The organism is Aquibium pacificum, assembly GCF_040839445.1.
Lineage (GTDB): Bacteria > Pseudomonadota > Alphaproteobacteria > Rhizobiales > Rhizobiaceae > Aquibium > Aquibium pacificus.
This window is the reverse complement of record NZ_JBDPGJ010000001.1, coordinates 782,907-895,024: the sequence shown is the minus strand read 5'-3', so window position 1 is coordinate 895,024 and position 112,118 is coordinate 782,907. Positions and strand designations below refer to the sequence as shown.

107 protein-coding genes and 4 pseudogenes (2 of these 111 cut by a window edge) are annotated in these 112,118 nt (G+C 65.7%); 50 read left to right on the top strand and 61 right to left on the bottom strand.

Annotated features, from left to right (window positions below):
• Positions 1 to 410 carry the final stretch of a DUF3095 domain-containing protein gene (locus ABGN05_RS04365; protein ID WP_367952753.1) on the top strand. Its footprint begins 766 nt before the window's first position, so 410 of the gene's 1,176 nt are visible here — the last part of the coding sequence; its start codon lies beyond the left edge, outside the window; the stop codon is at positions 408 to 410.
• A gap of 22 nt (positions 411 to 432) precedes the next feature.
• Here the strand turns inward: ABGN05_RS04365 and sthA are convergent, their stop codons facing one another.
• Positions 433 to 1,824: a Si-specific NAD(P)(+) transhydrogenase gene (gene sthA, locus ABGN05_RS04360; RefSeq protein ID WP_367952752.1), complete on the bottom strand. Its 1,392-nt coding sequence runs from the start codon at positions 1,822 to 1,824 to the stop codon at positions 433 to 435.
• A gap of 175 nt (positions 1,825 to 1,999) precedes the next feature.
• On the opposite strand from sthA, the gene ABGN05_RS04355 reads away from it, so the two are divergent.
• From ABGN05_RS04355 to ABGN05_RS04330, 6 genes are all read left to right on the top strand, one after another.
• Positions 2,000 to 2,470, top strand: coding sequence for an RDD family protein (locus ABGN05_RS04355; protein ID WP_367952751.1), 471 nt, complete (start codon positions 2,000 to 2,002; stop codon positions 2,468 to 2,470).
• A gap of 105 nt (positions 2,471 to 2,575) precedes the next feature.
• Entirely contained in the window at positions 2,576 to 3,334 is a 759-nt protein-coding gene (locus ABGN05_RS04350; protein WP_367952750.1) for an arginyltransferase, read from the top strand.
• Positions 3,335 to 3,467: 133 nt separating this feature from the next.
• Positions 3,468 to 4,367 carry a DMT family transporter gene (locus ABGN05_RS04345; RefSeq protein WP_367952749.1) on the top strand — a complete coding sequence of 300 codons (900 nt, stop codon included), beginning with the start codon at positions 3,468 to 3,470 and terminating at the stop codon, positions 4,365 to 4,367.
• 85 nt (positions 4,368 to 4,452) lie between these two features.
• On the top strand, positions 4,453 to 6,480 hold the full coding sequence (locus ABGN05_RS04340) for an acetoacetate--CoA ligase (protein WP_367952748.1): 2,028 nt from the start codon (positions 4,453 to 4,455) through the stop codon (positions 6,478 to 6,480).
• 65 nt (positions 6,481 to 6,545) lie between these two features.
• A complete protein-coding gene (locus ABGN05_RS04335) occupies positions 6,546 to 6,848 on the top strand; it encodes a BrnT family toxin (protein ID WP_367952747.1) in 303 nt (100 codons plus the stop codon).
• Positions 6,832 to 7,062 (top strand): hypothetical protein, encoded by a 231-nt coding sequence (locus tag ABGN05_RS04330; RefSeq protein ID WP_367952746.1) that lies wholly within the window; start codon positions 6,832 to 6,834, stop codon positions 7,060 to 7,062. The genes ABGN05_RS04335 and ABGN05_RS04330 overlap by 17 nt, the downstream gene beginning before the upstream one ends.
• Before the next feature lie 39 nt (positions 7,063 to 7,101).
• Here the strand turns inward: ABGN05_RS04330 and ABGN05_RS04325 are convergent, their stop codons facing one another.
• Both ABGN05_RS04325 and ABGN05_RS04320 read right to left on the bottom strand, forming a co-directional pair.
• Complete coding sequence (locus ABGN05_RS04325) at positions 7,102 to 7,980, bottom strand: amidohydrolase family protein (RefSeq protein ID WP_367953149.1); 879 nt, start codon at positions 7,978 to 7,980, stop codon at positions 7,102 to 7,104.
• 128 nt (positions 7,981 to 8,108) lie between these two features.
• Positions 8,109 to 9,053, bottom strand: coding sequence for a PaaX family transcriptional regulator (locus tag ABGN05_RS04320; RefSeq protein WP_367952745.1), 945 nt, complete (start codon positions 9,051 to 9,053; stop codon positions 8,109 to 8,111).
• A 105-nt stretch (positions 9,054 to 9,158) separates the two neighbouring features.
• Between ABGN05_RS04320 and ABGN05_RS04315 the strand changes: the two genes are divergently transcribed.
• The gene (locus ABGN05_RS04315; RefSeq protein WP_367952744.1) at positions 9,159 to 9,536 is read left to right on the top strand and encodes a nuclear transport factor 2 family protein; all 378 of its coding nucleotides are present in this window, start codon (positions 9,159 to 9,161) and stop codon (positions 9,534 to 9,536) included.
• A gap of 16 nt (positions 9,537 to 9,552) precedes the next feature.
• On the opposite strand, the gene ABGN05_RS04310 is transcribed toward ABGN05_RS04315, so the two are convergent.
• The 3 genes from ABGN05_RS04310 to paaI are packed head-to-tail and all read right to left on the bottom strand — an operon-like array spanning position 9,553 to position 11,970.
• On the bottom strand, positions 9,553 to 10,149 hold the full coding sequence (locus ABGN05_RS04310; protein ID WP_367952743.1) for a TetR/AcrR family transcriptional regulator: 597 nt from the start codon (positions 10,147 to 10,149) through the stop codon (positions 9,553 to 9,555).
• 31 nt (positions 10,150 to 10,180) lie between these two features.
• The gene (gene paaK / locus ABGN05_RS04305) at positions 10,181 to 11,491 is read right to left on the bottom strand and encodes a phenylacetate--CoA ligase PaaK (protein WP_367952742.1); all 1,311 of its coding nucleotides are present in this window, start codon (positions 11,489 to 11,491) and stop codon (positions 10,181 to 10,183) included.
• 38 nt (positions 11,492 to 11,529) lie between these two features.
• Positions 11,530 to 11,970 (bottom strand): hydroxyphenylacetyl-CoA thioesterase PaaI, encoded by a 441-nt coding sequence (gene paaI, locus ABGN05_RS04300; protein ID WP_367952741.1) that lies wholly within the window; start codon positions 11,968 to 11,970, stop codon positions 11,530 to 11,532.
• A gap of 129 nt (positions 11,971 to 12,099) precedes the next feature.
• On the opposite strand from paaI, the gene ABGN05_RS04295 reads away from it, so the two are divergent.
• The 4 genes from ABGN05_RS04295 (at position 12,100) to paaZ (ending at position 16,114) form a co-directional block, all read left to right on the top strand.
• The gene (locus ABGN05_RS04295; protein WP_367952740.1) at positions 12,100 to 13,320 is read left to right on the top strand and encodes a cytochrome P450; all 1,221 of its coding nucleotides are present in this window, start codon (positions 12,100 to 12,102) and stop codon (positions 13,318 to 13,320) included.
• Between the two features lie 71 nt (positions 13,321 to 13,391).
• Complete coding sequence (locus ABGN05_RS04290; protein WP_367953148.1) at positions 13,392 to 13,733, top strand: type II toxin-antitoxin system RelE/ParE family toxin; 342 nt, start codon at positions 13,392 to 13,394, stop codon at positions 13,731 to 13,733.
• Positions 13,730 to 14,068, top strand: coding sequence for a helix-turn-helix domain-containing protein (locus ABGN05_RS04285; protein WP_367952739.1), 339 nt, complete (start codon positions 13,730 to 13,732; stop codon positions 14,066 to 14,068). Before ABGN05_RS04290 ends, ABGN05_RS04285 begins: the two co-directional genes overlap by 4 nt.
• 21 nt (positions 14,069 to 14,089) lie before the next feature.
• Positions 14,090 to 16,114 (top strand): phenylacetic acid degradation bifunctional protein PaaZ, encoded by a 2,025-nt coding sequence (gene paaZ, locus ABGN05_RS04280; protein ID WP_367952738.1) that lies wholly within the window; start codon positions 14,090 to 14,092, stop codon positions 16,112 to 16,114.
• Between the two features lie 59 nt (positions 16,115 to 16,173).
• Here paaZ and ABGN05_RS04275 read toward each other — a convergent pair.
• From ABGN05_RS04275 to pobA, 8 genes and pseudogenes are all read right to left on the bottom strand, one after another.
• Positions 16,174 to 17,304, bottom strand: a pseudogene (locus ABGN05_RS04275) (multidrug effflux MFS transporter); the annotation flags it as partial.
• A complete protein-coding gene (locus tag ABGN05_RS04270) occupies positions 17,301 to 18,371 on the bottom strand; it encodes a 3-carboxy-cis,cis-muconate cycloisomerase (RefSeq protein ID WP_367952737.1) in 1,071 nt (356 codons plus the stop codon). The pseudogene ABGN05_RS04275 and the gene ABGN05_RS04270, both read right to left, overlap by 4 nt.
• 15 nt (positions 18,372 to 18,386) lie before the next feature.
• On the bottom strand, positions 18,387 to 18,998 hold the full coding sequence (gene pcaG, locus ABGN05_RS04265) for a protocatechuate 3,4-dioxygenase subunit alpha (RefSeq protein WP_367952736.1): 612 nt from the start codon (positions 18,996 to 18,998) through the stop codon (positions 18,387 to 18,389).
• Between the two features lie 13 nt (positions 18,999 to 19,011).
• Positions 19,012 to 19,110, bottom strand: a pseudogene (locus ABGN05_RS04260) (type II toxin-antitoxin system RelE family toxin); the annotation flags it as partial.
• Positions 19,111 to 19,164: 54 nt separating this feature from the next.
• Positions 19,165 to 19,392, bottom strand: coding sequence for a type II toxin-antitoxin system RelB family antitoxin (gene relB / locus ABGN05_RS04255; RefSeq protein ID WP_367952735.1), 228 nt, complete (start codon positions 19,390 to 19,392; stop codon positions 19,165 to 19,167).
• 62 nt (positions 19,393 to 19,454) lie between these two features.
• On the bottom strand, positions 19,455 to 20,213 hold the full coding sequence (gene pcaH, locus ABGN05_RS04250) for a protocatechuate 3,4-dioxygenase subunit beta (RefSeq protein WP_367952734.1): 759 nt from the start codon (positions 20,211 to 20,213) through the stop codon (positions 19,455 to 19,457).
• Positions 20,210 to 20,569: a 4-carboxymuconolactone decarboxylase gene (gene pcaC, locus ABGN05_RS04245; RefSeq protein ID WP_373695896.1), complete on the bottom strand. Its 360-nt coding sequence runs from the start codon at positions 20,567 to 20,569 to the stop codon at positions 20,210 to 20,212. The genes pcaH and pcaC overlap by 4 nt, the downstream gene beginning before the upstream one ends.
• 187 nt (positions 20,570 to 20,756) lie before the next feature.
• The gene (pobA, locus tag ABGN05_RS04240) at positions 20,757 to 21,929 is read right to left on the bottom strand and encodes a 4-hydroxybenzoate 3-monooxygenase (protein WP_367952733.1); all 1,173 of its coding nucleotides are present in this window, start codon (positions 21,927 to 21,929) and stop codon (positions 20,757 to 20,759) included.
• Positions 21,930 to 22,042: 113 nt separating this feature from the next.
• Here pobA and ABGN05_RS04235 point away from each other — a divergent pair, with 113 nt between their 5' ends.
• The gene (locus ABGN05_RS04235; RefSeq protein WP_367952732.1) at positions 22,043 to 22,924 is read left to right on the top strand and encodes a helix-turn-helix domain-containing protein; all 882 of its coding nucleotides are present in this window, start codon (positions 22,043 to 22,045) and stop codon (positions 22,922 to 22,924) included.
• A 105-nt stretch (positions 22,925 to 23,029) separates the two neighbouring features.
• On the opposite strand, the gene ABGN05_RS04230 is transcribed toward ABGN05_RS04235, so the two are convergent.
• The gene (locus ABGN05_RS04230; RefSeq protein WP_367953146.1) at positions 23,030 to 24,061 is read right to left on the bottom strand and encodes a fatty acid desaturase; all 1,032 of its coding nucleotides are present in this window, start codon (positions 24,059 to 24,061) and stop codon (positions 23,030 to 23,032) included.
• 202 nt (positions 24,062 to 24,263) lie between these two features.
• Positions 24,264 to 24,473 (bottom strand): cold-shock protein, encoded by a 210-nt coding sequence (locus ABGN05_RS04225; protein WP_367952731.1) that lies wholly within the window; start codon positions 24,471 to 24,473, stop codon positions 24,264 to 24,266.
• A gap of 532 nt (positions 24,474 to 25,005) precedes the next feature.
• On the opposite strand from ABGN05_RS04225, the gene ABGN05_RS04220 reads away from it, so the two are divergent.
• A complete protein-coding gene (locus tag ABGN05_RS04220; protein WP_367952730.1) occupies positions 25,006 to 25,824 on the top strand; it encodes a transglutaminase-like domain-containing protein in 819 nt (272 codons plus the stop codon).
• Between the two features lie 54 nt (positions 25,825 to 25,878).
• On the opposite strand, the gene ABGN05_RS04215 is transcribed toward ABGN05_RS04220, so the two are convergent.
• From ABGN05_RS04215 to aptA, 13 genes are all read right to left on the bottom strand, one after another.
• Positions 25,879 to 26,844: an ABC transporter substrate-binding protein gene (locus ABGN05_RS04215; RefSeq protein WP_367952729.1), complete on the bottom strand. Its 966-nt coding sequence runs from the start codon at positions 26,842 to 26,844 to the stop codon at positions 25,879 to 25,881.
• Positions 26,845 to 26,867: 23 nt separating this feature from the next.
• The gene (locus tag ABGN05_RS04210) at positions 26,868 to 27,989 is read right to left on the bottom strand and encodes an ABC transporter permease (RefSeq protein ID WP_367952728.1); all 1,122 of its coding nucleotides are present in this window, start codon (positions 27,987 to 27,989) and stop codon (positions 26,868 to 26,870) included.
• A 181-nt stretch (positions 27,990 to 28,170) separates the two neighbouring features.
• On the bottom strand, positions 28,171 to 29,037 hold the full coding sequence (locus ABGN05_RS04205) for an ABC transporter permease (protein WP_367952727.1): 867 nt from the start codon (positions 29,035 to 29,037) through the stop codon (positions 28,171 to 28,173).
• On the bottom strand, positions 29,034 to 29,597 hold the full coding sequence (locus ABGN05_RS04200; RefSeq protein WP_367952726.1) for a hypothetical protein: 564 nt from the start codon (positions 29,595 to 29,597) through the stop codon (positions 29,034 to 29,036). The genes ABGN05_RS04205 and ABGN05_RS04200 overlap by 4 nt, the downstream gene beginning before the upstream one ends.
• Positions 29,598 to 30,437: an ABC transporter ATP-binding protein gene (locus tag ABGN05_RS04195; RefSeq protein WP_367952725.1), complete on the bottom strand. Its 840-nt coding sequence runs from the start codon at positions 30,435 to 30,437 to the stop codon at positions 29,598 to 29,600.
• 174 nt (positions 30,438 to 30,611) lie between these two features.
• Positions 30,612 to 30,995: a hypothetical protein gene (locus ABGN05_RS04190; protein WP_367952724.1), complete on the bottom strand. Its 384-nt coding sequence runs from the start codon at positions 30,993 to 30,995 to the stop codon at positions 30,612 to 30,614.
• Position 30,996: 1 nt separating this feature from the next.
• Complete coding sequence (gene hydA / locus ABGN05_RS04185) at positions 30,997 to 32,448, bottom strand: dihydropyrimidinase (protein WP_367952723.1); 1,452 nt, start codon at positions 32,446 to 32,448, stop codon at positions 30,997 to 30,999.
• A gap of 23 nt (positions 32,449 to 32,471) precedes the next feature.
• Positions 32,472 to 32,825 carry a type II toxin-antitoxin system PemK/MazF family toxin gene (locus tag ABGN05_RS04180; protein WP_367952722.1) on the bottom strand — a complete coding sequence of 118 codons (354 nt, stop codon included), beginning with the start codon at positions 32,823 to 32,825 and terminating at the stop codon, positions 32,472 to 32,474.
• Positions 32,825 to 33,040, bottom strand: coding sequence for an antitoxin MazE-like protein (locus tag ABGN05_RS04175; RefSeq protein WP_367952721.1), 216 nt, complete (start codon positions 33,038 to 33,040; stop codon positions 32,825 to 32,827). The genes ABGN05_RS04180 and ABGN05_RS04175 overlap by 1 nt, the downstream gene beginning before the upstream one ends.
• Positions 33,041 to 33,107: 67 nt before the next feature.
• A complete protein-coding gene (locus ABGN05_RS04170; protein WP_367952720.1) occupies positions 33,108 to 33,743 on the bottom strand; it encodes a LysE family translocator in 636 nt (211 codons plus the stop codon).
• 4 nt (positions 33,744 to 33,747) lie between these two features.
• On the bottom strand, positions 33,748 to 34,998 hold the full coding sequence (locus ABGN05_RS04165; protein WP_367952719.1) for a Zn-dependent hydrolase: 1,251 nt from the start codon (positions 34,996 to 34,998) through the stop codon (positions 33,748 to 33,750).
• Positions 34,999 to 35,009: 11 nt separating this feature from the next.
• Positions 35,010 to 35,300: a cupin domain-containing protein gene (locus ABGN05_RS04160; RefSeq protein WP_367952718.1), complete on the bottom strand. Its 291-nt coding sequence runs from the start codon at positions 35,298 to 35,300 to the stop codon at positions 35,010 to 35,012.
• A 4-nt stretch (positions 35,301 to 35,304) separates the two neighbouring features.
• Entirely contained in the window at positions 35,305 to 36,633 is a 1,329-nt protein-coding gene (gene aptA / locus ABGN05_RS04155) for an omega-aminotransferase AptA (RefSeq protein ID WP_367952717.1), read from the bottom strand.
• A 228-nt stretch (positions 36,634 to 36,861) separates the two neighbouring features.
• Here aptA and ABGN05_RS04150 point away from each other — a divergent pair, with 228 nt between their 5' ends.
• Positions 36,862 to 37,494 (top strand): TetR family transcriptional regulator C-terminal domain-containing protein, encoded by a 633-nt coding sequence (locus tag ABGN05_RS04150; RefSeq protein ID WP_367952716.1) that lies wholly within the window; start codon positions 36,862 to 36,864, stop codon positions 37,492 to 37,494.
• 40 nt (positions 37,495 to 37,534) lie between these two features.
• Here the strand turns inward: ABGN05_RS04150 and ABGN05_RS04145 are convergent, their stop codons facing one another.
• On the bottom strand, positions 37,535 to 38,029 hold the full coding sequence (locus ABGN05_RS04145) for a MarR family winged helix-turn-helix transcriptional regulator (RefSeq protein WP_367952715.1): 495 nt from the start codon (positions 38,027 to 38,029) through the stop codon (positions 37,535 to 37,537).
• Positions 38,030 to 38,151: 122 nt separating this feature from the next.
• Here ABGN05_RS04145 and ABGN05_RS04140 point away from each other — a divergent pair, with 122 nt between their 5' ends.
• From ABGN05_RS04140 to ABGN05_RS04125, 4 genes and pseudogenes are all read left to right on the top strand, one after another.
• On the top strand, positions 38,152 to 39,168 hold the full coding sequence (locus tag ABGN05_RS04140; RefSeq protein WP_367952714.1) for a class I SAM-dependent methyltransferase: 1,017 nt from the start codon (positions 38,152 to 38,154) through the stop codon (positions 39,166 to 39,168).
• Between the two features lie 8 nt (positions 39,169 to 39,176).
• Positions 39,177 to 39,677 carry a methyltransferase family protein gene (locus tag ABGN05_RS04135; RefSeq protein WP_367952713.1) on the top strand — a complete coding sequence of 167 codons (501 nt, stop codon included), beginning with the start codon at positions 39,177 to 39,179 and terminating at the stop codon, positions 39,675 to 39,677.
• 69 nt (positions 39,678 to 39,746) lie between these two features.
• Positions 39,747 to 39,947 (top strand): annotated as a pseudogene (locus tag ABGN05_RS04130) (TetR family transcriptional regulator C-terminal domain-containing protein); the annotation flags it as partial.
• A gap of 182 nt (positions 39,948 to 40,129) precedes the next feature.
• A complete protein-coding gene (locus ABGN05_RS04125; RefSeq protein ID WP_367952712.1) occupies positions 40,130 to 40,843 on the top strand; it encodes an NYN domain-containing protein in 714 nt (237 codons plus the stop codon).
• 40 nt (positions 40,844 to 40,883) lie between these two features.
• Here the strand turns inward: ABGN05_RS04125 and ABGN05_RS04120 are convergent, their stop codons facing one another.
• The gene (locus ABGN05_RS04120; protein ID WP_367952711.1) at positions 40,884 to 41,087 is read right to left on the bottom strand and encodes a hypothetical protein; all 204 of its coding nucleotides are present in this window, start codon (positions 41,085 to 41,087) and stop codon (positions 40,884 to 40,886) included.
• A 264-nt stretch (positions 41,088 to 41,351) separates the two neighbouring features.
• Here ABGN05_RS04120 and ABGN05_RS04115 point away from each other — a divergent pair, with 264 nt between their 5' ends.
• Together ABGN05_RS04115 and ABGN05_RS04110 are read left to right on the top strand one after the other, a co-directional pair.
• Positions 41,352 to 41,660, top strand: coding sequence for an EthD family reductase (locus ABGN05_RS04115; protein ID WP_367952710.1), 309 nt, complete (start codon positions 41,352 to 41,354; stop codon positions 41,658 to 41,660).
• Entirely contained in the window at positions 41,657 to 43,255 is a 1,599-nt protein-coding gene (locus ABGN05_RS04110) for a pyruvate kinase (protein ID WP_367952709.1), read from the top strand. The genes ABGN05_RS04115 and ABGN05_RS04110 overlap by 4 nt, the downstream gene beginning before the upstream one ends.
• 53 nt (positions 43,256 to 43,308) lie before the next feature.
• Here ABGN05_RS04110 and preA read toward each other — a convergent pair whose 3' ends face one another.
• Entirely contained in the window at positions 43,309 to 44,622 is a 1,314-nt protein-coding gene (preA, locus tag ABGN05_RS04105; RefSeq protein WP_367952708.1) for an NAD-dependent dihydropyrimidine dehydrogenase subunit PreA, read from the bottom strand.
• A 2-nt stretch (positions 44,623 to 44,624) separates the two neighbouring features.
• Entirely contained in the window at positions 44,625 to 45,992 is a 1,368-nt protein-coding gene (locus tag ABGN05_RS04100; RefSeq protein WP_367952707.1) for an NAD(P)-dependent oxidoreductase, read from the bottom strand.
• 187 nt (positions 45,993 to 46,179) lie between these two features.
• On the opposite strand from ABGN05_RS04100, the gene maiA reads away from it, so the two are divergent.
• Entirely contained in the window at positions 46,180 to 46,830 is a 651-nt protein-coding gene (gene maiA, locus ABGN05_RS04095; RefSeq protein WP_367952706.1) for a maleylacetoacetate isomerase, read from the top strand.
• On the top strand, positions 46,790 to 47,263 hold the full coding sequence (locus tag ABGN05_RS04090; protein WP_373695884.1) for a VOC family protein: 474 nt from the start codon (positions 46,790 to 46,792) through the stop codon (positions 47,261 to 47,263). Before maiA ends, ABGN05_RS04090 begins: the two co-directional genes overlap by 41 nt.
• Before the next feature lie 64 nt (positions 47,264 to 47,327).
• Here the strand turns inward: ABGN05_RS04090 and ABGN05_RS04085 are convergent, their stop codons facing one another.
• Positions 47,328 to 48,869 (bottom strand): trimethylamine methyltransferase family protein, encoded by a 1,542-nt coding sequence (locus ABGN05_RS04085; RefSeq protein WP_373695883.1) that lies wholly within the window; start codon positions 48,867 to 48,869, stop codon positions 47,328 to 47,330.
• 189 nt (positions 48,870 to 49,058) lie between these two features.
• Here ABGN05_RS04085 and ABGN05_RS04080 point away from each other — a divergent pair, with 189 nt between their 5' ends.
• The 9 genes from ABGN05_RS04080 (at position 49,059) to ABGN05_RS04040 (ending at position 54,796) form a co-directional block, all read left to right on the top strand.
• A complete protein-coding gene (locus ABGN05_RS04080; protein ID WP_367952705.1) occupies positions 49,059 to 49,652 on the top strand; it encodes a transglycosylase SLT domain-containing protein in 594 nt (197 codons plus the stop codon).
• 100 nt (positions 49,653 to 49,752) lie between these two features.
• Positions 49,753 to 49,929 (top strand): hypothetical protein, encoded by a 177-nt coding sequence (locus ABGN05_RS04075; protein WP_367952704.1) that lies wholly within the window; start codon positions 49,753 to 49,755, stop codon positions 49,927 to 49,929.
• Between the two features lie 157 nt (positions 49,930 to 50,086).
• Positions 50,087 to 50,425, top strand: a complete 339-nt coding sequence (locus ABGN05_RS04070; RefSeq protein ID WP_367952703.1) for a hypothetical protein — start codon at positions 50,087 to 50,089, stop codon at positions 50,423 to 50,425.
• A 55-nt stretch (positions 50,426 to 50,480) separates the two neighbouring features.
• Positions 50,481 to 51,179 carry a L,D-transpeptidase gene (locus ABGN05_RS04065; protein ID WP_367952702.1) on the top strand — a complete coding sequence of 233 codons (699 nt, stop codon included), beginning with the start codon at positions 50,481 to 50,483 and terminating at the stop codon, positions 51,177 to 51,179.
• 136 nt (positions 51,180 to 51,315) lie between these two features.
• On the top strand, positions 51,316 to 53,028 hold the full coding sequence (locus ABGN05_RS04060) for an adenylate/guanylate cyclase domain-containing protein (protein WP_367952701.1): 1,713 nt from the start codon (positions 51,316 to 51,318) through the stop codon (positions 53,026 to 53,028).
• Between the two features lie 159 nt (positions 53,029 to 53,187).
• Positions 53,188 to 53,559, top strand: coding sequence for a hypothetical protein (locus ABGN05_RS04055; RefSeq protein WP_367952700.1), 372 nt, complete (start codon positions 53,188 to 53,190; stop codon positions 53,557 to 53,559).
• Positions 53,560 to 53,626: 67 nt separating this feature from the next.
• Positions 53,627 to 53,989, top strand: a complete 363-nt coding sequence (locus ABGN05_RS04050) for a hypothetical protein (RefSeq protein WP_367952699.1) — start codon at positions 53,627 to 53,629, stop codon at positions 53,987 to 53,989.
• 32 nt (positions 53,990 to 54,021) lie between these two features.
• Positions 54,022 to 54,429, top strand: coding sequence for a hypothetical protein (locus tag ABGN05_RS04045; protein WP_367952698.1), 408 nt, complete (start codon positions 54,022 to 54,024; stop codon positions 54,427 to 54,429).
• 58 nt (positions 54,430 to 54,487) lie between these two features.
• Entirely contained in the window at positions 54,488 to 54,796 is a 309-nt protein-coding gene (locus tag ABGN05_RS04040) for a hypothetical protein (protein ID WP_367952697.1), read from the top strand.
• Between the two features lie 31 nt (positions 54,797 to 54,827).
• On the opposite strand, the gene ABGN05_RS04035 is transcribed toward ABGN05_RS04040, so the two are convergent.
• The 3 genes from ABGN05_RS04035 to ABGN05_RS04025 form a co-directional block, all read right to left on the bottom strand.
• Positions 54,828 to 55,103, bottom strand: coding sequence for a hypothetical protein (locus ABGN05_RS04035; protein WP_367952696.1), 276 nt, complete (start codon positions 55,101 to 55,103; stop codon positions 54,828 to 54,830).
• A gap of 43 nt (positions 55,104 to 55,146) precedes the next feature.
• Positions 55,147 to 55,530 (bottom strand): hypothetical protein, encoded by a 384-nt coding sequence (locus tag ABGN05_RS04030; RefSeq protein ID WP_367952695.1) that lies wholly within the window; start codon positions 55,528 to 55,530, stop codon positions 55,147 to 55,149.
• 280 nt (positions 55,531 to 55,810) lie between these two features.
• Positions 55,811 to 56,503 (bottom strand): winged helix-turn-helix transcriptional regulator, encoded by a 693-nt coding sequence (locus ABGN05_RS04025; RefSeq protein WP_367952694.1) that lies wholly within the window; start codon positions 56,501 to 56,503, stop codon positions 55,811 to 55,813.
• A 137-nt stretch (positions 56,504 to 56,640) separates the two neighbouring features.
• Between ABGN05_RS04025 and ABGN05_RS04020 the strand changes: the two genes are divergently transcribed.
• Positions 56,641 to 57,816, top strand: coding sequence for an acyl-CoA dehydrogenase family protein (locus ABGN05_RS04020; RefSeq protein ID WP_367952693.1), 1,176 nt, complete (start codon positions 56,641 to 56,643; stop codon positions 57,814 to 57,816).
• A gap of 65 nt (positions 57,817 to 57,881) precedes the next feature.
• Here ABGN05_RS04020 and ABGN05_RS04015 read toward each other — a convergent pair whose 3' ends face one another.
• From ABGN05_RS04015 to ABGN05_RS03975, 10 genes and pseudogenes are all read right to left on the bottom strand, one after another.
• Positions 57,882 to 58,643 (bottom strand): alpha/beta hydrolase family protein, encoded by a 762-nt coding sequence (locus ABGN05_RS04015; RefSeq protein WP_367952692.1) that lies wholly within the window; start codon positions 58,641 to 58,643, stop codon positions 57,882 to 57,884.
• Between the two features lie 109 nt (positions 58,644 to 58,752).
• Positions 58,753 to 58,977 (bottom strand): helix-hairpin-helix domain-containing protein, encoded by a 225-nt coding sequence (locus ABGN05_RS30265; protein ID WP_507237406.1) that lies wholly within the window; start codon positions 58,975 to 58,977, stop codon positions 58,753 to 58,755.
• A gap of 399 nt (positions 58,978 to 59,376) precedes the next feature.
• Positions 59,377 to 61,512 (bottom strand): annotated as a pseudogene (locus tag ABGN05_RS04010) (dipeptide ABC transporter ATP-binding protein); the annotation flags it as partial.
• Positions 61,513 to 61,523: 11 nt separating this feature from the next.
• The gene (locus tag ABGN05_RS04005) at positions 61,524 to 62,678 is read right to left on the bottom strand and encodes an ABC transporter permease (protein WP_367952691.1); all 1,155 of its coding nucleotides are present in this window, start codon (positions 62,676 to 62,678) and stop codon (positions 61,524 to 61,526) included.
• 12 nt (positions 62,679 to 62,690) lie between these two features.
• Entirely contained in the window at positions 62,691 to 63,728 is a 1,038-nt protein-coding gene (locus ABGN05_RS04000) for an ABC transporter permease (protein WP_367952690.1), read from the bottom strand.
• 91 nt (positions 63,729 to 63,819) lie between these two features.
• A complete protein-coding gene (locus ABGN05_RS03995; protein WP_367952689.1) occupies positions 63,820 to 65,475 on the bottom strand; it encodes an ABC transporter substrate-binding protein in 1,656 nt (551 codons plus the stop codon).
• A gap of 237 nt (positions 65,476 to 65,712) precedes the next feature.
• Positions 65,713 to 66,597: a transglutaminase family protein gene (locus ABGN05_RS03990; protein ID WP_367952688.1), complete on the bottom strand. Its 885-nt coding sequence runs from the start codon at positions 66,595 to 66,597 to the stop codon at positions 65,713 to 65,715.
• A gap of 10 nt (positions 66,598 to 66,607) precedes the next feature.
• Positions 66,608 to 69,019, bottom strand: coding sequence for a circularly permuted type 2 ATP-grasp protein (locus ABGN05_RS03985; RefSeq protein ID WP_367952687.1), 2,412 nt, complete (start codon positions 69,017 to 69,019; stop codon positions 66,608 to 66,610).
• Between the two features lie 6 nt (positions 69,020 to 69,025).
• On the bottom strand, positions 69,026 to 72,370 hold the full coding sequence (locus ABGN05_RS03980) for a transglutaminase family protein (RefSeq protein ID WP_367952686.1): 3,345 nt from the start codon (positions 72,368 to 72,370) through the stop codon (positions 69,026 to 69,028).
• Between the two features lie 119 nt (positions 72,371 to 72,489).
• Positions 72,490 to 73,287 carry a creatininase family protein gene (locus ABGN05_RS03975; RefSeq protein WP_367952685.1) on the bottom strand — a complete coding sequence of 266 codons (798 nt, stop codon included), beginning with the start codon at positions 73,285 to 73,287 and terminating at the stop codon, positions 72,490 to 72,492.
• 292 nt (positions 73,288 to 73,579) lie between these two features.
• On the opposite strand from ABGN05_RS03975, the gene ABGN05_RS03970 reads away from it, so the two are divergent.
• From ABGN05_RS03970 to pbpC, 9 genes are all read left to right on the top strand, one after another.
• Positions 73,580 to 74,584 (top strand): ABC transporter substrate-binding protein, encoded by a 1,005-nt coding sequence (locus ABGN05_RS03970; RefSeq protein WP_367952684.1) that lies wholly within the window; start codon positions 73,580 to 73,582, stop codon positions 74,582 to 74,584.
• 64 nt (positions 74,585 to 74,648) lie between these two features.
• Positions 74,649 to 75,470, top strand: a complete 822-nt coding sequence (locus ABGN05_RS03965) for an ABC transporter ATP-binding protein (RefSeq protein ID WP_367952683.1) — start codon at positions 74,649 to 74,651, stop codon at positions 75,468 to 75,470.
• Positions 75,457 to 76,314 carry an ABC transporter permease gene (locus tag ABGN05_RS03960; RefSeq protein WP_367952682.1) on the top strand — a complete coding sequence of 286 codons (858 nt, stop codon included), beginning with the start codon at positions 75,457 to 75,459 and terminating at the stop codon, positions 76,312 to 76,314. The genes ABGN05_RS03965 and ABGN05_RS03960 overlap by 14 nt, the downstream gene beginning before the upstream one ends.
• Positions 76,315 to 76,546: 232 nt before the next feature.
• Entirely contained in the window at positions 76,547 to 77,854 is a 1,308-nt protein-coding gene (locus ABGN05_RS03955; protein ID WP_367952681.1) for a cytosine deaminase, read from the top strand.
• A 6-nt stretch (positions 77,855 to 77,860) separates the two neighbouring features.
• Positions 77,861 to 79,264 (top strand): FAD-binding oxidoreductase, encoded by a 1,404-nt coding sequence (locus tag ABGN05_RS03950; protein WP_367952680.1) that lies wholly within the window; start codon positions 77,861 to 77,863, stop codon positions 79,262 to 79,264.
• Between the two features lie 363 nt (positions 79,265 to 79,627).
• Positions 79,628 to 80,209 carry an NAD(P)H-dependent oxidoreductase gene (locus ABGN05_RS03945; protein ID WP_367952679.1) on the top strand — a complete coding sequence of 194 codons (582 nt, stop codon included), beginning with the start codon at positions 79,628 to 79,630 and terminating at the stop codon, positions 80,207 to 80,209.
• Entirely contained in the window at positions 80,209 to 80,796 is a 588-nt protein-coding gene (locus ABGN05_RS03940) for an NAD(P)H-dependent oxidoreductase (protein ID WP_367952678.1), read from the top strand. Before ABGN05_RS03945 ends, ABGN05_RS03940 begins: the two co-directional genes overlap by 1 nt.
• Before the next feature lie 178 nt (positions 80,797 to 80,974).
• Complete coding sequence (locus ABGN05_RS03935) at positions 80,975 to 86,440, top strand: alpha-2-macroglobulin family protein (RefSeq protein ID WP_367952677.1); 5,466 nt, start codon at positions 80,975 to 80,977, stop codon at positions 86,438 to 86,440.
• A gap of 229 nt (positions 86,441 to 86,669) precedes the next feature.
• A complete protein-coding gene (gene pbpC / locus ABGN05_RS03930; protein WP_373695882.1) occupies positions 86,670 to 88,739 on the top strand; it encodes a penicillin-binding protein 1C in 2,070 nt (689 codons plus the stop codon).
• A gap of 33 nt (positions 88,740 to 88,772) precedes the next feature.
• Here the strand turns inward: pbpC and ABGN05_RS03925 are convergent, their stop codons facing one another.
• Complete coding sequence (locus ABGN05_RS03925; RefSeq protein ID WP_367952676.1) at positions 88,773 to 89,576, bottom strand: class I SAM-dependent methyltransferase; 804 nt, start codon at positions 89,574 to 89,576, stop codon at positions 88,773 to 88,775.
• Between the two features lie 735 nt (positions 89,577 to 90,311).
• On the opposite strand from ABGN05_RS03925, the gene ABGN05_RS03920 reads away from it, so the two are divergent.
• A complete protein-coding gene (locus tag ABGN05_RS03920) occupies positions 90,312 to 90,743 on the top strand; it encodes a rhodanese-like domain-containing protein (RefSeq protein ID WP_367952675.1) in 432 nt (143 codons plus the stop codon).
• Between the two features lie 199 nt (positions 90,744 to 90,942).
• On the opposite strand, the gene ABGN05_RS03915 is transcribed toward ABGN05_RS03920, so the two are convergent.
• The 9 genes from ABGN05_RS03915 to ABGN05_RS03875 all read right to left on the bottom strand — a co-directional run bounded on the left by ABGN05_RS03915 (position 90,943) and on the right by ABGN05_RS03875 (position 100,929).
• The gene (locus ABGN05_RS03915; protein ID WP_367952674.1) at positions 90,943 to 91,350 is read right to left on the bottom strand and encodes a hypothetical protein; all 408 of its coding nucleotides are present in this window, start codon (positions 91,348 to 91,350) and stop codon (positions 90,943 to 90,945) included.
• Between the two features lie 360 nt (positions 91,351 to 91,710).
• Entirely contained in the window at positions 91,711 to 92,628 is a 918-nt protein-coding gene (locus tag ABGN05_RS03910) for a helix-turn-helix transcriptional regulator (protein WP_367952673.1), read from the bottom strand.
• Between the two features lie 75 nt (positions 92,629 to 92,703).
• Positions 92,704 to 93,900, bottom strand: coding sequence for a benzoyl-CoA 2,3-epoxidase subunit BoxA (gene boxA, locus ABGN05_RS03905; RefSeq protein WP_367952672.1), 1,197 nt, complete (start codon positions 93,898 to 93,900; stop codon positions 92,704 to 92,706).
• Between the two features lie 352 nt (positions 93,901 to 94,252).
• Positions 94,253 to 94,657, bottom strand: a complete 405-nt coding sequence (locus ABGN05_RS03900) for an OsmC family protein (protein ID WP_367952671.1) — start codon at positions 94,655 to 94,657, stop codon at positions 94,253 to 94,255.
• A gap of 9 nt (positions 94,658 to 94,666) precedes the next feature.
• Positions 94,667 to 96,118 (bottom strand): benzoyl-CoA 2,3-epoxidase subunit BoxB, encoded by a 1,452-nt coding sequence (gene boxB, locus ABGN05_RS03895; RefSeq protein WP_367952670.1) that lies wholly within the window; start codon positions 96,116 to 96,118, stop codon positions 94,667 to 94,669.
• Positions 96,119 to 96,244: 126 nt separating this feature from the next.
• Positions 96,245 to 97,906, bottom strand: coding sequence for a 2,3-epoxybenzoyl-CoA dihydrolase (gene boxC, locus ABGN05_RS03890; protein WP_367952669.1), 1,662 nt, complete (start codon positions 97,904 to 97,906; stop codon positions 96,245 to 96,247).
• Between the two features lie 126 nt (positions 97,907 to 98,032).
• Positions 98,033 to 98,563 (bottom strand): DUF309 domain-containing protein, encoded by a 531-nt coding sequence (locus ABGN05_RS03885; RefSeq protein WP_367952668.1) that lies wholly within the window; start codon positions 98,561 to 98,563, stop codon positions 98,033 to 98,035.
• A 1-nt stretch (position 98,564) separates the two neighbouring features.
• Positions 98,565 to 99,380: an alpha/beta fold hydrolase gene (locus ABGN05_RS03880; protein WP_367952667.1), complete on the bottom strand. Its 816-nt coding sequence runs from the start codon at positions 99,378 to 99,380 to the stop codon at positions 98,565 to 98,567.
• 4 nt (positions 99,381 to 99,384) lie between these two features.
• Complete coding sequence (locus tag ABGN05_RS03875; protein WP_367952666.1) at positions 99,385 to 100,929, bottom strand: benzoate-CoA ligase family protein; 1,545 nt, start codon at positions 100,927 to 100,929, stop codon at positions 99,385 to 99,387.
• A 307-nt stretch (positions 100,930 to 101,236) separates the two neighbouring features.
• On the opposite strand from ABGN05_RS03875, the gene speB reads away from it, so the two are divergent.
• The 4 genes from speB to ABGN05_RS03855 all read left to right on the top strand — a co-directional run bounded on the left by speB (position 101,237) and on the right by ABGN05_RS03855 (position 105,914).
• Positions 101,237 to 102,298 carry an agmatinase gene (speB, locus tag ABGN05_RS03870; protein WP_367952665.1) on the top strand — a complete coding sequence of 354 codons (1,062 nt, stop codon included), beginning with the start codon at positions 101,237 to 101,239 and terminating at the stop codon, positions 102,296 to 102,298.
• A gap of 179 nt (positions 102,299 to 102,477) precedes the next feature.
• Complete coding sequence (locus ABGN05_RS03865) at positions 102,478 to 103,482, top strand: DctP family TRAP transporter solute-binding subunit (RefSeq protein WP_367952664.1); 1,005 nt, start codon at positions 102,478 to 102,480, stop codon at positions 103,480 to 103,482.
• Between the two features lie 107 nt (positions 103,483 to 103,589).
• Complete coding sequence (locus ABGN05_RS03860) at positions 103,590 to 104,285, top strand: TRAP transporter small permease (RefSeq protein WP_367952663.1); 696 nt, start codon at positions 103,590 to 103,592, stop codon at positions 104,283 to 104,285.
• A 9-nt stretch (positions 104,286 to 104,294) separates the two neighbouring features.
• The gene (locus tag ABGN05_RS03855) at positions 104,295 to 105,914 is read left to right on the top strand and encodes a TRAP transporter large permease (protein WP_367952662.1); all 1,620 of its coding nucleotides are present in this window, start codon (positions 104,295 to 104,297) and stop codon (positions 105,912 to 105,914) included.
• A 31-nt stretch (positions 105,915 to 105,945) separates the two neighbouring features.
• On the opposite strand, the gene ABGN05_RS03850 is transcribed toward ABGN05_RS03855, so the two are convergent.
• The gene (locus ABGN05_RS03850; RefSeq protein WP_367952661.1) at positions 105,946 to 106,341 is read right to left on the bottom strand and encodes a DUF3307 domain-containing protein; all 396 of its coding nucleotides are present in this window, start codon (positions 106,339 to 106,341) and stop codon (positions 105,946 to 105,948) included.
• 234 nt (positions 106,342 to 106,575) lie between these two features.
• Between ABGN05_RS03850 and ABGN05_RS03845 the strand changes: the two genes are divergently transcribed.
• Together ABGN05_RS03845 and msrP are read left to right on the top strand one after the other, a co-directional pair.
• Entirely contained in the window at positions 106,576 to 107,469 is an 894-nt protein-coding gene (locus tag ABGN05_RS03845) for a dihydrodipicolinate synthase family protein (RefSeq protein ID WP_367952660.1), read from the top strand.
• Between the two features lie 125 nt (positions 107,470 to 107,594).
• Entirely contained in the window at positions 107,595 to 108,563 is a 969-nt protein-coding gene (gene msrP / locus ABGN05_RS03840) for a protein-methionine-sulfoxide reductase catalytic subunit MsrP (RefSeq protein WP_367952659.1), read from the top strand.
• 285 nt (positions 108,564 to 108,848) lie between these two features.
• Here msrP and ABGN05_RS03835 read toward each other — a convergent pair whose 3' ends face one another.
• Positions 108,849 to 109,745 carry a LysR family transcriptional regulator gene (locus ABGN05_RS03835; RefSeq protein WP_367952658.1) on the bottom strand — a complete coding sequence of 299 codons (897 nt, stop codon included), beginning with the start codon at positions 109,743 to 109,745 and terminating at the stop codon, positions 108,849 to 108,851.
• A 32-nt stretch (positions 109,746 to 109,777) separates the two neighbouring features.
• The gene (gene trxB / locus ABGN05_RS03830) at positions 109,778 to 110,752 is read right to left on the bottom strand and encodes a thioredoxin-disulfide reductase (protein ID WP_367952657.1); all 975 of its coding nucleotides are present in this window, start codon (positions 110,750 to 110,752) and stop codon (positions 109,778 to 109,780) included.
• A gap of 236 nt (positions 110,753 to 110,988) precedes the next feature.
• Between trxB and ABGN05_RS03825 the strand changes: the two genes are divergently transcribed.
• On the top strand, positions 110,989 to 111,489 hold the full coding sequence (locus ABGN05_RS03825) for an Lrp/AsnC family transcriptional regulator (protein WP_367952656.1): 501 nt from the start codon (positions 110,989 to 110,991) through the stop codon (positions 111,487 to 111,489).
• A gap of 4 nt (positions 111,490 to 111,493) precedes the next feature.
• Here ABGN05_RS03825 and ABGN05_RS03820 read toward each other — a convergent pair whose 3' ends face one another.
• Positions 111,494 to 112,118 carry the 3' portion of an FkbM family methyltransferase gene (locus tag ABGN05_RS03820; protein WP_367952655.1) on the bottom strand. The gene runs 107 nt beyond the window's last position, so only the last 625 of its 732 coding nucleotides appear in the window; the start codon falls outside the window, past its right edge; its stop codon occupies positions 111,494 to 111,496.

Below are 112,118 nucleotides of genomic sequence, written 5' to 3'. Positions count from 1 at the left end.
CAACGCACGGCAGCTCCTCGCTCTTCCGCCGCAAGGCCTATCTGTTGGCGGCGACCTTCATGGCATACGTCCTCTTCAAGACGCGCTGGCGCGCCGGCACCTTCGATCCCTCGCATTACATCCGGATGACCCGCGACAATGCCGATTTCCGCAAGTTCGACGATGGGCTCAAGATGACGATCGACTGCGACACGGACACGCGGCAGCGCATCGAGGCGGAACTCCAGCGCGGCCAGGCAGCCGGCATCGTCTCCTACGGCCTCTTCGAACAGGACGAGGCGATCATGACCTGCATCGTCCCATCGGTCTCGCGTGACGACCACGTGCACTTCATCGACGGAGCGGCGGGGGGTTATACGAGCGCCGCGACGGCCATACGGCAGGCCGCGGCGGCAGCGAGCCAGGCCTGAATGGCACGGACGCAGGGCTGGATCAGCGCGTCACCATGCGGTTCCAGGCATCGAGGCCGGCGATCTTGTAGGCTTCCGCGAGCGTCGGATAGTTGAAGGTGTTCTCGACGAAGAAGTCGACCGTGCCGCCGAGATTGATCACCGCCTGGCCGATGTGGATCAGTTCGGTCGCGCCCTCGCCGACGATGTGGGCGCCGAGCAGCCTGCGGGTCTCGAGCGAGAAGATCAGCTTCAGGAAACCAGAATTGACGCCCATGATATGGCCGCGCGAGGTTTCCCGGAAGCGCGCGATGCCGCATTCGTAGGGCGCGCCGCTCGCCCTCACTTCTTCCTCCGACTCTCCGACGGTCGATATCTCCGGAACCGCGTAGATGCCGTAGGGAAAGGTCGCCGGGGCCGGCGGCAGAGGCATGCCGAAGGCGTGGCAGGCCGCCACGCGGCCCTGTTCCATGGACGTGGAGGCAAGGCTCGGAAAGCCGATGATGTCGCCCGCGGCATAGATGTTGCTGGCCGAGGTCTGGAAGGTCCGCGGGTCGACCGTGATCCGGCCGCGGCCGTCCGGCTCGATCCCGACGGCATCGAGCCCGAGGTCGTCGACATTGCCGGTCCTGCCGGCGGCATAGAGCACGATCTCGGCGCGCACGATCCTGCCGTCGGCCATCCGGACCTCGACATGGTCTCCCTTCGTCTCCACCGACGCCACGCCGCAGCCGAGCCGCACGGTCATCCCGCGATCGCGCATCTGGTGCACGAAATCGTCGACGATCTCGCGATCGACGAAATCGAGGATGGCCGGGCGTGATTCGATCAGCGTCACGGGGACGTCGAGCGCCGAGAAGATGGTCGCGTACTCCACCCCGATCACGCCGCCGCCGATCACCGCCAGCGTTCGCGGCAGGCGCGGAAGATCGAGGATCTCGTCCGAATCGAGTACCCTCGTGCCGTCGAAGGGGATGTTCTTCGGACGGTAGGGCCGCGTACCGACGGCGATCAGCGCATTGGCGAACCGGACTTCGCTGAAATCGCCGTTGCCGAGCGAAAGCCGGACACGGTCCGGCCCGATGAAGCGCGCGGCCGCATGGGCGCTCCTGACCGTGTTGCGCATGAACTGGTGCTGCAACACCTCGACCTCGTGGTCGAGCGTCTTGTGGAGCCGCGAGACCAGGTCGGTCATCGCGATCTCCTGTTTCACGCGGTAGGCCTGGCCGTAGAAGCCGCGCTCGCGAAAGCCGGAAAGGTTGAGGACCGTCTCGCGGATCGTCTTCGAGGGGATCGTTCCGGTGTGGACCGAGACCCCGCCGAGGCGCCTTCCCCTGTCGACGACGAGCACAGACTTGCCGAGTTTGGCGGATTGCACAGCGGCCCTGCGGCCCGAGGGGCCGCTGCCGATGACCAGCATCTCGCAATCCTGCATCGCCGCCCCTCCGATGCGTCGCAAAGCACCAATGCTGCGACGCATATGATGCACCGCAACATGATAGGTCGTTTCCCGTGTGGAAGTGAAGGCTTCCGCGGGCGGATTCTTGAAATTCAGCTGCCGTCACCCATCTCAAGAGGGCGCACGGCCCACCTGCGGGCACGAGGAGAAAATGGCGGAACGCATTCTCGAAGGTGAAATTGTAGGCTTGAGGCTCGACGACTGGCGAGCCTACGAGGGTGTACGCACGCGGCGCGTGTTTGCCTTCCTTATCGACTACATGATCGTCGCGCTTCTCTGCATCCCGTTCGCGATCCTGATCGCGATCCTCGGCGTCATCACGCTCGGCCTCGGCTGGGCGCTGTTCGGCGTGATCGGGCCGTTGGTGGCGGTCATCTACGTGTGGAACACGCTCGGCGGACGCAACCAGGCGACCGTCGGCATGCGCATGATGGGCATCCGGCTTGAAAGGCTCGACGGCCGCCCGGTCGACGGGCTGATCGCGGTGGTGCACACCGTGCTCTTCTGGGCCGGCAACGTGCTGCTCACGCCGCTCGTCCTGCTCGCGTCCCTGCTTCTCGACCGCAAGCGCACGGTCCACGACCTCCTTCTGGGGACCGTCGTCACACGCTCCGACTTCTGACCGGGACGCAAAGCCCCGTCCGCCGCCACGGTTCGGCCCGAAAGAGGTTGACGTTTCGCGCCGCCCGGACGATTTTTCTGGGGCCACCGCAGAGTCTCGCGAAGAATGACGCATCATCCCACCCAGTCGCCTCAGTTCTTCCTGACAGCGCCCTCCCCCTGTCCCTACATCGAGGGGCAGTACGAACGGAAGGTCTTCACGCACCTCGTCGGCGACAAGGCGCCGGAGATGAACGATCTCCTGACGCAGGGCGGTTTCCGGCGCTCGCAGAACATCGCCTACCGCCCCGCCTGCGAGACCTGCCGCGCCTGCGTGTCGGTGCGAATCATCGCGGACGAGTTCAAGCCGTCTAAGAACATGAAGCGCATCCTGCGCCGCAACGCCGACCTGATCGGCGCGATGCACGACGCCGAGCCGACGACGGAGCAGTATTCGCTCTTTCGCACCTATCTCGACGCGCGCCACCGAAAGGGCGGCATGTCGGACATGACGGTGCTCGACTACGCCATGATGGTCGAGGACACGCATGTCGACACCAAGATCATCGAATACCGGCGGCGGGGACCGGATTCCTTCATTACCGGCAAGGGCCAGGGCGAGCTCATCGCCGTTGCGCTGACCGACAAGATGGCCGACGGCCTTTCGATGGTCTATTCCTACTACAATCCCGAACTCGAGGACCGTTCGCTCGGCACCTTCCTGATCCTCGACCACATCGCGCGCGCCCGCGCCGCCGGCCACCCGCACGTCTATCTCGGTTACTGGGTCGAGGGCTCGCGCAAGATGGCCTACAAGGTCCGCTTCGGACCACAGGAGCATCTCGGCCCGAAGGGCTGGGACCGCTTCGACACCGAGGCGGTGTAGCGGCTGGCCCATCCCTTTCGGCCGTAAAGCGCTGTTGCTTTCCAAGTCCCGACGATAGCTTGCGGCTCTTTTTTTCCGTAAGGCGCGAACGCGTCTTGAGAAAACGGCGCACCCACGGCAGGTCGAGCGTTCCATGTCCAGTCTCTCCAGCGATCACGCCAAGGGTCTTGTCATCACCGGCATCGGCGGAATGGCTCTGACGGTCGACATCCCGCTGATCCGGCTGGCCGACGGCGACCCGTGGACCATTCTGATGCTGCGCGGCTTGACGACCTTCGTGGTGACGCTGGTCATCTGGGTCGCCTGGCGCATGTTGCGCGGCAACGCCCCGACGCTCATCCCCGGCCGGGCGGGTCTCGCCGTCGCCGGGCTCTACTCGTTGTCCTCCCTCACGTTCATCACCGCCGTCTACACAACCTCCACTGCGAACGTCGTATTCATCCTTGCCTTCAACACCATGTTTGCCGCGTTTCTGTCGTGGCTCTTCCTGAAGGAGCGGCCGCGCCCCGTGACGCTGGCGGCGATGGTCGTCATGCTGGTCGGCGTGCTCGTCATCGTCGGCGACGGCATGTCGAGCGGCAACCTGTTCGGCGACGTGATGGCGCTCGTTACGGCGTTCAGTATCGCATCCGCAATCACCATCACGCGGGCTTCGGGCAAGGACATGGGTTTTACCGCCCTGGTCGCGGTCGCCGCCCCGCTGCTGGTCGCCGCCTACATGGTCTCCGACACCGGATTGCAGGTCGCCGCGCCGTGGTGGATCATCTTCAACGGAGCGGTGATCACGCCGGTCGCCTTCTTCTGCCTGGCGACGGGACCGAAATACATCACCGGACCGGAGGTGGCGATGTTCTACCTGCTGGAAACGGTGCTTGCGCCGGTCTGGGTCTGGATGATCTTTTCCGAGGTGCCCTCCACGGCGTCGATGGTCGGCGGTACGATCCTGATCGTCACGCTGGTGCTCCATTCGCTCTGGCAGCTGCACGACGGTCGCAGGCGCCGCGCCGCCCTTGCGGTGCGGCACCCGGCGTGACCGCCGTTTCATCGAAGCCGTGACCTGCGGCCGATGCGCCGCTACTAGATAGCCGATCCAACGGACCCAAGCGCGAGGAGACAGGATGACGGTCAAGGAAGGCGATCCGATCTGGGAGGGCGACGAGGCCTTCAGGAACTCGTCGAACCCTGCCCGCTTCATGGACTGGTTGCGGCAGGAACGCGGGCTCGATTTCTCCTCCTACGAGGCGATGCTGGACTGGTCGACGGACGAAATCGAGGCATTCTGGGCCGCCATCTGGGACTATTTCGGCATCATCTCCGAAACGCCCTACGACTGCGTTCTCCAGGCGCGCACCATGCCGGGCGCTTCGTGGTTTCCGGGCAGCCGCGTCAATTACGCCGAGCATATCCTGCGCCGCGAGGGCGACCATCCCGACCGCACCGTCTTCCACCATCTGTCCGAGACCCGTCCGCTGGCCGAGATGACATGGGGTGACCTCGGCACGAAGGTCCGCATCCTGGCGACACGGCTGCGCGAGCGTGGCGTCGGCCCCGGCGATCGGGTCGTCTCCTACATGCCGAACGTGCCGGAGACGATCATCGCCATGCTGGCGACCACGGGGATCGGCGCCGTCTGGTCGTCGGCCGCGCCGGAGTTCGGCGTCAAGACGGTCGCCGACCGGTTCTCTCAGATCGAGCCGAAGGTGCTCTTCGCCGCGGACGGCTACCGCTTCGGCGGCAGGGATTTCGTCCGCTTGGCCGAGATCGAGGAGATCGCCGCCGGCCTGCCGAGCCTGGAGACGATCGTCTGGCTCGACTACCTCGGCAACCGCGAGCGCCCTAAGACGCAGGCCGAGATCGTCGCCTGGGACGAGATGACGGGAGGCGAACCGGTCGCGGCGGAGGACTTCCGCTACGAGCGCGTCGCGCACGACCACCCGCTTTGGATCCTGTTCTCCTCGGGCACGACCGGCCTGCCAAAGGCCATCGTGCACAGCCATGTCGGTATCATCGTCGAGCACTACAAGACCGCGGCGTTCCACCTGAACCTCAAGCCGCATTCGTGCATGTTCTTCTATTCTACCACCGGCTGGGTGATGTGGAACTCGCTGCTGTGGGGACCGCTGATGGGCGGGCGCGTGGCGCTGTACGACGGCAGTCCGACCTACCCGGGACCCGACCTCCTGTGGAAACTTGCCGCGGACGTCGGCGCGACGTCCTTCGGCGCGAGCCCGACCTTCGTGGAGAACATGCGCAAGCAGGGCATCGTGCCCAACGCGCGCTACGATCTCTCGAAGCTCGAAAACGTCTTCCTCGCCGGCTCGCCTTCCACGCCCGAAACCTTCGTGTGGCTGCAGCAGGCGGTGAAGCAGGATCTCTGGATCACCTCGCAGTCTGGCGGAACGGAGTTCTGCAGCGGCATCGTCGGCGGCGCCCCGATGCTGCCGGTCCGTGCCGGCGAGATTCAGTCGCGCTGCCTGGCCGTCGACGTGCGCGTGCTCGACGACGAGGGCAAGGAACTCATCGGCGAGGTGGGCGAGATGGTGATCGCCAAACCAATGCCTTCCATGCCGATCTTCATGTGGGGCGACGAGGATTTTTCGCGCTACCGGGAGAGCTATTTCGACGTCTACCCCGGCCTGTGGCGGCACGGCGACTTCATGCTGATCAACGAGCGCGGCGGCTGCTACGTGCACGGGCGTTCGGACTCGACCCTGAACAGGTTCGGCGTGCGCATCGGCTCGGCCGAAATCTACCGCACCCTGGAGAAGGTCGACGGCGTGCTCGACAGCCTGATCGTGTGCATCGAGGAGCCGGGGGGCGGATACTACATGCCGCTCTTCGTGCAACTGCGCGAGGGCCATGCGCTCGACGAGGCCCTCACCGGCGAGATCCGCGCGCGCCTTCGCGGCGAACGCAGCCCGCGCCACGTGCCCGACGAGGTCATCGCGGTGCCGGCGATCCCCTACACGCTGACGGGCAAGAAGATGGAAGTGCCGGTGCGCAAGCTCCTGATGGGCTGGCCGGCGGAAAAGGCCTACAGCCCGGATGCGATGCAGAACCGGCAGTCGATGGACTGGTTCATCGACTTCGCCCGCCGCCGCAGCGAGGGCGGCGCCGGGATGTACCAGAGCCTGACGCGGCGCTGACCATTGAACAGTGTACACTTTTCGTGTACACGATCTCGAAGTCTCCATGCCCGTGAAGCCAGCCGATGGAATTCGAATGGGACGAGCGCAAGCGTCAGCAGGTCATCGCTGCCCGCGGCGTCGACATTCTCTATGCGGCCGTCATCTTCGAAAGTGAGGTTCTCACGCGGGTGGACGACCGTTCCGACTACAAGGAAGAGCGATTGATCTCGCTGGGGATGGTCGATGACGAGTGTTTCGTGGTGGTTCACACCAGACGCGGGGAACTGACCCGATTGATCACGGCATGGAAAGGAGGCCGCGATGAGCGCAAAGCATATGAAGCGGGCATCGCTCGACGAAATCCGTCGAATGAGGCTGGCAGGTGAACTCCATCACGCACCGGATGCGCCCCTCGGCGAAAGCCTGGGAGCGGATTTCTGGAGCAAGGCGGAAGTCGAAGGGCCGAAGCGGCCCCGTTCGGTGCATCTGAAGCTGGATCCGGAGGTCTTCGAGTATTTCTACTCGGAAGCCGGCGGCAAGGGGCACCTCACGAAAATGCAGAAGGTCCTGAAGGCCTACGCGGACGCGCACCGCGATTAGGCGTTTCCGTTCGAGGCACCTCCCTGCTATCCCGGCCCATCAGGCCAGCTTCAGGAGCTTCGCTGCGTTTTCCTTCAGGACCAGGGGACGCACCTCGTCCTTAATGCCGATCTTCTCGAAGTCTGCCAGCCAGCGGTCGGGCGTGATCGCCGGCCAGTCGGAACCGAACAGCATTTTGTTCTTGAGAATGCTGTTGGTGTACTGGACCAGGATCGGCGGGAAATATTTCGGCGACCAGCCCGAGAGGTCGATGTAGACGTTCGGCTTGTGGGTCGCCACCGACAGCGCCTCCTCCTGCCAGGGGAAAGACGGGTGGGCCAGGATGATCGACATGGCGGGGAAGTCCACGGCCACGTCGTCGAGGTACATCGGGTTGGAGTATTTGAGCCGCATGCCCATGCCGCCGGGCATGCCCGAGCCGACGCCGGTCTGGCCCGTGTGGAAGAGCGCGATGGCGCCCTCCTCGGCGATCGCCTCGTACATGACGTAGGCGCTTCGGTCGTTCGGATAGAAGCCCTGCATCGTGGGGTGGAACTTGAAGCCCTTGATGCCGAAGTCGCGCATCAGGCGGCGGGCCTCGCGTGCGCCGGCCTTGCCCTTGGCCGGGTCGATCGAGGCGAAGGGGATCATGATGTCACTGTTTTCGGCGGCGATCTCGGCCACTTCCTCGTTCTTGTAGCGGCGGAAGCCGGTCTCGCGCTCGGCGTCGACGGGGAAGATCACGCAGCCGATCTTGCGCTCGCGGTAATAGGCGGCCGTCTCGGGCACCGTCGGCAGCATGCCCTTGGCGCCGGCAGGATTGCGGAAATACTTCGCCATGCCGGCCTGGAACTCGTCGTAGCCGTCGTCGCGGGGGCCGCAGCACGGCTCCTCCGCATGGGTGTGGATGTCGATCGCCACCAGTTCGTCGAGCTTCATGAAAGTACCGGTCCCGTTTCGCGCGGTCGCCCCGACGACAGGGGCAGCCATCTTTCCGGAGGAGGAATAGCGGTTCCGCCGCCAATGGCAACCATGTGCGGGCAAGGAAAGCGGAAGCGGGGCCGCTTCTAGCCGGCGGCATCCGGACCAAGTCCCCCGAACCGGCCGGCAAACAGCGCAGGCTTCACCTGCCCCGGCATGCCCGCTCGATCGAGCCAGTCCTCGCTCGGGCCGGCAAGCGCCGCGTAGACGGTTCTCACGGTCTGGCGGGCCTCCTCCCCCGGCCAGTGCGCCGGAAGCAACGCCTCGGGAAGTCCGGGATCGCGCAGGACGATGCGGCGCCAGGAGTGGTTGACCAGAACGCGCGCGGCCATGGCGTCGAGCGGCGCCAGCGCCTCGCCCCGCGAAAGCGCGGCGGCAAGCGGCGCGAGCTCGTCGCGCAGGTCGCGGTAGGCATCGGCAACGCTTCCGAGCTGCCAGAGGCGCCCCACGCCGTCCGGAATTCGCACCGCCACACCGTCGATCACGAGAAGGTCCTCGGGCAGGTCCTCCAGCGGATCGGCGCCTTCGCTGTGCGGCTTCAGCCAAGCCGTCGGGCCGGTCGGCACGAATCCGAGTGTGCGCAGCGACCGGCTACGGTCGCCGCGCCTGCCGCCGTCGCCTTCCGGCGCGACCGCCACGATCCAGCGCCCGTCCCAGGCCGGCGGGCCGGCGGCATAGATGCGCCGCGTGGCGAGATCGAAGGCGTGCCGCCCTTCCTCCGCCAGCCGGTAGTAGCTGTTGCGGCCGCCGCGCTCGCGCGTCACCCAGTGGTCGGCCGCCAGCCGCGACATCGCGGTCCGGACCGCGCCTGGCTCGATGCGCAGCCTCGCCATCAGTTCCTGCAGCACCGACAGCGGAACCTGCCCGCCGCGGGGAAGGATCGCGTCGCCGAAGACCGTGATGACGAGCGACCACACCCGCAACCGCCCGCGCTCGTGCAGGCGGTCGACCATGCGATCGAGGATCAAGGGGGCGGACTGTGGCTCGGCGTTCATCGCGTCCAGATGGCATGACGGGTTCGGGTCAGGCAAGAAGCGGCTTCCTCGGGAACATGCGGCCCGCCTTTTCGCGCGAAGCCTGATGAAGACGCCAGCAAACGTGCTATCATTCCATCCAAAAGAGAGGCGCAAACCGACATGACGGACAGGCAACAGGTTCTGGACGCGCTGGAGGGTCTGGTCGATGCGTTCAATGCGCATGACATCGACCGGATCATGAGCTTTTTCGCCGAAGATTGCGCGCTCCAGATGCCGCGCGGCCCCGAACCCCACGGACTGCGGGCGGAAGGTCGCGAAGAGGTCCGGGCGACGCTGATGACCCGGTTCGAAGGCCTGCCGGACGTTCATTACGGAGACGCCAGCCACCATGTCGACGGCGACGTCGGCATATCGAAATGGTTGCTCACGGGAACCACGACGGCGGGCGAGCGCGTGACGGTCCGCGGCTGCGACTTCTATCACTTCCGCGACGGGAAAGTCGTGCTGAAGGACTCCTACTGGAAGATCGTCGGGTAGGCGCTTGCTCGTCAGTTCAGGTCAATCCGCGAATGCCGCCCACCAGCAGCTTCGTGGCGAGCGCGGCATACTCGCGCCGGCTGACCGGGCCGCCGTCGCGGAACCACATGTAGAACCAGTTGAGCATGCCGAAGAGGCTCATGGTGACCGGCTTGAGCAGCGGCGTGCCCTCGAACGCCTGCGGGTCGACTGCGCGCACCGCGTCGGCGAAGCGCGTCACGAGCTCGCGCTCGAGCGACTTCAGCCGGACCTGATCCGGCTCGGGAAGCAGCTGCATGGCGCCGACCTGCAATTTATGCTCGGCATCTGCGTCGCGATAGGCCTCCAGCAGCGACGCGACCAGGCGCTCCAGCCGCTCCGGGGCGGGCAGGCCCGGCTCGTCGGCCGCGTCGACCGCGTCGATCAGCTCTTCCAGGTGCGAGTTGATTATGTCGAAGAGCAGCGCCTCCTTGGAGGCGTAATAGTGGTAGAGCAGAGCCTTCGAGACTCCGCATTCGGCGGCGACCCCGGCCATCGAGGCGCGGTCGTAGCCGTCGCGCGCGAACACGCTCGCCGCCTGATGCAGCATGGCCTGGCGCTTGTCGTCGTAGTCCTTGGCGCGGGTGCGGGCCATCAGGCAGTTTCGAAAGCGGGGTTCATCCCCCTCACGCCTTCGGCCGGTTGTCGACGATGCGCTGGGCCTTGCCCTGGCTGCGCGCGACTTTCTCGGGCTCGGTGACGTTGACCCTGACACTGACGCCGACGACGTCCTTGACGCGCTCGCGCAGCCGGTGGCCGGCGCTCATGCGGGCCTCGTCGGCGGTGTGCGTCACGGTCGCCTCGACATGCACGATCATCTCGTCCATGCGGCCCTCGCGGATCAGTTCGATCTGGAAATGCGGCGCTAGTCCCTCGACGGCGAGGATCTGCTCCTCGATCTGCGTCGGGAAGACGTTGACGCCGCGCAGGATCATCATGTCGTCGGAGCGGCCGGTGATCTTCTCCATGCGCCGCATTGTGCGCGCCGTCCCCGGCAGGAGCCGCGTCAGGTCGCGCGTGCGGTAGCGGATCACCGGAAAGGCTTCCTTGGAGAGCGAGGTGAAGACGAGTTCGCCCTGACCGCCGTCGTCGACCGGATCGCCGGTGATCGGGTCGACCACCTCCGGATAGAAATGGTCCTCCCAGATGTGCAGCCCGTCCTTGGTCTCCACGCACTCGTTGGCGACGCCGGGGCCCATTACCTCCGACAGGCCGTAGATGTCGACGGCGTGCATGTCGAAGGCCTCCTCGATCTCGGCCCGCATGGCGTTCGTCCAGGGTTCGGCGCCGAAGATGCCGACCTGCAGCGGGCTCTCGCGCGGGTCGAGACCCTGGGCCCGGTACTCGTCGAGAATCGAGAGCATGTAGGACGGCGTGACCATGATCGTGGTGGCGCGGAAATCCTCGATCAGCGTCACCTGCCGCGTCGTCATTCCGCCCGAGCACGGCACCACGGTGCAGCCCAGCCGCTCCGCCCCGTAGTGGGCGCCGAGCCCGCCGGTGAAGAGGCCGTAGCCGTAGGAGATGTGAACGATGTCGCCCGGCCGCGTGCCCGAGGCCCGCATCGAGCGGGCCACGCATTCGGCCCAAACATCAATGTCGTTGCGGGTGTAGCCGACCACGGTCGGCTTGCCGGTCGTGCCCGACGAGGCATGGACGCGCACCACCTTCTCGCGCGGCACCGCGAACATGCCGAAGGGATAGTTCTCACGCAAATCCTGCTTGGATGTGAACGGGAACTTCTTCAGGTCCGAAAGCTGCTTCAGGTCGTCCGGATGCACGCCCGCCGCGTCGAAACTCTTCCGGTAGTGTGCGACGTTGTCGTAGGCGTGCCGGAGCGACCATTTGAGCCGCGAGAGCTGCAGTGCGGCGATCTCGTCGCGCGAGGCGATCTCGATCGGATCAAGATCCTGCTTGTTCGGTGTCAGATCCCTCATGTCGTTCCTCCCACGAACACCCGATGCCTCGCGGCGGCTCAGGCCGCGTCCTCGTCGAAATGCCTGCCCTCGATCGCCCGCGATGCGCCACGGAATTCGGCGATCAGCCTGCCGGACTGATCGGTGACCCGGACGTCGTAGAGCCCGGAGCGGCCGAAGCGCGCGACCTCGCGCGCCGTCGCCTCCAGCCGGTCACCGAGCCTGCCGGGCGCGACGAAGGTGATGACGTTGTGCTGCGCCACCACGATCTGGTTGTACGAATTGCAGGCGAAGGCGAAGGCCGAGTCGGCCAGGGTGAAGATGAAGCCGCCGTGGCAGATGTCGTGGCCGTTGGTATGATGCTTCTCGACCGTCATGGACATCGTGGCGGTGCCGGGACCGACGGCGTCGAGCGAGGCGCCAAGCCATTTCGACGCGTCGTCGCGCGCCCACATCGCGTCCGCTGAACGCCGCGCGATCTCCTGCGCCGTCAATGCCATCCGAGCCTCCCCTGCCCGCGCCCCTCCCAAGGGCATCGTAGTACGGAGACTTGCATAAACCGGCCGGCCGGTCAATAATATGCGAGGAGCCGCCCGCGATCGGCTTCGGCGCTTGGGAGGAGCGAGTACATGCAGGCGGAACGATCCCTCGCCGAGGAGTTCGACATCGGCGCCCTGACGCCCGGCTTCGCCGAGGACCCTTTCCCCGTCTATCGCGCCCTGCTCGACCATGCGCCGCTGAAGCGCTTCCGCGATGGATCGGTGATGCTCTCGAGCCACGCCGACCTCGACCGCGTGTATCGGGACACAAAGACCTTCTCGTCGGACAAGAAGGTGGAATTCCTGCCGAAATTCGGCCGCACGCCGCTCTACGAGCATCACACGACCAGCCTCGTCTTCAACGATCCCCCGCTGCACACGCGGGTGCGCAAGATCATGATGGGGGCGCTGACGCCGAGGGCGATCGCGGCAATGGAGCCGGGCCTCGTCGCGCTCGTGGACGGCCTGCTCGACCGTATCGCCGACAAGGGCGAGGCCGATCTGATCGAGGATTTCGCCGCCGCCATTCCGCTCGAGGTGATCGGCAACCTCTTCGTCATGCCGCACGAAGAGCGTGGTCCCTTGCGCGACTGGTCGCTGGCGATCCTCGGCGCGCTGGAGCCCGTTCTGACGCCCCAACAGCAGGAGCGCGGCAACCGCGCGGTGACCGACTTCAAGGCCTATCTCGGCGGACTGGCGGCGAAGCGGCGCGCCAGCCCGGGCGATCCCGCGACCGACGTGCTGACGCGCCTCATCAACGGCAATGACGGCGAACTGCTTTCCGATACGGAGCTGCTGCAGAACTGCATCTTCATCCTCAATGCCGGCCACGAGACCACGACCAACCTGATCGGCAACGCGCTGCACGAACTCACCCAGTGGCCCGAGGAGCGCCGGCGGTTGATTGAAAATCCGGACCTGATCGATACGGCCGTGGACGAATTCCTGCGCTTCCAGAGCCCGAACCAGCTCGGCAACCGCATGACCGTGGAGGCGTGCGCGTTCCACGGCGAAACCATCGAGCCCGGCACGCGCATCCATCTGGCGATCGGCGCGGCGAACCGCGACCCGCGACAGTTTCCCGAGCCGGACCGGCTCGACGTCGCCCGCAAGCCCAACCGCCACCTCGCCTTCGCGCAGGGCCCGCATCTGTGCGCCGGCTTCTCACTGGCGCGCATGGAAGGCCGCATCGCGGTTTCGCGCTTCCTGGCGCGCTTTCCCGACTACCGCCTGGCCGCCGAACCGAAACGCACAGGCCGCGTGCGGTTTCGCGGGTTCTCGACGCTGCCGGCGCGGGTGGGGCGGGATTGACAGAACCATGAGTAATAACTCATATCTTGCTCATGGATAGGCTTCCACGCCCGACAAAGCCGTTGTTGTGGGTGGGCTCCAGCCGCAAGGACTACGGCGAATTCCCGCCAAGGGTGCAGGAGGCTTTCGGGTTCGAACTGTTCCTGGCGCAGACCGGCCAGCATCCTCCATCGGCGAAGGCAATGAAGGGACTGGGAGCGGGCGTGCTGGAACTGGCCGGAGAATTTGACGGGAACGCATACAGGTCGGTCTACGCGGTGCGCTTCGACACGGCCGTCTACGTGCTGCATTGCTTCGAGAAGAAGTCGCGGCGCGGGATCAAGACCCCCGTCCATGAGATCGACCTCATCAAGCGCCGCATCCGGGAGGCGGAAGCCGACCATGCGAAGAACAAATCGGAGCGTGAACGATGACAGCGCAAGATACCGGAATCCATGAAAGCGAAAGCAACATCTTTACCGAACTCGGCTTGCCCGATGCCGACCGGCATTTCCTGAAGGCCCAGCTGGTCGCAGAGATCTTTCGGCTGACCAAGGCGGAAGGCCTTACGCAAGCCAAAGCAGCTTCACGCATGGGCATAAGCCAGCCCGAGGTGTCGCGGCTCTTTCGGGGACATTTTCGCGAATATTCGGTGGAGCGGCTGCTCGGTTTTCTGACGGCATTCGACCGGGACGTGGAGATCATCGCCAGACCCACGGAAAAGGCCGGAGGCCAAGGCTCGATCACATTCCGGCACGAAACTGCCTGACACTCTCCACAGGAGACTTAAATGACCATCCTCTCGCTGAACAGCTTCGCAGCCGGCAAATGGGTCGCGCCCTCGGGCAGGATCTCGGACCTGAAGAGCGCCGTGGACGGCCGTGTGATCGCGCGGCTTGGCGCCGAACTCGACTTCGAACGCATGACCGACCACGCGCGCAAGGTGGGCGGACCGGCCTTGCGGGAACTCACCTTCCACCAGCGCGCGGCGATGCTGAAGGCGCTGGCGCAGTATTTGAACGAGCGCCGCGACGCGCTCTACGAGCTCTCCTACGACACCGGCGCGACCAAGACCGATTCCATGATCGACATCGACGGCGGCATCGGCACGATGTTCGTCTACGCCTCCAAGGGGCGGCGCGAGCTGCCGGACGACGTCATCTACGTCGACGGCAATCTCGAACAGCTCGGCAAGACGGGCGCCTTCCTCGGCCAGCACGTGGCGACGTCGCTGCAAGGCGTGGCGGTGCACATCAACGCCTTCAACTTCCCGGTCTGGGGCATGCTGGAGAAGCTCGCCCCGACGCTGCTCGCCGGCGTGCCTGCGATCGTCAAGCCGGCATCGGCCACCGCATGGCTCGCCGAGGCCGCCTTCCGCATGATGATCGAATCCGGCGTCCTGCCGGACGGGGCGGTGCAGTTCGTCGCCGGCTCGACCGGCGACCTGCTCGATCGCCTGGGCTCGCAGGACGTGGTCTCCTTCACCGGCTCGGCGGCGACGGCCGGCATGCTGCGCTCCAACGAAAACCTGCTCGGCAATGCGGTGCGCTTCGTCGCCGAACAGGATTCGCTCAACGCCACCATCCTCGGCCCGGACGCGGCCCCCGGCACGCCGGAGTTCGACACCTTCGTGCGCGAGGTGCACCGCGAGATGACGGCCAAGGCCGGACAGAAATGCACCGCCATCCGCCGCGTGCTGGTTCCGGCCGAACACCAGGAGGCCGTCATCGAGGCGATCTCGGAACGTCTGGCGAAGACCGTGGTTGGCGACCCTCGCGCGGAGGCCACGAAGATGGGGGCGCTGGCAAGCCTCGCCCAGCGCGAGGATGTGCTGGAGAAGGCCCGGCTCATCGGCTCGGAGGCACGGCTCGTCTTCGGCAGCACGGACGGTTCGCGGCCGGATGGCGTGGATGCAGGGGGCGCTTTCGTCTCGCCGATGCTGTTTTCCTGCGACGATCCGGACGGAGCCGAGAACGTGCACTCGGTCGAGGCGTTCGGGCCAGTGTCGACCGTCATGGCCTATCGCGACCTCGACCACGCGACCGCGCTCGCCAACCGCGGCGCGGGCTCGCTGGTCGCCTCGGTCTTCACGCACGATCCGCAGGTCGCGCGAAAGGTCGTGCTGGCCTCAGGCGCCTGGCACGGACGCCTCTACTTCGCCAATCGCGACACCGGCAAGGAAGCCACCGGCCACGGCTCTCCCCTGCCCCATCTCGTCCATGGCGGACCGGGGCGCGCCGGCGGCGGCGAGGAGATGGGCGGCATCCGCGGCGTCATGCACTACATGCAGCGCACCGCGATCCAGGCGAGCCCGGACCTCCTGAGCGGGATCACGAAGACATTCGTACCCGGCTCGAAGACGCTCCCGAAGGACAGGCATCCGTTCCGGATGACTTTTGGCGAGCTGGAGATCGGGCATACGCTGGAGACCGCCGCGCGCGAGGTAACGCTCGCCGACATCGAGCACTTCGCCGAATTCACCGGCGACAATTTCTACGCCCACATGGACGAGGAAGCGGCGAAGGCGAACCCCTTCTTCCCCGGCCGCGTCGCGCACGGCTACCTGATCCTTTCCTTCGCGGCGGGGCTGTTCGTCGATCCGGCGCCCGGCCCGGTGCTCGCCAATTACGGCCTCGACAATCTGCGCTTCATGAAGCCGGTCGCGCCGGGCGACACGCTGAAGGTGCGGCTGACGGCGAAGTCGAAGACACAGCGCAATGCCGAATACGGCGAGGTGCGCTGGGACGTGGCGGTGACGAACCAGGATGGCGAGCAGGTCGCGTCGTATGAACTCCTGACGATGAATGCGATGTAGGAGCGCCATCGGGCGCCGCCCTCACCTCCTCGGCGCCACCCCAGCAGCCCGAGCAGACACAGCGTGCAAATCGCGAGCAGCGTCCAGCAGAACGCGGTGACGCTGTCGCCCGTCAGCACGACCAGAACCGCGACGATCGACGCCGAGCCGATCTGGCTGACGAAGCCGTAGAACGCCGCTGTGAAGCCGGCGATGTCGCCGTGCGGGTCGAGCACCATCGCCGCGGCGTTGGAATAGAGGATGAGGTAGCTGGTCGCGAAGAGCACGAGCAGCGCCGTCATGACGAACGCGCTCATGAAGCCGGCCCAGATTGCGGCCAACATGAGAAGCACTGAAACGATCAGCACCGCCGTGCCCGCGAGCATCGCGTTGACGATGCCGATGCGCCGGATCAGCTGTCTGTTCGCCGCCTGGCCGATGATGATGCCGAAACCGTGGAAGGCGAAGTAGAGCGCGAACTTCGTCCCGGTCAGCCCGAATGCGTGCTCGTAGATGCGCGGCGTCGCGGCGAGGATCAGCAGCATCGACGACATGATGACGGCCGACAGGAACAGGAAGTGCCGCGACTGCGGATGGCGCAAGAGCCGTTGCACCCTCTGCAGGAAGACGCGCGGCCGCATGGCATCCGGCGATGGCGTCCGCAGCGTCTCCGGCAGCCGCATCAAGACCACCAGCAGGCCGCCAGCGAAGATCGCGAGCCCCAGGAAGATGAAGCGCCAGCCCGCCAGAGCCCCGACAGCGGCGCCGATCAGCGGCGCCAGGATCGGCCCGATCGCGAAGATCGCGGTGGCGAGCGCCAGGTTGCGGGCGAGCTCCTCGCCCGAGTGCCGGTCACGGATGATGGCGCGTGAAGCCGCGATGGCCGCCGCCGCGCCGAGGCCCTGGAGGATGCGGCTTGCGAGCAGCAGGGTGATCGACGGGGAAAGGGCGGCGACGAGGCATCCGAGCAGGAAGATCCCCAGGCCGGCGCCGAGCGCCGGGCGGCGACCGAAGCGGTCGGACACCGAACCCCAGAAGAGCTGCCCGAAACCCGCGCCGATCATGTAGAGCGAGATGGTCCACTGGACCTGTTCGAAGGGGGAGCCGAAATCGCGCGCCATCGCGCCGAACGACGGCAGCGTGATGTCGACCGAGAAGGACGAGATCGACATCAGCATGCCGCAATAGAAGACGATCGCGCGTTCCCTCACGCCTCCGCATCTCGCGCCTTGAAGGAGATGTTCGCGACGAGCTTCGCGGCGGTGGTGAGCGCTGCCCCGCAGGCGAGGGTCATCTGCGGCAGGAGCATCCACTCGAGCGTCCAGGCTGCGCCTGACCGCTCGTTCTCGTGCACCATCGCGTGGTGCATGCCCGAAACCAGCGTGGCGTTGAAGCGCGCCAGCGTCACCAGCGCCTCGGCGCCGACGGGATTGACCTTGTGCGGCATGGCCGACGATCCGCCGCCCGAGCCGAGCCTGATCTCGCCGACCTCGCTCTGCGCGGCGAGCGCGATGTCCTGGCCCATCTTGCCGAGGCTCCCTGTCACCAGCGACAGCCACGAGGCGAATTCGACGATGCCGTCGCGCTCGGAATGACGGGGATGGTCGATGGCTTTCAGATGCAGCGCCTCGGCGAGCCGGCCCGATACCGCGGCGCCCTTGCCGCCGAGCTTTTCGAGCGTTCCGGCCGCGCCTGCGAAATGAAGGACCGCCACGCCTTCGCGAACCGCCGCAAGCCGGTCGCGGTGCCGCGCCAGCGGATCGCGCCAGCTACGGATCTTGCGCGCGGCGGTGATGGGGATCGCCGCCTGCATGCGCGTGTGCGCCATGACCTGCGTGCCGCCGTCGCGGCGCTCCAGCGCGGTGAGGTCATCCACGAGACCGGTAAGCCGCCGGTCGAAGATATCGCAGACACCCACGAGCCGGATCGCGAGGCTCGTGTCGATGACGTCCTGGCTGGTCGCGCCGAAATGGACATGGGCGGCATCGTCCCCGCCAATGGCCTTGCGCAACTGCCTGACCAGTTCGGGAATGACGAGGCCGTCCTGCGCCACACCCGCCTTCAGCCTTTCGGCATCAGGCGAAAAGCCGGCTAGCACGTCACGGATCCGCTCCGCCGCCATTTCGGGGATGATCCCTTCGGTGGCTTCCGCACGAGCCAGCTCCGTCTCGAAGCGGAGCATCTCGCGCATCTCCGCCTCGGCCGAGAAGAACGCGGCGATTTCCGCGTCGCCCAGGAGACCGGAAAGGTGGGGATGGTCGAAAGGCGACGCGGGCATGAAGTCGGGCGGTTCTCAGATGTCGAAGAAGACGGTTTCCTTCTCCCCCTGGAGATGGATGTCGAACGTGTAGACGTTGCCTTCCCGCTTCGCAATCAGGGTCGGGACCCGCACCTTGTGCTCGATGCGCTGCAGGATGGGATCCTCCGCGTTCGCCTTCTCCTCGTCGCCAAAATACATGCGGGTATGGAGGCCGAGATTGATGCCGCGGGCGACGATCCAGAAAGAGATGTGCGGCGCCTGCGGGCGGCCGTCGCGAAACGGCACCCGGCCCGGCTTGATGGTCTCGAAGACGAACTCGCCCGTGTCCATGTCGGCCGGGCAGCGCCCCCAGCCGGTGAAATTCGGATCGGCGGAGCCACGCATCTCGGACGGCGAGTTGTAGAGACCGTCGGCGTCCGCCTGCCAGATCTCCACCAGCGCGTCGCGGAGCGCCGTGCCGGAGCCGTCGATCACCCGCGACTTGACCGTGATGCGCTCACCTTTGGTCTTGTCGTTGACCATGGCAGCGCCGAGGTCGGTCTCGTACACCCCGCCGATGTCGCAGAAATTCGGTGTCAGCCCGATGTGGACGTAAGGCCCCGCGGTCTGCGAAGGCGTTTCCTTGTAGCGGTCAAGCGACTGCATGGTTCTCTCCCAACTAGCGATAGATTTCCGATCGATGGCCGATCTCCACGACCAGCACGACGAGTTTCTGATCCTTGATCTCGCAGATGAGGCGATAGTCGCCCACGCGGTAGGATCAGTAGTTTTCCAGCGACGCTTGAAGCGCCGACGCCACCACTCGGAGCTCTCAATCGTCCCAGCCGAGGTCGCGTCTTACTTCATCCAGAGTGTATGTCCTCTCTTCACCGCGACGGATGCGTTCTGACACCTCCACCGCGGTGTATTGGGCCTCCAAGTCATCCAGACCGTTCGCGACCAGCTCGCGCAGGTGGTAGGCCTTGGAGTGACCCGTCCGGACAGCCAGCGCGTCCAGTCGGGCCTTGATCCCGGGCTTGAGTCGAATGCTGTACGGCATTGAGACGACCTCCGCGTCGAATACATGCAGTGATGGCATTCAACGCAACCTTCGCATCCAGATCAATTCCCCTCCAGCCGGTTCTCGAACAGCGTCGAGCGGCGCCCGCGAAGCACGATGTCGAACTTGTAGGCCATGGCGTCCATCGGGATCGTCGATTCCATGTCGAGCGGCGCGATGAGCGCCTCGATCGCCTCGCGGCTCGGGATGGTCGACACGATGGGGCACTTCCAGATCAGCGGATCGCCCTCGAAATACATCTGGGTGATCAGGCGTTGGGCGAAGCCGTTGCCGAAGATGGCGAAATGGATATGGCGCGGACGCCAGTCGTTTACGCCGTTCGGCCAGGGGTACGGGCCGGGCTTGATGGTGCGGAACGTGTAGAAGCCATCCTCGCCGGTGATCGTGCGTCCGCAGCCGCCGAAGTTCGGGTCGAGCGGCGCCAGGTAGCCGTCCTTCTTGTGGCGGTAGCGACCGCCGGCATTGGCCTGCCAGAATTCGACCAGCACGTTGGGAACGCCTTTGCCGCGTTCGTCGAGCACGCGACCGTAGACGATGATTCGCTCGCCGATGGCGCTTTCGCCCGGCTTGGCGAAATTGAGGATCAGGTCGTTGTCGAGTTCGCCCAGGATGTTGTGGCCGAAGGTCGGTCCGGTGATCTCGCTGATGGTGTTGTCGAGCGAAAGCAGCGCCTTCTGCGGCGAGCGCAGCACCGACGTCTTGTACTGCGGCGTGTATGCCGGCGGATGCCACTCGCGGTCGCGCTGGAAGAACGATCCCGTTTCCGGTCTGCGGTTGGAAAGGTCCACCCTCTCGTTCATGTCTTGCTCTCCTCCATTTCGGCAAGCGTCTGCTTGGCGATCTTGATCGCGTGGTTCGCGGCCGGCACGCCGGCATAGATTGCCACGTGCAGCATGGCTTCGCGAATGTCGTCCGGTGTCGCACCCGTGTTGGCCGTCGCGCGCACGTGCATGGCGACCTCGTCATGATGTCCGAGCGCGGCGAGCAGCGCGATGGTTACGATCGATCGCTCGCGCTTCGTCCACTCCGGCCGCGACCAGACATGACCCCACGCGGCCTCGGTGATCAGGTCCTGGAACGGCTCGTCGAAACCGGTCTTCTTCGCCTCCGCCCTGTCGACATGAGCGGAGCCGAGAACGCTCCGCCTCGTCGCCATGCCCTGTTCATACCGCGGATTTCTCGCGTTCTTTTCCGTCACATGGTCCTCCCTGATCAGGCGTCTGTATACATAACCGGGAAGCACCGTCGCGGGAAAGGTCATTTCCGGCAGCATTCATGACTTTTCCGGTGTGCTTCCTTGATGCAGATCAAGGCCTGCCTTCCGCCCCACCTCTGCGATCGCCTCAGTAGGGCAAACCGACGTAATTCTCCGCAAGCGACATCGAGGCCGCGCGCGAATGGACGAGATAGTCGAGCTCGGCTTCCTGAATCTTCTGCCCGAAATCGCCCGCATCGTGGAACTTGTGCATCAGCGACGTCATCCACCACGAGAACCGCTCCGCCTTCCAGATGCGCCTTAGCGCCCGCTCGGAATAGCCGTCGATCCCGGCGGTCGAATTCTCCTCGTAGTAGTCTCGCAGTCCGTCAAAGAGGTAGCGCACGTCGCTGGCGGCAAGGTTCAGGCCCTTGGCGCCCGTCGGCGGCACGATGTGTCCCGCGTCGCCCACCAGGAACAGGCGCCCGAATCGCAGCGGCTCGGCCACGAAGGAGCGCAGCGGCGCGATGGACTTCTCGATCGACGGTCCGATGGTCATCTTCTGCGCCGCTTCGTCCGGCAGGCGGCGTCGAATCTCGTCCCAGAAACGCTCGTCCGGCCAGTCCTCGACCTTCTCATCCAGCGACACCTGCACGTAGTAGCGGCTGCGCGTGTTGGACCGCATGGAGCAGAGCGCGAAGCCGCGCGGATGGTTGGCGTAGATCAGTTCGTGGTTCACCGGCGGCACCTCGGCGATGATGCCGAGCCAGCCGAACGGATAGACGCGCTCGTAGGTCTTGAGCAGCGCTTCCGGCGCAGACTTGCGCGCAATCCCGTGATAGCCGTCGCAACCGGCGATGAAGTCGCAGTCGATGCGTGTCTCCACTCCGTCCTTGCGATAGGTCACGTAGGGATGCTCGCCATCGAAATCGCGCGGCGTGACGTCGGCCGCCTCGTAAACGGTGACGCCGCCGGTCGCCTCGCGCTTGTCCATCAGGTCGTGGGTGACCTCGGTCTGGCCGTAGACCATGACGCGCTTGCCGCCGGTGAGGCCGTGGAGGTCGATGCGGTGGCGCTCGCCGTCGAAGGCGAGATCGAAGCCCTCGTGCGACAGGCCCTCGGCATGCATGCGCCGGCCGGCGCCCGCCTCGTCGAGCATGTCGCACATGCCCTCCTCCAGCACGCCCGCACGGATGCGCGACAGCACATAGTCCTTGGTGACGCGTTCCAGGATGACGTTGTCGATCCCGGCATTGGTGAGCAACTGCCCGAGAAGCAGGCCAGCCGGCCCGGACCCGATGATGACGACCTGCGTGCGCATGGCTTCCTCCCTGATGCTCCGCCCCTGTGCCTGAGTGGACGAAGGCGGCGAAGCTCTCAATGGACAGTCCGCACAAATGATTGCACAATCGGAACATCGCCAGGATCGTTTCTGTGAATCGCTACATCCCGAACTACGAGCTCTACGGTGAGGCACCCGACCGGGGCGGCGAATTCTGGTTGCATTGCGAGACGATACCGGAGCGCAGCCGCCTGCACGAATGGGAGATCCGGCCGCACCGCCACCCCGCCTTCTTCCAGATGTTGTACATTTCGGACGGCAGCGGCGAGGTGCTCGCCGACGGCGGCTACCTTCCTATGGCGCGGTCGACAGCGGTGTTCATGCCGCCGGGCGCCGTGCACGGCTTCCGCTTCTCCCGCGACATCGGCGGGCTGGTGGTGACCGTGCTGCGCGAACGGCTGGACGCGCTGTGCGCGGCAAGCAGCGACGTTGCAGCCTTCGCCTCGAGCCCGCGCGTCATCCCGCAGGCCGACGCCCGGGCGCCGGAAGCGGTCACGAGCCTGCGCCGCATCGAGGCGGAACTGGCGGGCCGCGGCATCGCACGCATGATCCTTCTCGACGCCCTGGTGACTTCGGCCGTCATCGATCTCGCTCGCTCGGGCGGCGGCGCCGATACCGGCCACGACGGACCCGACCGCGACCAGGCGCGCCTGGACGAACTCGCCGTGCTGATCGGCACCCATTACCGAGAGCACCGCCCGGTGGGCTTCTACGCCGAACGGATCGGTGTCTCGGCCACGCATCTGAACCGCATTGCGCGGGCGCGCACCGGCCACAGCCTTCAAGGGCTGATCGACCTGCGCCTGATGGAGGAAGCCAGGCGCAACCTGGTCTTCACCTTCCTGCCGGCGCAGACGATCGCGCTCGACCTTGGCTTTTCCGACCCGGCCTACTTCAGCCGCTTCTTCCGCAAGAACGCCGACGAGACCCCCGCCGCGTTCCGGGCGCGCGAACGGGCGAGGTTGAAGTTTTGAGAGTGGGAAACTGGGCGGGTCCGCCGCCGCTTGGGCGTGGAGACCGACAGGCGTTGATTCTGGGCCTGACGCCGTGGGGAGATCGAGAGTGCGGCGCGCGCCGACTCAGGCCGCCACCCGCGCCTCGCGAAAGGAGACCAGGCGCCGGGCGTTTTCGTCCCACAGGACGAGTTTGACGCATTTCAGGCTTTCCAGAAGCGTGATGCGGCCGACGTTGCGCAGGTCGGGGTGGTCGCGCAGCACTTCCGGCAGGCGATAGAACGGGATCTTCGCCGACAGGTGATGGACGTGGTGGATGCCGATGTTGCCGGTTATCCAGCGCAGCGGCCATGGCAGATCGTAGTGCGAGGAGCCGTGAAGGGCGGCATGCTGGAAGCTCCATTCGCCCTCGCCCGACCAGTGCGTCTCCTCGAACTGGTGCTGGACGTAGAACAGCCAGACGCCCGCGGTGGCAGCCAGAAGGGTGATCGGCACCTGCACCGCAAGGAAGGGCCAGAGCCCGACCAGCCAGATCATCGCGGCGACCGGCACGACGAGGGCGAAATTGGTTGCGATCGTCGACACCCAGGGCTGCGCCCCGGCGCGCATCAGCCCGACCGGCAGGCGGTACTGGCACAAAAACAGCCATGCGGGGCCGAGGCCGAACATGACAAGCGGATGGCGGTAAAGCCTGTAGCGCACGCGGCCCAGCCACGGCAAAGCGCGGAATTCCCGCACCGTCAGCGTGTTGACGTCGCCGATGCCGCGCTTGTCGAGATTGCCCGCAGTGGCGTGGTGAACGGCATGGGTGCGGCGCCAGTAGTCGTAGGGCGTCAGCGTGAAGACGCCGAGGACGCGACCCGTCCAGTCGTTGAGACCGCGGCGGGAAAACAGGGTGCCGTGCCCGCAATCGTGCTGGAGCGCGAACAGGCGGACGAGGAACCCGGCCGCCGGGATCGTCAACACGAGTCCCCACCAGTGTCCGTGCACCACCGCGACGGCCGCGAGCGCCCAAAGGCCGACGAACGGCACAGCGGTCACGGCGATCTCGAACGTGCTCCGCGCGGTGCTCGGCTCCCGGTATTGCGCAAGGGCAACAGTCCAGGAGGGCTTGCTCCCGTCGGCGGCGCTGGGGGTGGCGGTGTCGGTTTGCAACAGGTTCTCCACGTTTCGCGGCAGTAAGCAGGACAGACCGCCGGTCGGGGCGAAATCACGTCATCGACCGCCGGACCACGCGGGGGCGCAGGCGGAACGAATCCGTGCGCATGATAGCAAAAAGGCCGGGCAAAGGCCCGACCTCTCCTTTCGTCTCAACGGGTCGTGCCGGTACATCCGCGGTCACGATCCGAAGACGAATTCCTTACGCGGCCTGCAGGTTTTCCGCGGCGTTCTTGCCAGAGCGGTTGTCCCTGACGACGTCGAAGGTGACCTTCTGGCCCTCCACGAGGGTGCGCATTCCGGCCCGCTCGACGGCGGAAACGTGAACGAACACGTCGGTGGCGCCGTCCTCGGGCTGGATGAAGCCGAAGCCTTTGGTTGCGTTGAAGAACTTTACGGTTCCAGTAGTCATGACGATTTCCTTTCAATCGGTCACGGAAGACGCCTGCCACACCGAATGCGCGGCAGTGCGTTTGAGTCGACGTTGAAACGGAAGATCGTCGTGCTTGCGGACATTCCGCGAGAAACAAAGTTCAATTCGCAATATCGATGCAGCCTACATAGACACTCGCGGTGGCGGAAACAAGGCGTTCCCATTTTTTCCGCGAACCGCCCCGGAATTGCGCGGAGGCTGCTTGGCCGAGCCTGCAATCGGCCGGAAAGGCGCGCGGCGGCAGGGACGCGGGGGAACTGCCGGCGGACGCGTCCGGAGTGGAAGAATTCCTGCCGGTAGCTTGTCAATCGCGCAAATGAGGTAATCTATGAGAGTCACCGCCCGCGGCCACGCACGGGCGGCGCGATATCGGCGAGGCGCCCGCCGGCTGCCGACAGGAAGGGGCAAGAATGACCAGCCATACGGCGAGCAGGACCCCGCGACGGCGGCCCGGCCGGCCAATCTTTGACGCGCCCTGCCCGCATCCAACCTCGCGGCGGGGAGTGACCGGATGCTGATCCGTTACGGGTACGAGATCACGCTGACCTGCCAGCAGCCGACCGCGCTTGTGTGCCTCCTCTCGGTCCACGAGGACCGCAGGCCCGACATCCGGGTCCCGGAAGCCACCTTCACCTCTCCCGAGGTGCCCGTGTCGAGCTATCGGGACATGTTCGGCAATCTGTGCCGCCGTCTCGTCGCGCCTGCCGGCGACCTGACTATGTGGGGAGATGCCACGATCGAGGACGACGGCCAGCTTGACCCCGTGGTGCCCGGCGCCCGCGAGCGAACCGTCCCGGATCTACCGGACGATTGCCTGGTCTATCTCATGGGGAGCCGGTACTGCGAGACCGACCGTCTGAGCCAGATCGCCTGGGACCTCTTCGGCGCGCTGCCGCCGGGATGGGGCCGGGTGCAGGCGATCTGCGACTTCGTCCACGACCACATCCGGTTCGATTACCAGCAGGCGCGCTCGACCCGCACCGCATTCGACGCCTACCACGAGCGGGTCGGCGTATGCCGCGACTTCGCGCATCTCGCCGTCGCGTTCTGCCGCTGCCTCAACATTCCGGCCCGCTACGTCAACGGCCATCTCGGCGACATCGGCGTGCCCGTCGTCGACCCGATGGACTTCAGCGCCTGGATCGAGGTCTATCTCGACGACACCTGGTACACGTTCGACCCGCGCAACAACGTGCCGCGCATCGGCCGGATCGTCGTGGCCCGCGGCCGCGACGCGGCGGACATTCCGCTCGTCAACTCGTTCGGGCCGCACGTGCTGAAGGGTTTTCGCGTCTGGACCTACGAGGTCACGGAGCTGACGCCCCGCTGAAACGCAGAAGGGGCGGTTACCCGCCCCTTCCGAAGGATCCTGTGCCGGAAAATCCTACATCGCGTCGGTGATGTCCGCGGTCCAGGCGCCTGCCGGCTTTTCCTTGATGATGCCCTGGTTGACCAGCGCGTCGGCGGTGCGCTCGTAGGCATCCTCGCGCAGCTTGGCGTCCGGCTCGCCGATCAGCTTGGCGACCTCGCCCATCATGCGGACCTGGTGGTTCTCGTCCTGGCCGCCATTGTCCATGACGATGCCTGCCGCCTCCTCGGGGTTGGCGATGGCATATTCCCAGCCCTTCATGGAGGCGCGCACGAAGCGGACCATCTTGTCCTTGAACGCGGGATCCTGGAGCTTGTCCTCAAGCGCGTAGAGCCCGTCCTCCAGCAGGTCGTTGCCCATCTCGGTGTAGTTGAAGACGATCAGGTCTTCCGGCTTGTAGCCGGCGTCGATCAGCTGCCAGTACTCATTGTAGGTCATGACCGAGATGCAGTCGGCCTGCTTCTGGATCAGCGGCTGCACGTCGAAGCTCTGCTTGAGCACCGTGACGCCTTCCGGGCCGCCCTCGGTCGAGTATCCGAGCTTGTTCATCCAGGCGTAGAACGGATACTCGTTGCCGAAGAACCAGACGCCCAGCGTATGGCCCTTGAAGTCGGCTTCCGTCTTGATCGGGCCGTCGGCCGGGCAGACGAGCTGCATGCCGGCGTTCTTGAACGGCTGGGCGATGTTGACCAGGTTGACGCCCTTCTCGCGCGCCGAGAGCGCGGCCGCCATCCAGGTGACGATCACGTCGGCGCCGCCGCCGGCGATCACCTGTTCGGGGGCGATGTCGGGGCCGCCCGGCTTGATGGTGACGTCGAGGTCTTCTTCCTCGTAGAAGCCCTTGTCCTTGGCAACGAAGTAACCGGCGAACTGGGCCTGCGCGACCCATTTCAGCTGCAGCGTCACCTCGTCGGCGGCCAGCGCCGGCAGGGCGGCGAGCGACACGGCGCCCGCGAGCATCGAAACGATCATTTTCCTCATGTCTTTTCCCTCTGAAGTTGCGCCTATCCACCGCGGACAGACGGATGCCAGAACGTCACGGCCCGCTCGATGAGAGCCAGGACCCCGTAGAAGATCGACCCCGCCAGCGCCGCGACGGCGATCTCCGCCCACACCATGTCGACGTTCATCCTGCCGACCTCGGTGGAGATGCGAAAACCCATGCCGACCACGGGCGTGCCGAAAAACTCCGCCACGATAGCGCCTATGAGGGCCAAAGTGGAGTTGATTTTCAATGCGTTGAAGATAAAGGGCGCCGCAGCTGGAAGCCGCAGCTTCGCCAGCGTCTGCCAGTAGCCGGCGGCATAGGTGCGCATCAGGTCGCGCTCCATCGCGCCGGAGGCCGCGAGCCCCGCGACCGTGTTCACCAACATGGGAAAGAAGGTCATCACCACGACCACCGCCGCCTTGGACGGCCAGTCGAAGCCGAACCACATGACCATGATGGGCGCGATGCCGATGATGGGGAGCGCCGAAACCATGTTGCCGATGGGCATGAGCCCGCGGCGCAGGAACAGGAACCGGTCGGCCAGCACCGCGACGGCGAAGCCCGCGCCGCAGCCGATCGCATAGCCGATCACGACCGCCTTGAAGATCGTCTGGTTCACGTCCGCCGCCAGCACCGGCCATGACTGCGCGATGCGCAGGCCGACCGCGCTCGGCGGCGGCAGGAGGACGAACGGGATCCCTGCGCCCCGCGTGATGGTTTCCCAGAGGATCAAAAGCCAGGCGCCGAACACCGCCGGCACCAGCAGCCGCAGCACCGCGTCGGCCTGCCGAGAGGATGATCTGATTTCGGAGAGCACTGTCACGAGCCGCCAGGCGCAGAGCCAGGCGGCGGCGACCAGCGCGAAGAAGGCGAGCGTAGCCTTTCCCTCGTGTCCGGCGATCGCGGCGACCAGCAGCCACGCGGCGGCATGTACGCAGACGAAGAGCAGCGCGGCTTCGGCGGCTTTCGCCAGACCGGCGACGGGCAGGACGGCGCTGGCGACGATCAATGCCAAGACGAGGCCCGTCGCGCCCGTGCTGCCATCCGCGGCGATCAGCGGCAGGCCGAAGAGCGCGGCGAGGCACAGCAGCAGCGCCAGGACCGACTGCCACGGAAGCCGGTTTCGCAGGGCGGTCATGAATGGCACCGGGTGGTGGAGGCATCGGGACCCCCACCCCTAGCCCCTCCCCTCAAGGGGGAAGGGGACTCGATCGTCGTTGCGGTTGCCTCGTTCACACGAGCGAAATGACGCCACGGACTGAATCCCCCTTCCCCTTGAGGGGAGGGGTTAGGGGTGGGGGTAAATCTAGCCGCCACCATCATGCCGGCCGCGCCCCCATCGCGCGTTCGGTGATGCGCCCGGCAAGTCCCACGAGGCTGACGAGCAAAACTGCCACCAGCGAGCCGGCCACCAGCGCGGCGAACATGTCGATTGTCTGGCTGTAATAGGAGCCGGAAAGAAGCTTGGCGCCGATGCCCGCCACTGCTCCGGTCGGCAGCTCTCCGACGATCGCGCCGACGAGGCTTGCCGCCACTGCGACCTTCATCGAGGCGAACAGGAAGGGCACCGACGACGGCACGCGCAGCTTCCAGAAGATCTGACCGCGGCTGGCATTATAGGTGTGCATGAGGTCGAGATGGGTTATTTCCGGCGAGCGCAGGCCCTTCACCATGCCGACCGCGACGGGGAAAAAGGAAAGATAGGTCGAGATCAGCGCCTTGGGGATCAGCCCCGTCACGCCGATCGCCGCGAACACCACGACGATCATCGGCGCCAGCGCGAGGATCGGGATCGTCTGCGAGGTGATGATCCACGGCATCAGGCTGCGGTCGAGGCTGGTGACGTGGACGATGCCCACCGCGATGGCGATGCCGAGCGCGGTGCCGAAGGCGAAGCCGAGCACGGTGGACGAGAGCGTCACCCATGCGTGGTAGACGAGGCTGCGGGTCGAGGTGACCTTCCGGAGGAAGGTGTTTTCGAAGAAGTTGACCGCCACCTGGTGCGGCGCCGGCAGCGTCGGCTTGGGCTGCGACATGGTCTTGACCACGAATTCCCATTGCCCCGGCTTCTCGCCGGCGCGCCGGTCGAGATCGCGCTGGAACGGCGCGTTCATGGCATAGGCCCCAACGTACCAGACCACGACGATCGCGGCGAGGATGACCATGACCGGTACGATCCGATTCATGCCGCCGCCCTCCCCCAGCGCGGCATCTCCGGCCCGCATGCCGCGATGATGGCTTCCGCGTCGTCTTGCGAGATTCTGCTTGCGACAGTGATCTGACCGGAGCCGGTCCTGATCTTCAGCGCCGACTGCGGAACGCGCCGGCCGTTGACTTCCACGGTGATGCTCCGGTCATCCGAAAGCCAGTACATGTCGCCCGTCGCGTCGACCGGCAGGCGGCTCGTCCGACCGAAGCCCAGAAGCTGGTGCGATACAGAAACCGCCGCGGGGGAAATGACGAGTACCGTCCGGCCGAACAGCTTCCAGAGGATGTTGATCAGCGCGAAGGCTACACCGATGACCCAGGCGACGAGCCACACGACGAAAAAGGCAACCGACTGACCCTTGTCCCGCTCGACCATGAGCAGCGCCACGGCCAGCAGGCCGCCGAAGCTCCAGAAGACAAGAAAGACTACCGGGACCACCACGGCGCCGAGGTCGCCCGCTGGGGCGATAGACACGGTGGTGACCCCCTGCCGGTGGCGAACGGATATCCGTCGCGACAGCCTCCTGTCCTCGCTCACTCAGGCATCCTCATAACTATGCCCCGCCCTGAGGCCCTCGCGTACGCGGTGCGCGATTGCGAGGAATTCCGGAGTTTCGCGGATGTCCAGCGGCCGCTCCTTCGGCAGGGTCGAGTGGATGACGTCGGTGACGCGTCCGGGGCGCGGGCTCATGACGACGATCTTGGTCGAGAGATAGACGGCCTCGGGGATCGAGTGGGTGACGAAGCAGATCGTCTTCGTCGTACGCGCCCAGAGTTCCAGGAGCTGCTCGTTCAGGTGATCGCGTACGATCTCGTCCAGCGCGCCGAAGGGTTCGTCCATCAGGAGAAGGTCGGCGTCGAAGGCAAGCGCGCGGGCGATCGAGGCGCGCTGCTGCATGCCGCCGGAAAGCTGCCAGGGGAACTTCTTCTCGAAGCCGGAGAGGTTGACGAGTTCGAGCGTGCGCTTGACCCGCTCGCGCTGCTCGGCCGCCGACATGCCCATGATCTCAAGCGGCAGGGCAACGTTCCTGGCGATGGTGCGCCACGGATAGAGCGCCGCCGCCTGGAAAACGTAGCCGTAGGCGCGGCGCCGGCGCGCCTCCTCCGGCGTCATGCCGTTGACGGTAATCGTGCCGGCGGTGGGTTGTTCCAGGTCGGCGATGACGCGAAGGAACGTGGTCTTGCCGCAACCCGAGGGGCCGATGAAGGAGACGAATTCGCCCTTTCCGATCGCGAGATTGACATCGGAGAGCGCATGCACCGGCCCGTCCGATGTCTGGAAGGTGAGGCCGAGCCCGCTGGCGGACACGACGCTGCCCGGCGCCGGCGCGCCCGCCTGCGGCTGCGGCGTAGGGATGGCCGTCCTGCTATCCGCCATGAATGGAATTCCAAATGGTGCGCGCGGATCCGGATCCGGCGCCGATGAAGGTGAAAGATTGAACTAGCCGTGCACGAAGACTGTCGCGCCCATGGACCCGAGCGGGCAGGAAAGCGTGGCACTGCCGCCAGAACGGAATGTGCCGGCACGCCGGAACGGGGGAGCTGCCGGCCATCACGAACAAGGCTTCACCTCGTCCCAGGCCGCGCCATATTCGTCGCGGATCACCAGCGACGCCGGGTCGGTGCCGCTCGCGGCGATGGAGAACAGGTTGACCGAGCGTCCCTCCTCTCCCTCGATGTCGCACAGCGCGGTGACGACTTTCGTGCCGTCGCCGGCGGTCAGCACCTGGACGAAGCTGCAGATGAGTTCGCGCGTCTCGATGCGATCGGGCCGAAGCACCAGAGCGTCCTCGCCCGGCTCCTCCTCTCCCCCGGCCGCGCGGCAACCGGTCTCGTTGCCGTAGGGACCTCCAAGATCCAGCGTCTGGGCAAGCACCGGCGACGAGACCGATGCCAGGGGAAGCAAGGCGGCAAGCAGTGCGATCAGCCTCGTCAAGTCACACCCCGCTGGCCGGAATGCCCGTACGCTCGACCTTGCGCGGCGCGACGAGTTCCTTCCAGGTCGACAGCGCCTTGCTCACCGCCTGGTGCGGTTCGCGGCCGACGAACTGCCCGTGTCCCGGCTTCGCCTTCACGGCAAAATTCTCCACCGCGATCTCGCCGCGCGTCAGCACGTGTTTCGGCAGGCCCTTCACCTCGATGCCCTCGAAGACGTTGTAGTCGATCGCCGACTGCTGCGCGCCAGACGTGATGGTCTTGGTCTTCTCCGGATCCCACACGATGATGTCGGCATCCGCGCCTTCCACAATCGCGCCTTTCTTCGGGTATATGTTGAGGATCTTGGCGATGTTGGTGGAAGTGACGGCGACGAACTCGTTCATCGTCAGGCGCCCGGTGTTGACGCCCTTGGTCCAAAGCACCGGCAGCCGGTCTTCCAGTCCTCCCGTGCCGTTCGGGATCTTCGTAAAGTCGCCGACGCCGTAGCGTTTCTGCTCGGTGGTGAAGGCGCAGTGGTCGGTCGCCACCACCTGCAGCGAGCCGGCCGAAAGGCCTGCCCAGAGCGAATCCTGGTGCTGCTTGTTGCGGAAGGGCGGGCTCATGACGCGCCGCGCCGCGTGGTCCCAGTCCTTGTCGAAGTACTCGCTCTCGTCAAGCACCAGATGCTGCACCAGCGGCTCGCCATAGACGCGCATGCCCTTCTGCCGCGCACGCCGGATCGCCTCATGGCTCTGCTCGCAGGAGGTATGCACGACATAGAGCGGCGCGCCCGCCATGTCGGCGATCATGATGGCGCGGTTGGTCGCCTCTCCCTCGACTTCCGGAGGGCGCGAATAAGCGTGCGCCTCCGGCCCGTCATTGCCCTCGGCCAGCAGCTTCTGCTGAAGCTGCGCCACCACGTCGCCGTTTTCGGCATGCACCAGCGGCAGTGCGCCAAGTTCCGCGCAGCGCTGGAAAGACGAGTACATCTCGTCGTCGTTGACCATCAGCGCGCCCTTGTAGGCCATGAAGTGCTTGAAGGAGGTGATGCCCTTGTCGACCACCTGCTGCATCTCGTTGAACACCTGTTCGCCCCACCAGGTGATGGCCATGTGGTAGGAATAGTCGCAGCAGGCGCGGGTCGACTTGTTCGACCACATGTCGATCGCCTCGAGCAGCGACTGGCCCGGCGACGGCAGGCAGAAGTCGACGACCATGGTCGTGCCGCCCGAAAGTGCGGCCCGCGTGCCGCTCTCGAAATCGTCCGAGGAATAGGTGCCCATGAAGGGCATCTCCAGGTGCGTATGCGGATCGATGCCGCCCGGCATGACGTAGCATCCGGTCGCGTCGATCTCGTGGTCGGCATGCAAATCGTGGCCGATGGCGACGATCTTGTCGTGCTTGATCAGCACGTCCGCCTTCCAGGTCCGGTCGGCGGTGACGATGGTTCCGTTCTTGATGACTTTGGACATGGCGTTCCCCGGAGTTTCGTTCGCTAGGTCGAATGTGCAATTGGGACGGGCGGTAGCAGGTCGAGAAATATCATCAGATACCGGTCGATATCCTGCATCTGGTCGATGCCCAGTCGCCCGATCGGTCCGCGGACCTTCGAGCGGGGAAAGGTCATTATCTTCTCGACTTGCACCTGAGACCGCTCCCGCAAACCATTGGCGGCATCGGGCTCGACAGTCACACGAAGATTCCTCGTAGGAACATGTTTGGAGGTCAGAAAACAGACCGTAACGCTGTCGAGTTGGTCAAGAAGCCGGCTGTTCTGGACAACGACCGTGGGACGCGGCTTGCCGTAGTCGCCCTGAGCGGAAACGATCACGACTTCACCGCGCAACATCAGTCCAGATCATCCCAAACTTCTCGCGCAAAGGCGTCCAGAACCTCGTCCATGTTCTCGCGCCTGTCCGCTTCCCGGATCAGACGGCAGTCTTCCTCTATCTGCTTCCAGAACTCTGCCGAGTTCACATCCGGCAGCCAGACCTCGAACGGCTTGAATCCGCGCTTCAGTAGTTCCGCCCTTTCCTCTTCGGTCAGTTCTCTTGGCCGGCCCATGATGGCCTCCTGTCTGCGAATGAGCGCATTATCGGCGCGATCCGCGTCACGTTCAACAGTTGCGCCATCACGACCGCAATGTCGCTAATCTGACCCCGAAACCGACGAAGACGAGTCCGGTCGCGGCCTTCACCCAGCGCCGCACGCGGCCACCGCGCGCAAGAGCGGACAGCCGATCGAACAGCAGCACGATTGGCCCGAACCACGCGACGTTCAGACAGGCGTGGACCATGACGAGCACGTAGGCCCCGAGAGGCGAGCCGCCGTCATGAGGCATGAACTGCGGAAAGGCGGCAATGTAGAACATCGCGACCTTCGGATTGAGCGCATTGGTGAGGAACCCCTCGCCAAACGCCTTGGCCAGAGTGCGCCGCCGCCGCGCCGGCGCGACCTGCGCGAGCCTCGCCGGACCGCCGCGCCAGGCTTCGCGGAGCGCCTTCAACCCGATCCAGACGAGATAGGCCGCGCCAAGGAGTTTCACCGCCGTGAACAGGTGCGCCGATTGTAGCAGCAGCACCGACAGGCCGAAGATCGCGAGGGTGCCATGGACGAAGAACGCGACCACGAAGCCCGCGATGTTGGCGAACCCGGCCGCCCTGCCCGACGTCGGCACTGTCTTTGCAATCAGCACGCCATTCGGCCCGGGCGACGTGATCAGCAGCGCGGCCATGGCGGCGAAGGCGAAGACGGTGGCGAGCGTCATGGGGCTATTCCACGATCCCCGCCGTTTCCACCACCGCGTGGAACAGCACGTCTGCCCCGGCCCGCGCCCACTCCTTCGAAATCTCCTCCGCCTCGTTGTGGGAGAGCCCGCCCACGCAGGGGCACATGACCATGGCGGTGGGCGCCACGCGGTTGATCCAGCAGGCGTCGTGGCCGGCGCCGGACACAATGTCGCGATGCGAGTAGCCCAGCCGTTCGGCCGCGTCGCGCACCGCCTTCACGCAGCCCTCGTCGAAGGTGACGGGATCGAAATGGCCGACCGGCTCGACCTCGAAGGAGATGTCGAGCGCCTCGCAGATCGTGGCGATGCCGGCCTCGATGCGCGCGCGCATCTCGTCGAGGATCGCCTTATCGGGGCAGCGGATATCGATGGTGAAGACCGCCTTGCCGGGAATGACGTTGCGCGAGTTGGGATAGACCTCGACATGGCCGACGGCGCCGACGGCGTCCGGCTGATAGTCCATGGCGACCTCGTGCACGAGTTCGGTGACGCGGGCCATGCCGAGGCCGGCGTTTCGGCGCTTGGGCATCGGGGTGGAGCCTGTGTGGGCGTCCTTGCCGGTCAGCGTGACCTGAAGCCACCAGAGCCCCTGGCCGTGCGTGACGACGCCGATGTCGATGCCTTCGTCCTCCAGGATCGGTCCCTGTTCGATGTGAAGCTCGAAGAAGGCGTGCATCTTGCGCTTGCCGACCTCTTCCTCGCCCTTCCAGCCGATGCGCTCAAGCTCGTCGCCGAAGCGTTTTCCGTCCTTGTCTCGGCGGTCGTAGGCCCAGTCCTGATCGTGCATTCCGGCGAACACGCCCGCTGCCAGCATCGCGGGGGCAAAGCGAGTGCCCTCCTCGTTGGTCCAGTTGGTGACCACGATCGGATGCTTCGTGCGGATGCCGAGGTCGTTCAGCGTACGGACCACTTCCAGCCCGCCGAGCACGCCGAGCACGCCGTCATACTTGCCGCCGGTCGGCTGTGTGTCGAGGTGACTGCCGACATAGACCGGCAGCGCGTCCGGGTCCGTCCCCTCGCGCCGGGCGAACATGGTGCCCATCTGATCGACGCCCATGGTCAGTCCCGCCTCCTCGCACCACTTCTTGAAGAGATGGCGTCCCTCGCCGTCGGCGTCGGTCAGCGTCTGGCGGTTGTTGCCGCCGGCGACACCGGGTCCGATCTTCGCCATTTCCATGAGCGAATCCCACAAACGGTCTGGATTGATTCGCAGATTTTCGCCCGGTGCGGCCATGCGGCAGGTCCTCAGTTTTTCAGTTCGGTCTCCACGAAGGACATCGGCAGGGTCCCCGCATTGATCACGTTGTGCTCGACACCCTCGTCACGCCGGTAGGTCGCCCCCGCCTCCATGTCGACCCGGCGGGTTCCGCCGCCGGGTTCCTCGAGCAGGAAGGCACAGGGCGTCAGCGTCGTCACGACATAGTCCATTCCATGACGGTGCCATCCCGTTTCCGCCCCCGGCGCGAAATCCCACCGCGTGACGCGGACTTTCGCGTCGTCGACCAGAACCTCGTGCGTTGCCTGGGGGCGCGACATCGGACTATTCCACCTCGTTCAGCACCGTGCGCACGCAATCGACCAGTTCGTCGATCTGGCTCTTTTCGATGATCAGCGGCGGCGAGAGCGCGATGATGTCGCCGGTGGTGCGGATCAGGCAGCCCTTCTCGAAGGCCTTTACGAAGGCCGAGAAGGCACGCTTGGTCGGCTGCCCTGCGATCGGCTGAAGCTCGATGGCGCCGACGAGGCCAATATTGCGGATATCGATGACGTTTGGCGCGTCCTTCAGCGAGTGCAGCGCGTCTGCCCAGTAGGAGGAGAGCTCGGCGCCGCGCGTCAGCAGCCCTTCCTCCTTGTAGGTGTCGAGCGTGGCGAGCGCAGCGGCGCAGGCGATCGGATTGCCGGAATAGGTGTAACCGTGGAAGAACTCGATCATGTGCTCCGGCCCGGTCATGAAGGCGTCGTGGATCTCCTTCTTGACGAAGACCGCGCCCATTGGAATGACGCCGTTGGAGACGCCCTTGGCGGTGGTGATGATGTCGGGGATCACGTCGAAATAGTCTGCCGCGAACGGCGTGCCGAGTCGGCCGAAGCCGGTGATGACCTCGTCGAAGATCAGAAGGATGCCGTGCTTGGTACAGATCTCGCGCAGCTTCTTGAGGTACCCCTTCGGCGGGATGAGCACGCCGGTCGAACCCGCGACCGGCTCGACGATCACCGCCGCGATGGTCGACGCGTCGTGCAGGGTGACGATGCGTTCCAGTTCGTCCGCCAGTTCCGCGCCGTGCTCGGGCTCGCCCTTCGTGAAGGCGTTCTTGCCCGGCAGGTGCGTGTGCGGCATGTGGTCGACGCCCGTCAGCAGCGTGCCGAACATCTTGCGGTTGGTGACGATGCCGCCGACCGAGATGCCGCCGAAATTGACCCCGTGATAGCCGCGCTCGCGGCCGATTAGGCGAGTGCGCGATCCCTCCCCCTTCACGCGCTGGTAGGCCAGCGCGATCTTCAGGGCAGTCTCGACCGATTCGGAGCCCGAATTTGTGAAGAACACATGGTCCATGCCTTCCGGCGCGACGTCGACCAGGCGGTTCGCCAGTTCGAAGACGATCGGATGACCCATCTGGAAGGCCGGCGCATAGTCGAGTTCGCCCGCCTGGTGCGCGATCGCCTCGGTGATCTTGGGCCGGCAGTGGCCGGCGTTGACGCACCAAAGCCCGGCCGTGCCGTCGAGGATCTTGCGGCCGTCGGTCGTCGTGTAGTGCATGTCCTTGGCAGAAGCCAGCATGCGCGGCGCCTGCTTGAACTGCCGGTTGGCGGTGAAAGGCATCCAGAACGCGGAAAGATCGTTCGGCGCCACATTGAGACGGTTCGACATACCAAGCCTTTCTTGTTTTCTTGAGCCCCTCGCCCTCGCCGGCCGATGCTTGGTCTGTCCGCGCCGACGCGCTTGCAATTTTTGACCGGTTGGACAAACGTTAGCACCGCCACATGAGCGGTCAAGGGAATACTAGCCCGAAGCCGCGCTCCGCAGCGCGCTCCACGGGCGGGCCACGAACTGGTCCAGTCCGTTGGGCCACCGGAGCAGCGAGGAAGGCGGCCGGTCATGGACGAAAAGGTGCGCAAGCCACGCACGCGCATTCAGGTCGAGAAGCGCGAAATCATTCTCGAAGCCGCGCTGGAATGCTTTTCGCAGCACGGGTTCCGCGGTGCGACCATCGACCAGATCGCGGCGGCAGCGGGCATGTCGAAGCCCAACCTGCTCTATTACTTCAAGAGCAAGGACGACATCCACCGCACCCTGATCCAGCGCCTGCTCGACACCTGGCTCGCCCCGCTGCGCGAGATCGACGATATCGGCGATCCGGTGACGGAATTGCGGAGCTACATCCGCCGCAAGCTGGAGATGGCGCGCGACTACCCCCGCGAGAGCCGGCTATTCGCCAACGAGATTCTTCAAGGCGCGCCGCGCATCCTGCCGATGCTGGAAGGCGAGCTGAAATCGCTGGTCGACGAGAAGACCGAGGTCATGCGGCGCTGGATGCGGGCCGGCAAGATCGCCCGCACCGACCCCTATCACCTGATCTTCGCCATCTGGGCGACGACCCAGCACTATGCCGACTTCGATGTCCAGGTCCGCGCTGTGCTGGGGCCGGCGCGCGATGGAGAGGGGCGCTTCGAGGACGCGGCGCGGTTTCTGGAGCAGCTGTTCGTGGAGGGGTTGCGGCCGAAAGGCTAACCGCGAGCGGCAACTCGCCTTGCGCGAAGTCGCCGCAGGCTCACGACTGCTTTTCCAGCCAGGTCTTCACCTCTTCCCCTACCTCTCGAACCAGATCGGCCGTTCTTCGTATCTCCGACTCCTCCGGAGCCAGGCGAAGAGATGATGCGATCCGCAGAAGCTGTTCGTTGAGATCGGTGTAGAACGCTTCGCCCTTGGCCGTCAGCGCCACAAGCTTCGATCTTCGGTGTTTCGGGTTCTCCGTGAATGTAACCATGCCGTCCGCGGCAAGCTCGTCCGCAAGTCTCTGCATCCGCTGCCGGCTTGTGGGACGCATCTGCGCGATCTGAGGAACCGTAAGCGGTCCGAGCAGCGCGAGACTGCGTAGGAAACCGAACGCGCCTCCGCCCCAATTGGTAACATGCCCCGCTCTTTGGCCCATGGCGCGTATCCTGAAGAAGCACTGCGCCACCTCGAGCATCAGTTCCATGATCGCTTCCGCCTTGTCCGGCGTTTGCGTTCCGCCATCCGTCCTATCGTCCTGCGCTGACGCCATATTCCTCACTCCCCACCCATCGTCTCAATACTCAAGATTGACAACCTTGTTGTCAAAATTCATCATGGCAACTTGGTTGTCATCTTTACCCGACTCTCCGTCTGCGTTGACAGGATGAAACTATGGAATTGTCTATAAGGCCGTTGAGGAATGCGGCAGGTTTCGGGGCTTTGGCGTCCGTTCTCCTGCTCGCTTCCGTACCGTTGGGCTTCGCATTCGATCACATTCTGCCGCTTCCGTTCGAAGTTGCCAGAATCGATAACCAGCTCGCTCACAAGCTTGTGCCCATTTTTCTGGTCGCGCTCGGGCTGGTGTATCTCGCATCGGCTTTTCGTCGTAAGTCTCCGCCGATGCGAGGATTGAACCTCGGGTGGCAAATTATAGCTGCGACCCCGGGAAGGTTCGACGATCCGGCAAGGATTGGCGTCTTCTTGTTATGCCTTGGCGTTGCGGTGGCAGTGCATAGCCCCTGGATCATCGTTCTGGTCCTGCTTTCCGCGACTACCGTTCCTCGTTGGGAGATCGGCGGCGGCCTTGTCTCCGCCGGTTACGACCCGCAAACGCCGGCAATCTACCACCGTCTCCACGGGCGCTTCCTACGCCTCAGCGGCGGCGAGGGGCAAAGCGCGGTAGAAGGCGCGGTATCGGCATTGCTGCGGCCGGGGATGTCCATACTGGATGCGGGCTGCGGAACCGGACAGCTGGCCCGCAATCTCCTGCAGGCAGAACCCGGCATCCGACTGACCCTGCTCGACTGCAATGACATGCTGCTTGATGCGGCACGTGATCTGCCCGCCACCCGCATACACGCAGACATGAGGGACATCCCGCTGGAAGACGGCCGCTATGATCTGACGTTGGCGCTCTGGTCGATAGAAGCGACAGACGACGTCGAGGCCGCAATTTCGGAACTCGTGCGGGTTACCCGCGCTGGCGGGCAGATCTGCCTGTTGTTCTGCGCGCGAACGGACCAAAGCGATGTGCTGGACCGCTTAATCGAATGGGGCATTCGCGTGCGAAACACCGGGCATTTTCTTGAGCCTGACCGGGTCACTGCCTCGCTGAAAAGCGCCGGCGTCCGCGAGGTCAAGCGCTTGGCTTGCCGGGGACCGGTCGCTGCAATTCTCGCTACGAAGTGAGAGAATTCATGGACAAGCCCTCGCCCTCGGGAGCGTCAGAACCGAATACCGCGGGAGCGCTCGTGAGGCCGCCCGCGCTTTTTCTGGCAACGTTCCTGGCGGGTTTGGGACTCGACTACGTTCTGCCGTTGCCGGTAACCGAAAGCCCTTTGGCCGCCACTCTCGGAGCCACATTGGGACTTGCGCTCTGCTTTATCGGCCTAACCGTCTTCGTGTTGAGCATTCGCAATTTCATGCGCGCTGATACCCCGGTGCAAGGAACCCGACCGACCGTCGCTTTGGTGGTCACTGGGATTCACGGCTGGAGCCGAAATCCGATCTATGTGGGTATGTTCCTGATGTATTTGGGATTGGGAATTGCCGTCCTGAGTCCATGGGTCTTGGCGTTGTTGCTCCCGCTCGCCGCGGTGATGCACTACGGCGTCGTACTGCGGGAAGAAGTGTATTTGGAACGGCTGTTTGGCGAAGCCTACGTCGATTATCGGGCCAAGGTGCCGCGCTGGCTGTAGCCTCTAGCGCATGTCCTTATCGGCGCGGGGCGACCGTCGTCGGCTGCCCTAGCGCACCTTCAGTTGTGCTGGATGCGAACCGTCAAGATCGCCCGGACCGACCCCTAGCACCTGATCTTCGCCATCTGGGCCACGACCCAACACTATGCCGACTTCGACGTCCAGATCCGCGCCGTGCTGGGCCCCGCCCGCGACGGCGAAGGCCGCTTCGAGGACGCGGCGCGATTCCTGGAGCAGCTGTTCCTGGAGGGGCTGCGGCCGAAGAGGTGAGCTCCGGAAAGACAAATTCCGCAGATTCGCGAAAGCCGACGTTCAACCCTGCGCTGTAGGGTATCGGCTCCAGGGGAGCTTTCCATGGCGAAAATGCCCGTTGCCGTATTGATCGACGGCGAGAATGTCGCGGCCAGCCACATTGCCGCGATCATGCAGACGCCGAGGGTATCGGGGAGCCGATGGCAAGGTATGTCGTCGGCGACTTTTCGGCGAACAGGCTGGCGGAGTGGACAAGGATCGCGCGGGACCACGCGCTCGAACCTCTCTTTCAGATTTCTTGCGGCAAGGGCAAGAATTCGGCTGACATCGCCCTGACAATCCGGGCCATGGACCTGCTGGCCCAGAACGTGTTCAAGGGCTTTCTGATTGTTTCCAGCGATTGCGATTTCGCACCGCTGGCGCTGCGTCTTCGCCGAGCGGGCGTAGCCGCCTACGGCATGGGCGCCGCAAAGGCCGACGGTGCATGGCGGAGTGCCTGCACGCAATTCTTCGATCTCGTCGCCACCTCGTCCCGCGCTCCGGCGACCGCCGCCACTGCCAAGCCTGATGCGAAGAGGAAAGCCGGAACGCCGAAGCCGGCGTGGAGCGAGCAGGACGGTGAAATACTCCGGAGAATCCTCCGTAATTCGGCCGACAGCAAATCATCCTGGGTGACGTTGACGCATCTTGGCAAATTCGTCCGCCAGGAGTTCGGAGAACGCTTCGGAAAGGGGAAACTTCTGAAAAGGCTGAGCACGGACGCATCCTTCCAGCTAAGCAAGCAAGGCTCGTCCCTCGTTGTGAGGCTGAAGCCCTGCGGAGAGCCCGGTGGTGCGACGAAGGCGCCTAAGGCTGTTCCGCTTCCTGCGGGCAAGAAGCAGTCCGCGGGCACGGCATTGGCGAGCGTCGAATAACTGCCCGACGCGTCCGTTTCGAGATTACCAGCGTTTTCGGTCAGTAACCCAGCCACGCCACGCCGAAAACCACCACCGCGACCAAGATGAGGAACACGATACCCAGCCTGACGGAGCGGTTGTCCGCGCGGGTAAGAGACTTCTCGTAGCCGGCGTCCCCGAGTTCCTCGCGCGCCAGCCGCTCCCGTAACGCCCGTGCGGCTTCATTGTCCCCGTGCTGCATCTGCTTGTAGTACCGGGACATGGCCGTTCCCTCTCGTTTCGCGCAGTGTCGCGCAGGACCGCCACCATGTGCAAGATGCTCGGCGGTATCGGATGGAGCGGGACCCCGCCGCGCTATCTACAACTCGAAGTAGCCGATCCGGCTCCCTTGCCCTGCTCCACGATCGTCCTGGTAAGCGCCCGCTACGGACCGAACTTCCCTCCCGAGTTGCGCGCGATCCGCGGCCGGCGCATTGTCTCGTGCGAGGCGGGCGCGTCGTCCCGCGCCGGATAAAGGAGGAGATTCATGGCCCAGATGATCGCGATGTACCGCACGCCGGCGGACCCGGCGGCGTTCGACCGCTATTATTTCGGCACGCACGTGCCGATCGCGAAGAAGATTCCCGGCTTGCGGCAATACGAGGTCAGCGACGGCAGGGTCGGCACGCCGGGCGGCGTGTCCGACTACCACCTGATCGCGACGCTGACCTTCGACAGCCGCGGCGACATCGAGAAGGGCCTGGAATCGCCGGAAGGCAAGGCCGCCGCCGCCGACCTCGCCAACTTCGCCGGCGCGGGCGTGGAACTCTACTTCTACGACACGAAGGACGTTTGACGCCGATCCGCCCGGCTGTCCGGCACGACGGGGTGCTGCCGGAAGACCGTCACGCGTTTGCCATCCAGTCCCGCTACCCGGTACGCAATTCGGGATCGGGATACATGCACGTGCATCAGGCGAACGACCGGGAAGCGACAGGCGCGCTTGAGAGCCTCTTCGAAGAGGTGCTCCTCCTGCGCAATGCCGTCGCGGAGGCCCGGCACGCCTGGGACGAGACCGGCGGGGCGCAGGGCCCCGCGGAAGGATCGCTCCGGAACCTCTCCCACTACCTCGCTCTGCGCCGCCACGATCTTCGCCCGCTGCAGCGGCGCCTGATGTGGCGCGGACTGTCGTCCCTCGGCCGGCTGGAGAGCCGGGTCCTGCCGACGCTGGACGCCGTGCTTGCCGCGCTGGCGGCTATGGCCGGACGCGAAAGCGCGGTCGCGGCACCTTCCGAGGACGCGTTCTTCGCCGGCGAACGGCGCCTGCGCGCGGCGACGGATGTGCTCTTCGGCCCCGCGCCAGCCAAGCGCCGCGGCCGCATCATGGTCACGCTTCCCGACACGGCCGCGGACGATCCCGGACTGATCCTTGACCTGGCGCGGCGCGGCATGGACACGGCCCGGATCAACTGCGCGCATGACGACGCCGACGCCTGGAGGGCGATGACCCGCCACATCCGGGCAGCCGAGGCGGCAACGGGGCGCGGGCTGAAGATCCTGATGGACATTGCCGGGCCGAAGGTGAGGACGGAAGCCGTTTTCCCGGAAAAGGCGAAGGTGAAGCCCGGCGACGCGATCCGGCTGATCGCCTCGGGCGTGCCCGCCGGCACTGCGGATGTGCCCTTCTGCGTCGCCGTGTCGCTGCCCGCGATTGTGGAGCGCGTGCAGGTCGGCGACCGCTTCCGCTGCGACGACGGCAAGATGTCGGGTCGCGTCGAAAGCGTCGCGCCGGGCGAGGCCGTGATCCGCATCGACCAGACGAGGACCGGCGGGACGAAGCTCAAGCCGGAAAAGGGCATCAACCTGCCGGACACCGACCTCGAGCTTTCGCCCCTCACGGCGAAGGACGACGGCGACCTGGCTGCGGTGATCGAATGCGCCGACATGATCGGCTACTCCTTCGTCAGCCGGCCGCACGACATCGATCTCCTCGAAGATGCGCTCCGGCGCCACGTGGAGACGCCGCGGCGCCTCGGCGTCGTCGCCAAGATCGAGCAGCCCCGGGCTGTGAAGAACCTGCCCGCGCTCATTGCCCGGGTGGCGGCGAGCGGACGGCCCTTCGGCGTCATGATCGCGCGCGGCGACCTCGCCGCCGAGATAGGATTCGAGCGGCTGGCCGAGATGCAGGAGGAGATCCTCTGGATCTGCGAGGCCGCCTCGGTGCCCACCATCTGGGCGACCCAGGTGCTGGAGGATCTCGTGAAGAAAGGCATTCCCTCGCGCGGTGAGATGACCGACGCCGCCATGGCGGCACGCGCCGAATGCGTCATGCTCAACAAGGGGCCTTCCGTCGGCGAGGCGGTCTCGCTGCTCGACGGCATGCTGGCGCGCATGGACGCGCACATGTTCAAGAAGACGCCGACTTTGCGGGCGCTCAAGTCGTGGGACTAGGTCGCGGCGCCTCGATCAGGAGGCGCTGAGATCCGGAACGCCTGACCGGCCGGCTATTCCGCCGCCACCCGCGTCGCCGGATTGTTCGGGTGCGTGGTCCAGTTGGCGTAGACGGGCTTCACGGGCTCGCCCGTGCGCTGGTCGATCGCGCCGGCGGCCAGCGGCTCCATGGTGATGCAGTTCTCGACCGGGCAGACGTTGACGCAAAGGTTGCAGCCCACGCACTCGTCGTCCATCACCTCGAAGTGGCGCTTGCCGTCGACCATCGCCGTGATCGCCTGGTGCGAGGTGTCCTCGCAGGCGATGTGGCAGCGGCCGCACTTGATGCATAGATCCTGGTTGATGCGCGCCTTGGTGACGTAGTTGAGGTTCAGGTACTGCCAGTCGGTGACGTTGGGCGTGGCGCGGCCGACAAAGTCGGCGAGCGTCCGGTGGCCCTTCTCGTCCATCCAGTTCTCCAGCCCCGCGATCATCTCCTGCACGATCTTGAAGCCGTAGGTCATGGCCGCCGTGCAGACCTGCGCGTTGCCGGCGCCGAGCGCCATGAACTCGGCCGCGTCGCGCCATGTGGTGATGCCGCCGATGGCCGAGATCGGCAGGCCTGCGGTCTCGGGATCGCGCGCGATTTCGGCCACCATGTTCATGGCGATCGGCTTCACCGCCGGGCCGCAATAGCCGCCATGCGTGCCCTTGCCGTCGATCATCGGCTCGGGCGAGAAGGTGTCGAGATTGACGCCGGTGATGGAGTTGATCGTGTTGATTAGCGACACCGCGTCCGTTCCGCCGGCATGTGCTGCGCGCGCCGGTTTGCGGATGTCGGAGATGTTGGGGGTGAGCTTGGTGATCACCGGCATGCGGGTGAAGGCCTTGCACCAGCGCACGACCATCTCGACATATTCGGGCACCTGGCCGACCGCCGAACCCATGCCGCGCTCGCTCATGCCGTGCGGGCAGCCGAAGTTCAACTCGATACCGTCTGCCCCGGTCTCCTCGACCAGCGGCAGGATCGCCTTCCAGGCTTGTTCCTCGCAGGGGACCATGAGCGAGACCACGAGCGCCCGGTCCGGCCAGTTCTTCTTGACCTGCTTGATCTCGCGGAGATTCACGTAGAGATCGCGATCGGTGATGAGCTCGATATTATTCAGGCCCAGTAGCCGCCGGTCAGCGCCCCAGATCGCGCCGTAGCGCGGGCCGTTGACGTTGACCACGGGCGGCCCCTCCTCGCCCAGCGTCTTCCACACCACCCCGCCCCAGCCCGCCTTGAAGGCGCGCTCGACATTGTAGGCCTTGTCGGTCGGCGGCGCCGAGGCCAGCCAGAAGGGATTGGGCGACTTGATGCCGACGAAGTTGCTGGAAAGGTCTGCCATGCTCATGCTCTCCCGTTAGAGGTGAGTGTGCGATGAATGCTCTCCGCCGCATCCCTCCCCGCCGCCACGGCCGCGACAGTCAAATCCTCGCGCGCATCGACCACGCAGTCGCCGCCGGCCCAGACCTTGGCCATCGACGTGCGGCCTTCCGCGTCGACCTTGATGCGGCCGCGTTCCAGCGCGATAGCGTTGCCGCTGCCATTGAGGGGCTCTGCGTCGAAACTCTGGCCGATCGCCTTGAACACCTGGTCGGCCGCGAGCGTGATCGTCTCGCCGGTGCCGGCCAGCTTTCCGTCCTTGATCGCCGTGTATTCGAGTTCGATGCCGACCGTGTTACCGTTGACGCCGACGATGCGCTTCGGCTGCAGCCAGTGCCGGATCGTCACGCCGTTGGCGGCGGCGAGATCCTGCTCGTAGACGGAGGCATTCATGTGCTCCTTGCCGCGGCGGTAGCAGATGGTCACTTCTTCCGCCCCGAGCAGCCTCGCCTGCACGGCGGCGTCGATCGCCGTCATTCCGCCGCCCAGAACCACGACGCGCCGGCCGACCGGGAGAGACGAAAGGTCGCTTGCCTGGCGCAGTTCGGCGATGAAGTCGACGGCGTCGCGCACGCCCTCCGCTTCTTCGCCCTCGCCTCCGAGCGCGTTCACGCCGGCTAGTCCCATGCCCAGGAACACCGCGTCGTAGGTGGCGGCGAGTTCAGCGAGCGAGAAATCGCGCCCCAGCGCCTTGCCGTTCTCGATCGTGATGCCGCCGACCGCGAGGATGTAGTCGACTTCGTCCTGCGCGAAGCCCTCGACGGTCTTGTATGCGGCGATGCCATATTCGTTGAGACCGCCGGATTTCGGCTTCGCCTCCAGCACGGTGACGTCGTGCCCCTTCACGGCGAGGCGGTGCGCGCAGGCAAGCCCGGCCGGGCCGGCGCCGACCACGGCGATCTTCCTGCCGGTGGGTGCCGCGCGCGGGAAGAACTGCTTGTCCTGCGCCATCGCCGCGTCAGTCGCATAGCGCTGCAGCATGCCGATCTTGACCGGCTTGCCTTCGGCGATCTCGCGCACGCAGACCTCCTCGCACAGCGTCTCGGTAGGGCAGACGCGGGCGCACATGCCGCCGAAGATGTTCTGTTCGAAGATCGTCTTTGCCGCGCCCAGCGGATTGCCGGTCGAGATCTCGCGGATGAAGAGAGGGATGTCGATCGAGGTCGGGCAGGCCTGCATGCAGGGCGCGTCGTAGCAGAAATAGCACCGGTCGGATTCGACCAGCGCTTCGTGCCGGTCGAACGGGGGATGAAGGTCGGAAAAATTGTCCGCATACTGCGCGGCCTCGAGCCTGCCCGGGACGATCCCTTCCTTGAAAAGGCCTTCTGCCATGCCAGTTCCCCGTTCTCGTTTGCAGGGACGCTAACGCAGATTCCGTTTTTTATCAATTGGTCAATTTTTGCGGTCGGCAGCTAAGTCCTTCTTATCATGAGCAAAAGTATCATGTTTATGCTGATCGGCACTGGACGCTCGCTACGCGCTTCTCTAAACCTGCCGCGACAGCATTCGGGAGGTCGAAATGTCCGGACTTGTCCTTCACAACTATTTCCGTTCCTCGACGTCCTACCGAGTCCGCATAGCGCTGAAACTAAAGGGGCTGGACTACGCCTACGTCGCCCACCACCTGCGCCATGGCGGCCAGCGCGCGCCGGAATTCCTGGCCGTCAATCCGCAGGGACTCGTCCCCGCGCTGGTGCTGGAGGACGGAACGATGCTGTCGCAGTCGCTGGCGATCTGCGAGTATCTGGACGAGGTCCATCCCGAACCGCCGCTCCTGCCGGCCGATCCACACGGACGCGCCCGCGTGCGCATGATCTCGCAGATGATCGGCTGCGACATCCATCCGGTGAACAATCTGCGCGTCCTCAACATGCTGCGCAGCCGCTTCGGCGCCGACGACGCGGCGGTCGCCGAATGGTTCAGGCACTGGGTGGACGCAACCTTCGAACCGCTTGAAGCGATTCTGACTTCCGACGGCAAGGCCGGCCGCTACTCTCATGGCGACAGCGTCACGCTGGCCGATCTCTGCCTCGTGGCGCAGGTCGCCAACAACGGCCGCTTCGGCGTCGACATGAGCCGCTATCCGACGATCGGCCGGATTTACGAGGCCTGCATGGAGATCCCTGCCTTTGTGGAGGCCGCGCCTGGGAGACAGCCGGACGCGGAGTGAGGAGTGCTGTGAGAAGCGGACGTCGATTCGTACCGTTGAGGAAGCCAACGTCCATCGGGAGGAAAGCATGGTTGTCGTTCGATACATCGTCGCCGATGTCGGTGCGAGCATCGCGTTTTATCGGGATCGTCTCGGCTTCAACCTCGACATGAACCCGGCGCCTGGTTTTGCCGCGCTTTCACGCGACGGTCTGCGTCTGCTCATCAACCAGTCCGGTTTCGGCGGGGCGGGCACCGCGGGCGGCCAACCGGTGCCAGGGGGATGGAACCGTTTTCAGATCGAGACGGACGATCTTGATCGAATGGTCGCCGATTGCCGGGCGGCGGGAGCTTCGTTTCGAGGCGAGGTCGTTCAAGGGCAAGGCGGACAACAGGTGATTCTCGAGGACCCGTCCGGGAATCCCGTGGAGTTGTTCGAGCCGAGGAAGAGCTGAGGAGATCGGCCGGACACGCGTGATTTCCGACGGCTCCTCACCATAGCCGCCATTCGCGCGTGCCTTACGGCTCTCCCGCCCCGATCTCTTCCTTCCGCCGCTCGACATACGCATCGAGTTCCTCGCGCACCGCCGGGTCCATCGGCGGCTGCCGGTATTCGGTCAGCGCCTTCTTCCAGATCCCCGTGGCACGCTGGGTGGCATCAAGGGCGCCTGCTTCCTGCCATGCTTCAAAATTCTGCCAGTTGGACAGGATCGGCTGGTAGAAGGCGGTCGAATAGCGCTCCAGCGTGTGCGGGTCGCCGAAGAAGTGGCCACCCGTCGGTACGCGGCCGAGCGCGTCGAGCGCCAGTTCCCCCTCGTCCACCGCGATGGGCGTCAGGAACGCGATCATGTGCTGGATCATCTCGACGTCCATGACGAACTTCTCGAACGAGGCCGTGAGCCCACCCTCCTGCCAGCCGGCGGCGTGGTAGACGAGGTTGCCGTGCCCGAGCACGGCGCCCCACAGCGCCATCATCGTCTCCCATGCCCCTTGAGCATCGGCGGCATTGGAGGCCGAACCCGGCGTGGTCCGGTACGGCAAGGCGTAGCGGCGTGCGAGCTGTCCCGAGGCGATGTTGGCCTTCGTGTTCTCCGGCGTGCCGAAGGCCGGCGCGCCCGAGCGCATGTCGACGTTGGAGGTGAAGGCGCCGTAGATCACCGGCGCGCCGGGCCGCGCGAGCTGCGTCAGCACGATGCCGAACAGCGCCTCGGCGTTCTGCTGCGCCAGCGCGCCGGCGAGCGTCACCGGGCTCATGGCGCCCATCAGCGTGAAGGGCGTGACGCAGACAGCCTGCCCGTGCTCGCTCATCGTCATCATGCCCTCGGCCATCTCGCCATCGAAGCGGCGCGGCGAGTTGACCGAGATGATGGTGGTGAGCGAAGGGTCGGCCGCCATTTCCTCGAGCGTGAAGCCGCGCGCGATGGCCATCATGCGGACGCCGTCGAGCGCCCTGCCCCGGCCGATCGCCGAGACGTGAAAACTCTTGTCCGTCAGCGTCAGGTTGGCGCGATAGGTGTCGAGGTGGCGGCTGTTGGCCGGCAGTTCGACCGGCGCGCAGACCTGGTTGCCGAGCATGGTGATGCAGTCGAAGTGCTGCGCCAGGCTCACCAGATCGCCATAGTCGCGCATGTTTCCGGAACGGCGGCCGCGCTCCATGTCGTGGACGTTCGGGGGCCCCGCGACCAGCGTGAAGTTGATCCGGTCGCCGCCGATCTCCACCCGGTTCTGCGCATTGCGCGGCGTCAGCGCGAAGGACTCCGGCGTAGTCTTCAGCGCCTCGGCTACGAAACCGCGATCGAGCCACACGGTCTGACTCGTCCGGTCGACCTTGGCGCCTGCCCGAGCGAAGAGATCGAGCCCGCGCGGGCTCATCAACTCGATGCCAAAGTTCTCCAGGATGTGCAGCGAAGCCTCGTGGATCGCCTCGATCTGGTCGTCCGAGAGCAGCCGCATCGGCGGGTAGGGATTGCGTACGCTGCGCTGGCCCAGCTGCGGGATGCGGCTTTCGCCTCTGGCGGCTGATCGGTCGGCGGAGCGCCGGCGGCGAGGGTCGGCGATCATGGTGTCATGAAAACCTCATCGAGCCGGCAAGACTATCGGGAAAACGGCGCTCACGGCCGTTGTTGTCGCCCTCTCGATGCTCGATGTCGAAGAAACGACACGTTTCGACGTGTTCGTGGCAGGGCGACAAAGGCGAGGTTAACGCCGCCCGCAAGATTCCCTTCAGCATTTCGCGCTAGTCGTAAGGCAATGTATGCGTCCGTTTTTAATCGAGTTGTAGCGATCGCGGTGGTGGCTTCCGTGGCCGGCTGCGCCACGCCGCCGAGCCACATCAACAATATCTGCTCGGTCTTCGACCAGCGCGACGGCTGGCTGAACAACTGGCACCGCGAGGCGAGGAGCGCCGAGCGCAAGTACGGCGTGCCGGTCCCGGTGCTGATGGCGACGCTGCGCAAGGAGTCCGGCTTCAAACAGCATGCCCGCCCGCCGAGGAAAAAACTCTTCGGCTTCATCCCCTGGAAGCGCCAGTCGAGCGCTTACGGCTATTCGCAGGCGCTGGACGGCACGTGGTCGCAATATCGTCGCGAAAGCGGCAACGTCACCGCGCGCAGGTCGAGCTTTTCCGACGCGGTCGACTTCGTCGGCTGGTACCATTCCAAGACCGCCGACACTCTGGGCGTGGCGAAGAACGACACCTACAACCTCTATCTCGCCTATTATTTCGGCTGGGGCGGCTACAAGAACGGCTCGTGGCGCAGCAACACCAGCGTCAAGCGCTATGCCCGCGACACGGACCAGATGGCCCGGAACTACGCCGCCCAGATGCAGAAGTGCGGGTCGTAGGCAACCGCGGGACAAGCGGATGTGATCGGCATAAGACGATTGACGATACCCGGCGGTCGCGGCTTCGGCTAGGCTGACAGCCCCGAACGGAGATTTGGCGATGCGGTTCTTGACGGCGTTCCTTCTGGCAATCGGCCTCGCGACACCGCTGGCCGCGACCCTGGCGCCCGGTGCGGTGGCTCAGGAATGCAGCGGCAGCGACTGTCCGCCACCGGACAGTGGCGGTTCGGGCGGATCCGGCTGCCACGGCACCAAGAGCGATCCGATCACCTCGTAGTCGAGCCGCGCCAACAACCGGGAAGACGATCGCGCACCCGGGATGCATGGACCGGGACCGGTCACTCGAACGTCCCTGCCTTGCGCGGTCGCGTGATGCAGGAGGGCCCTCCTTCGGAGGACTTAATATCTCCTCAATTCCGCGTAGACCGAGAGAGATGTTCCGCCGCATTCTCATTGCACTCCTCGTCGTTGCGCTCATGCCCGCCAGCCTCTCTGCGGCCGCCCGTCCGATTGCGGCGGCACAGACGCTGCCGGTCGAGCGCTCGGCGGTGCTGTCGGCGCCCGGAGAGAGTGGCGCCGCGATGACCGTGGCAGCCCAGAAGCGCTGCCAGCGTGGTCCTTCCGGATTTTCGTCCTGCGGGCCGGACATCGGCCTGCCGGTGGCTCCCTGCGCCAACGACGGTCCGGCCTGTCCTCCCGTCTTCGACGATGCCGGCTGCCCGTTGGCGGGCCTGACGCCCCCCTGTCTTGTCGGTCCTCCCCGGTTCGGTTGATCGCCATCCGCGGCGCCTGGCGCCGAACACCGATCGACCAACAAGGAAATATCCGATGATCACCCGCCGCTCACTCCTGGGCGCGGCCTCGATGGCCGCTTTGTCGGGCTGCACCAGCATGGGCAGCCGACCCTCCATCAATTCCGCCGCCGCGGTCGCCGCGCCGCCGCCGGCGCCCGATATCCCCGCCTTCTATGGCCCCATCCCCGACGAACCGTTCCCGGTTCCCGCGGTGCCGCCGGGCGTCGTGCCGCAGCGCTACTGGCGCCGGCGCGTGGCAAATCCCTTTCCCGATCACGCCGCCGGAACGATCATCGTCGACCCGAACGCCTTCTATCTTCATCTGGTCGAAGGGGATGGAAGCGCGATGCGCTACGGCATCGGCGTCGGCCGGCAGGGCTTCTCCTGGGCAGGCGATGCGGTCGTCCAGTACAGACGCAAGTGGCCCCGCTGGAAGGCGCCGGACGACATGGTGGCGCGCCAGCCCGAACTCGCTCCCTACTCGGTCGCCGCCGGCGGCATGGACCCCGGCCTGAAGAACCCGCTCGGTGCGCGCGCGCTCTACCTCTTCCAGAACGGCCAAGACACGCTCTACCGCATCCACGGCAACCCGGAGGCGAACTCGATCGGCAGGGCCGTCTCCTCCGGTTGCATCCGGCTGCTCAATCACGACATAATCGACCTGCACGACCGCGTGCGGGACGGATCGAAAGTCGTGGTGCGTCCCTCCACCATGCCGGATGCACTTGCCTGAGCAGACCAGGCAGGGGAGCGACACCGCTCCCCTGCCCCGGAACTGCCGCCCGCTGGTCCGCAGAGGGAACGCGCTGACAAGGAGGACGCGAGCCGTTAGGATGTACCGATCCTCCGCTCACGGAACCGCGCCCGCCATGCAGCGTCGCCTCGCAGCCATCCTCGCCGCCGACGTGGAAGGCTACAGCCGCCTCATCGGCGAGGACGAGGAAGGGACGGTACGGGCGCTCAAGGAGAACCGGGCCGCCTTCTTCCGCATCGTCGCCGAAGGCGGCGGTACAGTCATCAACACGGCCGGCGACAGCATCCTGGCGGAGTTCGGCAGCGTCATGGCCGCGGTGCGCGCCGCGACCGCCATGCAGGAGGCTCTCCGCCACGCCAACGCCGGCCAGGCCGCCGCGCGGCAGCTGCGGTTCCGGATCGGCATCAGCCAGGGCGAGATCGTCGCCGAAGGTGGCGAGATCTACGGCGACGGCATCAACGTCGCGGCGCGGCTGCAGGCGCTGGCGCCGGCCGGCGGCATCGCGATCTCCGGCCGCGTCCACGAAGATGTGGCAGGCAAGCTCGATCTCGTCTGGCTGGACGGCGGCGACCAGCACCTCAAGAACATAAGGCAACCGGTCCGCGTCTTCTTCTGGCCTTCGCCGGGCTCGGCCGACAGCGCCGCGCCACCCCTGCCGGACAGGCCGTCGATTGCCGTGCTGCGCTTCCACAACATGAGCCGCGAGGCGGACGACGTGTTCTTCTGCGACGGAATGGCGGAGGACATCATCACGGGCCTCGCGCGATTCCGCTCTCTTTTCGTCATCGCACGGAATTCGTCCTTCGCCTTCCACGGCCAATCCGTGGCATTGCCCGAGATCGGCCGGAGGCTAGGAGTCTCCTATCTGCTCGAAGGCAGCGTCCGGCGCTCCGGAGACCGGCTGCGCATCACCGCGCAATTGATCGAAGCCGCGGGCGGCGCACATGTCTGGGCGGACCGGTTCGACCGCAGCCTGACCGAGGCGTTCGAGGTTCAGGACGAGGTCGCCACCCGGATCGTGGCGACGCTCGTCGGGCGCATCGAGGCGGCACGGCTGGAGCAGGCGGTGCGGCGGCCGACGGCGAGCCTGGCGGCCTACGACCTGCTTCAGAAGCGAAAGGCGACGTTCCGCGGCTACGAGGCGGACGCCAATTCACGCGTGCGCGACCTCTTCCGGCAGGCGGCGGAGCGCGATCCGCGCTTTGCCCAGGCGCATTCCTACCTGGCTCTGACGGAACTGGCCGTGGAGGGGTACGGAAGGGCATCCACGCAGGCGAAGACCTCGGCATGCGAAACGGCTCGTCGGGGCGTTGAACTCGATCCGCAGGATGGAACCTGTCACCGCATCCTCGGTCATCTTTCGCTCTACACGCGATCGTTTGCCATCGGCGAACGCCATGCCCGGCAGTCGGTGGAGCTCAATCCAAACGATGCGGACTGCGCGATTTCCCTAGGCTTCCTCCTCTCCATGCGCGGACAGCATGCGGAAGGCCTAGAATGGATCGACAGGGCCGTTCGTCTCAACCCTCTTCACCCGCCCTGGTACCACGTCCAGCGCGGGACGGTTCTCTACCATCTCGGGAATACCGGCGAGGCGCTGCGGGAATTCAGGATGGCGCCGCGCATGGGCGGCTGGTCGTACCGGCTCGCCGCCTGCTGCGCCCGGCTCGGACTGGCAGAGGAGGCGGCGGCGGAGGCGCGCACCGTATTGGCGGCGCTGCTGGACTTCTCAGCCCGGACGTTCGTGGACCAGATGGTCCTGCTGGAGCGGGCGGAAGATCGCGACCTTTTGCTCCAGGACATGCTGAAGGCGGGCCTGCCTGGCTAGCCCTTCCATATGGTGAACCAGCCCCGGCAACACCATTTCGAATGACCCATCCGGAAGCAAGTCATGCTCTGATTGCAACTTTTCATTGCTCCCAATAAATAAGTGCAACTCGAATTGAATTCGTCTATTATAATCGTGCTTCATCAGGACTGGACCGGAATGCGCTCGACCCGATTGGTCAATATTACTGGCCTGTTCATCATGTTTCTATCCAGTATTGCGGTCGCCGCAGATCCTTTGCCTCTCAGTCATGGCATATTCGTCGAGAGCAGCGTTGGATGCTCGGACGTCAGCAATGCGACGGCTCTATCGTATTCTGGGGATGAACTGAACAGTTCGAAAGTGATCGGTACGATCGTGAGAGTGAAGAAATCGAATGGATCTTATCGTGTCACGCTTGACATGAACGTACAAGGTGAACCGAGCGGACAGGAAATCTGGACGGTCAAGATCAATGGTGTAAAAAACATGACAGTGACGTTTCCATATGGGACGTCATCCTATCGCTGGTGCTTTCATAAAATGCCTTGATTTTTGACTTAGTTGAGAAATAGCAGGAAGTATTTTGCTCGATACGATGACTCAAGGAACAAAGAATATGATGGAGGTTATTTCACCATATCGGACGTGTCTTTTCAGCGCTTTCACAATCCTTTTCTTAGCCGAGGGCCACGCAGCCGGCCACTCTGAAATCTACGGAGACTGGCAAGCAGACCACACGCCTTGCGGTCAGATTTCGGACGATAGGTGGTCCATCGATCGGACGGGGGTCACGAGCTTCGAGACGTCCTGTACGATCCTGTCGATGAAGAAGGGCGGCAACAAGTACACCTTCGAACAACGATGCGACGTCGGGATGGGGGAAGAGGAAATCGCCTACACGACGGACGTGGTCGAAATCCTTTCAAGGAACCGGGCCAGGATCAACGGCAGCCTGTACAATCGATGTCCGGCGCCCTGAGGTGCGGGTCTTCATAAGGGAGATTCATTGCCATGCGATTTTTCCTGTGTGTTCTAGTAGTATTCGGTCTATCGGCACCGGCGCTGGCGCAGTCCAAGGCGGCGAAATATCTCATCGACCAGGAGGTTTCCAAAGCATGCGAGGGCCCCGGCACGATCCGGCCGGAGAGCGCTATCGAACGCGACATCACGGGCGATGGCAGGGACGACCTGATCATCAACCACCGCGGAATCTGGTGCGGCTCGTCGCAGAGCGGTTTCTGCGGCATGCAGCTCTGTGACGTTCTGATCTACGTTCGCAAGGGCAGCCTGCTTCATCTGGAATTGGAAACGATGAGCGGAAGTCTCAGGCTCTCCGACGAAAATCCCCCCGATATCTACCTGTCCAGCCATGGCGGCGATGAAGTTCCGATCAAATGGGACGGCAATAAGTTCCGTTAGCGCATCGACATCATTGCCCCGGCGCCATCCGTCTGACATTAGCGATGCTGCATTTACAATGGAGCCGCCCGTACGCAGCCTGATCGCTCTTCTTCTCCTCGTCTCATGCCAGATATTCGCGTCGGCGCCCGCTTTCGCTTCCAGCGACGACGCCTGGGCGGAATTCCATCAGGAGGTCGAGGACACCTGCCGCGCACTCGTTCAGGGCAATGTCGACACCGTCGACGTGAACGTGGTTCCGTTCGGTTCCGAAAGCTACGGCGCGGCGGTCGTCACAGTGACCGCCAACTGGGGCTCGGAGCGCTCGATCTGCATCTTCGACAAGGCGAGCAGCAAGGCGGAACTGACTGGCCCGCTGGCGGAGTAGGGAGGCCTGTGGTTTCCCCGTCGGAGGAAGTCTACCTCACAGGCTTCCCGTCGCGAATCTTGATCGTGGCGTACCCGCCGGCATCCCCGTTGGCGTTGCCACCAGGACATTTCTTTGCCTCTTTCTTTATAAACGGTTCGCACTGCTGAGGTTGCTGAACGCTCGACGTCGTTTTCTTACCTGCTGGCGCTCCCGACGCATTCGTGCACTGCACCGAACACGTGAAATTGGCGAAAGCAGGCTCTGAAATCGTCGTCAATACTGAAAGAAAGGCAATCATTGCAAGAAATTTTGTAGAATATTCCATAAAAATATCCTTACAAGCTCTATCGCATCCAGTAATAATTCTTCTATTTCACGTTTACGCTATAGAAATACTGTCGTTTTGTCCCGCTCCATGTTACACCAATTTTATCGGAACCTCTATACCCTTTCTTGGAGGTATATTGAATATAGTATATTTTCATCACCTTCCCTTCGCACGAAGGAAAGTTCGTCATCTTCAGCTTCTTCGCACTCACGGCTTCGGTAACGACGACAACCTTTGCTGTGCCGTTGGTAGGTGGCGTTGAGATCGTGGCAGAAACGGCTCCGCCCTTGCAGTTGAAATTATCTGAAACATAAGTAGTCTCACCACTTTTTACGTTCTTGGTGATCTGATGTTTTGCGTCCGCTACGCCGGAGGCCGCGAACATCAAGCCTGAAATGGCTAGGAACTTGATCATCTGGCGCAAAACCGTCTCCCCCCTGGAACCGTTGAAACCCAACTTTGATAGCGTATCGAGAAAGACTATTCAACTGTCAGTCGATAAGGGAGGACATAGGATGATCCGGTGAAACTGAAGGTACTTACTCGGAAGCGAGCAGCAAAATGCGCAGGATGAACAATCCGAAGAAAAAAGGGCATGTAACGGCTCCAGCCCCCATGCTTCCGGGGCAGAACTTATTCCCACGCGGGAAATGCACCGGCCCGACGAACGATGGGGGCGCGGCGATGCTTTGGCATCTACCGTTCTACTGCACGCGTCTCGGCTCGTGCGCGAAGGGGCTGAGGCCGAGCCATTGCTGCATGGAACTGGCCAACGACGCGTCGCCCTCGATCTCCAGTTCGCCGCTGTCGGCTTCCTTCCGGATAGTGGAAAGACCCATCCAGATCGCCGTCATCGTTCGCAGTGAACTCCTGACGAGGAGGTCGAGCTCGTGGCCCGGGTCGAAGCTGCACAGGTCCGCTGCTCCCCCCTCCACCACCAGCCACCAGCTCTTCTGCGGGGCGGGAAGTTCCGAGTACAGAAACTGTATCGTGCAACGCCTCTCCGGCAAGAGCTTCACGACGACGTGGCGGCGCATGTCCCACATGAGCAGCGACGGATCGAGGTTCTTCAGCGACAGCCGCGATTCCATCCAGCGCTGGGCCCAGTTGCCGAGCCCCATGATCAGGGGCCGCAGGTCCTCGCCCGCTTCCGAGAGGTGATAGTCGACGGACCCGTTCGCGCGGCGCCTGACGACGACGATGCCGGATCGCTGCAGTTCCTTGAGCCGTTTGGACAGCAACGCCGGCGACATCTTCGGCACGCCCCGCCGCAAATCGTTGAAGCGCGTGCTGCCGCAGAGCAGTTCGCGCACCACCAGCGTGGTCCAGCGGCTACAAAGTATTTCCGAAGCCATCGAGACCGGACAGAACTGTCCGTAGCCGCCACGCTCCTGCATCGTGCCTCCCTTGCCTGCTCGCAGCCATCCTACTCCAAAATCCGCGCGCCGGATACGACTGCGGTACAGTTCCTGAACTGGAATGACGACGCCGTTGGTGAGACCGTGGGATATCGAACCAAGCACAGGAGATCGCTATGTCTGCCCAGCCCGCCTTGAAGACCCTCGCTAGCCTGCCGTCCGGCAGCGGAAGCGAAGCCGCGCCGGATGTCGTCGAAATCGCCACCACCCTTGCCCCGGCGCTCGCCGGACGATCCGCCGACATCGACCGGAACGACCGTTTCGTGGCGGAGAACTACGCGCTCCTGAAGGAAGCCGGTCTCGTCGAGGCCGGCGTTCCGGCCGAACTCGGCGGCGGCGGGGCCGAGGTGCCTGAACTCGCCGAAATGCTGCGCATTCTGGGCCGCGCCTGCGGCTCTACCGCGCTGGCCTTCTCCATGCACACGCACCAGGTGGCCATCCCCGCATGGCGCTGGCGTCACCAGAAGGTCGCCGCCGCCGAACCGCTCCTGAAGCGCATCGCGGCCGAGCGGATCATCCTGCTCTCCTCCGGTGGCTCGGACTGGATCGGCGGTTCCGGCAAGGCCGAGAAGGTCGAGGGCGGCTATCGGGTGACCGCTCGAAAAGTGTTCACCTCCGGCGCTGAGGCGGGCAACATCCTGATGACCGGCGCAATCCACGAAGCCGAAGACGGAAGCCGTTCCGTCATCCACTTCGGCGTGCCGATGAAGGCGCCGGAAGTGCGCATCGAGGACACCTGGCGTACGATGGGCATGCGCGGCACCGCCTCCAACGACGTCGTGATCGAGAACCTGCTCATACCGGACGCCGGCGTCGCCTTCTCGCGCAAGGCGGGCGAATGGCATCCGGTGTTCCAGATCATTGCCACGATCGCCTTCCCGCTGATCTATGCCGTCTATCTCGGCGTGGCCGAAAGCGCCCGCGACATCGCAATCGACATCGCCAAGCGCAAGCCGCAGCCGGACCTTTCGCTCGCCGGCCGCATGGACACCGAACTGCGCGCCGCCCAGATCGCGCACCGCTGGATGCTCGACGTTGTCGCCCGCAACGCGCCGTCGGCGGACACGGTCAACGAGGTGATGATCGGCCGCACGCTGGTCGCCCGGCACGCGATCGCCGCCGTCGAACTGGCGATGGAGCTTGCCGGCGGCGCGTCCTTCTACCGCGCCAACGGCCTGGAACGCCGCTTCCGCGACATCCAGGGCGCGCGCTTCCACCCGCTCCAGGCCGGGCCGCAGGCGGTCTATGCCGGCGCAACGGCGCTGGGGCTTTCGACCGCGACGGTGTTCTGAGCCGCGTCGCACGACAAGGACGCCGGCCCTTTCCAGACGGGAGGCCGGCGTTGCCGCGCCTACCTTCAGGGCGCCAGATTGCGTTCGAGAAACGCGATCAGGTGTTCGTGATGCTCGTTCTCGGCCGCGCTTCCGGGAATGTGGTCCTGCCCTTCGTAATAGTGAATCTCCGGCGTCCTGCCGTGACGATGAAGCCGCTCGGCGAGCCGCCGCGTCATGTCGACGGACCAGACGCGGTCGGCGGTTCCGTGGCTCAGGAACAGCGGACCTTCGTAGGCCTCGATCGCGATCGGCGTCGTGGGAAGCAATCCCTCCGTGGAGCCTCGCCAGGACCAGGCGCGGTGGCCGGGATCCCACGATTGCCAGCCGGGGTCGCCCGCATCGCGCCATCTGCGCGCGTCGAAGGCTCCGCAGACGACATCCGGCGGACTGTGGGCCGCGAGTGCCTCCGGCACGCCCTCAACACCGTCGCGAAGCATGAGAGAGACGAGAAGCAGCACATGTTCGGCGCCTCGCGAAACGCCGTAGATGCCGGTTTTCGGGCCTGCGAAGCGGTACGCCCGCAGCGCGGCGAGCGCCTCGACCGTCCGGTCGAGCGGCACGTCGACGATGCTGCCGGCATTCCAGGCGTTGCCGCCGCTGGAATATCCGAAGGGAAAGGCGAGGAAACCGTGCGCGGCAAGGATGGCCGCGTTGCGATGGCTCCACCCGGACCATGCACCTTCGGAGCCGTGGAGGATCATGACCGCCGGGAAGGGACCGTCGCCCGGGGGGCCATAGGTGGTGCCCCAGTCCGGTATCAGACGGCGGACGATCTTCAGCGGCATGTGGCGGCAAGCTCTCGTGCAGGCGGCGGCCAGCATAGCCGCTGCGCCACCGGCCCGGAAGACCGTCCCCGATCGATCCGGACTTCGGCCCCGGAGAAGCCGGTCGACCCTACCGCGGCTTCCTGCCGAACACCCGCACGTATTCCTCCACGCCGCCCTTGGCGAGCGCTTCGGCTTGCCTGACCCATTCGTCGCGGTCGATGCGGCCGCGGAACTTCAGGAAGCCGTCGACCCACTGGCGTTCTGCCTTCGTCCAGGCGGCGATCTGCGCGTAGGTGTAGATGCCGAGACCGTTGAGCGTCGCCTCGATCTTGGGGCCGACGCCGGCGATCATCTTCAGGTCGTCCGGCCGGTCGGGGCGCTTCGTGCCGGCGGGGCGGTTTTCGTCTTCGGCGGTCACGCCGACCGCGGGGGAGGCTTCCGCATAGGGATGGATCGGCTCTTCCTCGGCGGCGGCGGGTTTCCCGGCGGGTTTCGCCTTCGGTTCGGCCTCGCCGGGGATGACATTGGGGTCGACGGCCTGGCGGCCTGAGCCGACTTCCCGGCCGCGCCGCTTGGGCGAGGATTCGCCGGGTATCGCGGAGCGGGCGCCGGACTCGCGCGACCGCGCCACCGGCTCCTCGGCGTGCGTCCCATCGTCGTCGAGCGAACTGGCGCGCGGCAGCGCCCTCGCCTTCCTGGCGGGTGCGGCCGCCTGTTCCGCGGCGGCCGGAGCGGAGCGCGTCGGCTTCTGCGGCGCTGCGCCCGGGGCAGGCTCCGCCGCCTCGTCCTTGCGGCCAAGCGTGATGACCGGCTCCATCGAGGCCAGTTCCTCTTCGTCGAGCCAGCACAGGCTGCGATGGCCGTTGCCGAGCTCGCGGAAGGGCGGCACCTGCGTCTCGCACAGATTGTCGGGAACGCGCGATTTCCAGCGGCAGCGCGTCTGGAAGGGACAGCCGCTCGGCGGGTTCATGGCCGACGGGATGTCACCTTCGAGCACGATGTGCTTCTTGACCACGCTCGTATCGGCGATCGGGATCGCCGAAAGCAGCGCCTCGGTATAGGGGTGATAGGGCGGCGCGAAGATCTGGTCCGTCGTGCCCTGCTCGACGATGTAGCCGAGATACATCACCACCACACGGTCGGCGAGATAGCGCACGACGGAGAGGTCGTGGCTGATGAACAGCATGGTCGTGCGGTTACGCCGCTGCACGTCCATCAGGAGTTCCGTTACAGCAGCCTGGACCGAGACGTCGAGGGCGGAGACCGGCTCGTCGGCCACGACCACGCGGGCATTGCCGGCGAAGGCGCGCGCGACGCCGATGCGCTGCTTCTGCCCGCCGGAGAGCTGGCGCGGCATGCGGGTGGCGAAGGCGCGCGGCAGCTTCACCAGGTCGAGCAGTTCCAGCATGCGTCCCTGCCGCTCCGACTGGGTCTTGCCGACCTTGAACTTCTCCAGCGTGCGGATGATCTGCGAACCCACCGAGTGACTGGGGTTCAGCGTGTCGAACGGGTTCTGGAACACCATCTGGATCGACGAGATGGTGTCGACGTCGCGTTCCTCGATCGGCGTGTTCTGGATCTCGGCATTGCCGAGGCGGATCGTGCCCGAAGTCGCGGTCTCGAGGCCGAGCAGCACCTTGGCGAGCGTGGATTTTCCGCAGCCGGATTCGCCCACGATCGCGACGGTCTCGGATTCGCGCGCCTCGAAGGAGATGGATTCGTTCGCCTTGACCGTGCGCGCCTCGCCTCCGCCGAAGATCTCGTTGGCCGCGACGCGGTAGTACTTCTTCAGGTCCTCGATCCTGAGCACCGTCGGACCGGGCGAGACGGGCTCGTTCTGCACGATGCCCTCGGGGAGCGCGCGCCAGTCGATGTCGTCGAAGCGCACGCAGCGGGACAGATGGTCCGGATGCCCCTTGACCGGATACATCGGGATCTCGCGCGCATCGCACAGGCCCTCGATGAAATGCTGGCAGCGCGGACCGAAATTGCAGCCTCTCGGTCGCTCGTGCGGCAGCGGCAGCTGGCCGGGGATGGCGATCAGCGGGCGCGAGTTCTTGTCGGCGCCGGGCAGCGGGATGGAGCGGAACAGCCCCTGCGTATAGGGGTGGCGCATGCGGTCGAAGACGTCGCGCACCGTACCCTCCTCCACCGCCTCGCCGGAGTACATGACCGTGATGCGGTCGCAGGTCTCCAGGATCAGGCCCAGATTGTGCGAGATGAAGAGCATGGAGGTGCCGAACTCCTTGCCGAGATCGCGCACGAGTTCGACGATGCCGGCCTCCACGGTGACGTCGAGCGCGGTGGTGGGCTCGTCGAGCAGCAGCAGCGCGGGCTTCGACAGCAGAGCCATGGCGATGACGACGCGCTGCTGCTGGCCGCCCGACAGCTGATGCGGATAGGAGCCCATCATACGCTCTGGGTCGGGCAGCCGCACCGCCTTAAGCATCTCGACCGAGCGTTTGTGGGCCTCCTCCTTCGACGCCTTCTCATGCAGGATCGGAACTTCCATCAGCTGGCGCCCGACCTTCATGGCCGGATTGAGGCTCGCCATCGGCTCCTGGTAGATCATGGCGATCTTGTTGCCGCGGATGGCGCGCAGTTCCGCGTCGCTCATATCGCCCATGTCACGGCCCATGAACTTGATGCGGCCGCCGACGATCCTGCCGCGGTTGCCCATGTCGCGCATTATGCCGAGCGCGACCGTCGACTTACCACAGCCGGATTCGCCGACCAGCCCCATGGCTTCGCCCGGCATCACCTTGCAGGAGAAGTCCATGACGGCGGGAATCTCGCCGGCGCGGGTAAAAAAGGAGATCGAGAGGTTCTCGATCTCGAGGATCGGCTGGGCGGTACCGAAGTTCGTGGCTTTGAGGGCTTCGTTCATGATGGTCTCCCTCAGTCCTTCAGCGACTGTTCGCGCAGCGCGTCGGCGAGCAGGTTGAGGCCGAGCACGAACGACATGAGCGCGATGACCGGCGGCAGCGCCGGGTGGATGTAGGCGCGCAGCAGACGGCTGGAATCCTTGATGGCCGTCCCCCAGTCGGGGCTCTCGGGCGCAAGGCCGAGGCCGAAATAGCCGAGCGTGCCGAGCAGGATCGTGGTGTAGCCGATCCGCAGGCACGCATCGACGATCAGCGGCCCGCGGGCGTTGGGCAGGATCTCCCACAGCATGATGTACCACGGGCTTTCGCCGCGCGTCTGGGCGGCGGCCACGTAGTCGCGCGTCTTGATGTCCATGACCAGCCCGCGAACGATGCGGAACACGCCCGGCGACGAGGCGAAGACCACGGCCACGAAGATGTTGAGCTCGTTCGGGCGGATCGAGATGATGCCGAGCGGATCGGCGTCGAACACCAGCCCGGCATAGATCCAGAAACCGAGGATCAGCGTGATGGCGATCTGCGGATAGAACCGCTCGGGGCGGTTCTTGTAGCGGGTGTAGAAGAGCACCGAAAAGAAGATGATCGGGAACAGGAAGAACACGCCCGCCATCGAATAGGGGATCGGCGTGTCCATGATGCCCGGCGTGACCAGCAGGTAGAAAAGCAGGATCACCGGGAAGGCCAGCACGAGGTTGGCGAGGAAGGACAGGAAGGAATCGATCCGTCCGCCGTAGTAGCCGGCCGGAAGGCCGAGCGTGATGCCGACCATCAGGGCGAAGGCGGTCGCGGCCGGGGCGATGATCAGAACAATGCGGCTGCCGTAGACCATGCGCGAGAAGATGTCGCGCGCGAGCTTGTCGCCGCCGAAGAGGTAGACGCCCCCGTCTCCCGTGATCGCACCAGGCAGCGCGTCCTTCATCATGACGTCCTGCGCGAGCGGGTCGAACGGCGAAATCGTGGCCGAGAAGATCGCGGTGAAGAGCCAGAACAGGCAGATGACGACGCCGGCGATGCCGACGCCGGTGTCGAAGAGCTGGCCGTAGAGGCCGAGCCGTTTTTTCCAGGTGATGCTGGCGATCAGGACGATCGCGAGCGCGAGCCAGACCGGCCAGAAACGGGCGATGACGCCCAGGATGATCTGGGCGGTCCCGACATACTCGTGCTGCATCCGCGTCCCCTCTTATTGAACTCTTATGCGCGGGTTGAGGTAGGCGTATCCGACGTCCGAGATGAGCTGCGTGGACAGGACCACGAAGACCGAGACCAGCGAGCAGCCGAGCAGGAGGTCGATGTCGTTGTTGCCGGCGGCCTCCACGAGCGTGTAGCCGAAGCCCTGGTAGCGGAACATGACCTCGACGATCACCACACCGGTGAGCAGCCACGGAAACTGCAGCATGATGACGGTGAAAGGCGCGATCAGCGCGTTGCGCAGCGCGTGCTTGACCACGACCGAGCTGAAGCTCAGGCCCTTGAGGCGCGCCGTGCGGATGTATTGCTGCGTCATGACCTCGACCATGGAGGCGCGGGTCATGCGGGCGATGTAGCCGATGCCGTAGATGGCCATGGTCATCACCGGCAGCGTGAAATTGGAAAACGTGATGCCCCCCGGCCCGGTCGCCGAGGCGGCCGATCCGTTCAGCCAGCCGAGCCACGAGGCGAAGATCACGGTGAAGATGACGCCCGAGACATATTCCGGCGTGGCGGTTGTCGTGATCGAGGCGACGGACAGACTTCGATCCGTCCTCGTACCCTCGCGCATGCCGGCGAGGATGCCGATCAGGAGCGCGATGGGCACCATGGTCGCCATGACCCAGAACATCAGGATGCCGGTGGCGCCGAGCGCGGGAAACAGCTTTGCCGCGACCGTCGTCTTGAACTTGGTCGAACAGCCGAAATCGCCTTGCAGGATTCCGCCGTAATACGGCTCAGCCGGCTCGTTGCAGTAGGAAAAGCGCGGGACGGGCTGCCCTTCGGCGTTCACGTTGGGCTGCTTCTGGACGACGCCCAGCCAGCGGCCATAGCGGATGAAGAAATTGTCGCGGTAGCCGTTGCGCTGGAGCCAGCTTTCGATGTGCTCGTCGGACGACCGCATGTCGAGCTGGCTGATCGACAGCTTGCGCAGGTTGGGTTCGAGATTGACCATGAAGAAGACGACGAGCGTGAGGCACAGCATCGTCAGCGCCATGGTGCCCAGTCGCCGGACTACGAAAGCAAGCATCGATCCCCCTGCCTGTTCGGGTTGGGGCGCCTAACCCTCCGGAATGAACGGGAGGGGCACAAGGCCCCTCCCGATGGTGCCTGTCGGACGATCAGGCTTCCTTAAGCCAGACCTTGCCGAAATCGTGCTCGAAGGTCGGGTGCATGCCGTGGTTCTGCACGACGGGCATGGAGTGGTTGTAGAGCTTGCGCCAGTAGGGCTGGATGATGATGCCCGAGTCCTGGAGGATCTGCTCGATCTTGCCCATGACCTCCTTGCGCTTCTCGGCGTCGGCGATCGACAGCGCCTCGCCGACGGCGGCGTCCAGTTCCGGATTGGAGTAGGCCGCCTCGTTCCACGCCTCGCCGGTACGGTAGGCGATCGCGACGACCTGGATGCCGAGCGGACGCATGTTCCAGTTGGTCATCGAGTAGGGATACTTCGTCCAGTCGTTCCAGAAGGTCGAGCCCGGCAGCACCGTGCGCTTCACCTTGATGCCGGCCTCTCGGATCTGGGCGGCGATGGCGTCGCCGGTGTTCTTGTGCCAGTCCTCGTCGACGGTGATGAGGTCGTGCTCAAAGTCCATCTGGCCGGCCTCTTCCATCATGGCCTTGGCAGCCGCGATGTCACGCTCGACCTTGGGCAGCGCCACGTATTCCGGATGGATCGGGCAGACGTGGTGATTTTCGGCCACCTCGCCGGCATTGCCGTAGCCGAGCGCGAGCACGGTCGCGTTGTCGACTGCGAGCTGAAGCGCCTTGCGGACCTTCTGGTCGTCATAGGGCTTGTTGGCGACGTTGGTGCGCGCCACGATCGTCGAGGCGGTGACCGCCTCCGACGTTACCGCGCCGACCCCTTCCAGGATCTGGACGTAGTCGGCCGAGGTCTCGTGGTTGGTGTGGACCTCTCCGGCCTCGAAGGCCGAGACCATTGCCGACGGGTCGGTGCCGTAGTCGATGAACTCGACGCCGTCGAGGTATACGTCGCCGTTCCACCAGGTGCCGTTCTCGCGGCGCTTGTAGACCACGCGCTGGCCGACGTCGTAGGAGACGAGCTCGAACGGGCCGGTGCCGATCGGGTTCTGCACGAAGTTGGCGCCGGTTTCGTCGAAGGAGCGGTGCACCACGAGTGCGGGATAGTCGCAAAGGCTCGGGATGAGCGCGATGTCGGCCTTGGTGAGCGCGATCTTGACGGTCATGTCGTCGACCTTGGTGACCGAGCCTTCGCGCAGCTTGCCCGAGGCCTCGTCGACGATGCTGCCCAGGCGACCGGGCATGGAGTTGCCTTCGGCGCTCTTGTCGGCCCAGCGGGTGAAGTTGAAGACGACGTCGTCGGCGTTGAACGTGTCACCGTTCGTCCAGGTCACGCCGGGACGCACGTGCAGCACGTATTCGGTGGCGTCGTCGTTCACGTCCCAGCTCTCGAGCAGGTAGGGCTCGAACGTGTAGTCCTTGGTGTACTTGACCAGCGGCTCGAGCGTCTGGCGCTCGGCGTTGGCGATCTCCGACCAGTCGGCCGTGCGCGGATCCTTGGGATCCTTGACCCACATGGCGACCTTCAGCACGCCGCCCTTCTTCGGCTCGTCCTGCGCCAGCGCCGGGGTCGGCGCGGCGAGACCGAGCATGCCGTAGGCCATTGCGGTCGACGCCCCGAAGACGCTGGCCATGGCGAGGAATTCGCGGCGGTCGATCTTCCCGGCCTTTGCGGATTCAGCCATTTCCATGACGTGGGCAGGTACCCTGTCGCCGTTGCTCTTGTAGAAACTCATTCCAATCTCCCGTTATGTTTTTGGCTTTTCGCCAATTAGCATTCCCCATCCGGTCCTTGATGTCAAAGCGCCATCGGCCCAGTTCCGCAGCGGAATGTGCAACTTCGGCAGCCTTTAAGATGCCCCGAATGCGACAAGATTGACGCAAACGGGGCGCGACAGGCGAATTGATGCTTCCGAATCCGGAGCGGAAACTTGCCGATGCAGGGCGATGAAATGTCCGTGACGCTATTGGCCCTAGGGATCGGCGACCGGGATCACGTCCACCGAGTGTTTGGCCTCCTGGCTGCCGATGGTCCGCAGGACGCCGATGATCGGCGCGACGTCGGAGTAGTCGCGGCCGTAGCCCACTGCGATGTGGTCGTTGCCGGCGGCGATCGCGTTGGTCGGGTCGAACTCCAGCCATCCCGCGCCGGCTCCGCACCACACCTTCACCCAGGCGTGCATGGCGTCCGCGCCTTCCAGCCGCTCGCGCCCGGGCGGTGGTATTGTGCGGAGATAGCCGCTGACGTAGCCGGCGGGAATGCCGAGGCTGCGCAGGCCGGAGATCATGACGTGGCTGAAGTCCTGGCAGACACCCCGCCTGAGGCGGAATGCCTGACGCGGCGGCGTGCGGACGTCCGTGGCCTTCGGATCGTAGGAAAAGTCCTCGTGTATGTGGCGGCAGAATACCATGGCGGCGCCCGCGACGGTGGTCTGCCCGCGTACGGCCGCGGCAGCGTAGGCCGCGATCTCGGCATCGAGCGCGACGAGCGGGCTGGCGGCGAGGAAGTGATGAGGCGAATCGGCGGCCAGCGAGAGGCATCGCTCCAGGTCCCGCGGCAGGTCGGCCAGCGAAACTGACCGCGTCTCGTCGGGCGGAGACCGTTCCACGGTGACGCGCGCCGACATCCGGATGTCGAGCGCATCGTGGGCGTTGCGGTAGGTGATGGCGGAGACCTGGTTGCCGAAGAAGTCCGTGATGTCGGAGCGCTCGGCGGGCTCCGGGTCGAAGCTCAGCGACACCGCGACCACGCGCTGCTCGCCCGGCCGCGTCAGCGGCGCGACCCGGATCACGTGCCGGCCCCCGGCCACGGGGCTCTCGTAGCGGTAGCTCTGCAGGAGACGCACGTCGTAGATCATGGCGCGCGCATCATCCGAAATATGTCGCGTCGATGAGGCTCGCCAGGTCCCCGAGTTCCTGTCCGGCCAGCCGGAACAGATCGGGCGTGAAGTCCTCGGGTTCGCGGATGGCAAACTCCGTGTGCAGTCGCAGGATCTCCTTGGCGAGGTCCGAACGGACCCCGTGCCGCATCGCGTTCGGCAGAAGTTCGATCTCCGCCTTCAGCACCTCGAGCTGGAACAGCACGGCGCGGGGATTATAGGGGTCGAGCGCCAGGAGATCGATTACCGTCAGCCGTCCGGCGTGCACGGAATAGCGGCGGCGGTGCGAAATGATGCTGTCGCCGATCTCGAGCAGCATCTCCAGGGCTCCCTGGGGCGCGTCCGCGGAAGTCATGCTGCCGAGCAGGCGCGACATCTGGATGCCGCGCTCCAGGCGCCGCCCGATTTCGAGGAACCGCCATCCGGTGAAGCGGTACATGTTCTCGTGCACCAGGCCCGAGAAGCCCGCGATCTTGCGCAACAGGACCGACATGGCCCGGGCGGCGTCGTCTCCCGGCTGCACCGCTCCGGCAAAACGATGGACGGTCTTGGAAAGGTCTTTCAGCGCCATCCATCCGTCCGGCGAGAAGCGGTCGCGGATGCGCCCGGCGCTGGCGAAAGTGCTGTCGATCCCCGCGAGTAGGCCGGACGGCACCGCCTGCGAGACGTCGATGCCGAGCCTCTCTGTGTGAGCGTGGACGAATTCCAGCAGCGGCGTCTCGGGATCGACCGCTTCGGCAAGCCGCGAATGATAGGCCCGTAGCACGCGCACGATGAATTCCGAACGCTCCACATATCGCCCGAGCCACAACAGATTGTCGGCGGCGCGGCTGGGCAGGGCTCCGGGGTCGGCACGCCTTACGGCGTCGCCCTCCTGCGGCAGGAGCGAGAGCGGCTCGACCGGCTTGCTCTCCACGACCCAGACGTCGGCCGCGCGCCCTCCCCTCTGCATCGCGATGGCCGCCGTGTCGGCGCTGCTGCCGATGCGGGCGAAGCCGCCCGGCATCACGCTCCAGCCCTGCGGCGTGCGGCAGGCGAACGCACGCAGGATGACCGGCCGGGGTTCGAGCTTCCCCTGGTGAAAGAACGGCGCGGTGGAGAGGCGAACCGCCTCCTGCCCCACGTAGCGGCTTCCTTCCGCCCCGAGCCGTCGCAGGAGATCGGCTCTCTCCTCGCCGCCCAGCGCCTCACCATGCACCGTGGCGGCACTGTCGTCATAGGGAAGAACGGTGGAGAGCGCCGGCCCGATCATCATCCGGTCGAGATTGTCCGCGACATGGCGCCGCTCGGCCTCCCCGCCGCACCACCAGGTTGCGATGCCGGGCAGTTGCAGTTCCTCGTTGCGGAGATGGTGGCAGAGGCGCGGCATGAAGGCGAGCAGCGCCCGCGTTTCCAGGATTCCCGTGCCGGGGGCGTTCACCATCGCGGTCGTGCCGCCGCGCAGCGCATCGACCAGCCCCGGGGTGCCGATGCGGGACGTCTGGTTCAGTTCGAGCGGATCGAGGAACGCGGCATCGAAGCGCCGCCACAGCACCTCGACCGGCTTCAGACCCGAGACGGTCCGCACCATGACCGCGCCGTCGCTGATCGTCAGGTCTTCACCCTCGAGCAGGAGCAGGCCGAGATAGCGGGCGATGTAGGCGTGTTCGAAATAGGTCTCGTTGTGGATGCCGGGGGTGAGGATCGCCACCCTGCCGTTTTCCTGCCGGACGAGACCGAAAAGGGAATCGCGGAAGGCGCGGAAGAAGCCGGCGAGCCGCGGCACGTTCATCGACGCGAAGGCCTCGGGCAGCGCGCGGGTCGTCGCCACCCGGTTCTCGAGCGCGAATCCGGCGCCGGACGGAGCCTGCGTCCGGTCGGCCAGCACCCACCACGTGCCGTCGGGACCGCGGCCGAGTTCGAAGGCGCAGAAATGGAGGTAGTTGCCACTCGCCGGCACGACGCCCACGAGCGGCCGCAGGAATTCGGGGTTCGCCGCGATCAGCGACGGCGGCAGCAGGCCTTCGGCGACCAGCCGGTTTGCGCCGTAGATGTCGGCGACGATCTCTTCCAGAAGCTCCGCCCGCTGGGCGAGCGCCGACGAGATCTCCGCCCATTCGCCCTCGCCTATGAGCAGCGGAACGTGCGCCAGCGGCCAGGCGCGCTCCTGCTCGGCATCGTCGCCGTAGACGCGATAGTAGACGCCCGCGTCGCGAAGGTACTGGTCGGCCCGGCCGAAACGCGAAATCAGAACGTCTGGCCCGAGCGAATCCAGCCCCGCCGTCAGCTTGCGCCACAGCGGCCGGACCGATCCCGAAGCGTCCATCATCTCGTCGTGGATGCCCGGCACCGGCCGGTAGCCGGCCGCGAGCGGACCGGGCAGCTCGCCGAGTGGTCCGGAACTGGATCGGGCGACGGTCATGTCCGGCTACAGGAGCGGCGGGCGCCGCAGGTCGAGGGTCATCGGGAATTCCCCCGGCACCTCCTCGACGGGCGGCACGCGCATTCCGGGCGAGTGGCCCGAGGCCTCGAAACGGGCGAGCCGCCGCGATTCGGCCTCGTTGGAATTGACCGGGAAGGTCTCGTAGTTCCGCCCTCCAGGATGGGCGGAGTGGTAGACGCAGCCGCCGATCGAGCGTTTCGACCAGCGGTCGTAGACGTCGAAAACGAGGGGGCTGTCGACCGGCAGCGCCGGATGCATGCCCGAACCGGGCTGCCACGCCTTGAAGCGCACGCCCGCCACCGCCGTTCCGGCCCGCGAGGTTTTCGTCAGCGGCACGACGCGGCCGTTGCACAGCACCTGATGGCGTTCCGGGTCGAGTCCGTCGGCCCTGACCTGCAAGCGCTCGACCGAGGAATCCACGAAGCGGACCGTGCCTCCGATCGCCCCCTGCTCCCCCATCACATGCCACGGCTCCAGCGCCTGACGCAGTTCGAGATCAACGCCTTCGTAGGAAACCTGTCCCACGAAGGGGAATCGGAACTCGAGCTGCGCCTCGAACCATTGCGGCGAAAAATCGAACCCGTGGCGGCCGAGGTCGGCGAGCACGTCGAGGAAATCCTGCCAGACGAACCACGGCAGCATGAACCGGTCGTGCAGCGTGGTGCCCCAGCGCACGAACTTGCCGTCGAGCGGGTCCTGCCAGAAGCGCACGATGAGCGCCCGCACCAGAAGCTGCTGGGCCAGACTCATGCGCGGGCTCGGCGGCATCTCGAAGCCGCGGAACTCGATCAGGCCGAGCCGGCCGGTCGGACCGTCGGGCGAGAACAGCTTGTCGATGCAGATCTCGGAGCGGTGGGTGTTGCCGGTCACGTCCACGAGAAGGTTGCGGAACAGACGGTCGACCAGCCACGGCAGCGGAGCGGCCCCCTTGCCCGGTGCCGGCACCTGCGAGAGCGCGATCTCCAGTTCGTAGAGCGAATCGTGCCGCGCCTCGTCGACTCGCGGGGCCTGGCTGGTCGGACCGATGAACAGTCCGGAGAAGAGATAGGACAGCGCGGGATGGCGCTGCCAGAACAGGACCAAGCTCTTCAGCAGGTCGGGCCGCCGCAGGAAGGGGCTGTCGCCGGGCGTGGCGCCGCCGACGACGACGTGGTTGCCGCCACCAGTGCCGGTGTGCTTGCCGTCGATCATGAACTTGTCGGCGCCCAGGCGGCTCTGACGGGCCTCCTCGTAGACGGCCGTGGTGATCTCGACGCATTCGCGCCAGTTCGCCGCCGGATGCACGTTGACCTCGATCACGCCCGGGTCCGGGGCGACGCGGATCACGTTCAGCCGGGGGTCGTGCGGCGGCGGGTAGCCTTCGATGTGCACCGGCAGGCCGAGCGGGCGCGCCGCGTCCTCGGCGGCCGCCACCAGTTCCAGATAGTCCTCCAGCGCCTCGACCGGAGGCATGAAGACGCACAGCCGCCCGTCGCGTGGTTCGACGGCAAGCGCGGTGCGCACCGCGCCTTCGATGTCGGTCAGATGCTGCTCGACGCGGTCCTGTGTCTCGCCCGAGGCGGTGAAGGAGGCTTCCGGCTGGGCCCGGCCGTCGGCCGGCGCCATCTGGTTGCGGGCCAGGAGTTCGGCCCCATCGGGCAGCGGCCCGCGTTCCACCGAAGGGTCCACCTCGACGATGAACGGATAGCTCGTCGGCGGCACGTAAGGCAGCGCGCCGAGCGGCAGCCGGTAGCCCACGGGCGAATCGCCCGGCACCAGGAACAGCTTGCCTCGCCGCGTCTTCCACCGTTCGCTGCGCCAGCGATGTCCGGAGGCGGCGGCCTGCCAGCGCTGCACCGGCAGTACGAAGCCGGAGGGTTTCGTCAGGCCGCGCTCGAACACGCGGGCGATGCGGTTGCGCGCCTCGGCGTCATCCAGCTTCGAGTTGGACGGGTCGACGTTTTCGGGCAGGTTGCCTTCCTTCAGCACCCACTCGGCCGGGTCCTCGTAGGCGGGTGCGACGTTTTCCTTTGGCAATCCGAGGTTTTCGGCGATGCCCGCAAGCAGCGCCTCCGCCGTCTCGGCGCTGGCGCCCGTCTGCGCCTTCTCCTCGGCCACCAGCGAGGGATCGGTCCAGATCGGCTTGCCGTCCTTGCGCCAGTAGAGCGAGAAGGTCCAGCGCGGCAGGGTCTCGCCGGGATACCACTTGCCCTGCCCGTAGTGCAGGAAGCCGCCCGGCGCGAAACGCTCGCGCAGGCGCCGGATCAGCCCGTCGGCCAGCGCCCGCTTGGTCGGACCGACGGCGTCGGCGTTCCATTCGCCGGCTTCGAAATCGTCGATCGACACGAATGTCGGCTCGCCGCCCATGGTGAGGCGCACGTCGTTGCCGGCAAGGGCGGCGTCGACCTTTTCACCCAGCGCGTCGAGCGCGTCCCAGGCATCGTCGGAAAAGGGTTTGGAGATGCGCGGGTGTTCGGCCACCCGGCTCACCGACATGTCGAATTCGAAATTCACCTCGGCGTAGCTGGCTAGGCCCGAGATCGGGGCGGCGTTGCGGTAGTGCGGCGTCGCAGCGAGCGGAATGTGGCTCTCGCCGGTCAGCAGGCCCGAGGTCGGATCGAGGCCGATCCAGCCTGCCCCCGGCAGGTACACCTCGCACCAGGCGTGCAGGTCGGTGAAGTCGTGGTTGGTGCCGGCCGGCCCGTCGAGCGCGGCGAGATCAGGCTTGAGCTGTATCAGGTAGCCCGACACGAAGCGCGCCGCGATGCCCAGGTGCCGCAGAACGTTCACCAGCAGCCATGAGGAATCCCGGCACGAGCCCTTGGCGCTCGCCAGCGTCTCCTCGGGCGTCTGTACGCCCGGCTCCATGCGGATGACGTAGCCGGTCTCGCGCTGGATGCGCGCGTTGAGGTCGACGACGAAGTCGACCGTGTTCTTGCCGGACCGGTCGATGCTGTCGAGGAACGCCTGGAGTAGCGGCGTCGCCGGCTCCGGCTTCAGGTAGATCGACAGATCGTCGCGAAGGTCCTCCGGATAGGAAAACGGCCAGGTCTCCGCCTCCGGCTCCACGAAGAAGTCGAACGGATTGTAGACCGTCATGTCCGCCACGAGGTCGACCTCGATGCGCAGTTCGCGCACCGGCTCCGGGAAGACGAAGCGGGCGAGATAGTTGCCGTAGGGATCCTGCTGGATGTTGACGAAGTGATTCGACGGCTCGACCTTCAGCGAATGGCTGATCACCCTGGTCTTGGAGTGCGGCGCCGGTCGCAGGCGTATCACCTGCGGGCCGAGCGTGACCGGGCGGTCGTAGCGGTAGTGCGTCAGATGGTGGACGGCTGCTTTGATGGACATGCTTGGTTTCGCGTTGCGGGCGGAGTGTCACAAATATCCGCGCCAGATACCACCGCTTTGTTGCAGCGCGGAAGGAGGCCGGCCGCCTGACCGCGGGCGGCGGGGGCGACGGGACGCGCTCAGGTGATCCAGTCGTCGAGCCGCGCCGCGCGCACGTCGTGCAACAGCCGCACGAAGCCGGCGGCCTGGAATTCGGCCGTCGCCCTACCCTTCTCGGCGGTCGCGATCGACGCGTTGCCGGCCACGCCGGCCGGGTTGATGTCGCTGGCGATCCAGGCGAAGGCGTGGGTGCCCTGCGGTTTCAGGAGCGCGAAGGTTTCGTCGGCCCGCGTCGTGGCGGAGGCGAAATCCCGTGCGTTTGCCATGTCGACCAGGTCCGGCCGGAAGTGCAGCATGAGCGACGTCTCGACGTCTCCGCCGTGGATGCCCAGCCGCTCCTCTTCATCGGTGTACATGCCGGCGGGTCGGCCGAAGCGCTGCCAACTCGTCTTCACCGCCAGCATCCTCGCCCGGACCCTGAGTTCGCGTGCGACGATGCCCATGATCTCCTCGTTGCCGCCATGCGAATTGACGAAGACGATCTTGCGCACGCCGGCGCGGGCCACCGACAGCCCGAGTTCCGTCCAGGCCTCAATCAGGAGCGGCGCCGGCAGGGTCAGCGTGCCCGGCGCATGCAAGTGTTCGTTCGACTTGCCCACCGCCTGCACCGGCAGGAAGCGGGCATCCAGATCCTCCGGTAGGAGCGGGAAGACGGTCTCAAGCATCCCCTGCATGATCGTGGTGTCGGTCGAGACCGGCAGATGCGGGCCGTGCTGCTCGATCGCCGCGACCGGCAGCACGGCGATGGTCGTCTCCGGATCGATCGCCGCGTAGTCCGTCGTCCGGTAACTCCCCCACCAGACCATTCGTGCCGTCATCGATCCGTTCCTTGTCCGACACCGCGCGGAGCGGCGTCCCGCTGTCACTATCCCCGTATGAAGCCGCGCATCAAGCAGGCCGGTGCACGAAACCGATGCCCGATGGACTCGCGGTGAAAAAATGGGCACGCTGCATGTGCGATCGGCAGCGGCCCAGATGGACGCCCGGTCGCCGGTCCGCGCGGCGGGCGCCCGCGCCGGTCTCGGCTCTGGCATGCGTCTTGCGTCATGAAAATCCGGTTTCCGTCACCCGCCACGCGATGGCGGGATCGAAGCAAAAAGGGGTCGTGTCATGCATAGAAGATTCCGCTCCGCCGTCGCCGCCATCGCCGTCCTGGCGCTCTCTCCGATGGCGGCAGGCGCCGCTGAAAAAGTCGTCTTCGGCACCAACTGGCTGGCCCAGGCCGAGCATGGCGGCTACTACCAGGCCGTCGCCGACGGCACCTATGCCGAATGCGGGCTGGACGTCGAGATCATGCAGGGCGGGCCGCAGGTCTCCGGTAGGCCGCTGCTGCTGGCCGGCAAGATCGACTTCTACATGGGCGGCAACATGCTCCAGGCCTTCTCGGCCGTCGAACAGGACATTCCGCTCAGGGTCGTCGCAGCGACCTTCCAGAAGGAGCCGCAGGTGCTGATGAGCCACCCCGGCCAGGGGCTCGACACCTGGGAGAGCCTGAAAGACGCCGAGCAATACATCCTCTCCGACGAGGGTTTCCAGAGCTACTTCCAGTGGATGGTCGCCGATCTCGGCTTCGACGCGTCCAAACGCATTCCCTACACCTTCAACCCCGCCCCCTTCATCGCCAACCCGAAATCGGTGCAGCAGGGCTATGTGACGTCGGAGCCCTATGCGGTAGAGAAGGAGGGCGGCTTCGAGCCGAACCAGTTCCTGCTCGCCGACTACGGCTTCACCACCTACGCCACCACGATCGAGACCATGCAAAAGACGATCGACGAGCGCCCGGCGGTCGTGCAGTGCTTCGTCGATGGTTCGGCCAAGGGCTGGTACAACTACCTCTACAACGACAACGCAGCCGCCAACGATCTGATCAAGAAAGACAATCCGGACATGACGGACGAGCAGATCGCCTTCTCCATCGACCAGATGAAGAAGTTCGGCATCGTCGTTTCCGGCGAGGCGGAGGAAAAGGGCATCGGCGCAATGACCGACGAGAAGATCGCCGATTTCTACGCCAAGATGGTCAACGCCAAGGTCGTCGCCGACGGGCTGGACATCAAGAAGTCCTACACGCTCGACTTCGTCAACAAGGGCGTCGGGATGGACCTGAAGAAGTAGGCGCTTCGGCCAGCCTGCTCATCGACGACCCGAAGGACCGGCCGTGCCTCAGGTGATCACCGGCATGGAAAGAAGCCGTCCGCTCCCGGCAGCGGCGCCCGACGTCCCGCTGTTGCGTCTGCGCGGCGTCGGCAAGTCCTTCTCGAACGGCGTCACCGCCCTGCGGGGCGTCGACCTCTCAATCCGCGAGGGCGATTTCGTCAGCCTGCTCGGCCCCTCGGGCTGCGGCAAGTCGACCGCGCTGCGGATCGTCGCCGGCCTGTCCTCGCCCACAACCGGCAGGATCGAATGGCAGGGCGAGGGTATCGGGCAAAAGGATGTCGGCTTCGTCTTCCAGGAGCCGACGCTGATGCCTTGGGCGAGCGTCTTCGACAATGTCTGGCTGCCGCTGAGGCTGCGCGGCGTCTCGCGCCGCGAGGCCGAGCCGGCAATCCGGGGGCTTCTCGAGCGCGTGCATCTTTCGGGCTTCGAGGACGCAGTGCCGCGCGAACTCTCCGGCGGCATGAAGATGCGCGTCTCGATCGCCCGCGGCCTGGTGACGAAGCCGCGCGTGCTGCTCATGGACGAGCCCTTCGCCGCCCTCGACGAGATCACCCGCTTCAAGCTCAATGACGACCTCCTGGACCTGTGGCGCGACCAGCGCTTCACCGTCGTCTTCGTCACCCACAGCGTCTTCGAGAGCGTGTTCCTGTCGAACCGCATCGTCGTCATGGCAGCCAGGCCCGGCCGGGTGCACGACGAACTGGAGGTCGGCGCGCCCTACCCCCGCGACGAGCGCTTCCGCACCTCGCCGGAATACGCAGCCCTATGCCGGGAAGCCTCCGAGGCGCTTCTGTCCGCGATCAACGCCACCCACGAATCCGGAGCCGCACATGGCGGCCGTTGAGGAGAGCCGTCCGGCCACGATGCTGGATGCCGAAGAGGCGCGCCGCGCCCGCACAGAGCGTTTCGAGCGCATCGGCAGGTGGGTCCTGCCGCTGGCCATCATGCTCGCCGCGATCCTCGCCTGGGACCGCATCTGCGTCTGGAACGAGATCCCGCACTACATCCTGCCGCGGCCGGGACTTGTGCTCCAGTCGCTGGTCGACGACCGCGCTCTGCTGTTCTCCTCGCTGCTCGTCACGCTGCGCATCACCTTCCTCGGCCTGGCGCTGGCGGTCTTCGGCGGCGTCGGGCTCGCCGTGCTCTTCACCCAGTCGAAATGGGTGGAAATGTCCTTCTTCCCCTTCGCGGTGGTGCTGCAGGTGACGCCGATCGTGGCGATCTTCCCGCTGATCAACATCTACGTCGACAACCAGACCGCCAAGCTCCTGCTCTGCGCCTGGATCGTCGCCTTCTTCCCGATCCTGTCCAACACCACGCTCGGGCTCAACTCCGCCGACCGCAATCTGCGCGACCTCTTCCGGCTGAACGGCGCCAGCCGCTGGCAGGAACTGTGGCTGCTCAGGCTCCCCTCCGCCATGCCCTATTTCCTCGGCGGCCTGAAGATCGCCGGCGGCCTGGCGTTGATAGGCGCGGTGGTGGCCGAGTTCGTCGCCGGTTCCGCGGGCCAGTCCTCCGGGCTGGCCTCGCGCATCATCGAGGCCGGCTACCGGCTCAACGCGCCGCGACTTTTCGCAGCCTTGATCCTGATTTCGGCCACCGGCATCGTCATCTTCCTCGTGCTCTCCTGGATCTCCCACCTGATCCTGCGCCGCTGGCACGAGAGCGCGTTGAAGCAGGAGCGGTGATGATGCTGGAAGAACCGTCCAAGCACCCCCTCACCGGCCCTTCGGGCCACCTCTCCCCCTGCCCGGGGGAGAGGAAAGGCGCGCTCCCTTGGCCTGTGATAATCGTTTCGGCGCTCACAGTTTGGGCACGACAGACAACGCCGCGTTTCCTCTCCCCCGGGCAGGGGGAGAGGTGGCTCGCGAAGCGAGACGGTGAGGGGGTGCTTCCTTTCCGCGAGAGAGGTATTTTCCCGTGACGCTCGACCTCCCCTCCTCCGGCTGGTACGTGCTGGCCAACGCCCGCATGCATTCCTCGTTGGCCACCGCCGACCTCGGCTCGACCGACGAGGACGGCTTCGCGCTGGTCGACATCGCCATCGCGGACGGAAAGATCACCGGCATCGCGCCGCGGCGCGACAAGCCGGTGCCGCCGCGCGCGGTCGATCTCGCCGGCCGCATCGTGTTTCCCTGCTTCGTCGACTGCCACACCCATCTGGACAAGGGTCATATCTGGCCGCGCCGCCCCAACCCCGACGGCTCCTTCATGGGCGCGCTGGAGGCGGTCGGCGCCGACAGGGCGGCGAACTGGTCGGCGGCGGACGTCGATGCGCGCATGGAGTTCGCGCTGAAATGCGCATTCGCCCACGGAACCAAGTCGATACGCACCCATCTTGATTCAATTTCTCCGCAGGAGACGATCTCCTGGCCGGTGTTCGAGACGATGCGCGAGCGCTGGGCCGGGCGCATCGACCTCCAGGCCGTCTGCCTGCTCGGCATCGACGGGGTGCGCGAGGCGGACTGGTTCGCCGGACTCGCGGACCGCGTCGCCGCCGCGCGGGGCGTGCTCGGCGCCGTCACCTACATGGTGCCCGACCTCGAACCCCTGCTCGATCGGGTGTTCGAGACCGCCATCGAACGCGGGCTCGACCTCGACTTCCATGCCGACGAAACCGACGACGTCTCGGCCATCTCCTTGAAGAAGATCGCCGAAAAAGCGCTGGAACATCGCTTCGAAGGAAAAATCCTCGTCGGCCATTGCTGCTCGCTGGCGCGCCAGCCGGATGCGGACGTGCTCGACACGCTGGACAAGGTCGCGCGGGCGGGCGTGGCCGTCGTGTCGCTGCCCATGTGCAACATGTATCTCCAGGACCGGCGCTCCAACGGCTCGACGCCGCGCTGGCGCGGGGTGACGCTGCTGCACGAGATGAAGGCGCGCGGCATCCCCGTGGCGGTCGCCTCGGACAACACGCGCGATCCGTTCTACGCCTATGGCGACCTCGACGTGCTGGAGGTCTACCGCATGGCGACCCGCACCCTGCATTTCGACCATCCGGTTGCCGACTGGCCCAGAACGGTGGCGGCCACGCCCGCTGACATCATGCGGTTGCAGGACGCGGGAAGGCTCGCCGTGGGCGGGGCGGCCGATCTCATCGTCTTCCGGGGGCGGAGCTGGACCGAACTGCTGTCGCGGCCCGAAAGTGGCCGCATCGTCGTGCGAGATGGCCGCGCGATCGAGGCCGCCGTGCCGGACTATGCCGAACTCGACACCGTCGTGGGTTAGGGACTGATGGATATCGAAGCACTCAAGACCGAAATCGAGGGCATCCGGATCGAGGAGAATCCGGCAGTCGTGAAGCAGAAGAGTCGCGATTTCTTCTGGTATTCGCCCGTCTTGAAAGAGCAACTCGATCACGTCACCGCCGACATCGTGGTCTCGCCGAAGGACGAGGCCGAGGTGATCCGGGTGCTTTCCGCCTGCTGCCGGCTCGGCATCCCGGTCACGCCGCGCGGCACCGGCACAGGCAACTACGGCCAGGCCATGCCGCTCTCGGGCGGGGTGTTGCTGAACCTCGCCGAGATGAGTGCCGTCAAGGAGATCGCACCGGGCCGCGTGGTCTGCGAGCCGGGCGCGGTGCTGGCCCAGATCGACCGCGCCACGCGCGCCCATTCCGGCCAGGAGCTTCGCCTGTCGCCCTCGACCTACCAGACCGCCTCCATCGGCGGCTTCGTGGCCGGCGGCTCGGGCGGCATCGGCTCGATCCGCTGGGGCGGCCTGCGCGATCTCGGCAACATCTTGCGGCTGCGCGTCGTGACCATGGAGGAAGAGCCGCGCGTGCTCGAACTCACCGGCGAGGAACTGCACAAGGTCACCCATGCCTACGGTACCAACGGCATCATCACGGAGGTCGAGATGCCGCTGACCGCCGCCTACGAGTGGGTCGACGTAATCGTCGGCTTCGAGAGCTTCATGGACGCCGCGCGCTACGGCAACGCCCTCGCCCGCCAGGACGGCATTCTCACCAAGCTCGTCTCGCCCATAGCGGCCCCCGCGCCTTTCGACTATTTCAAGCGCCACCAGAAGTTCCTGCGCGAGGGCCAGAGCATCTGCCTCGTCATGGTGGCGCCGCAGGCGCTCGATGCCTTCCTCGCCTTCACGGCGCGCACAGGCGGCGAGATCGTCTTCAATGCGGCTATTGCCAGCGCGGAGGAGACGAAGGGCCTGCCGCCGGCAGCGGAACTCTCCTGGAACCATACGACGCTCAGGGCGCTGCGGGTCGATTCGGCGATCACCTATCTCCAGGTGCTCTACCCTTTCCCGAAACAGCTCGAACTGGTGGAGAAAATCCACGCCATGGTCCCCGACGAGATGATCGGGCACCTGGAGTTCGTGCGCTTCGACGGCGACATCACCTGCTTCGGCCTGCCGATGATCCGCTATTCGACCAGGGAGCGGCTGGACGAGATCATCCGGCTGCACGAGGAGAACGGCTGTCCCATCTTCAATCCGCACCGCTACACGCTGGAGGAAGGCGGCATGAAGCAGACCGACGAGGTGCAGCTCGCCTTCAAGCGCGAGGCCGACCCGAAGGGCCTGCTCAACCCCGGCAAGATGATCGCCTGGGAGAACCCAGACTATGACTACCGCTCCGACAAGCCGTTCCTCTTCCCGCGGCTGCAGAGGGCGTCGTAGCGGGATGTACCGTCGGCCGCGCTTCCATTCTCCTGCTTCGACGCACGGCGGACCGATCCCCTGCGAACCCCGCGGACCCGTCTCAACGCATTCCCGCATCCCGTACCCGCTCCTCTCAGTCGCGGAAAAGCACCCCCTCACCGTCTCGGGCTTCGCCCGATCCACTTCTCCCCCTACCCGGGGGAGAGGATTCGCAGCTCAGGCTTCCCGCGAGTACGACGACGAAAGAGCGAGAGCGGCCCGGCGCCTATCCTCTCCCCCGGGCAGGGGGAGAGGTGGCTTGCGAAGCGAGGCGGTGAGGCGGTGCATTCCTCGTGAAGCCGGGGGGGCTTGCTCCGAGGGTCCGCTACACGGCGGACAAGCATGAGAATCCTGCTCCTCCATGCCCACCCGGTGGAAACGAGCTTCAACGCCGCGCTGCATCGGCTTATCGTCGATCGCCTGTCGGCGAAGGGGCACGAGGTCGACGACTGCGACCTCTATGCCGAGGATTTCGACCCGCGCCTGTCGCGGCAGGAGCGGCTCGACTACCATGACCTCGACCGCAACGTTGCGCACGTGCGGCCGCACGTTGAACGGTTGCGGTCCGCCAATGCGCTGGTCATGTGCTACCCGGTCTGGAACTTCGGCTACCCCGCGATCCTGAAGGGCTATTTCGACCGCGTCTTCCTGCCCGGCGTTTCCTTTGCCATGGTGGACGGCAAGGCGCAGCCTTCGCTGCACAACATTTCCAAAGTCGCGGCTGTCACCACCTATGGCGGCGACCGGCTGCGCGCCTGGCTGATGGGCGATCCGCCGCGCAAGCTGGTGCAGCGCCTGCTGCGCGTGACCGTGAGGCCCGGCGCGCCGGTGAAGTACCTCGCGCACTACGACATGAACCGCTCGACCGACCTGAGCCGCGGGCGCTTCATGGAAAAGGTCGGAAGGGCGATGGACGCCTTCTGATGCGCGTGCTCGTCGTCCACTGCCATCCGGTACCGGAAAGCTTCTGCGCGGCGCTGCGGGACACCGCCCTCCAGGTGTTGAAAGATGCCGGTCACGACACGCGGCTGATCGACCTTTACGCCGAAAAGTTCGATCCGGTCATGGGCTGCGAGGAACGCCGCAGCTACAACGATCACGCCCCGACCGATCCCGCGCTCGGACCCCACATCGAGGCGCTCGGCTGGGCAGAGGCGATCGTCTTCGTCTATCCGACTTGGTGGTACGGGCTTCCCGCGATGCTCAAGGGCTGGCTCGACCGGGTCTGGGCGCTCGACGTCGTCTTCGAACTTGACAAGAACGGCGGCAAGATCCGGCCGCTGCTGACCCATATCCGTAAGATCGCCGTGGTGACGACCTGCGGCGCTCCGCGCTGGTGGTCGCATGTCGTGGGGCATCCCGGCCGCCGGACCGTCCTGCGCGGCATCCGGGCGCTTTGCGGCTGGCGCTGCAGGACCTTGTTCCTGGCGCACTACCGCATGGACCAGTCGACGCCAGCCTCGCGCGCCGCTTACCTGAAGAAGGTCGAGGCCAAACTCTCCGCATTTTAGGCGCAATCTCGCGCTTGCCTGCCCCTGGGTGAGGTTCGGCGCAGATGCCGCAATCGGCTTTCGTGGCATCGGCAGCATACGCGACCCGAACCGTGTAGTGTCACGCGGGCAGGCACAGGACGCCACAGTCCTGAAACAGGCCTTTGCTACGGCAAGGTGCCTCCGGAGGAACTATTTCATGCGCGCATACCGTGTCATCGCCATCATCATTGCCGCCCTGCTCGGCACGGCCACGGGCACCCTTGCCCAGCAGGCGCGCCAGATCGTGACCACGCAGGACAGCGACTATTTCGGCTTCGATCTCAGGACCGAGCAGAACATGTCGCTCGACCAGTGCAAGGCGGCCTGCCTCGGCGACCCGTCCTGCCGCGCCTTCACCTACAACACGCGGGCGCAATGGTGCTTCCTCAAGTCCGATTTCAACACGCTGAATACCTTCCCCGGTGCCGTGGCCGGCAAGGTGGTGGATCTGAACAGCGAACCGGACATCGGCGCCCCTTCGGAACTCACCTTCATCCCGTCCTACGTGTTGGACGATGCCCGGCCCTGGCGGCTGGATATGCTGAGCAAGGCCTCAGCCGGCGGCGCGGGACTGGTGTCCCTCGTCGATGCGGCCGAGAACGCCATGGCGGGCAACGACCCGCGCGCGGCGATGCTGAACTACACCAATGCGCTGACGATCCTGCCGGACGAAACTGCGCTGTGGACCGGTCTCGCCGAGGCGGCGAACGCCGTCGTGCCCGGCGGCGGGGAGAGCAGCTACTATTTCCAGCGCGCCGGCACCGGCGCGGCGATCAACGGCTACCGGCTCTCGCGCACCGCCAACGAACGTGCCGACGCTCTGAACGCGCTGGCCGAGGCGCTCGAAAAGCGCCGCATGCATCGTCCGGCCATCACCGCCTACGAGCGCAGCCTGGAACTCGTCTCCTCGATGGAGGTGCAGGAGCGCTACGCCGACCTGAAGCGGCAGTGGGGCTTCCGCGTCATCGAGCACACGGTCGATTCAGACAATGCCAGCCCGCGCGTCTGCGTCCAGTTCTCCGAGGAACTGGCCAAGAGCGGCGTCGACTACGCCCAGTTCGTCACCGTCGACAACGCCCCCACCACCGCCGTTGAAAAGGGCGAGCGCGAGCTCTGCGTGGAAGGCCTGGAGCATGGCGGTCGCTACCGCATCGTCATCCGCCAGGGACTTCCCGCCGCCATCGGCGAGGTGATCGGCGAACCCGTCGCGCTCGACATCTACATCCGCGACCGCTCTCCCTCGCTGCGCTTCACCGGCGACAATTTTGTGCTGCCCAATAGCGCCCGCCGCGGCATCCCGGTCGTTTCGGTCAACACCGACAAGGCCGACATCGCACTCTACCGGGTCGGCGACCGCTCGCTGTCGCGCCTGCTCACCCAGTCGCAATTCCTGCGCCAGCTCGACGCCTACGAGATCGGCACGATCGCCGACGAACTCGGCGAGCCGGTCTTCGAAGGCACGCTCGACATCAGCTCCGAACTCAACGAGGAGGTGGTCACCGCCTTCCCGGTCGACGAAGCGATCCCCGAGCGCAAACCCGGCGTCTACGTCATGACCGCCATGCCGCAGGGTGACCGCCGCGACAGCTGGGACACCCGGGCCACGCAGTGGTTCGTTATCTCCGACATCGGGCTCGTCACCTTCGCCGGCAATGACGGCTTGTCCGTCTTTGCCCGCTCGCTGGACACCGCGAAGCCCAAACCCGGCCTCGACCTGAGGCTCGTCGCCCGCAACAACGAGGTCCTGGGCACCGCAACCACCGATGCCGACGGCCGCGCCGTCTTCGACGCCGGCCTGATGCGCGGCGACAGCGGTCTCGCGCCCGCCGTCATTATGGCGAGCGGCGGCGGCGACGATTTCGTCTTCCTCGACATGACCCGCTCCGGCTTCGACCTGTCGGACCGCGGCGTAGAGGGCCGCGCCTCGCCCGGCCCGCTCGACGTATACGCCTGGACCGAACGCGGCATCTACCGCGCCGGCGAGACCGTTCACGCCGCCGCACTCAACCGCGACACGGAAGCGGATGCCGTCGACGACTTGCCGCTGACCTTCATCTTCCAGCGCCCCGACGGCGTGGAGGATCACCGCGTAGTCTCCTCCGGCGCCGAGCTCGGCGGCCACGCGGTCGATCTCGACCTGGCGGCCAACGCCATGCGCGGCACCTGGAGCCTGCGCATCCACGCCGATCCCAAGGCCGCCGCGATCGCGGAAAGGACCTTCCTGGTCGAGGACTTCGTGCCGGACAGGATCGAGTTCGACCTGACTAGCGACAAGGACGAGGTGGCCGTCGGCGAGCCGGCGACACTGACCGTCGACGGCCGCTACCTCTACGGCGCGCCGGCCGAAGGCCTTTCCCTCGAAGGCCAGCTCACCGTCTCGCGCACCCGCGAATGGGAGAAGTTCCCGGGCTACTATTTCGGGCTGGAGGACGAGGAGGACGTCGAGGACACGCGAACGACCCTGGACGGCCTGCCGCAGACCGGCGCGGACGGAAAGGCGGAATTCGAGGTCGCGGTAGACGCGGTGCCCTCCACCACCCAGTTCCTGATGGCCGAAGCATCCGTGCGGCTGGTGGAAGCCGGCGGCCGCGCCGTCGAGCGGTCCATCGATATCGAGATCACGCCCGAAAGCGACATGCTCGGCCTGAAGCCCGAATTCGAGGGCGGGTCGGTACCGGAAGGTGGTACCGCCAACTTCCGCGTCATCGCGGTCGATCCGGCCGGCGATCGCGTCGACATAAAGGACGTCCGCTGGTCGCTGATCAGGCTCGAGCGGCACTATCAATGGTACCGCAACGGCAACAGCTGGGACTACGAGCCGATCACCTCGACCACGCTGGTCGAGGACGGCACGGTCGACGCATCCACGACCGCCGAACCGATGATCTCGGTGCCGGTCGGCTGGGGCCGCTACCGCATGGAGATCGAGACCGACGATCCGAACGGACCGGCGACCAGCGTCGAATTCGAGGCGGGCTGGTATGTCGAGGCGAGCTCGACCGAGACGCCCGACGGGCTGGAGGTCGCGCTCGACAAGGATTCCTATGCGGTCGGCGAGACCGCGAAGCTGAAGATCTCGCCGCGCTTTGCCGGCGAGGCGCTGGTAACGATCGGGGCCGAGAGCCTCCTGTCTACCATCACGGCCACCGTGCCGGAGGGCGGCACGACCATCGACATCCCGGTAACCGCGGAACTCGGCCCCGGCGCCTATGTGATGGCGACGCTGTTCCGCCCCGGCGAGGCGCAGGAATCGCGTCTGCCGATGCGCGCCATCGGGCTCAAGTGGCTGAAGGTCGACCCCGGCGCGCGCAAGCTCTCCGTCTCGATCGAGGCGCCGGAGAAGACCGAGCCGCGCCAGCCGCTGGTCCTGCCCGTCTCCGTCGGCGGCTTGCAGCCCGGCGCGGAAGCCTACGTCACGGTCGCTGCGGTCGACGTCGGCATCCTGAACCTCACCCGCTACGAGGCCCCCGACCCTACGGCCTGGTATTTCGGCCAGCGCCAGCTCGGCCTCGAGATGCGCGACCTCTATGGCCGCCTGATCGACGGTTCGCAGGGCGCCTTCGGACGGCTGAGAACAGGCGGCGACGGCGGGGCGATGGCCCCGCAGGGCAACCCGCCGACCGAGAAGCTCGTCGCCTTCTTCTCCGGCATCCTGAAGGTGGACGACGAAGGCCGCGCCAGCGTCTCCTTCGATATCCCGCAGTTCAACGGCACGGTCCGCGTCATGGCGGTCGCGTGGTCGAAGGACGGCACCGGAAGCGCCTCGAAGGACGTGATCGTGCGCGATCCGATCGTCGTCACCGCGAGCCTGCCGCGCTTCATGGCGCCGAGCGACCAGGCGCGGCTGCTTCTTGAGATCGCCAACACCGACGGTCCGGCCGGCGACTACCGGCTGGCGGTGGCGACCGGCGGCGCGCTGCTGCCGACCGACGGTGGCGTACCGAAAACGGTCAGCCTGCCCGCGGGCGGAAAGACAGAAATCTCGATCCCGCTGACCGCGGATACACCCGGCACCGGCGAGATCACCATCGCGCTCACCCACGCCTCCGGGCTGACGGTGAACCGCACCCAGACCCTGCCGGTGCGCCCCGGCGTGATGCCGGTGACGACGCGCCAGACGGTGACGCTGGCGGCCAACGGCGGCAGCCTGAGGATCGACGGCGAACTGCTCGCGTCGTCGATCCCGCAAGGCGCGTCGGTCGCGGTCAACGTGTCGCGCATGACCGCCTTCGACGTGCCGGCGCTCCTGATGTCGCTCGACCGCTATCCCTATGGCTGCGCCGAGCAGACGACCAGCCGCGCGCTGCCGCTGCTCTACGTCAGCGAACTGTCGAAGACCTCCGGCTTGGAGGACGACCCCGACCTGCGTCAGCGCGTGCAGGGCGCCATCGAGCGCGTGCTCGCTTACCAGTCGTCCTCCGGCAGCTTCGGCCTCTGGGGTCCCGGCTCGGGCGATCTGTGGCTCGATTCCTACGTCACCGACTTCCTGACCAGGGCGCGCGAACTCGATTACGAGGTGCCGGAGCAGGCGATGTCGCAGGCCTTGCTCAACCTCCAGAACTCTCTCGCCTACGACGTCAACATCGAGAGCAACGGCAACGAGATCGCCTATGCGCTCTACGTTCTGTCGCGCAACAGGAAGGCCTCGGCGGGCGACCTGCGCTATTATTCCGACACGCAGCTCGACCAGTTCGCGAGCCCCCTGTCGCGCGCCCAGCTCGCCGCGAGCCTGGCGCTCTACGGCGATCCCGTGCGTGCCGAGACCACGTTCGCGTCGGCCTACCGGCTCGCGCAGCAGACCGCCGGCGGTTACACGGCGCGCAGCGACTACGGTTCGAAGCTGCGCGACGGGGCGGCCATGCTGGCACTGGCGGCCGAAAGCCGGCCCGAGCCGGCGCTGATCCCGAGCATGGTTCAGTACGTCGCCGACGTGCGCCGCCAGACGCGCTACCTCAGCACGCAGGACGAGGCCTGGATGCTGCTCGCCGCCCGCGCGGTGCAGCAGTCGAGCGACGACATCAGCCTGGAAGTCGCAGGAACGCCCCACCAGGGAGCATTCACGAAGCGGATGGATGGTTCGGAGGTGGCGGCAAACCCCCTCACGGTCGTCAACCGAGGCGTCGAGCCGGTCGACGCGATCGTCACCACGGTCGCGGCCCCCGAACAGCCGCTGCCGGCGGGCGGCCAGGGCTTCTCGATCGAGCGGACCTACTACACGCTCGACGGCCAGCAGGCGAACGTCACGCAGGCCAGGCAGAACGAGCGCTACGTCGTGGTGCTGAAGGTGAACGAGGCCAACGCCTGGCCCTCGCGCATCCTCGTTTCCGATCTGCTTCCGGCCGGTTTCGAGATCGACAATCCGCGTCTGGTCGACAGCGCGGCACTGGCGAACTTCGAATGGCTCGGCGAGACCAGCGCCGTGCACACCGAGTTCCGCGACGACCGCTTCATCGCGGCCTTCAACCGGGAGCAAGGCGACGCCCGCGACATCTCGCTTGCCTATGTCGTGCGCGCCGTGACGCCCGGCGTCTACATGCACCCCGCCGCGAGCGTGGAAGACATGTACCGGCCGGAGCTTTCGGCCCGCACGGCGACGGGGCTGATGGAGGTGCGGGGCGAATAGGCCCCGCGTCGAACCCGTGAGCGAGTCGAGCTCGGAACCCCCACTGACCCCTCCTCTGAGGGCGGGGGGGGATTCGGACCCTGCGCATGCCGGGATTTCCGCGGGCGTTGAAACGACACAGACCGGATCCCCCTCCCCCTTGAGAGGGTCCGAAGGACGGGCGAGGCAAGCAACTCGCCCCGGCTGGGGTGGGGGTGAGATCGTCACGCATCCCAAGATCCGGCGACTCGTGCCTCGTATCGCCGCTGCCTTGTCGGCCATCGTGCTAACCGCCGCTGCCTCCCTCTTCACCCTCGACCGCCTCGACCGCGCCTACCCTCCCCCGCTCGACCAGGCCGCCGACATCTCCACCGAAGTCGTCGACCGCGACGGCGCCCTCCTGCGCGCCTATACGACCGGTGATGGCCGCTGGCGTCTTCCGGCCGACCTGAAGGCGCTCGATCCGCAATTCCAGAAAATGCTGGTCGCCTACGAGGACCAACGCTTCTGGAGCCATCATGGGGTCGATCCGGTGGCCGTGCTGCGCGCGGCGTCGCAGTTCGCGGCCAACGGCCGGATCGTGTCTGGCGGTTCCACCATCACCATGCAGCTGGCACGCCTGATCGAGCCGCGCGAGGAGCGCAGCCTGGGCGCCAAGCTGCGGCAGGCGGCGCGCGCGTTGCAGATCGAGCGGCGCCTCTCCAAGGAGGAGATCCTGCAACGCTACCTGACGCTCGCCCCCTATGGCGGCAATCTAGAAGGAGTGCGCGCGGCGAGCCTCGCCTGGTTCGGCAAGGAGCCCAACCGGCTGTCGCTGCACGAGGCGGCGCTGCTCGTCGCCCTCCCCCAATCGCCGGAAGCCCGCCGGCCCGACAGGCACCGGCAGTCCGCGAAGGCGGCGCGCGACCGCGTGCTGGCGCGGATGGCCGTGGCCGGCGTGATCATCGAAAGCGAAGTGGAGCGCGCCTCGGCGGAGGCGGTCTCGGGCGTCCGCCGTCCCCTCCCCGGCCTCGCCGCGCATGTCGCCGACGCCGCGCTGCGCCGCGACCCCGCCGCGACGCGCCGCCAGGTGACGATCGATCGCGGCGTCCAGGAGGCGCTGGAAAAGGTGGCCAGCGCTGCCGCCGCGCGCATCGGCCCAAAGGTCTCCGTCGCCATGGTGCTGGCGGACTCGCAGACCGGCGAGGTGCTCGCCAAGGTCGGCTCGGCCGACTATTTCGAGCCGCGCCGCGCCGGCTGGATCGACATGGCGCGCGCCGAGCGCTCGCCGGGCTCGACCCTCAAGCCCTTCATCTACGGGCTGGCGGTCGAGGACGGGGTAGTCATGCAGGAGACGATGATCGAGGACCGCCCGGCGAATTTTTCCGGCTACCGGCCGAAGAACTTCGACATGGGCTACCAGGGCGACGTGACGATCCGCCAGGCGCTGCAGCTGTCGCTCAACGTGCCGGCGATCCGGCTGCTCGACGCGGTCGGTCCGGTGCGGCTGGTGTCGCGGCTGAAGCGCGGCGGCGTCGTCCCGGCCCTGCCGCGCGGCGAGACGCCGGGACTGGCGATCGGGCTCGGCGGCGCGGGCGTGACGCTGGAACAACTGGTCCAGCTCTACACCGGCCTCGCCAACGGCGGCCGCGTGTCTCCGCTGCGCTCCTTTCCGGACGAAAAACCCGCCGCGCTGCCCGACGCCATCCTGTCGCGCCAGGCGGTGTGGCAGGTCGCCGACATGCTGTCTGGCGTCGCGCCGCCGCAGGGCGCGCCGCGCCTCGGTATCGCCTACAAGACCGGCACCTCCTACGGCTTTCGCGACGCCTGGTCGGTCGGCTACGACGGGCGCCACGTGCTGGGCGTCTGGGTCGGCCGGCCGGACGGCGGCTCGGTGCCGGGCCTGACCGGTTATCTCGCCGCCGCGCCCATCCTCTTCGAAGCGTTCTCCAAATCCGGCCTCGGCATCGAGCCCCTGCCCCGCGCGCCGGCAGGCGCGGTGCGGCTGTCGCGCACCGAGCTGCCCTTCTCGCTGCGCCGCTTCGCCCCGCCGGAACAGGCGCTGGTGGCGGGCGCCCCGACCGAGCCGGCACCTGAAATCGTCTTCCCCCCCGCCGGAGCCCGCGTCGACCTCGGTCTTGCCGGCGACGGCGCCATGCCGCTGGCGCTGAAACTCAACGGCGGCCGCGCGCCCTTCCGCTGGCTCGCCAACGGCCGGCCGGTTCCGGTTTCCGCAAGGCGCCGCACCGGATCGTGGACGCCCGACGGCGCCGGCTTCTCGACGCTGACGGTGATCGACGCGGCGGGACGGGCGGACAGCGTGCGGGTGTTCGTGGAGTAGGCGGACGGGCGCGGGCACCCGGGCGCAACCGGTCTAGCCGGCGACCTTCGCCTTCATCGCCCAGGCCCGCGCCGTCAGGCGGACGGGACCGTCCGAACCAAGCGTCCGTGCAAGACGTGATTTCAGCATCTCGCGCCGGTCCTCCTGCAGGCTCATGCAGTAACCGGGCGCCGGACCTGCTCCCAGCGTGAACGGATGCCAGAACGCCTCGAAATCCGGGAATTCCGTGACGACCTCGACAGGAACGATCTCGGCGTTCCCGATGCCCGCCTCCGCGCAAAGCGCGGCCAGACCGTCGGCGCTGCAGAAGGGAAATCTGGCCGCCTCGTCCAACTCGGCCGCCTTCGGATCCAGTGACACCGCAGCTTTCCAGAAAGCGTCGATGAAGCCGATACCACCGCCCGGATAGTCCCAGACGTAGAAGGAAATCGTGCCGCCCGGGCGCAGCACGCGCTGCATCTCCACGAGTCCGGCGCGACGATCGGGCACGAAGTTCAACACGAGCGCGGACGTGACGACGTCGATCGTACCGTCCTTGGCAGGCAGATCCTGAGCCGTGGCGACCTCGAAGCGCGCACGCGGATCGGTGGCGCGGGCGCGTGCATGGTCGACGAAATCGCTGGAAGGATCGGTGGCAAGAAGCGACCTGGGCGAGCAGTCGCGCAGGATCGCGGAGGTCAACGCGCCGGTGCCGCATCCGACCTCGAGCCAGTCGGCATCCTCGTCAGGGTCGAGCCAGCCGAGGAACCTCGAAGCGACAAGGCGGCTCCACCGGCCCATATAGTGTTCGTAGCTCTTGCCCGCGTTCCATGCATCGAATGAAGATTGCGACGACACGTCATCCTCCTCCAACCCGCACTCGGGACAGAGTAGCACGAGGATCGCTTCCTGGGCACCCGCGCGACGCGGGCGCGGTGCGGCTGTCGCGCACTGACCTGCCCTTCTCGCTGCGCCGCTTCGCCCCTCCGGACTAGGCGCTGGTGGCCGGCGCACCGGATCGTGGACGCCGGACGGCGCCGGTTCTTCGACCCTGACGGTGATCGACGCGGCGGGACGGGCGGCGAGCGTCAAGGGTTTTCGTGGAGTAGAAGCGCCGGCGAAACCACGGGTTGTAGCGCATGGATTTCAGCGTACAATGCCTCCTCGCGGAAACGTAGGGGACGGGAAATGATCCGGGCAGCCGCATTCTTCATAGTCTTGCTGGCATCGCTTAACGTCGCTCATGCTGGCCGCGTCCAGCTGTCTCCTGGCGAAGTCCGCGGTATCTTTATCGGTACCCCCTGGCACAGCCCGGACGGCTCGTTTCTGTTCAGAGATACAGGAACATATTCCTACTTCAATTTCTATCAGAAACGGGAATGGGGGACGTGGCCCTACAGGATGCTCGAAGACGGAACGCTGGCGGGCGGGAGCACGCATTATCGGTTCTACCGTAATGGGGACAAGTATTCCGTCTTCCATACAAGGAGCGGACGTTTCTACCCTGCCTATCCCAACCGAACATACGGTCAAAAGTAGCGGGACATTCCTTTGGGCTCGCGCACACTTGTTCGGACGGCATGGGCAATTTCCATGTTTATCGGAACCGCAACATCGCTGCTCGCGGACCCATTGCCGCTCGAACTCTCCGCCGAGCAATTGCTGCATATCGAACCAGGCGAGATCGTCATCGTCGACATCCGCTTTCCACGCGAAAAGCCGCGGCGGTTCGAGGCAGGTCCCATCCGGATCGTCCGCCTCCAGTGGACGCCGGCAACCGGTGGCAGGAATCTGCCGGAACACGTCAACTTCTTCGCGCAGTTGAAACGGCTCATGTCGGCCGAACCTGCGAAGACCTTCGTCCTGCTGTGCGGGATCGGTCGCCGGAGCGCCGAAGCGATCCATCTTGCGGGTCAATACGGAATCCGTTCCAGGATCTCGCATCTTCGCGGGGGGCTCGAGGGACAGCCGGGGGAGACGGGCCTTCTGGACGAGTTGCAGCTCCAGGGCCGCCCGAACGACTGAAGCCGATTCCTTGCGAGCGTATCCAAACACAAAAGCTCCTCATCCTGAGGTGCGAGCCCGCACTATCCTCGCCGCGAAAATACGTCCGTTGCCGGGCGAGCCTCGAAGGACGCACCGCGCCTGCGCCGGCGCCCCGGGCGGCGGTTCATCCGCCCGGGCATTCGGATCAGACAGGACAGTGCCTCGGGACAAACGGACGTCAGGACGTATCGTCGGGCACCGGCGCACTGCCAAAAGGCATGACGAATTGCAGCGACTGTACGAGTCGGCGCGACGCAAGGTAGCCGATCGCGCAACCCTCGGGACGACCGGGTGGGGGCAGCAGGGCGCCGAGCGCGGCCGCGAGCATGCGGAAGCGCTGGGCGAGCAATGCCGCGTCCTCGGGGCTGCATCCGGTCTGCGGGTCGCCATCGAAGCGCGGCAGGTCCGCCTGCGTTGTGTCGACGACGAATTCCAGCGCCACGGTTTCGGCCGTGCGCAGGATCAGAAGCACGAGCCAGCGGACCGGAAGGGACCGGCAAGCGGCGCGCTCGGCGATGGCGGCGAAGGAGACGAGCATCGCGATGATGCGCCTCAATCCCCGATCGTCCAGTGCCGCCGCGTGCATTCCGGTGTCTCCTTTACCCGGCGCCATTGTGGGACGGATCGTCGGGGCGTGGATGGAATTCGCTTAAGCGGCTGGTTTCGTTAGGGAGGGTGTGGTGTCTGTGCACATGGTGCGTCCTTCGAGGCTCGTCCGCCGACGCTCGGGATCGCGTTGCGGAGATCGTGCGGGCTCGCACCTCAGGATGAGGAGGTCCGGTGGAGCGCTCTGATCGTTTGGCGGGCCCTTCGAGGCTCGCCCTGCCGAGGTCGGTGATCGCGTGGCAGAGATCGTGCGGGCTCGCGCCTCAGGATGAGGAGGTCCGGTGGAACGCGCTGCTTTGCTCGGCTCGGCTGCTGGCGCGTAAAGCGGGGGTTTGCCGCCCTACCCCAAGACTCCCCGCTCGCGGATGGCGGCGAGCACATCCGTCAGGCTTTCCTCCAGCGTCCTGCCCGACGTGTCCACATGCATGGCTGCCTGGGCGTAGAGCGCTTCCCGGCTGGTGAGGATGGTGCGCAGGTCTTCCATTGCGGCAGGGTTGCCGGCCATCGGACGGGTGTCGCCCTGGGCGCGGACGCGGGCCATGTGCTCCTCGGGCCGCGCCTTCAGCCAGATCGTGTGGTAGTGCCGCAGGAGGTGGTTGAAGGTCTCGGGTTCCGAGACGATGCCGCCGGCGACCGCCAGCACGAGCGCCTCGCTGGTGGCGGCGATGCGCTCGACCGACTGGCGTTCCAGCCGGCGGTAGCCTTCCTGACCGTAGAGCGCCATAACCTCGTTGACCGGCATGCCGCTCGCCTGCTCGATCTCGGCGTTGAGTTCAAGGAAGGGCAGGCCTAGCGCATCCGCCGCCATGCGACCGAGCGTCGACTTGCCGGCACCGCGCAGGCCGATCAGCGCGATGCGCCGGCCGCGCCTGAGACTCGGATGCTCGGGATCAAGGATTTCGAGCACGCGCTGGCGCTGCTCGGCGGTTGCTCCGCGGTAGAGCGCCATCACGGTCATGACGTCGGAGTTCCACGGGTCGTCGGCCCCCACCAGCCACTCGATCCGGTGGTCGAGCGCTTCGGCAACACGGCGCAGGAGAACGATGGAGATGTTGCCCTCGCCCGCCTCGAGCTGCGCCAGATAGCGCTGCGAGACGCCGGAGGTTTCGGCGAGCCGCTTGCGCGAAAGGCCTTTTCGCGACCGAGCGGTGCGGACCCGCTCGCCGACCATGGCAAGCAGCGCCGCATTGGCGGCATCCTCGGCGGGCGCCGTTTCCGGCGCGCTCGCCCTGCCATCAAAACCGACGATTTCGTCCATGCCACCCCTATCCGACCGATCGGTATGCATTATAATGCATACCGTGGACGATGATGCAATATCGCGCGTGGAGGATCAGTAGGTTTCGAGGTGATAGCGGCCGGAGGCGCGCATGGCGTCGCGCAGTGTCTTCCAGTTCATCCCCGCGCCGCGGGCGATATCCTCGAAGGCGCTCTCGACGCCGATCTCCATCGCCTTCAGGCCGCAGACGTAGACATGGGTGTTTTCGGAGGCGAGCAGCGCGGCGATACGCTCCTTTTCCGCCCGCATGCGGTCCTGGACGTATTCCTTGGGCGAACCCGCGACGCGACTGAACACGAGATGTTTTGCCAGCAGCGTGTCGGGCACCTTCTTCAGCGGTCCGAAATAGGGCAGCGAACTCGGCGAGCGGGCGCCGAAGATCAGCGTCATGCCGCCCGAGGGGCCGCTGACGGTACGCTGGCGGCGCATGGTGAAGCCGCGGAACGGCGCCGAGCCGGTGCCGGTGCAGATCATCAGGATGTTCGCCTGTGGGTCGTTGGGCATCAGGAAGGTCGAGCCGAACGGCCCGGTGAGCCTGACTTCGTCGCCGCGCTTCAGGTCGCAGACATAATTGGAGGCGACGCCGTTCGGCTCGCGCTTGACCGTCAGCGACAGGTTGTTGGTGTTCGGCCGCTCGCCGTCGCGGGGCGAGGAGATCGAATAGAGCCGCATGCGGTGCGGCCGGCCATTGGCGTCGGTGCCGGGCGGTGCGATGCCGACGCTCTGGCCTTCGAGCACCGGAAAGGATGTGTTGCCGAGGTCGAGGATGATGTGGCGAACGTCCGAATCGGCGTCCTCGGCGGTCAGCCGGTAGTTGCCCTGCACCGTGGCGATCGCCGGATGGGCGCTGGAGAAGAGGTTGACGCTGGGCTTCGAGGCCGAGACCGGCGCCTTGGCCGCGCCGCCCGCACCCTTGTGCGCTTCGGCAAGCAGGGCCGCGACCTCGTCGTCCAGCGCCTCGATCGCCGGGCCGGAGCCCTCGCCTTCGGCCGAAACGTCCGCCTGCTCGGGCAGCTCCATCCAGGACAGCTGTTCTTCCAGCGAATAGGGCGTCGTCACCACGCGCCAGTTGTCGATCGAGCCGGTCGGGCACGGCGAGATGCAGTCCATGCAAAAATTGCAGATCGAGGCGTCGACCACGACGTTGTTGTCGTCATGCGTGATCGCGCCGATCGGACATGCTTCCTCGCAGGTGTGGCAGCGGATGCAGATCTCCGGATCGATCAGGTGCTGCTTGACGGGCGCGTTCATGGGGCAGGCTCGATGGCGACTGCGACCATTCTGCGGTTCGGGCATCTACCCCCACCCCTGGCCCATCCCCGCAGGCTAGCGGATTCACACGTTTCCTGCATGGCCAGCAGACTGATTTTGCATGACCGGTGGGCTGCAGGAAGCAGCCCCATCGTGCGTGGTTCGACAGGCTCACCATGAGGGAGGTCAGTGGAACCCGCTCTACGAGCGGCATAGTGCCCCAAAAGTTCCTCATGGTAAGCCGCCCACAGATCTCCCTCATGGTGAGCCTGTCGAACCACGCACGATGCCGCTGGATCGCGAAGCGAGACGGTGAGGTGCTGCTTGACGGGCGCGTTCATGGAGAACTGCCTCAGCCTGCTTCAATCGTTACCGGAAAGCCCCGGATGATCGAATTGCTGACGGTGCTGTCCGCTTTAGCCTCCTCGATCACCGGGCGGGGATCCGAGCCGTCGGTGGTTTCGCAGGTGACCGCCATGCGCGCGCCCGTCACGATCAGCGGCTCGCCTTCGAGGTCGAGGGTCACGCCGAGTTCGATCTTGCCGAGCGCGACGCCCTTCGCATGCGCGACGTAGCGCAGGTCGTTGGCGAAGCAGCCGCCGATCGCCAGCGCCAGAAGCTCGCCTCCGTTGAAGCCGAGCCCCTTGCCGCCGGCTTTGCCTGCCGGGCGATCGGCCACCAGCGTGTGCGCGCCGGCCCAGCCGAGAGCCGCCTCCGTTCCGGCGATGTTTGCGAGGTTGACGCTGATCGAGACCATCGGATTTCCTTATGCCATGTGCAGCTGGACATATTCGAAATCGCCTGGCTTGTTGTCTATGCCCATGCGCGGCGGCGCGATCCAGCCAGCGAACTTGCCGGGCTCCCAGACGGGCTGCATGAGCGAGGCGATGTAGTCGCCGTCGGCGGTGGTCGGCAGCCACTCGTCCTTGCGCTTTTCCCATTCGGCGTCGGAGATCACCTCGCCATCCGGCGTCATCCTGATGGCACCGAAGACGCCGATCTGACGGTGGAAGCCGGGATGCGGCAGCTTGAGCTCGAAGGGCACGCCGATCTTTGCGATCATGGCGTTCCAGCGTTTCACGCCGCCGGCCGCGTCGGTGACGTAGTCATCCCTGAGCCGCATGTTGATGGCCGACAGCGCCGGCACGTCGACCGTCACGACCTTGCCGTCGAGCAGTTGCACGACCGGATAGGTCGAGGTCTGAAGCCGATGGTCGTCGTCGATCCTGATCTCCTGGTAGCGGCCCTTGATGCCGGCGTTGAAGGCGTTGGCCGCGTTGGTCGAGACTTCCGAGCCGAACAGGTCGAGCGACAGCGTGTAGTGCAGGTTGAGCTTCTTCTGGATCGTCGGCAGGTCGATGACGCCCAGCGCCCGCACGGCGTCGATGTCGTTCGGGTCCTCGATGCCGGCCTCCTTCATGGCCTCGCAGGTGCGCTGGATGACACGGCCAACGCCGGTCTCGCCGACGAACATGTGGTGGGCCTCCTCCGTCAGCATGAAGCGGCAGGTGCGCGACAGGGGGTCGAAGCCCGACTGGGCGAGCGATTCCAGCTGCATCTTGCCGTCGCGGTCGGTGAAATAGGTGAACATGAAAAAGGAGAGCCAGTCCGGCGTCGCCTCGTTGAAGGCGCCGAGCATGCGCGGCGCCTCTTCCGAGCCCGACGAGCGGCGCAAGAGGTCGTCCGCCTCCTCGCGCCCGTCGGCGCCGAAATACTTTTGCAGCAGGTAGACCATGGCCCAGAGGTGCCGTCCTTCCTCGACGTTTACCTGGAACAGGTTGCGCATGTCGTAGAGCGACGGCGCGGTCTTGCCGAGATGGCGCTGCTGCTCGACCGAGGCCGGCTCGGTGTCGCCCTGGATGACGATCAGGCGCTTGAGCATGTTGCGGTATTCGCCCGGCACCTCCTGCCAGGCCGGCTGGCCGACATGCTCCCCGCACGGGATCTTGCGATCCTCCACCTGCGGCGCGAGCAGGATGCCCCAGCGGTATTCCGGCATCCTGACGTAGTCGAATTTCGCCCAACCTTTGGGATCGACCGAGATCGCCGTGCGCAGGTAGACCAGCGATTCCTGGAAGTTGCGCGGGATCAGGTCGTTCCACCAGTTGATGTAGCCCGGATGCCACTTCTCCAAGGCCTTCAGGACGCGCTTGTCGGAGGAGAGCCCGACATTGTTGGGAATCTGGGTGTCGTAGGAGACGTTGATCAGGTCGAGCATGGGTGGGGTCCTCCGGGGGCAGTGGCAGCGGATGTGGGCCTGAGACGGGGTGCGTAGTTCGTAGTTCGTAGTGGGTAGTGCCTGCTTTCCCTACGCACTACGAACTACGAACAACGCACTCTGCACTCAAACTCTCTTCATATCGAACTCGCCCCGCACGCCGGTGCCGTAGCGCTGAAGGGCGCCCTTCTCGCCGACGGCGTTGGGGCGCTGGAAGATCCAGTTCTGCCAGGCGGTGAGGCGGCCGAAGATGCGGGTTTCCATGGTTTCGGGGCCGGCGAAGCGCAGGTTGGCCTCCATGCCGGTGAGCGCGTCGGGCGAGAAGGAGGCGCGTTCCTCGAGGAAGATGCGCACTTCGTCCTCCCAGTCGATGTCGTCGAAGCAGAAGGTGACGAGGCCGAGCGCGTTGGCGTCGAACGCCTCCAGCGCCTCGCCGACACGCTCCTTCGCCTCGTCGACCTTTTGCGGCTCGCCGAGGAAGCGGGTCTGGAGCCGCGTCAAATCGTTCGACATCGGGTAGGAGCCGAAATTGCCGTCGGTCAGCGTGAGGGTGGCGACCGGGCGGTTGTCGCCCTCGAAATCGCCCTCGGCCATGTAGGATCGGTCGACCGCGAAGAGGAGTTCGGCGAGCGGGCCGGCGAAGCAGGAGCCGGGTTCGACCAGCGCCACCAGCGAGCGCGAGGTGAGGTCGACGCGCTTCAGGACGCGCTTGAAGTAGAGCAGCATTTCGTTGGCGAGCCAGTGCTCGCGGTTGTCGAGCAGGAAGCGCTCGTGCGCGGCGACGAGTTCAGGATCGCCTTGGGCGCGGAAGACGATGACGCCGGTCTCCAGTTCGTTGTTGCGCAGGTGCAGGATCGCGTCGTCGAGCTCGCGCGCCACCCGCAGCATCCAGGTGGACGCGCCCTGCTCCTGGAGATCGTCGAGCGAGGCTGGCGCGGCGTCCGTCGGACCGTGGATGGTGACCCTGGCGATGCGCTTCTCCCGGTCGATCTCGACCTCGACGCTGGAATAGGTGACCGTGCCGTCCTCGCCGAACGTGCGGTCGAGGGGAGTGAGCGAGATACCCTTCGCGTCCGAGGGGCGGCGGGATTTCGCCGCGAACTCGCGCGCGCGCTGGGACACCGTCTCGTCGAATTTCGTGTTGGCGACGACGTCGTCGACCAGCTTCCACTCCTTGGCGCGCTTGCCGCGCACGCCCTCCTCGGTGGAGCAGAACACGTCGGCGTGGTCGCGGCGCACCTTGCGCTTGTCGGTGACGCGGGTGAGCCCGCCGGTGCCGGGCAGCACGGCGAGCAGCGGCACCTCGGGAAGCGAGACCGAGGACGAGCCGTCGTCGGTCAGGATGATGTGGTCGCAGGCGAGCGCCAGTTCGTAGCCGCCGCCGGCGCAGGCGCCGCGCACGGCGGCGATATAGTACTGGCCCGACTCGCGGCCCGCCGCCTCGAAGGTGTTGCGGGTCTCGTTGGTGAACTTGCAGAAATTGACCTTGTGGGAATGCGCCGCGCCGCCCAGCATGCGGATGTTGGCCCCGGCGCAGAAGACGCGCTCCTTGCCGGACTGCATGACGACAACTTTCACCTCGGGATGTTCGAAGCGCATGCGCTGGACGATGTCGGCCAGTTCGATGTCGACGCCGAGATCGTAGGAGTTGAGCTTCAACTCGTAGCCTTCGAACAGGCCGCCGGTCTCGTCGACGTCCATGAGGAGATGCGCGACCTCACCCTCGTAGCGGATCTTCCAGTGACGGTACTTCGACGGGTCCGTCTGGAAATCGATTGCCTTGGCCACTCTATGCTCCCTGGGTCGTCGAATGGCGGCACCATAGTGCACTATGGTGCGCGATGCCAGCCATCAATTGCGCCGTTCACGCGGAATTTAGCGTCATTACTGGCCCGAAATGGCCATGTATATGCATTAAAATGCATTATCGTTTATCTCAAGCTGTGGTCGGCAGCGAAGAATCTCCTCCGGCTCCCGCTCCTGCCAGGTTTCGGCGGAGGCGAGGAACGCGCCGATGGCCGCATGGGCCGACGCCGGATCGAGGCCCATCAGCCGGTTCGCGCCGCCGCTGCGGGCGTCGCCGAGACGCTGATGCGCTTCGCGCGCGAGGCGCAGCGCGGCCTTGGGGCGGTGCATGGCGAGTTTCAGGCATCCGTTCGCCAGTTGAATCAATCCCTGCACGATATGCCGTTCGGCGCTGTTGGGGCGGGTACCCATCCAGACCGGCTCCCACACTTCGTGCGTCTCCCAGAAGAAGCCGGCGCGGTAGAGCGTGAAGCCGCAGAGCCACGCCTCGTTGTCACGCCAGAGGTCCGGGTCGGTCGTCGCTGGCGCCCGGTCGGCGATCTCCATGAAGGCGCCGGAGGTCGGGCGCGCGGTGCGGCCGGGGATGTATGGGGTGGCGGGGAGAGGCAGATCGCCCGCCGGACAGGCGGCCTGCGCCACCTCACGCCGTTTCGGGCTCGGCCGCCTCAATGCGGTCGAGTCGTTCGACGAACTCGGTGACCAGCGCCAGCGTCCGGTCCGGCTGCTCGACGAAGGGGGCGTGGCCGCAGTCGTCGAGCATGGCGACATCGACGGGATTGTAGCTCTGCTCCTGAAGCGCCTCGATCTGGGCCGCAGTTCCGTACTGGTCCTGCACCCCCTGGATCGCCAGCACGGGGACGCGGATGTAGGCGATGACCTCCTCGATGTTCCAGTCCTCGAAGGCCGGATCGAGCCAGGCGTCGTTCCAGCCGCGGAAGGCGTTGTCGACATTGGCGTGGTATTTTGACAGCCGCGCCCTGAGGTCGCCGGTCTCGTATGCCTCGCGCGCCTTCGCGATCGCCGCCAGCCCCATCGGTTCGGTGAAGAAGTGCGGCGCCATCAGCACCAGCCCCCTCACCCGGTGGTCCTGGATCGAACCGGCATAGATCGCCGCGATCGAGGCGCCGTCGGAATGGCCGAGCAGAATGCCCTCGGTGAAGCCGATCGCGCCCAGCACTTCCGGCAGCACTTCGACGGCCTCGCGCGTCATGTAGTCGACCGGCCGCGGTAGCTCCGCCGGATCGGACGCACCGTAGCCGCGCCTGGAATAGGTGAAGACCCCGTAGCGCGTCGCCTCGGCAAGTTTTCGCGGGAAATCGCGCCAGAGATCGACGCACCCGAGACCCTCGTGCAGCATTATGATGGTGGGCGCGGTGTCGGGCGACGGTCCGTGGCACTTGCCTTCGAGCCAGCCGCCGTCGGCCCGGAACATGACGCTTTCGCCGTCCTTCCACATGGCGTCAGGCCCCTTCCCTGAGCTTGAACCGCTGGACCTTGCCCGTTGCCGTCTTCGGCAGATCGGGCACGATGTCGATCCAGCGCGGATACTTCCAGGCGCCGACCTTGGCCTTGACGTGCTCCCTGAGCGCATCGGCGAGGCCGTCGCTTGCGGCGCCGTTCTTCAGCACCACGAAGGCGCGGGGCTTTTCCAGTCCGGTCTCGTCCTTGTGGGCGACGACGGCGGCCTCCAGCACGTCCGGGTGCGAGACCAGCGCCTGCTCGACCTCGAAGGGCGAGACCCAGATGCCGGAGACCTTAAACATGTCGTCGGTGCGGCCGCAGTAGACGTAGCGGCCCTCCGCGGTGCGCTCGTACTTGTCGCCCGTGCGCGTCCAGTGGCCCTCGAAGGTGGAGCGGCTCTTGTCGCGCTGGTTCCAGTAGTTCTCCGCTGCAGAAGGTCCGTTGACGAGGAGTTCGCCCACCTCGCCGTCGGCGACCTCCCTGCCGTGCTCGTCGACGAGGCGGACCTCGTATCCGGGCACCGCGACGCCCGACGTGCCGTAGACGATGCTGCCAGGGGCGTTGGAGAGAAAGATGTGCAGCATTTCGGTGGAGCCGACGCCGTCGAGGATGTCGGTGCCGGTGCCGGCCTTCCACTTGTTGCCGATCTCCGCCGGCAGCGCCTCGCCGGCCGACACGCAGATGCGCAGTCGGTCCAGCCCCTTGGGCCCGTTCTGCGCCATGTGCGCCACCATGCCGGCATAGAGCGTCGGCACGCCGCAAAAGACCGTCGGGCGCACCTCGGCCATGGCCGAAAACATGTCGGCCGGCGTCGGCCGGCCGCGGAAGAGCGCGGCGGTTGCGCCGACCGCCATCGGGAAGGTCATCGCGTTGCCGAGGCCGTAGGCGAAGAAGAGCTTTGCGGCCGAGAGCACGACGTCGTCCTCGCGCGTGCCCAGCACCCGCGCGCCGAACGTGTCGGACGTCGCCTTGAGGCTGCCGTGGACATGGCGCACGCCCTTCGGCCGGCCGGTAGAGCCGGAGGAATAGAGCCAGAAGGCGCACTCGTCCGCGCCCGCCTCCACGGTCCCGCCAGGGTTGCCGGCCGCGAGTTCGTCGGCGAAGGACAGATGCGCGCCCGCCTCGCCGCCGACGACGAAGACCTTCTTCAGGTGCGGCAGGCGGGGCAGGATGGGCGCGACCGTGGGCAGCAGTTCGGCCGAGACGAACAGCGCCCGCGCGCGGCTGTCATTGAGGATGATCTCGTAATAATCGGGCGACAGCAGCGTGTTGAGCGGCACGGGGATGACGCCGGCCTTGAGACTGCCCCAGAAGATGATCGGAAACTCGATCTGGTCGAGAACGATCATCGCGGCCCGATTCTCGGGCTGGATGCCGTGCCGCCGGTAGAGGTCGGCCATGCGGCCCGCCTCGGTCATAAGGTCGCCGTAGCTGAGGGTCCGCCCGCTCTGCCCGCACTCGACGAAGGCGGGCTTGTCGCCCCGTCCTTCCTCGACGTGCCGGTCGACAAAATAGGCCGCGGCGTTGCCGTTCGCTGGGTTCAACTCGGATCCTCCCCGATCAGGCCTGTCCTCGCACGCCACGCTGATGTCTCCTCCACGCGACGTGCGATATCATGCAGCACGAGGCGGATACAGGCAAGCTGCCATATATAGCCCATGCTCGGAATGATGCATTTTGTTGCATCAATCGTGGGCACTTCATTCAACTTCACCCTGGGACTCCCGTCGCGTGCGCCCTTAGGATGCACTTTCGCACACCTCGGACTTCCGGCCTGCCGACCGGGCCTTGGCAGCGGCCATTCCGGCAGACAATATCCGGCGCAGAGGACTCGGGATGGACGAGGCTCGCATGGCGTGGGACCACGAGAAGCTTGAAGGACTCCGCCGCCGGTACGGTTCGGGGCATGGCGGCGAGGTGTTCGACCCGCGCTTCCGGCGTGTCGCCGACCGCATCTTCACCGCGTCCGGCACGCGCGCCGCTCCCTATGCCGGCGTCCCGACCTTCCTTTCGGCGCCGCATCTGCCCGTCGATCCGCAGAACCCCGATTTCGGCGATCTACAGGTGGCGCTGCTGGGCGTGCCGATGGACCTCGGCGTCACCAACCGGCCCGGCGCCCGCTTCGGCCCCCGTGCCCTCAGGTCGATCGAGCGCATCGGCCCGTACAACCACGTGCTCGACTGCGCGCCGGTGCATGAACTGAGGGTCGCCGACATCGGCGACGTGCCGTTCCGCAGCCGCTACCGTCTGGAACAGAGCCACGAGGACATCGAGGCGCATGTGGGCCGGATCGTGTCGGCCGGTGTCGTGCCGCTGTCGGTCGGCGGCGACCATTCCATCTCGCATCCGATCCTGAAGGCGGTGGGGCGCGAGCGGCCGGTCGGCATGATCCACATCGACGCGCATTGCGACACCGGCGGCGCCTTCGATGGCACCAAGTTCCACCATGGCGGACCGTTCCGCAACGCGGTCCTCGACGGCGTGCTCGATCCGGCCCGCACCATCCAGATCGGCATCCGCGGTTCGGCCGAATATCTGTGGGAGTTCTCCTACGAGGCCGGAATGACGGTGATTCATGCCGAGGAGATGCCGGCGCTGGGCATTCCGGCAATCATCGCCAAGGCAAGGGAGATCGTCGGCGACGGCCCGACCTACCTCTCCTTCGACATCGACAGTCTCGACCCCGCCTATGCCCCGGGGACAGGAACGCCCGAGATCGGCGGACCGTCGACGCGCGAGGTGCTGGAACTGCTGCGCGGGCTGAAGGGCCTGAACCTCGTGGGCGGCGACGTGGTCGAAGTCGCGCCGCAATACGATGCCACCACCAACACGGCCCAGGCCGGCGCGCAGGTACTGTTCGAAATCCTCGGCCTGATGGTCTTCAGCCCTCGGCTTTGCGCGGCGGGAAGTTGAACCCGCCGCCGGAGGCCCGGACCCATCCGGCTAAATGCTGACTTCTAATTGTGCCTGCGATGGATTATCCATCGTCAACGGGAGGACTATCCCGCCGCAGACCAAATCTCCGTCCGCTCGCAGAGCGGCCGGCGAGACATAGAAAGAGCGGCCGAATGGCCGAAATGTGGAGGAATGACATGAACAAGCTACTCGGCGCCGCCTCGGCGCTCGCGATCACCCTGGTCGCCGCACCGGCCTTCGCCGACCCCGCCGGCTGCGACAGCGGCGAGATGGTCATCAAGTTCAGCCACGTGGTGGCGGAAAAGGGCCATCCCAAGGGCGAGGCTGCCAAGCAGTTCGGCGAGCGCGTCAACCAGGAGATGGAAGGCACCGCCTGCATGGAGGTGTATCCCAACACCACGCTCTACGACGACGACAAGGTCATGGAAGCCCTGCTGCTCGGCGACGTGCAGATCGCCGCGCCGTCGCTGTCGAAGTTCGAAGCCTATACGCTGAAGTACCGCGTCTTCGACCTGCCGTTCCTGTTCGCCAGCCTCGACACCGTCAACGCGTTCACCCAGTCCGACACCGGCAAGAGCCTGCTCACCGTCATGGAGGACGAGGGCTACACCGGCCTCGGCTACTGGCTGTCGGGCCTCAAGCAGTTCTCGGCCAACAAGCCGCTGCTGTTGCCGTCGGACGCGAACGGACTGAAGTTCCGCATCCAGACCTCGGACGTGGCGAACGCCATGATCAACGCGATCGGCGGTTCGGCCCAGAAGCTCGCCTTCTCCGAGGTTTACGGCGCCCTGCAGACCGGCGTCGTGGACGGCCAGGAGAACTCCTGGTGCAACATCTACACCCAGAAGTTCTTCGAGGTGCAGGACGGCGTGACCGAAACCAACCACCAGACGCTCGCCTATCTGCTCGTCACCTCCACCGAGTGGCTCGAAGGCCTCGATCCGGCGGTGCGCGAGCAGTTCCTCAAGATCGCCGACGACGTGACCCAGGCGGCGAACGCCGACGTCGCGAACAAGGAAGCCGTCTGCCGCCAGAACATCCTGGACGCCAAAGGCACGATCCGCGAGCTGACGCCCGAGCAGCGCGCCGAGTGGGTGAGCACCATGAAGCCGGTCTGGGCCGAGTTCGAGGGCGACATCGGCAAGGACGTCATCGACGCCGCCGTGGCCTCCGGGTCGTAGTACGAAAGACGGCGCGCCCGCCCGAGGCGGGCGCGCCTTTTCCTGCGGCCAGGGCGAACAATCGGAAAAACCGGCGCCCGTGGCCGATCCGCTGAGGGGAGGATCAAGTGGAGCTATTGTGGCCGTCGGCGGCGCTCGTCGTCCTGGTGCTGGCACTGTTTTTCGCCGAAAGGCGCTATCCCGATGCGATAAGCCGACTCGAGGAGAACATCCTCGCCACCCTTCTCGCCATCATAACGCTCGTCTCGTTCAGCCAGGTGATCGCCCGCTACGGCTTCAACACGGGCTGGGGCGGCGCGCTGGAATTCACCCGCATCCTGTTCGCCTGGATGATCCTTTTCGGGATGGGCTACGGCATCAAGCACGGCGTGCATCTCGGCGTCGACGCCTTCGTGCGCATGCTTTCGAAACCGGGCCTGCGCATCGCGGGCATGGTCGGGGCTTTCTGCACCTTCCTCTATGCCTTCATGCTTCTCTACGCCGGCTGGCTGGCACTGCTCGGCGCCGACGTCTCGACCAACTGGCGCCAGACCGGCGCGATCGGCTACTGGACCTTCATGTTCGAGCGGGGCACCGGTCTCGACGACCTGCGTTACCCGCTCTGGGCCCAGGAACTGTTCGGGGTCCAGGACCGGGTCCAGCGCTGGGTCGCCTATCTCATGCTACCGGTCGGGCTAGCCCTCCTTGCCTTCCGCTCCCTCCAGGGAATCGCTGCGATCTGGCGCGGCGACCGCGAACTGATCATCGCCGGCCACGAGGCGGAGGATCTCGTGAGCGAAGCCAAGGGCGCCCTGCGCGACTGAGGACGGGACATGGAACCACTGATCCTCTTCATCCTGGTCCTGATGCTGCTCTTCGCCGGCGTGCCGGTGGCGGTCTCGCTCGGGCTCTCGTCGCTCATCATCATCGCGTTCTTCTCCGCCGATTCCGTGTCGTCGGTGGCGCTGCAACTCTTCACCGCGTCGCAGAACTACACGCTGCTCGCGATCCCGTTCTTCGTGCTCGCCTCGGCCTTCATGTCGACGGGCGGCGTCGCGCGGCGCATCATCCGCTTCGCCATCGCTGCCGTCGGCCACTTCCGCGGCGGACTGGCGATCGCCTCGGTGCTCGCCTGCATGCTCTTTGCCGCGTTGTCGGGCTCCTCGCCGGCCACGGTGGTGGCCATCGGCACGATCGCCATCGCCGGAATGCGGCAGGTCGGCTACACGAAGGAATTCGCCGCCGGCATCATCGCCAATGCCGGGACGCTCGGCATCCTCATCCCGCCCTCGATCGTGATGGTCGTCTATTCGGCCGCGACCGACGTCTCGGTCGGACGCATGTTCCTCGCGGGCGTGATCCCCGGGCTGGTGGCCGGGCTGATGCTCATGGTCACGATCTACGTCATGGCGCGGATCAAGAACCTGCCATCGGAGGAGTGGAAGGGATTCGGCGAGATCGTCGCGGGCGGCAAGGAAGCCGGCTGGGGGCTCTTCCTCATCATCATCATTCTGGGCGGCATCTACGGAGGCGTCTTCACGCCGACCGAGGCGGCGGCCGTCGCGGCGGTCTACGCCTTCTTCGTGGCCCTGTTCGTCTATCGGGACATGGGACCGCTGAAGGGCGTCCGCTGGATCCAGGAGACGGACAGCAAGCGGGCACGGGTCGGATTTTCCGCGGTCGTCTATGCCGTCGGCTTCTTCTTCGTCTGGATGATCCTGTCCTTCTTCGTCGCCTCCAACTGGGAGGGTGTGACGATCGGCGGCCGCGCGCTGGTCGGGCTCGTCCTGTCGATCGCGCTGATGATCGCCTACGCGCTCTGGCGCGACGGCCAGTCCAGTCCCTTCAACATTCCCGGCTACGTCGCCGCGGGACTGCCGATCTGGGGACGCAACCTTTCGCTGACGGGCCGCAACTTCCATCGCATGTTCTTCAACGAGGAAACACGCAAGGTCATGATCGACGCGTCGCGGACGACGATCATGCTGATGTTCATCATCGTCAACGCGCTGCTCTTCGCCCACGTCCTGAGTTCGGAACGCATCCCGCAGTCGATCACCAGCCTGATGCTCGACGCCGGTTTCAACTGGTTCACCTTCCTGATCGCCATCAACCTGCTGCTCTTGCTCGGCGGTCAGTTCATGGAGCCTTCGGGACTGCTCTTGATCGTGGCGCCGGTGGTCTTCCCGATCGCCATGGAACTCGGCGTCGATCCGGTCCACCTCGGCATCATCATGGTGGTCAACATGGAGATCGGCATGATCACGCCGCCGATCGGGCTGAACCTGTTCGTCACCTCCGGCATCACCGGCATGAGCCTGATCCAGGTCGTGCGCGCCGCCCTGCCGTTCGTCGCCGTGCTCTTCGTCTTCCTGATCATCACCACCTACGTGCCGATCATGTCGACCTGGCTGCCCTACAGCCTGATGGGACCGGAGATCGTCACGCGTTGATCGGAAACGGCTGGAGAGGCCGGCGGGAACGCTACGCCGGCATCGTCCAGCCGATCGCCAGCCCAGCCATGGCGAGATAGGTGAGCTGATGAATCAGCTGGTCCGCGCCGTGCAGCGCCCAGTAGGACGCCGTCGTCGGCCCCTTCGCGCTGCCCATCGAAATGCGCGCCTTGATGTGGTCGATGGCGAAATGGACGACGAACTCGGCCGCCATGAACATCAGCAGTGGGACGATCGGTAGTCCGGCCAGAAGCAGGGCGGGTATCGAGCCGACGACATGGATGCCGGCATGGACGTAGCCGCCGGCGCAGTCGAAATGGCCCTTGCCGCGGATTAGCCACGGCGGCTGGAGCAGGTAGTCGGCAACGAAGTGCTTCACCTGGAAGCAGGCAAGAACGCCGATCATGAGCGTCAGAATGTCGTCCAACCGTTTCCCCCGCGCGCGAGGCCCCATGCCACGGCAGCCCCTTGCGGCATACATTTGCCGCGAAAACCGGCATTGCCAAGAGAGAAAAGACGGCATGCGACGAAGTCGGTTGCTCAAAAGCGCGGTGCGCCGGCCGTTTCGGTCTCGCGGCGCGCGTTAGGCGCTTGATCCGCGAAGGCTCGACGCCTATCCACGCGGCAACCATCCACCTTCATTGCGGGAAGCTCCGACCAGATGACATCGACAAGACTCAAGGGCGTTATCGCGGCCATTCCGACGCCGGTCACTCCCGACGGCGAGCCGGATCTCCCGCGTTTCCTTCGCCATGCGCACTGGCTGCTGGAGAACGGCTGCGACGGGCTGAACGTCCTCGGCACCACAGGCGAGGCGAACTCCTTCTCGGCGTCGCAGCGCAAGGCGGTCATGAGCGCCGCCGCCGGGGAACTCGACCGCGGGCGGCTGATGGTCGGCACCGGCGCGCCAGACCTCGCCACCACGATCGAACTGACGCGCTTTGCGCATGACAAGGGCTTCGCGGCGGCATTGATCCTGCCGCCCTACTACTACAAGGGCGTGAGCGACGAGGGTCTCTTCCGTTGGTTCGCGACCGTGGTGGGAAAGACCGCCGACGCGCCGATCCCGATCTATCTCTACAATTTTCCGCAGATGACCGGTCTCAAGTTTTCCCCCGCTCTGGCGGCAAGATTGCGCGAAAGCTTTCCCGAGCGGATCGCCGGGGCCAAGGACAGTTCGGGCGACCTCGCCTACGCCGCCGAACTCGCCCGCATCGACGGGTTCGACGTCTTCCCAAGCAGCGAGACCGCGCTCGCACGGGTGGATGAGGACGGCTATGCCGGCTGCATTTCTGCGACCGTGAGCGCCACCGCGCCGCTCGCAGCGCGGCTCTGGAAGGCCCGGTCGGATGCCGGCCTGCTGAAGGCGGCGAGCGACGCACGCGCGGCGATCTCGTCGGTGCCGCTGATCCCCGCGGTCAAGCACATGGTGGCGCGGCTCCACGACGATCCCGAATACGAGCGCCTCCTGCCGCCGCATCTGCCGCTGAGCGCGGCCGAGAAGCAGACCCTGGCAGCGCTCGACCCTCGGAGCTTCACGACCGCACCGGCCTGACGGAGACGCTCCATTCCGGCTCTCGCGGCCGGTCGCGCCTCCACGCAAACGTGATGCCGGGTGAATTGCGCGCCGGCCGCCATCGGCTACTCTTCGTGCGTCATGCTTTGCGGGGAGAGATCGCGATGGCCAGCATCCTGAAGCGCCCGTCATGGGCGATAGCCGAAAACCTTGCCACGCCCGAGCACGTGTTCCTCAGCCGGCGCGCGATGATCGCCGGCCTCGCGGCGGGAGCGACGGCTGCGATCATGCCGCCCTTCGCCGGAGGGGCGCAGGCTGCCGAGGCCGATCAGACGCTCGACCTCTATCCGGCGAAGCTGAACGAGAAATACAAGATCGACCGCGACATGACGCCGGGCGAGGTCGCCGGGCAGTACAACAACTTCTACGAATATGGCTCGCACAAGCAGATCGCGAAGGCCGCCGAAAGCCTAAAGACGCGGCCCTGGGAGGTCCAGGTCGACGGGCTGGTGGAGAAGCCGCGGACATTTGCGATCGACGATCTCATCCGGGCTATGCCGCTCGAGGCGCGGCTCTACCGCCACCGCTGCGTCGAGGCGTGGTCGATGACCGTGCCGTGGACCGGCTTCCCGATGGCGAAGCTCGTCGAGGCGGCGGCTCCCCTCGCCTCGGCGAAATACGTCCGCTTCGAGACCTTCCTCGATCCCGACATGGCTTCGGGCCAGCGGCAGGTCTGGTATCCGTGGCCCTATGTCGAGGGGCTGACCATGGAAGAGGCGACGAACGAACTCGCCTTCATGGTCACCGGCGTCTACGGCAAGCCGCTGAAAAACCAGTTCGGCGCGCCGCTGCGGCTCGCCCTGCCGTGGAAATACGGCTTCAAGTCCATCAAGTCGGTTGTGAAGATTTCCTTCGTCGAGAAGCGGCCCGTCAGCTTCTGGGAACAGATCGCGCCGACGGAATACGGCTTCTGGGCCAACGTGAACCCGGAGGTGCCGCATCCCCGCTGGAGCCAGGCCCAGGAGCGAATCCTGCACACGGGAGAGACCGTGCCTACGCTGCTCTTCAATGGCTACGGCGAACAGGTGGCCGGGCTCTATCAGGGCATGGAAGGCGAAGCGCTCTTCATGTAACGCCCAGGACGAGGATCTTCAGTTTCCGGATAAAAAAATGGCCGGATCCAGAGGAACCGGCCAAGGCATGGAAGTGCCGCAAAAGCGGTAAAACCTCCAGAGGGGAACACTTGCCGACGCCAATGGGAGGAGAATGCGCCAGCAAGATGATGCGTATATGAGCCCGCTCTGCCGATTCGGCAAGCAACTGATTTGCATTTCACCTATGCATTAATGAAGCAACTGCATCTTCATGGTGCATCGCAGCATTCTGCCGCATTTTGATGCATCCATTCGGGACGCGGCTCAATAGGACCAGCTGCGCGCCTTGGAGAACAGGAAGTCGCGGAACGCCTTGAGCTTCGCCTGGTTCTTCATCGCCTCGGGGTAGGCGAAGTATGTGTCGAAGGAGGGTACCTCCATCTCCGGCAGGAGCTGTACGAGACCGGCATCCTTGTCTGCCATGTAGTCCGGCAGCATGGCGATGCCGGCTCCGGCCTTAACCGATCGCCGGATCGACATCAGGTCGTTGATTTGCAGCACGGCGGGCCGCCTCGCCCCTTCCGGCATGCCGAAGGTCTGTAGCGTGTTGAGGTCCTTCAGGAAGGCGGGAACCGGCTCACCGAACGTCACCAGCCTGTGGCGGTCCAGTTCCTCGACCGAATTCGGCTTGCCGTAGCGGTTGATGTAGGCCGGGGCGGCGAACACGTGCAGATGCACCGTGAACAGCCGCCGCTGGATCAGGTCCGGCTGCTGCGGCTGGCGCAGGCGGATGGCGCAATCGGCCTGCCGCATCGTGAGGTCGAGTTCCTCGTTTGCGAGCAGCAGCTGGACCTGCACGTCCGGATAGAGCTCCAGGAACTCCTGGACGCGCTGGGTGAGCCAGCCCGCGCCGAGCCCGACGGTGGTGGTGACACGCAGGACGCCCGTCGGCTTCTCCGTCGTCTCGAGCAGCCGGGCGCGCACGCTGTCAAGCTTGACCAGCACGTCGTGGGCGGTGCGGTAGAGCAGTTCGCCCTGTTCGGTCAAAACCAGGCCGCGCGCGTGGCGGTGGAATAGCGGAACGCCGATGTCGTGCTCCAGCGCACTTACCTGGCGCGAGATGGCCGACTGCGAGAGATTGAGCCGCTCCGCGGCATGAGTGAAGGACCCTGCCTCGGCTGCCGCGTGGAACACACGCAGCTTGTCCCAGTCGAACGGCATGTGTCCCCCTCCCCCGGAGTGCTGCGGCCGGCTCATTCGGCCGCTTCGCGATGCGTCTCCATCTCGGCCAGGTATTTCTCGGCCTCCAGCGCCGCCATGCAGCCCATGCCGGCCGCCGTCACCGCCTGGCGGTAGATGTCGTCCGTCACGTCGCCCGCTGCGAAGACGCCGGGGACGTCGGTGCGGGTGGAATCGGGCGCTGTCCAGAGATAGCCGTTCGGCTTCTGCTTCAGCTTGCCGGCAAAGAGTTCGACCGCCGGCGCATGCCCGATCGCTACGAACACGCCGTCGATCGACAGGTCGCTGATCTCGCCGGTATTCTTGTTGCGCAGCCGGATGCCGTTGACGGACGGCGGCATGGGTGGCTTGGCCGGTTCGCCGACGATCTCCTCGATCACCGTATCCCACAGCACCTTGATGTTGTCCTTCTTGAACAGCCGGTCCTGAAGGATCCGCTCCGCGCGGAATTCGTCGCGCCGGTGGATGACTGTGACCGATCTGGCGAGGTTGGAGAGATAGAGCGCCTCCTCGACGGCGGAATTGCCGCCGCCGATGACCACCACGTCCTTGCCGCGGTAGAAGAAGCCGTCGCAGGTGGCACAGGCCGACACGCCGAAGCCCTTGAAGGTCTCCTCGCTGTCGATGCCCAGCCACTTCGCCTGCGCGCCGGTCGCGATGATGAGCGCGTCGCAGGTGTATTCGGTGCCGGAATCGCCCTTCAGCCGGAACGGCCTGCTGGCGATGTCTGCCTCGACGATGATGTCGCTGACCATGTCGGTGCCGACGTGTTCAGCCTGTTTCATCATCTGCTCCATCAGCCACGGCCCCTGGATCGGGTCGGCGAAGCCGGGATAGTTTTCCACGTCGGTCGTGATCATCAGCTGCCCGCCCTGTTGCATGCCGGCAATCAGCATCGGCCGGAGCATGGCGCGTGCCGCGTAGATCGCGGCGGTGTAGCCGGCAGGCCCCGAACCGACGATGATGACGGGTGCGTGCTTCTTGGTCATGGCCGTTCCTCTGCACAAAAGGCAAAAGCCCCGGCGCCCGACGGACGACGAGGGATGTTTTCTCTCGCTGATCTAAGGTTCCCATCCACCCTTGTGCAAGTGCGCAGGCCGCTTTCTCACAGGAGACGCCCAGGAAGCCGTACGCGGCGAGCGCCGTGCTTGGCTCGACCCGACCTTTGACGTATGTCTGCGGGCGCGACAGATTCTTTCGCCATCCAACGCCCGAGCACTCCGACATGCCCATCAAGGCCGATCTGGACGCAACCGACTGGAAGATCTTGCGCGAGTTGCAGAATGACGGGCGCATGACCAACGTCGAACTGTCCAGGCGCGTCGGCATCTCGGCTCCGCCCTGTCTGAGGCGGGTCAAGCGGCTGGAAGAGTCCGGCGTCATCCGCGGCTACCGCGCCCTCCTCAACGCCCCGGCGCTCGGCTACGACCTGGTGGCATTCTGCCTGGTCGGGCTGCACCACCAGTCGGACGCGGAACTGAAATCTTTCTCCGAACTGACCCGCGCCTGGCCGATCGTGCGCCGGGCATGGATGGTCTCGGGAGAGTCCGATTTCCTGCTGCACTGCGTGGCGACCGACCTGACGACGTTCCAGACCTTCGTCATCGAGCAACTGACCTCCGCCCCCAACGTCGACACCGTGCGCACCGCGCTGACCATCCGTCAGGTCAAGGACGAGGGGCTTGTGGATATCCAGGCGAGCGCTGGTCCCTCCTCCGGCCGATGATCGACTAAGTCAGAAGCGCCCGGGTTTCGCGCACCAGATGAAGCGTCTTGTGGGCCTTCTCGGCGATTTCAAAACCCAGAGCCTCGAGCCGCCCGATCATCGCATCGATCGCCGCCTGCCCGGTCACCTGCGGGTGGATTTCCACGACGATGTGGGCGACGCCGTCGAGGTTTCCCTGCGACAGGAGGTCCGTCTCGATGCCTTCCACATCCATGATGACGATGTCCGGCCGGTGAGTTCGGACGATGTCGTCGAAGGCATCGGCGCCGACCTCGATCGCCTCGGCGGAGCTGTCCCGCTTTGCCAGCGACGAGGAGACGATGTTGTCGTCGCGGTTGAACGTCACCGGCCGGCCGTCGAGGTTGACGGCGCGCATCACCAGACGCGGCTCGACGCCGTTGAGCGCGAAGTTGCCGCGGATGATGGGTTCCAGCTTCGAATTGGCTTCATAGGAGACGAGGTTTCCCGGGCCGCAGAGACGGGCGGCGAGGGACGCGACGACGCCGATGCCGGCGCCGATCTCGAGCACCCGGTCGCCCGGCCGCACGATGCGCCGGACCAGCCGCCGTTCGTGGACCTCGTAGGTTTCCTTGAACAGCGCGGAGCGGACCGAACGCGGCAGTCCGGCG

Excerpts from the sequence above, each read along its gene's own strand:
- sthA (WP_367952752.1), bottom strand. The coding sequence starts at position 1,824 with ATGCAGGATTGCGAGATGCTGGTCATCGGCAGCGGCCCCTCGGGCCGC.
- ABGN05_RS04355 (WP_367952751.1), top strand. The coding sequence starts at position 2,000 with ATGGCGGAACGCATTCTCGAAGGTGAAATTGTAGGCTTGAGGCTCGAC.
- ABGN05_RS04350 (WP_367952750.1), top strand. The coding sequence starts at position 2,576 with ATGACGCATCATCCCACCCAGTCGCCTCAGTTCTTCCTGACAGCGCCC.
- ABGN05_RS04345 (WP_367952749.1), top strand. The coding sequence starts at position 3,468 with ATGTCCAGTCTCTCCAGCGATCACGCCAAGGGTCTTGTCATCACCGGC.
- ABGN05_RS04340 (WP_367952748.1), top strand. The coding sequence starts at position 4,453 with ATGACGGTCAAGGAAGGCGATCCGATCTGGGAGGGCGACGAGGCCTTC.
- ABGN05_RS04335 (WP_367952747.1), top strand. The coding sequence starts at position 6,546 with ATGGAATTCGAATGGGACGAGCGCAAGCGTCAGCAGGTCATCGCTGCC.
- ABGN05_RS04330 (WP_367952746.1), top strand. The coding sequence starts at position 6,832 with ATGAGGCTGGCAGGTGAACTCCATCACGCACCGGATGCGCCCCTCGGC.
- ABGN05_RS04325 (WP_367953149.1), bottom strand. The coding sequence starts at position 7,980 with ATGAAGCTCGACGAACTGGTGGCGATCGACATCCACACCCATGCGGAG.
- ABGN05_RS04315 (WP_367952744.1), top strand. The coding sequence starts at position 9,159 with ATGACGGACAGGCAACAGGTTCTGGACGCGCTGGAGGGTCTGGTCGAT.
- ABGN05_RS04310 (WP_367952743.1), bottom strand. The coding sequence starts at position 10,149 with ATGGCCCGCACCCGCGCCAAGGACTACGACGACAAGCGCCAGGCCATG.
- paaK (WP_367952742.1), bottom strand. The coding sequence starts at position 11,491 with ATGAGGGATCTGACACCGAACAAGCAGGATCTTGATCCGATCGAGATC.
- paaI (WP_367952741.1), bottom strand. The coding sequence starts at position 11,970 with ATGGCATTGACGGCGCAGGAGATCGCGCGGCGTTCAGCGGACGCGATG.
- ABGN05_RS04295 (WP_367952740.1), top strand. The coding sequence starts at position 12,100 with ATGCAGGCGGAACGATCCCTCGCCGAGGAGTTCGACATCGGCGCCCTG.
- ABGN05_RS04285 (WP_367952739.1), top strand. The coding sequence starts at position 13,730 with ATGACAGCGCAAGATACCGGAATCCATGAAAGCGAAAGCAACATCTTT.
- paaZ (WP_367952738.1), top strand. The coding sequence starts at position 14,090 with ATGACCATCCTCTCGCTGAACAGCTTCGCAGCCGGCAAATGGGTCGCG.
- ABGN05_RS04270 (WP_367952737.1), bottom strand. The coding sequence starts at position 18,371 with ATGCCCGCGTCGCCTTTCGACCATCCCCACCTTTCCGGTCTCCTGGGC.
- pcaG (WP_367952736.1), bottom strand. The coding sequence starts at position 18,998 with ATGCAGTCGCTTGACCGCTACAAGGAAACGCCTTCGCAGACCGCGGGG.
- relB (WP_367952735.1), bottom strand. The coding sequence starts at position 19,392 with ATGCCGTACAGCATTCGACTCAAGCCCGGGATCAAGGCCCGACTGGAC.
- pcaH (WP_367952734.1), bottom strand. The coding sequence starts at position 20,213 with ATGAACGAGAGGGTGGACCTTTCCAACCGCAGACCGGAAACGGGATCG.
- pcaC (WP_373695896.1), bottom strand. The coding sequence starts at position 20,569 with ATGGCGACGAGGCGGAGCGTTCTCGGCTCCGCTCATGTCGACAGGGCG.
- pobA (WP_367952733.1), bottom strand. The coding sequence starts at position 21,929 with ATGCGCACGCAGGTCGTCATCATCGGGTCCGGGCCGGCTGGCCTGCTT.
- ABGN05_RS04225 (WP_367952731.1), bottom strand. The coding sequence starts at position 24,473 with ATGACTACTGGAACCGTAAAGTTCTTCAACGCAACCAAAGGCTTCGGC.
- ABGN05_RS04220 (WP_367952730.1), top strand. The coding sequence starts at position 25,006 with ATGCTGATCCGTTACGGGTACGAGATCACGCTGACCTGCCAGCAGCCG.
- ABGN05_RS04215 (WP_367952729.1), bottom strand. The coding sequence starts at position 26,844 with ATGAGGAAAATGATCGTTTCGATGCTCGCGGGCGCCGTGTCGCTCGCC.
- ABGN05_RS04210 (WP_367952728.1), bottom strand. The coding sequence starts at position 27,989 with ATGACCGCCCTGCGAAACCGGCTTCCGTGGCAGTCGGTCCTGGCGCTG.
- ABGN05_RS04205 (WP_367952727.1), bottom strand. The coding sequence starts at position 29,037 with ATGAATCGGATCGTACCGGTCATGGTCATCCTCGCCGCGATCGTCGTG.
- ABGN05_RS04195 (WP_367952725.1), bottom strand. The coding sequence starts at position 30,437 with ATGGCGGATAGCAGGACGGCCATCCCTACGCCGCAGCCGCAGGCGGGC.
- hydA (WP_367952723.1), bottom strand. The coding sequence starts at position 32,448 with ATGTCCAAAGTCATCAAGAACGGAACCATCGTCACCGCCGACCGGACC.
- ABGN05_RS04180 (WP_367952722.1), bottom strand. The coding sequence starts at position 32,825 with ATGTTGCGCGGTGAAGTCGTGATCGTTTCCGCTCAGGGCGACTACGGC.
- ABGN05_RS04175 (WP_367952721.1), bottom strand. The coding sequence starts at position 33,040 with ATGGGCCGGCCAAGAGAACTGACCGAAGAGGAAAGGGCGGAACTACTG.
- ABGN05_RS04170 (WP_367952720.1), bottom strand. The coding sequence starts at position 33,743 with ATGACGCTCGCCACCGTCTTCGCCTTCGCCGCCATGGCCGCGCTGCTG.
- ABGN05_RS04165 (WP_367952719.1), bottom strand. The coding sequence starts at position 34,998 with ATGGCCGCACCGGGCGAAAATCTGCGAATCAATCCAGACCGTTTGTGG.
- ABGN05_RS04160 (WP_367952718.1), bottom strand. The coding sequence starts at position 35,300 with ATGTCGCGCCCCCAGGCAACGCACGAGGTTCTGGTCGACGACGCGAAA.
- aptA (WP_367952717.1), bottom strand. The coding sequence starts at position 36,633 with ATGTCGAACCGTCTCAATGTGGCGCCGAACGATCTTTCCGCGTTCTGG.
- ABGN05_RS04150 (WP_367952716.1), top strand. The coding sequence starts at position 36,862 with ATGGACGAAAAGGTGCGCAAGCCACGCACGCGCATTCAGGTCGAGAAG.
- ABGN05_RS04145 (WP_367952715.1), bottom strand. The coding sequence starts at position 38,029 with ATGGCGTCAGCGCAGGACGATAGGACGGATGGCGGAACGCAAACGCCG.
- ABGN05_RS04140 (WP_367952714.1), top strand. The coding sequence starts at position 38,152 with ATGGAATTGTCTATAAGGCCGTTGAGGAATGCGGCAGGTTTCGGGGCT.
- ABGN05_RS04135 (WP_367952713.1), top strand. The coding sequence starts at position 39,177 with ATGGACAAGCCCTCGCCCTCGGGAGCGTCAGAACCGAATACCGCGGGA.
- ABGN05_RS04125 (WP_367952712.1), top strand. The coding sequence starts at position 40,130 with ATGGCAAGGTATGTCGTCGGCGACTTTTCGGCGAACAGGCTGGCGGAG.
- ABGN05_RS04120 (WP_367952711.1), bottom strand. The coding sequence starts at position 41,087 with ATGTCCCGGTACTACAAGCAGATGCAGCACGGGGACAATGAAGCCGCA.
- ABGN05_RS04115 (WP_367952710.1), top strand. The coding sequence starts at position 41,352 with ATGGCCCAGATGATCGCGATGTACCGCACGCCGGCGGACCCGGCGGCG.
- preA (WP_367952708.1), bottom strand. The coding sequence starts at position 44,622 with ATGGCAGACCTTTCCAGCAACTTCGTCGGCATCAAGTCGCCCAATCCC.
- ABGN05_RS04100 (WP_367952707.1), bottom strand. The coding sequence starts at position 45,992 with ATGGCAGAAGGCCTTTTCAAGGAAGGGATCGTCCCGGGCAGGCTCGAG.
- maiA (WP_367952706.1), top strand. The coding sequence starts at position 46,180 with ATGTCCGGACTTGTCCTTCACAACTATTTCCGTTCCTCGACGTCCTAC.
- ABGN05_RS04085 (WP_373695883.1), bottom strand. The coding sequence starts at position 48,869 with ATGATCGCCGACCCTCGCCGCCGGCGCTCCGCCGACCGATCAGCCGCC.
- ABGN05_RS04080 (WP_367952705.1), top strand. The coding sequence starts at position 49,059 with ATGTATGCGTCCGTTTTTAATCGAGTTGTAGCGATCGCGGTGGTGGCT.
- ABGN05_RS04075 (WP_367952704.1), top strand. The coding sequence starts at position 49,753 with ATGCGGTTCTTGACGGCGTTCCTTCTGGCAATCGGCCTCGCGACACCG.
- ABGN05_RS04070 (WP_367952703.1), top strand. The coding sequence starts at position 50,087 with ATGTTCCGCCGCATTCTCATTGCACTCCTCGTCGTTGCGCTCATGCCC.
- ABGN05_RS04065 (WP_367952702.1), top strand. The coding sequence starts at position 50,481 with ATGATCACCCGCCGCTCACTCCTGGGCGCGGCCTCGATGGCCGCTTTG.
- ABGN05_RS04060 (WP_367952701.1), top strand. The coding sequence starts at position 51,316 with ATGCAGCGTCGCCTCGCAGCCATCCTCGCCGCCGACGTGGAAGGCTAC.
- ABGN05_RS04055 (WP_367952700.1), top strand. The coding sequence starts at position 53,188 with ATGCGCTCGACCCGATTGGTCAATATTACTGGCCTGTTCATCATGTTT.
- ABGN05_RS04050 (WP_367952699.1), top strand. The coding sequence starts at position 53,627 with ATGATGGAGGTTATTTCACCATATCGGACGTGTCTTTTCAGCGCTTTC.
- ABGN05_RS04045 (WP_367952698.1), top strand. The coding sequence starts at position 54,022 with ATGCGATTTTTCCTGTGTGTTCTAGTAGTATTCGGTCTATCGGCACCG.
- ABGN05_RS04040 (WP_367952697.1), top strand. The coding sequence starts at position 54,488 with ATGGAGCCGCCCGTACGCAGCCTGATCGCTCTTCTTCTCCTCGTCTCA.
- ABGN05_RS04035 (WP_367952696.1), bottom strand. The coding sequence starts at position 55,103 with ATGGAATATTCTACAAAATTTCTTGCAATGATTGCCTTTCTTTCAGTA.
- ABGN05_RS04025 (WP_367952694.1), bottom strand. The coding sequence starts at position 56,503 with ATGCAGGAGCGTGGCGGCTACGGACAGTTCTGTCCGGTCTCGATGGCT.
- ABGN05_RS04020 (WP_367952693.1), top strand. The coding sequence starts at position 56,641 with ATGTCTGCCCAGCCCGCCTTGAAGACCCTCGCTAGCCTGCCGTCCGGC.
- ABGN05_RS04015 (WP_367952692.1), bottom strand. The coding sequence starts at position 58,643 with ATGCCGCTGAAGATCGTCCGCCGTCTGATACCGGACTGGGGCACCACC.
- ABGN05_RS30265 (WP_507237406.1), bottom strand. The coding sequence starts at position 58,977 with ATGATCGCCGGCGTCGGCCCCAAGATCGAGGCGACGCTCAACGGTCTC.
- ABGN05_RS04005 (WP_367952691.1), bottom strand. The coding sequence starts at position 62,678 with ATGCAGCACGAGTATGTCGGGACCGCCCAGATCATCCTGGGCGTCATC.
- ABGN05_RS04000 (WP_367952690.1), bottom strand. The coding sequence starts at position 63,728 with ATGCTTGCTTTCGTAGTCCGGCGACTGGGCACCATGGCGCTGACGATG.
- ABGN05_RS03995 (WP_367952689.1), bottom strand. The coding sequence starts at position 65,475 with ATGAGTTTCTACAAGAGCAACGGCGACAGGGTACCTGCCCACGTCATG.
- ABGN05_RS03990 (WP_367952688.1), bottom strand. The coding sequence starts at position 66,597 with ATGATCTACGACGTGCGTCTCCTGCAGAGCTACCGCTACGAGAGCCCC.
- ABGN05_RS03985 (WP_367952687.1), bottom strand. The coding sequence starts at position 69,019 with ATGACCGTCGCCCGATCCAGTTCCGGACCACTCGGCGAGCTGCCCGGT.
- ABGN05_RS03980 (WP_367952686.1), bottom strand. The coding sequence starts at position 72,370 with ATGTCCATCAAAGCAGCCGTCCACCATCTGACGCACTACCGCTACGAC.
- ABGN05_RS03975 (WP_367952685.1), bottom strand. The coding sequence starts at position 73,287 with ATGACGGCACGAATGGTCTGGTGGGGGAGTTACCGGACGACGGACTAC.
- ABGN05_RS03970 (WP_367952684.1), top strand. The coding sequence starts at position 73,580 with ATGCATAGAAGATTCCGCTCCGCCGTCGCCGCCATCGCCGTCCTGGCG.
- ABGN05_RS03965 (WP_367952683.1), top strand. The coding sequence starts at position 74,649 with ATGGAAAGAAGCCGTCCGCTCCCGGCAGCGGCGCCCGACGTCCCGCTG.
- ABGN05_RS03960 (WP_367952682.1), top strand. The coding sequence starts at position 75,457 with ATGGCGGCCGTTGAGGAGAGCCGTCCGGCCACGATGCTGGATGCCGAA.
- ABGN05_RS03950 (WP_367952680.1), top strand. The coding sequence starts at position 77,861 with ATGGATATCGAAGCACTCAAGACCGAAATCGAGGGCATCCGGATCGAG.
- ABGN05_RS03945 (WP_367952679.1), top strand. The coding sequence starts at position 79,628 with ATGAGAATCCTGCTCCTCCATGCCCACCCGGTGGAAACGAGCTTCAAC.
- ABGN05_RS03940 (WP_367952678.1), top strand. The coding sequence starts at position 80,209 with ATGCGCGTGCTCGTCGTCCACTGCCATCCGGTACCGGAAAGCTTCTGC.
- ABGN05_RS03935 (WP_367952677.1), top strand. The coding sequence starts at position 80,975 with ATGCGCGCATACCGTGTCATCGCCATCATCATTGCCGCCCTGCTCGGC.
- ABGN05_RS03920 (WP_367952675.1), top strand. The coding sequence starts at position 90,312 with ATGTTTATCGGAACCGCAACATCGCTGCTCGCGGACCCATTGCCGCTC.
- ABGN05_RS03915 (WP_367952674.1), bottom strand. The coding sequence starts at position 91,350 with ATGCACGCGGCGGCACTGGACGATCGGGGATTGAGGCGCATCATCGCG.
- ABGN05_RS03910 (WP_367952673.1), bottom strand. The coding sequence starts at position 92,628 with ATGGACGAAATCGTCGGTTTTGATGGCAGGGCGAGCGCGCCGGAAACG.
- boxA (WP_367952672.1), bottom strand. The coding sequence starts at position 93,900 with ATGAACGCGCCCGTCAAGCAGCACCTGATCGATCCGGAGATCTGCATC.
- ABGN05_RS03900 (WP_367952671.1), bottom strand. The coding sequence starts at position 94,657 with ATGGTCTCGATCAGCGTCAACCTCGCAAACATCGCCGGAACGGAGGCG.
- boxB (WP_367952670.1), bottom strand. The coding sequence starts at position 96,118 with ATGCTCGACCTGATCAACGTCTCCTACGACACCCAGATTCCCAACAAT.
- ABGN05_RS03880 (WP_367952667.1), bottom strand. The coding sequence starts at position 99,380 with ATGTGGAAGGACGGCGAAAGCGTCATGTTCCGGGCCGACGGCGGCTGG.
- speB (WP_367952665.1), top strand. The coding sequence starts at position 101,237 with ATGGCGTGGGACCACGAGAAGCTTGAAGGACTCCGCCGCCGGTACGGT.
- ABGN05_RS03865 (WP_367952664.1), top strand. The coding sequence starts at position 102,478 with ATGAACAAGCTACTCGGCGCCGCCTCGGCGCTCGCGATCACCCTGGTC.
- ABGN05_RS03855 (WP_367952662.1), top strand. The coding sequence starts at position 104,295 with ATGGAACCACTGATCCTCTTCATCCTGGTCCTGATGCTGCTCTTCGCC.
- ABGN05_RS03845 (WP_367952660.1), top strand. The coding sequence starts at position 106,576 with ATGACATCGACAAGACTCAAGGGCGTTATCGCGGCCATTCCGACGCCG.
- msrP (WP_367952659.1), top strand. The coding sequence starts at position 107,595 with ATGGCCAGCATCCTGAAGCGCCCGTCATGGGCGATAGCCGAAAACCTT.
- ABGN05_RS03835 (WP_367952658.1), bottom strand. The coding sequence starts at position 109,745 with ATGCCGTTCGACTGGGACAAGCTGCGTGTGTTCCACGCGGCAGCCGAG.
- trxB (WP_367952657.1), bottom strand. The coding sequence starts at position 110,752 with ATGACCAAGAAGCACGCACCCGTCATCATCGTCGGTTCGGGGCCTGCC.
- ABGN05_RS03825 (WP_367952656.1), top strand. The coding sequence starts at position 110,989 with ATGCCCATCAAGGCCGATCTGGACGCAACCGACTGGAAGATCTTGCGC.